A 115,343-nucleotide genomic window follows, 5' to 3' on the forward strand; every position below is an offset into this window, starting at 1 on the left:
CCGCTTCACTCGAAAGTTCTGGCCCGTGACCGAAGGTATATTGTTTACCTATAGGTTGATCAAAACGATACATTTCATTTGCACGATACCATCTCATCCAAGTTTCAACCTGGGATTTATTTTTGATTCCATGTTTCTCCATAATTTCGTTAGTTGTTAACTCACCACTTAATTTATCTTTGACAACTGCCCATTTTACTTCGCTTGAATATACGTTTTTGCCCACGCAAAAACACCTCCGTTGTAAGTACTTTTTACAAGTGTACCACTTCGAAGGTGTTTTATATTGTCTCAAAAATTTAGGTTAGCCCACATCATTTTAGTCATGATGTGCCGCCCTTTTTTTATTGAACAGAATTCAAATGGAAGTAAATAATAAGATAGCCCCTAGTAGTGTTAGAAGAAGAAATACATACCGTATAAATTTTTCATTTGGAATACAACGTTGTATAAACATCCCGAGCCATGTTGCGAGTATTACAGTCGGGAAAGAGTACCCGTATAATATAAATACATCTTTTGACCATAGCCCTCCCAAAGCTTGTCCAGCAACTATAAATATACCTGTAATAAGAAAATGGGCTTGCAAGGTTCCGCGAAAACGCTTAGGTTCCCAACGTCTTAACGTACCGTACACTACTACGGGCACACCGTGTGTATTATAAGCACTTCCTAGAACACCGGAGACAAATCCAACTGGCCATGACCAGAACTTCGCCTTCAGTCTTTCTGAAGTAGTAGTATGTTGTAATAGACTTTTGCCAAATGAATATGAACCATAAAGAATTAAAAAGACCCCGAGTGCAATGGTAATTAACGTATCAGGGAGTTTGACGACCAATACAATACCTACAGGGATTCCTGCTAAAGCACCTATGACTAAGCGAAGTAAAGCCTGGCGGTCCGCATGACGCCATTCTGAAACTACTGTAAATAACGCCACCGTGAGTCCAACCAAACCTATTAAAGCGATAGAAGTATGCAAATCTACTGATAATAATGCGAGCAATGGCATACTGACAACTGCTTCGCCGAAACCGAATGTGGCACGCGACAAAGCACCAATAAACACGGCAAGTATTACTAATACGATAAGATTAACAGACATGAACAAAAAACCTCGATATCTACTATTTTGTGTAATAATTGTCTACTACATTTTAACATACAGATCTAGTTCAAAGTAAGATGAAGATATACAAGAATACTACGAAAAAAAGAGCACCGCAATATGCGATGCTCTTCCCAATTACTTGCTCTTCATCATTTCCGTCTCATGAAACAGCTGTCTAACGTACTGATCAGCTTGTTTCCAATTCGCTACTCGTATGACGCCTTCAGGAATCGGATCCTGATTATAAGGAGTATCAAACAAGAACACCGGAATATCCAATTCTTCATGGATTCCTACCGCATTGTCATGCTTGTCCTCGAAAAATACATCTACGTTGAATTGCTTAGCTGCCTCAATTTTATGATGAGTACCAATCAACTCTACGTGGTCATAAGGTATTTGTTGCTCGTGGAACCAGTTCGTCGTAGACTCGAGTACATTCCACCCACGTGCTGAAATATAATACAGCTCGAACTGCTTCTGCCAATTAGTCAATACTTCTTTTGCGAATTCTTGAGCAGGGGAAGTCTGATAGATCAGTTCTTCTGTTTCCATGTACCATTGCCCAAATTGTTCAGGGTCCACATCAAACGCCTTCGTCAAATCATACTCCTTAATGTCGTCAAGCGTCAGGTTAGAACCGAAACGTTTATTGATATGAGGGAGAAGCGCTGTAGGACAGGTTACCGTTCCGTCAATGTCAATCCCGAAACGAATATCCCTCATTCAGAAACGCTACCTTGTGCTGCAAGAGCTTCTTCTTGTCTCTTCTTCTCGAAATACTCCTCAGCTAAAATATCGATTTCTTTTTTCAATTCTTCGACCATTGTCTCTTCAGGAACTTTTCGTACAGTTTTACCATGCATGAAGAGCAATCCTTCACCGCGAGCACCAGCGATACCGATATCCGCTTCACGTGCTTCACCTGGGCCGTTTACCGCACAACCAAGAACTGCTACTTTCAACGGTGCTTTAATGTTCGAGATATATTCTTCTACTTCATTGGCAATAGAAATTAAGTCGATTTCAATACGGCCGCATGTTGGACAAGAAATTAATGTCGCAGCGTTAGATGATAAGCCGAACACTTTCAGTAACTCTTTCGCAACTTTGATTTCCTGAATTGGATCCGCACTTAACGATACGCGCAGCGTGTTACCGATACCTGCTGATAGAAGGGAACCAAGTCCTGCTGCACTTTTAATCGATCCGGCGAACAACGTACCAGATTCTGTAATACCTAAGTGCAATGGATAATCGAATGCTGCAGCTGCAAGCTTATACGCTTCGATCGCCAAGTTAACGTCAGATGCTTTAAGTGACACGATAATATCATGGAAATCCAAATCTTCAAGGATTTTGATATGATGCAATGCACTTTCAACCATACCTTCTGCAGTAGGGTAGCCGTACTTTTCTAGAATTTTTCTCTCTAGTGAACCTGCGTTGACACCGATACGAATTGGAATGCCTTTTGCTTTTGCTGCGTTAACAACAGCTTCTACTTTTTCTTTGCGGCCGATATTACCTGGGTTAATACGGATTTTATCTGCGCCTTGTTCTATTGCAATCAATGCTAATTTATAGTCAAAATGAATATCCACTACTAACGGAATATTGATTTGCTTTTTGATTTCACCAATCGAATACGCAGCACGCTCATCGGGACATGCTACACGTACGATTTGGCAGCCTGCATCCTCCAAACGTTTAATTTCTGCAACTGTTGCTTCGACATCATGTGTTTTTGTCGTCGTCATGCTTTGCATAAACAGCTCATTGCTTCCCCCGATAGTTAAATTGCCAACTTTTACGGGACGGGTATTGGAACGATGAATCATTTCAGTCATTATGTCTCTCTCCTTCAAATGAGTAAATACCATCGTATATAGATGGAATATAAAGTTATCTTTTTTCGCCTTCTTCGCAAACAGATTCTATTTGTTCACCAATCGGCAGCTTAATTTGTTCGCCAGCTACAAATTGTTGGCGTTCGAGATGGGGGTTCATGGAATAAAATTGCTCCAACCTCTCAAGAAAGTTTTGTGTTGAATCTGGATATAATGCGAATAACGATTCTATTGTATCACCTTCAACCACTCGAATGGCAATTGAATGATTTGGCGTTTCCTCTATACAGGACGATTCATCTTCAAAAAAGGCTGCAAGAGGGATTGTCCCTTCTGTTAAATCCATTCGTACAAAATGAACTGTACAAAATACAGCAAGTGCGATCAGTAAAATTCTCATCATGCATCCCTCCTGCTCTACACTATGCAGACAAGAGGAAGTCTATTCATCGTGGTTGTTTTGGATAATAGACTGCTGCCCTCCACACGTAGAGAAGATGGACTAACGATGCGATCGACAGGCTATACGATTGGATAGATGGAACAAATTCAAATGCCATCGTCAGCAAAATGGGTAATGTTGCAGCAATCGCTGCCGTTCGCCACATAAAACGGAATTCGCCTCGGCGATGCAATAGTTTCAATAGCAATACCCCTATGATAGCAAAAATACTGATGCGAATAAATAAATACGACGTAATAATGACCAATTGCAGGACAAATGCGATTGGATAGATCAAAAAGCCGATCGTTTCGCCGATTTCCGCTAATTCAGGAGATGACTGGAACAGTGTCTGATCGCCTATGACAAATTGCAAAAACGATACACCGGTGTAAAGAAAGATAAACACGAATATGTATTGAATGACTTTACCGATCGATAACAAGCGAAATGCCGCAAGTTTTTTCGGTTCATGTAAAGAAGCTTTAAAAAGTTGATGGAATTTCACTGAGCCGGCCTCCCTTTCTACATATAGTCTACCATTTTTTTAAAACATACTGCTTTGCAGAAATTTCGACATTCTTATGACATTTTATTGCCGCATTGTTAAGGTGATGTAAAGATTGCGGTAGGACACTTTACAATTGACGTATACAACTCTCATAATAGGTTGAAACTTCACACCAATATCAAGAGGTGAAGGGCAGTTAGAAATCATACATAAAACGTTTGATGGAGGTTGACATTTAAATGGAAGTGAACTGGCAAGAAGTGGCATTCCAATTTCTCGGAGGCTTAGGAATTTTCCTATTCGCAATTAAGTACATGGGGGATGGATTGCAAAAGGCTGCAGGTGACAGACTTCGTGCGATCTTAGACCGTTTTACTACCAATCCATTTATGGGGATTCTTGTCGGTATTATCGTAACAGTGTTAATCCAGTCTAGTTCCGGAACAACTGTTATTACTGTTGGTCTGGTAAGTGCTGGTTTCATGACACTCCGTCAGGCAATCGGCGTCATTATGGGCGCCAATATCGGTACGACTGTGACTGCGTTTATTATTGGTCTAGACGTCGGTGCATATGCATTACCGATCATGGCATTCGGTGCCTTTTTAATTTTCTTCGTGCGTAAGGCCAAAGTTAAAAACCTAGGTGAAGTCATCTTCGGCTTCGGTGGATTGTTCTTAGGACTTGAATTAATGAGTGACGGAATGAAGCCATTACGATCATTAGAAGCATTTGCTGATTTCACACTAGCAATGAGTGAACATTCATTGCTAGGTGTCGTAGCGGGAACAATCTTCACACTAATCGTACAGAGCTCCAGTGCGACTGTAGGAATCTTGCAAGGACTATTCGCTGAAGACTTGGTTACAATGCAGGCTGCATTGCCGATTTTATTCGGTGATAACATCGGAACGACAATTACTGCAGTACTTGCGGCACTAGGTGCATCTGTTGCAGCAAGACGAGCGGCAGCTGTTCACGTACTATTCAATATAGTCGGTACCATTGTCTTTATGATCCTGCTCATACCATTTACAGCGTATGTAGAATGGATGGCGAGTATCTTGAATCTCGAAAGCAAGATGCAAATCGCATTTGCGCACGGTTCATTCAACATCGCCAATACCGTCCTACAATTTCCGTTCATCGGTGCTTGGGCATATCTAGTTACGAAGATGATACCGGGCGAGGATGTGACGATCGAGTATAAACCGAAACATCTCGACCGTCGCTTCATCACACAATCACCAGCTGTCGCGATAGGACAAGCCAAGGAAGAAATTGTCCGAATGGGTGATTTCAGTGTCCGAGGGCTTCAGGAATCGTTCGAGTATTTGAAGACAGGTCAGAAAAAATATGCGGAAACAGCGTATCAAATTGAAGATGCCATCAACAATCTCGACCGTAAAATTACAGATTACTTAGTAGAAGTATCTGTAGTCATCGTTTCGCCAGCTGAATCCGGACGGCACGTCTTATTAATGGATACTGTCCGGGATATCGAGCGAATTGGTGACCATTTTGAAAACATCATCGAGCTAATAGATTTACGTGAAACCAATAAATTGAAGCTGACAGATGACGCGATGGAAGATCTTTCAGAAATGTTTACATTGACAATTGAAACTGTTCAAAAAGCGATTGAATCACTAGACTCAGACGATACAGATCTAGCGCGTGTCGTTTCAGAGAAAGAAGATCTAATTGATAACATGGAACGCCGATTCCGTAAAAATCATATTGTCCGTTTGAATGAAGGACATTGTAGTGCACAAGCTGGCATGGTGTTCGTCGATATCGTTTCGAACCTTGAGCGAATTGGTGACCATGCAGTAAACATTGCGGAAGCAATTTTAGGCAAGCACGTATAATGAAATAAGGAGTGACAGCTATGTTATGGATCGGTTGGACATTGGCAATTATCATGTTCGCGATCGCGTTTGTCGGATTGATCTACCCTGTCATTCCATCTGTTGTATTTATATTGGCGGGTTTCCTTCTTTATGGAGCGTTCGTTTCATTTGAGGAGTTAACGTGGTTGTTTTGGGTGATTCAAGTATTATTCGTTTTGTTATTGTTCGGAGCGGATACACTCGCTAATCTCGTCGGTGTTAAACGCTTCGGAGGCAGCAAAGCAGGTATGTGGGGAAGTACGATTGGACTGCTCATAGGTCCATTCGTCATTCCTGTCGTGGGTATTCTAGCTGGACCTTTTCTTGGTGCCATTATTGCAGAACTGATATTTACTCGTACAAGTATCAAACAGGCTTTCCGCACAGGAATCGGCTCTGTTGTTGGTTTTCTGACATCCGTTGTTGTAAAAGGTATTATTATGGTGGTCATGATTGTCATTTTTCTATTTTTTCTCCGTTAACAGTCCATTTTCTTTGAATGCTGACTCATATTTTGATAATGTGAAGAGGTAGGGCAAAACAGAGATAAATTAGAGGAGGAATGGAAAATGGCTTATACATTACCAGAACTACCATACGCATATGATGCGTTGGAGCCACACATCGACAAAGAAACGATGAACATCCATCACACGAAACACCACAACACGTACGTAACAAACGTAAACAATGCATTAGAAGGTCACGAAGAACTTCTTAATATGCCTGTTGACGAGTTAGTTGCAAACTTGGACAAGGTTCCTGAGGACAAGCGTACAGCAGTCCGCAATAACGGTGGTGGGCACTCTAACCACTCATTGTTCTGGACGATCCTTTCACCAAACGGTGGCGGCAACCCAACTGGAGAAGTTGCAGAAGCAATCGACAAGAAGTTCGGTAGCTTTGACGCTTTCAAAGAAGAGTTCGCTAAAGCTGCAACAACTCGCTTCGGTTCAGGTTGGGCTTGGCTTGTTGTAAACAACGGTGAAATTGAAGTAACATCAACTCCTAACCAAGACTCACCTTATATGGATGGTAAAACACCATTACTAGGTTTGGACGTTTGGGAGCATGCATACTACTTAAACTATCAAAACCGTCGTCCTGACTATATTTCAGCATTCTGGAACGTAGTAAACTGGGATGAAGTAGAAAAGCGTTACCAAGACAATAAGTAATTGAAACCTGACACACATCTAGTTCGTCTAGATGTGTGTTCTTTATTATTTTCATGCTATAATTCTTATACATAAACTTCCTAAGAAAGGAGATTCCTGTTGAAGAGAAACCAGAAAAAGACGGAGCCGCTAAAAGCGGGTCAACGTCAACATATTGCATTTCGAATGAATTTTTTATTTGTAGCGATTTTCGTCCTTTTTTCCTTACTCATATTCCGTTTAGGTTATATGCAAATCGTCAAGGGGGAAGATTATGCACGCAGTCTTGAACGAACCGAAGAGATTGCGGTCAACACGAGCACGCCGCGTGGAAGAATCTTCGATCGCTCGGGAAAAGTGCTCATAGACAATGAAGCGAAAAACGCCATCACGTATACGAAAACATCCTCTACGACAACAAAAGAAATGCTTGCGCTTGCAAGAAAAATTGCCCAATTGATCGAACAAGATACACAACGTGTCACAATGGGCGACAAACGAGATTTTTGGATTTTATTGAATCCTGTTAAAGCAGCAGAGAAAGTACCTAAGAAAGAGCAAGCAGAGCTCAGTAAAGATGACAATAAATCTCAAAAAGATATCCAACGAGAGATTAACCAGCTGACGCGTGACCGAATCACAGACGAAGAACTAGCTACATTGTCAGCGGAAGATATAGAAGTACTCGCAATTTATCGAGAAATGATGGCAGGTTATGCCTACTCACCACAAATCATCAAAAGCGATGGGGTGACCGATCAAGAACTTGCTGTTGTGTCTGAAAGGTTGGATCAACTGCCAGGCGTCAATACGACTACGGACTGGGATCGGGTCAAGAAATCCGATAGTGCGATTCTAGGATCTACAACGAGTCCGGTAGAAGGAATTCCGCGTTCTCACGTAAACTATTTCCTAGCGAGAGATTATTCGCGTAATGATCGCGTCGGACGAAGTTATTTGGAATCGTATTATGAAGACTTACTAAAAGGTCAAAAAACGATAGTGAAAAATATCAAAGACCGTACCGGAAAAGTTGTTGAAACGAAAACGGTGAAAGAAGGAAAGCCTGGTAAAGATCTAGTGTTGACTACAGATACCGATTTGCAGAAGGCTCTTGAAGACGTTGTATCCAATAAATTATTGCGCTTAAAACAAGGCCCGAATACAAGTGCGTTGGAATCAGCGTTCCTTGTCATGCTAGACCCGAATAACGGAGAAATATTGTCACTTGTCGGTAAGAAAGTAGTAAAGGACGAATCGACAGGGCGATGGACGATACAAGATTACACATATGGTACGTTTACTTCAGCGTATGAAGTCGGATCCACCGTGAAATTGGCGACGATGCTTACAGGTTATAATGAAGGAGCTGCAAGAATCGGTGAGGTAAAAATTGACCAACCGATCAATATTGGTGGCAGATACAAACGGTCGTTGTTTAATCCAAATGGTCGAGTGGCATTAAACGATATTGCCGCTATTGGTCGGTCATCTAACGTATATATGTTCCGCATTGCAATGGGATTAGGAAAAGCAACATACCGACCAGGTCAAGGATTACCAATTGACAAGAAAGCCTTTGATACATTCCGCGAGAACTTTGCGGCATTTGGATTAGGTGTTAAAACAGGAATTGATTTACCTGGTGAATATACAGGGGTAACCGGTACTGAAACAGTCCCCGGAAAACTTCTTGACTTCTCGATTGGACAGTTTGATACGTATACTCCTTTGCAAATGGCACAATATGTTGCGACTATTGCAGCTGACGGTAATCGAATAGCACCGAAGATTTTAAAGGAAATCCGTGAACCTTCTCCAGATGGGGAGATACTTGGCGAACTAATTGAGGAAACACCTGTAAAAGTGTTGAATCACCTGAAAAACTCCCAAGCGGAAATTGATCAAGTAAAGAAAGGTATGCATTATGTATACTACGGCGCGAACGGTACAGCTTCTGGATTACTAGCGGGTGCGCCGTATACGGGAGCGGGAAAGACGGGTACCGCAGAATCGTTTTATTATACGGGTAATAAATCCAACCCCGTTATTCCGACAATTAACTTGTCTCATGTAGGGTACGCTCCTGCGGACAAACCCGAAGTTGCATATTCAGTAATTGTCCCCTATATTTCGACGAATACAAAACGCTATCCATCCGCAACAGCAAGTGAAATCGCCAAAGAAGCACTCGATGTATATTTTGAACAGAAAAGGCAGAGAAACGCAAAAGCAGACGGTGCATATCCGGATGTGAGAATACAGAAGTAAACAGGATCAATCAAATAAAAGACGAAAACCAATTGGTTTTCGTCTTTTATTTTATAAGTGTAAAAAGATCCTAGCAATCTCCGGAAAGCGCATATCAGAGCGTAATTCATATGTGCCGGTTTTGATTTTTCGAGTATATTCATTTTCCATTATATATAGTTCAAATGCTTCGGCATCTTGTATTAACTTTTCGTTTTCTAACTCCCGCGATAGTTCCGCGGGTGTAATGCCTGCTTTTACGGTAAAACTCTTTGTAACAATTTCATCCGCTTCATTTTCAGCTGGAATCGTTTCTTGTTCGGATTCCGGTTTACGAATAGCTTCTCTCCGCGACAATGTCTGTGAAATGGCAAGTTCCTTTTTAAGGATAGCTATTTCTTCTTTAGAATCAGCCAATTGTTTTTGCAGCGCACCTTCAGATGTTTGCTGCTGTACAAAATACAAAATACCGCCGGCTATCAAACAACCAATACCTATAGCGCGCAATACTTCCTTGATCATGACAACCGCACTCCTTTAGAATGTAGCACTTCAGTTACTTCCTTTTCACTGAGTGAAGCGCGTTTTGCAATCTCGGGGATCGTATAGCCTTGTTTGTGAAGGGAGGTAATTTGATTAACAATAATTGCGTGTATTGGTTTTTGAGGTGCTACTGCAATGGGTTCTGGAGCAGGGGATGCGACCATCAATTCTTCTTCAAGCAATCGCACTCTCTTTTTTAGATTACTCGTTTCCTGATGGAGACTGATCGAAACATTTTCCAACTCATCATCGATTGTACGAGTCTTATTTCCCACTAAAAATGAAAGAATGACAGCTAATACACCAATGCTGAGTAAGATTAAGGGGATATCCATACCGTTTCCCTCCAAAATAACTAGATTTCCCTTCATAATACCATAAGCATTTGATGAATGATAATTGAATATTTTTTACTGTACAATGAATAAAACTATGGTATAATATATTAGTCGTATAGATCATGCTCATGTTTTACTTATATCTATAGCTATTGAGTGGGAGGGACAGTAATGCGCGTAAACGTAACACTCGCTTGTACAGAATGTGCAGAGCGTAATTATATTACTAAGAAAAACAAGCGTAACAATCCAGAACGTATTGAAATGATGAAATATTGCTCACGTGAAAAAAAGCAAACTTTGCACCGTGAAACGAAATAATCATTAAAACCAAAACCTGCTTCGGTTTTGGTTTTTTCTTACGGGAGGTAATACAGTGGAAAAGCAGCTTCTTCGAAAACAGGTTATACAGCAATTACATCAATTAACTCCATCTGATCACGAACGGAAATCAGCCATTATAAGAGATAAAGTTCTTGCTTCGGATGAATTTAAGCATGCGGAGACCATCGGAATCACATTATCCAGATTTCCGGAAGTGGACACGCATCGTTTGATAGAAACCGCCTGGCAAGCTGGAAAGCGAATTGCGATTCCACGATGTATTTCTTCTACGAGAGAAATGGATTTTCGTCTGATCAATTCATTTGATCAAACAGAAGTGGTCTATATGGATTTAAAAGAACCGAAGATTGATCTGACAGAGCCTATAAAACCTGAAGACATAGACTTGCAAATTGTACCGGGTGTCGTGTATTCAGAGACTGGTTATCGAATTGGATTCGGTGGCGGTTACTATGATCGTTATTTGATAAATTTTCCATTTCAAACGATATCACTGGCATTTGACTGTCAAATCCGTCATAATATAGTTAGGGAGCCGCACGATGTTCCGGTGTCCTATATTTATACAGACGAACATATTATAGATTGTCAGAAAGCTCGTGAAGAAAATGAATGAATTTTATGACGTGATGAAATTGCTTAAACGTTTTGGTGTAATCATTTATACAGGCGATAAAAGACAGGACAGCATGGTGATGGAGTCCGAAGTCAAAGAACTGTATGACCATCAATTTATTGATCAACAAACATATATTCAAGCATTGCTTGTTTTGAGAAGAGAACATACGAGCTAACAACTAGCTAACAATATACGAACTACTCATTCCTCGTCTCATGTGAAACTTTTCACGCAGTCAAACGTCTAAATATATGATAACTATAAAACAGTATCTAAACGAAACGAAAGGAAGAGATGGAATGAGAAAATTTTCATGGCCTAAGCATTCCGTACTCATTATCGCTGTAATCGCAACTTGGTTAACTACCTACATAGGGTATTTCACCAGTTTCAATATGAAGATCGATAATGCTATGCAACAATTTATTCTACTAATTAACCCCTTGGCATTTCTATTATTTATTTACGGGGTTGCTTTATTTATTAAAAAGACGAAAACACGTAACCGATATATTTTAGCGGTTAGTTTAATTACTTCTTTTATCATGTTTGCCAATGCTGTGTTCTATCGTTTCTTTACGGACTTTATTACACTGCCTCTATTGTTCCAGACAAGTAACTTTGCAGATTTAAGTTCTTCTATTACTGAGAATTTGCGACTTCTGGATCTATTCTTTTTCTCTGACGCCTTGATTATTTTTATAGCCATTCGCTTCTTTAAGCAAGGGCCAATTCAAGAGTCAAGCCGTAAAATGGGACGCAAAGTGTATTTCGCAGCAGCTGCTACGTTGATGATGTTCAACTTGGCTCTTGCTGAAGCGCAGCGCCCACAGCTATTGACAAGAAGTTTTGACCGCGAATTACTCGTTAAAAACATTGGTACGTATAATTACCATTTATATGATTTATTCGTTCAATCCAAATCCCATGCACAACGTACATTTGCTGATGGGACGGAATTGACGGAAATAGAGAACTATGTCAAAGCCAACCACGCACAACCGGATCCGAAAATGTTCGGTACAGCAAAAGGCAAAAACGTCATTATCGTTTCACTTGAGTCATTACAAAACTTTGTTATTAACAATAATATGGATGGACATGAAATTACTCCGTTCTTGAATGAATTAACAAACGATAAAGATACATTCTACTTTGACAACTTTTATCAGCAAACTGGATTAGGGAAAACGTCTGACTCCGAGTTTATCGTAGAGAACTCATTATATGGACGTAATGGTAGTGCAGTATTCTTTACGCACAGCGGTAACACATATAACTCGCTTTCTGAACGACTAGGCGAGAATGGGTATGCTACAAGTGTCATGCACGCCAACAGCAAGAGTTTCTGGAACCGCGATATTATGTACAAAGCGCTTAATGTCCAGAAGTTCTATGATGTAGATAGCTACACAATCGGTGAAGACGAAGCAGTCAACTGGGGAATGAAAGATATTCCGTTTTTCCATCAATCCGTTGATTTAATGAAAGATATTAAGCAACCATTTGCTACACGAATGATTACACTAACAAACCATCATCCATTTGATTTGGATGAACAGGATAAATTAATTCCTGAATACACATCAAATTCCAACACGTTGAATAAGTATTTCCAGACGGTTCGATATATGGACGAAGCGGTTAAGGAGTTCTTTGAAGACTTGAAAGAAAGTGGTTTGTATGAAGACTCGATCATCGTCATGTACGGAGACCATTATGGTATTTCCGAAAACCACAATAAAGCAATGGGTATGTACATGGATAAAGAAATTACACCATTCGATAATGCAGAACTTCAAAAAGTTCCATTGTTCATTCATATGCCAGGGTCTGGTGAAGGAAAGCAAATGCATGAGCTTGGTGGACAGGTAGATATTCGTCCTACCATTCTTCACCTACTTGGAATTGATACAAAAGCAGATATGCAATTCGGTTCTGATTTATTCTCACCAGATCGTGAACCATTCGTCATTTTCCGTGATGGCCGTCTTGTCACGGACAAAAATATTTACGCGCAGGAAATTTGCTATGATATCGAAACAGGAGAACCAGCATCAGATGCAGCGCCATGTAAGCCGTATATTGAGCGTGCCAATACTGAATTAAATTATTCAGATACCATCATCAATGGTGACTTGCTTCGATTTAAAGAAAGGCCAGATGGCAGTCCTGAACTGAATGAAAGTAAATAACTTGATGAGCTGCGCGGCTGCCTATGCCGTGCAGCTTTTTTAATTAAAGTAGAGGAAGTGAAAAAGTGAAGAGAATACTCGTCCCATTAGTATGTTCAGTTTTTTTAATAGCATGTACGCAATCTGAAGATATTGAAACCGAAGAACAATCAGTAGAAAATGAAGTCGAACCAGTAAAAACCCTTACGGCTTCGCAAGATGATATTCGTTTTGTTGTAGGCTGGTTGAATGAAACGGCGATTTTATTCGTCGCTCACAAAGATACCGAAGACCATCTGCTGTCGTATGATTTGCAAACCGGAGATATACATACGATATTTACCACTTCTTCAACGATTTCTGAAGTACAAGCTCATCCTACTGCTGAACAACTACTAGTCAAAACAGCGGACGACCCAACGGAAGCCATCCTACATATACTTGATCATGCAGGTACTCCACTAAACGAAGTTTCGGTAGCATCCTCAGAGCTTGAAATACAATGGAACGGTATCGACGCTTCACAAATACTTATAACTGCTTTCTCTGATGATTGGAGTTACGAAATTATGCGCTATGACGCAAATAACGATACATTGGTAGCGGTGGAACTCCCTGATCCATTCCCCCATTGGTTAGGTACTGAAGAGTTGGTGTACATAGAAGACGCTAATGTATGGAAACAATCACTGTCTACAGGAGAGAAGACTACACTTGCGAATAATACCAACCAATTTCATTCAGCTACAGATCGGGTATTGATTGAATCATTTGAAGGTGAGCAAGTACGGTATGCAGTACTAAATTCTACTGGAGAAGAGAAAAACTCTTGGCTTGCTGAAGATGATGCATTTGTGATGGATCGAGCTGTTCTTTTACATGAGAATACATGGATGATGACTGTTACTAATCAAACCGAGATGATGCCAACTAGTTTTCTAGTGAAGATAGAAGATGGTGAGGAAGTGAAGCGCCAAGAGCTACCAGAAGGCGGCACTCTAGATTGCGAAGGTAACAAGTGTCTGACGGGGTATAGTTTGGATACTTGGATTGATATTGAGACCGGTGAGACGGTAAAGTGGTTGGAGATTGGGCGAGTGGAGTAAGCTTTACTATAAAAGGGATACATCATGACTAATCGCTCTACGAATCTTAACATAAAAATAAGGACATCCCAATGAAGGGGTGTCCTTATTTTTTGGAACTTATTTGTGTAGTTGTGGCGGGTATCCAGAATATATGACAGTAGCGATCGTAAATCCTCCGATAACTACAACCGTTACCACATTGAAAACTATACTTAACAGATTCCGCTCTTTAAAAGCTTGGACCGTTCCAAAGACTGCTAAAATTGCAATCAATCCAAAAATGATGACTAATAAATTCATTGAGTAGACACTCCTTTCAACATTGAAAAAATGAATGCCATAAAGCGATATTCCTCCTCTATTGTACTGTTAATGAATCGTTTTGTCGAGATTAAATAATGACGATTATTTGAAGTTTGTGTCCACATTCATTAATATTAGACAAAGAGGTGAATTAAATGAGAGTACATATACATCCATTAGGTCCAATTCAGACGAATTGCTACATAGTGGAAGATGAAAAGAAAAATTGTTTACTATTTGATCCAGGTGAAGATGGTGAGGCATTATTATCGGAATTACGAAAGTTGTCGCTAAAACCGGTTGCCATTTTGCTGACGCATGCACACTTTGATCATATCGGGGCGTTGGAGAAGATTCGAACTGCTTATGATATTCCTGTGTACTTGCATGTGGCGGAAAAGAAATGGCTTGCGAATCCTGAGTTAAACGGTTCCGCTAAATATCCGGTATTACCTGACGTCATTTGTAATCCTGCTGACGTACTACTACGTGATGAAAAGCAATTGGAAGTAGGTCCATTTAAGATGGAGACGCGTCATGTGCCAGGACACTCCCCAGGAAGCGTTTGCTATATCTTTGAAGATGAAGGATTTGCAATCGTAGGGGATACGTTGTTCCAAGGTAGCGTCGGTCGTACTGACTTGCCTGGAGGTGATACGGAAACGTTGCTTAATGCGATTCACGAACAGTTATTGACACTAGACGACGAAATGTTGATCTACCCAGGACACGGACCGGCGACAACACCTGGAATTGAAAAAGACCAAAACCCGTACTTGCACGGATTTTGATCAAAATAAAGCAAACAAAAAACAGCTTGCCTTTGTGGAAGCTGTTTTTTGTATGTACGGATTAGTGTCCTCCGCCAGGTACGTGAATGAAAATTGAATAGTAACTGAAACCAACCATGAAGATCATCAGGTATGCTCCGAATAGGTAAATATACATACGCTCTGAAAGCTTCAAGTATCCAAGTAGAACAAAGAAGATTGTACCTGCTACCATAAGTAAAGCAGCTGGAACCATATTTCCTACATAGAACATTACCGCAAAAATACCTGACCAGAATCCTAAAAGTTTAAACATATTATCCATCTAAGAATCCCTCCTTCACAAACATTACAATAAGCTCTTATCCATTATAATAGAACGTCAGCCCAAAAGTAAACTCCAATCGATTTTACATTGTGTCAAAAGAGTGTACTTGTACGAACGGATTAAGATAGTAGCTGATAACAGTATAACAGAACCTGTGATGAAAATAATATGAAAATTGAATTTTGCTATCGAATTGCCGTAAAGAAATGAATTATGACTCCATAATGACTATGAAAAATGAATTCACACAAATGTAGTGCATTTTCAAACAATTTAATTCCCATATATACTTCTTTCCAAGATAAAAAGTGGTCTTTTGTCGAATAGAGAAAGGGGAGAACTATGGAAACTGAAAAGAACCCTATAGAAAAAACTTGTGTACACCTGCTTGAAAAAGCTATTAAATCTGGAGCGACAGATATTCATTTTGTGCCTACGACAGAAGGATATGACGTGACGATTCGCAAGCACTCGTATTTTTCGAAAATCGGTCAATATCCTCATACATTAGGTGGTCGTTTAATTTCATTCTATAAGTTTTTATCTTCTTTAGATATCAGTGAACAACGACGTCCACAAAGTGGTTCCTTTCATCAGTCCTTTTTCGACTGCAGCTTCTCTTTTCGCGTCTCGACGATTCCGTCTATTCAATTGAGGGAAAGTGTCGCGATTCGTATTCAGAAGCATGATAAAATCGTGCCGCTCAACCAGCTATGTCTCGATCCCGAATGGACACAGCAATTGGCTGAAGCCGCTGCTTGCAAACAAGGACTATTCCTCGTCACTGGACCTACTGGCTCTGGTAAAACGACTACATTATATTCATTGACATCCCATTGTGTATCCGAACTCAAACGTCATGTCATTTCACTCGAAGATCCGGTAGAAAATAATCATAGTCATTTACTACAAATTCAAGTGAATGAACGTTCTGGTATTACGTATTCTGCTGGATTGAAAGCGATTTTGCGCCATTCTCCGGATGTCATTATGATTGGAGAAATACGTGATGCAGAAACAGCTAAAATCGCAGTAGAAGCAGCGTTGACAGGACACTTGGTTCTTAGCACAATCCATGCAAAAGATCCTGTAGGTTGCTTGTATCGTTTACTGGACCTCGGTATTCATGTAGAAGAGCTTAGACAGACCATTATCGCGATATCCGCTCAGCGATTGATTACACAACAGTCTGGAGAGACGGCAGCGGTTTTTGAAATATTGCAGGAATCAGATCTACAAGTAGCTACGGAATCCATGTTGAATGGTCTACGGTTTTCGCCTCCTATTCATAAGAAAATCGAAGTACAGCAAGCTTTGTATGAAAAGGTGCTATATGGCACGGATTAAATTATACAGACCTGCTTCCAATAAGAAATTAACAAAGCCAGCGGAGTTTTTAGTGCGACTTTCGGTATTACTTCAAGAAGGATATACCTTTCATGAAGGACTCATTCTGATCTTGCCCTATCATACGAAAGAATACGATGAGAAACTTCGGCAAGTAGAAGAGGAATTAAAGATGGGGTATGGCGTTTCGCATATTTTGAAGAGTTTAGGCTTCGGTAAAAGTATGATGTTGCCTATTGTCATTGCAGAAGTGGACGGCAACTTGATGCGCGCGTTGAAAGAAGTAGCAGACCGCGTCAATCGAAAGGCGGAGAAGCAGAAACAAATACGAAAACTATTGGCGTATCCAATTGTTCTATTCTCTTTCTTACTCATTTTATTAGTGGCATTTCGACAATTTTTCTTGCCGAATTTCGAAGCGTTAACTGTAATGCGGGCAAATAACGAGGGCGGGATTGTTCAATTGCTACCAAAACTCGTCTCTTCTATACCGGATCTTTTGTTAACTGCGTCCATTATACTAGCTGTTGGTTTTCTTTTAGTCCGAATGTGGTTAAAAAAGTTGTCCCCTTTTGAAGTTTTACACTATGTATTAAAAGTCCCTGGGATCAATACGTTCTATAGTGAAATGAAAACTAGGGATTTTGCCAGTGAGCTCGGAAGTTTGTTACAATCTGGACTTTCTATGCAAAGCGCATTAGCTGTCCTGAAGGAGCAAACAGAAGATCCTATATTATCGGTGATTACTAACGAACTAAGTGAACATGTCATTTATGGTGAATCTTTACATGAGGCAATCCGTTTAACAGATGGTTTATCACCGCGCCTCGCAGATTTTGCGAAACACGGGGCAGATACCGGTTACTTACCAAAAGAACTCATACTGTATAGCGAACACACAAATGAACAGCTGGAGGAAAAGGTCAATCAATGGATAACGATCTTACAGCCTGCCTTATTTGGTGTCCTTGCAGTCTGTATTTTATTGTCCTATTTATCTATTTTATTGCCAGTCTATAAAATGATCGACAGTATCTAAAAGGAGGAAAAGAATTGCTGAAGAATGAAAAAGGCTTTACATTAATCGAAATGATGATTGTGTTGTTGATTATTACCGTATTGATTTTAATCGCAATCCCGAACGTTACAAAGCATTCTAAATCGATAGATGAAAAGGGCTGTGAAGCATATGTCAAAATGGTAGAGGGCCAGGTGCAGGCATATAAGATGGATAAAAAAACGATCCCCACGATGTCATCTCTAACAACAGATGGATATTTACCAGAAAATCCAGCATGTCCGAATGGTAACACAATTTCAATTGCGGGAGACGGTAAAGTGACGGCGTCAAATGGCGGTGGCTAAGAAAGCTAGTAAAGGTCAGCAAGGGTTTACCTTCTTGGAACTTTTGCTTGTTCTATCTATCATGATGGTTTTAACAGCCGTTATTCTTCCGTTTAGTGAAAAGCACTTGCAAAGAAGAAGTGAAGAAGATGCACTGAAGCAATTCATTACTACTGTTCATCAGGCGCAATTGTATGCCATGACACATAAGGAAAATATCGCTTTGATATTTAGCGACAGTGGAACAACGTACAAGGTGGTAAAAAATAACATGGCGGAAACTGTGATTCATGGATCATTTCCTGAAGGCATGGGCAGGACTAAACAATCTTCACTTAACAGATTGGATTTTGCTGAAACGGGATACATGGTCAAAACAGGGAAGATGATCTTTTTCACACAAAGCAAGGGTGAAATATTCATCTCATTTCAGTTTGAAAGAGGAAGGATGATCGTCAATGAATGAAAAAGGGCAATCGTGGCCAGAAGCTATGTTGTCGTTACTCGTTGTCATGGTGATTTTCGGATCTCTTTTACCGTTGGCCGACATATTAACGTCATCTGCTACCGAAAAAAAGCAAGCAATGATTGCAGCCCAAACCACCTATCAAGCGGCTATTTTATATAAATCGTCCGGACAAACAACAGGACACAAAACACATGAAGATCTGCACTATAATTGGATGGTTAGTGATAGACAGATTTGCGTTGAATATGAAATACAACAAATTGAAAATCGTAAATGTGTGAGTTTATGAAGCAATTGAATGAAAAAGGATATTCATTAGTTGAGAGTATCGTACATTTACTTATATTCACGATGTTGATTCAATTTGCAATTCTATTTTTTTACTGGCAAGCACCCATAGAGAAAGTTTATCAAGGAGATTTACTAGGGGAGTGGGAGTTATTTTCTTTGGAATTACAGGAATTGTTGGAAGAAGTAACTGGAGTGGAGGAAGTAAAACCTACGCTCTTCACGTTCCAAACTAAAAGAGGAAGGATCACTATACAGCAATACGATAAAATGCTTCGTAAAGTTGTGAATGGAACAGGTCATGTCCCTTTATTAATGAATGTGAAATCCAGTAAATTTACTGTGAAAGATAGCGAATTAAAGCTTGCTGTCGAAATGAAGGATGGTATGCGTAAAGAAAGGACGTTTGCTATTGGTTTATATCAAAAATGAGAAGGGAGGATCATTTATTTTCGCGATTGTTTTATTATTTTGCGTAAGTCTCTTTCTTTTCTCCCTCGTTTCATGGCATGATAGTATCTACAGAATATACGACTGGCTCGAAACCTATTATGAGCATAAAGCAGTTGAATTAATGAAACGGGATGGATGAAAATGAAAAGGATTTATTTAGTCGGATTCATGGGATGTGGAAAAAGCGCAATCGGTAAACGGCTGCATACGCTAACAGGTATTCCGTTTTTTGATATGGACCATGAAATTTCAGAACAAATGCAAATGACGATTCCTGAGATATTCGATCAGTACGGGGAACTGTATTTTAGGCAGCTGGAGACAGAATTCCTTGAAAAATTCCCTGAAGAATATTGTATTGTAGCGACTGGCGGAGGCGTTGCGGTAAAAGAAGAAAATATTCAACTGATGCGCGAATCAGGCATCGTATTTTTCCTCAATGCATCATTTCGCGATATTTGGCGCAGAATCTCGACAGATGTCAATCGTCCGATTGTACAACAATCATCGCGGCAAGAATTAGAAGCACTTTATAAAAAACGCAAGCCGAAGTATTTACACTCTGCTCATTTCACAGTGGAGACAACAGGCAAATCTTTAACGGATATTGCAGAATATATTATCTTTCAAATCGAAAGATATCAATAACTCATTGTAAAAGCGAATGATTTAGTTTGTGCTTAAGCTATCATTCGCTTTTATGCACTTTTAATAAATAGATTGCGCTTACTTATATGAAATGTTAAGATATCAGTGAAGAAAAAATTAATTGAATCATGCGAATGATTGTATGGGGAGAGCGCGCATTAGGCGCCGCCGAAGGAGCAAGTAACGAATGTTATGAATCTCTCAGGTAACAAAACGCATACATGACGCATCTCTGGAGAGTGCTGAGTAATCAGCGGCCGAAGAAAGTATGGAAACTGTAAAGCTTTCAGGCAAAAGGACAGGGGTTCTCTTTTATAGGAGACCCCTGTCCTTTTTTTGATGAATTACATACTGATCGTTCCTTGATCAGAACACAAAGGAGGAAACAGTTTGACGAATCAATTATTACGTACGCCGTTATTTGAAAGTTATAAAGAGTATGGAGGCAAGACGATCGACTTTGGCGGCTGGGAGTTGCCTGTACAGTTCTCGAGTATTAAAGCAGAACACGAAGCCGTTCGTACAAAAGCGGGTTTGTTTGATGTCTCGCATATGGGAGAAGTGTTTGTCAGTGGTAGCGGAGCACTCGACTATTTGCAGAAACTCGTAACGAATGACGTTTCCAAACTGAAGATCGGCCAAGCGCAATATACTGTGATGTGTAATGAGCAAGGTGGAACGATCGATGACTTCTTAATTTATAAATTAGAGGAAGAGCGCTATTTACTAGTAGTCAATGCGTCGAATATCGAAAAAGATGTAGCTTGGATGGAAAAACAACAAACCGACAATGTCGTTATCGATAACCAATCTTCAAATTACGCGTTACTTGCACTGCAAGGTCCGGTGGCGGAGTCCGTATTACAGAAACTGACGAAAGAGTCGCTGGAAGAAATTAAATTTTTCCGTTTCAAAGAACATGTGCAAGTGGGCGGTGAAGATGTACTCGTTTCACGTACTGGTTATACAGGAGAAAATGGATTTGAAATCTACGGTACACCTGAAGCGATCCAGAATTTGTGGTCAAAGGTTTTGCAAGAAGGCAAAGAAGAGGGTGTCGTACCTGCAGGACTTGGTGCACGTGACACATTGCGCTTTGAAGCGGGACTACCACTTTACGGTCAAGAACTAAGAGAGGATATTTCTCCGCTAGAAGCAGGACTTGGTTTCGTCGTAAAAGTGAATAAAGAAGAAGACTTTATTGGTAAAGATATTCTTGTGAAGCAAAAAGCACAAGGTGTGGAACGTAAGCTTGTCGGACTTGAAATGATCGATAAAGGGATTCCTCGTACAGGTTATAAAGTATTTGATGGTGACAAAGAGATTGGCGAAGTTACAACTGGCACTCAGTCTCCTACATTAAAGAAGAATATTGGTTTTGCGCTTCTGTCTACAGAGTTCACGGAGCTCGGCACAGAAGTCGAAGTGGAGATCCGTACGAAACGTCTGAAGGCAAGAGTCATTGCAACACCTTTCTATAAAAGATCATAAGTGAAAAGGGGTAAAATTATTATGAAGCATCGTTATCTACCTATGACGGAGCAAGACCAGAAAGACATGCTTGAAACAATCGGAATTTCTTCCATCGATGAACTATTTTCGGATATTCCGGAAAAAGTGCGATTCAAAGGTGAGTACAAGATCAAACCTGCGAAATCTGAAACATCTCTATTAAAAGAACTTGGACGTTTGGCAGCGAAAAATATTAACGCTCAAGATTATGCTTCGTTCCTAGGAGCGGGAGTCTATGATCATTATCGTCCGATTATCGTAGATCATGTCATCTCACGTTCTGAGTTCTATACGGCGTATACGCCATACCAACCCGAAATTTCACAAGGTGAGTTACAGGCGATTTTCGAATTCCAGACAATGATCTGTGAATTGACTGGCATGGAGCTAGCGAACTCTTCGATGTATGACGGAGGCACGGCACTTGCTGAAGCAGGAACACTTGCTGCAGGTCATACACGTCGTAAGAAATTACTTGTGTCCTCTACTGTTCACAACGAATCACATGCAGTAGTGAAATCATACGCTGACGGGCAATACATTGAAGTAGTAACGATTCCACATACAAATGGTGTAACGGATCTCGATAAGCTGAAAGAAATGATTGATGGTGAGACTGCAGCAGTACTCGTACAATATCCGAACTTCTACGGACAAGTAGAAGATCTTCAGGCGATCAGTGATATTGCACATGAAAATGGTGCATTATCGATCGTCTCAGCGAATCCACTTGCACTTGGACTATTGACACCACCTGGAGCGCTTGGAGCGGATATTACGGTTGGAGATGCACAACCATTCGGAATCGCGGAATCATTCGGCGGACCACACTGTGGATATTTTGCCGTATCGAAAAAGTTGATGCGTAAAGTTCCTGGCCGCCTAGTTGGTGAGACGAATGACGATCAAGGACGTAGAGGATACGTACTCACATTGCAGGCGCGTGAACAACATATCCGTCGCGACAAAGCAACGTCCAATATTTGTTCGAACCAAGCATTGAACGCCCTTGCAGCATCCGTTGCGATGACAGCTCTTGGTAAAGAAGGAATTAAAGAAATCGCCTATCAGAATATCGCGAAAACAGCTTATGCGAAACAAGCATTTGAAAAAGCTGGCTTCGAAGTGAAATTCGGTCCTGCGCATTTCAATGAACTCGTAGTGGATTGTAAATCACCTATTAAAGATGTTAATAAACGCCTGCTTGAACAAGGAATCATTGGTGGATATGATCTTAGTCTTGTTGATGAAAATCTGGCGAATAACGCACTGATCGCTGTAACGGAACAACGTACGAAAGAAGAAATCGATGCATACGTGCAAGAACTGGAGGCTATCCATGCATAAGGACAATCAATCACTCATTTTTGAACTATCCAAACCAGGTCGAATCGGTTATAGCTTACCTGAATTAGATGTACCTGAAGTAGATGTTACATCCATTTTATCTGAAGGTCTCATTCGTACGGAAGACGCAGAATTGCCCGAAGTATCCGAGTTGGATATCATGCGTCACTATACTGCATTGTCCAATCGGAATCACGGAGTCGATACAGGATTCTATCCATTAGGTTCTTGTACGATGAAATACAATCCGAAAATCAACGAAGCGGTTGCCCGTTTCCCAGGATTTTCACGCGTTCACCCGCTACAAGACGAATCTACTGTACAAGGTGCACTTGAAGTAGTGTACGATCTGCAAGAACACTTGGCTGAAATTACAGGTATGCCACAAGTTACATTACAACCAGCAGCGGGTGCACACGGTGAGTGGACAGCATTGATGATGATCCGTGCTTTCCATGAAGCGAACGGTGATACCCAACGTACGAAAGTACTTGTTCCCGATTCCGCACACGGTACAAATCCAGCTTCTGCGACGGTTGCTGGTTTTGATACAATAACAGTCAAGTCGAATGAAAAAGGCTTAGTAGATCTTGAAGATTTGAAGTCGAAAGTAGGTCCTGATACAGCAGCATTGATGTTGACGAATCCAAATACGCTCGGTCTTTTCGAAGAAGACATTCTAGAAATGGCGGCAGTGGTTCACGGAGTCGGCGGAAAGTTGTATTATGATGGAGCGAACTTGAACGCAGTTATGTCTAAAGCACGCCCTGGCGACATGGGCTTTGATGCGGTTCATTTGAACTTGCATAAGACGTTCACAGGTCCTCACGGTGGCGGTGGGCCAGGTTCAGGTCCGGTAGGTGTAACGGATGAACTGGCTGCATTCATGCCGAAACCAGTTGTTGAAAAAGTAGATGATCGCTTTATATTGAACTATGACGTGCCACAATCCATTGGTCGGGTGAAGCCCTACTATGGTAACTTCGGTATTTACCTACGTGCGTATACGTATATTCGTTCAATGGGTCCAGACGGCTTAAAAGCTGTAACGGAATACGCAGTACTCAATGCGAACTATATGATGCGTCGTCTAGAGCCATACTTCGACCTGCCATATACACAGCACTGTAAACACGAATTTGTTTTGTCCGGTCGTCGTCAGAAGAAGCTTGGTGCACGTACACTTGATATGGCGAAGCGTTTGCTAGACTTTGGCTACCATCCGCCTACGATTTATTTCCCGTTGAACGTGGAAGAGGCAATGATGATCGAACCGACAGAAACAGAATCAAAAGAAACATTGGATAACTTCATCGAAGCGATGATTCAAATCGCCAAAGAAGTAGAAGAGAATCCTGAAATCGTTCAAGAAGCACCGCACACAACAGTCATCGGTCGTCTAGATGAAACAAAGGCAGCACGTAAGCCTGTATTGCGTTATGTTAAAGAACAATTACCAGTTGAAGAAACCGTACAATAATAAAATAGATTGATAAGAGCACCGCTGAAAGCTAGCGGTGCTTTTTGATTTGTAGAAAATTTGAGCAATCTAGTAACCCTTCCGTTATACATGGCATGTGTGAAGAATAATATAGTAGGAATGGATGAATAGTTGAAAAGAAATAACTATTTGTTTCATAATTTACGCAGTTTAGGTGCATGTAATTAAGAAACTAAACGTGAGTATTTTCTGGGGAATAAACTATAAGGGGAGTACTTTGAATACTATTGAGAAGCTTTCCATTTCGCATCAAATAGACATGAAAGAGAGTTTCGCAAGGGGACGGACAGTACATATAAAGCCCCATTCAGCTGCTGTTTCCATGATAGTAAAACACCATGATCATGCAGCAAGTAAGAGTTACATATTGAAACTATGAAGAATAAAACTAGTTCCATACACAGTCTTGTAAAATCAGAATCGTATATTATACGATAAACAAATGTTCAATGTCAACCATGAATTTGAGAAATTTCTGATTATGTGTTATACTGTATAAGTACAAGTAAACAGGACGGCATGCAACAATCCTGCGCAGCTTATTCCGGAAAGGAATGAAGGGCGCATTTTTTTAAATTTGCAAAAAGGATTGTTTTATTTTAATGAAATGACGTGTAGAATCTCACGTAGTTTTAATCAGTTAACTGTAAAGCTTTGATCAAAGAATTTATAGGAGGAGATTTTCTAGTGAATTTAATTAATGAAGAAATTACTCATAACGTGTTTGGTGAAGGAAATATTGTAGAACACGAGGAGTCATTCATCACCGTTGATTTCAATAAAAATCTAAAAAGATTTGTCTATCCGGATGCATTTGAGAATTTTATTACTTTAAACAATCGAAGTATGGCAGAGTCTTTAGAGAAGGTTTTTGTGGAACGGAGAGCAGAAGAGAAAATTCTGGAAAAGAAACGTAAGGAAGAAAAGGCTATCCAGGTGTTAGAACAGCAACGTAGAGAAATATTGAAGAACCACAAAATTCACGAAAGTTCACAAATTGTTTTCTGGTTAGATCAAGAAAGACAGTCAGATGTGTTTACCGATTGGGAAGTATCGACTGGAAGCATTCAAAGCGGGAAGAATAAAGGATTACCTAACCCAGTAACTCGTTTGCGTCCAAACAGTGCAGGTATTCTAACAGTGAGAACTCCTGATCAAGTAGAAACGGAAAGAACTATTCTAGGTCTCTTCATGGTTGGTGACACATTTACTGGAAGCATTGGCGAGGACGGATTGGTCCCTACCCATCCTGAATATAGAATTCAACTTACAGAAGAAGAAGCTGAGAAAATGCTTTTCTGGAATTACTATAGAAATAAAAACTATCCTGACCGTACTTCATGGAACTCTGGTACATTCCGTTACTTTGATAATATTTGGACTGCCCAAATTTTACAAGATATTATCGCATTAAAGACGGATGAAGAACAGATCAAAGAAGCGAAAGAGTTTATGGACTATTTCTGTAAATTGAATGCTATTGACATGAATAATATTCCGGAAGCAGAAGGTGCGTTACGTTAATAAGTGGTATTGCTTTCGCTGAAGTATATTACGAAGTCGTTCATTACACTGTAAGCTGCCAGGTACGAGCACATGATAACTGTGTTGGTACCTGGCAGTTTTTTGTGTATTTCCGTGTAAAATTACGATTTTGTATTCAGTAAAGGTTTATGTGAATTGTTATTTTCACTACCTTCAAAGTAGATTTCATTTTAAATGTTTGAGTCCATACTATATAATTCATTAGATTGAACAAAAAAGCACTAGTTAAACTATTACATATAATTGAAAAACATGGTAAAGGAATGAATGAATATGAGAGAAACCGTAACGGCGATGGATGTCGCTAAGTTGGCGGGCGTTTCACAATCGTCTGTTTCAAGAGTATATTTTCGAAGGGGCATCTGTTTCCGATAAAACTAGGAAACGGGTTCTTGAGGCAGCGATAGAGCTAGGATATCGTCCCAACGTATACGCGAGAAGTCTAATTACAAACCAATCCAAAATTATTGGCCTTGTAATGAAGAGTGTTCAGAATTCATTCAGCTGCACTCGCATTTGGTTCTACAACATTTACAATGACATCTGCAGGATCTCCAGAAATCCAAAACTGGATTCCGATTGAGTTCCTTGGAACAAGTCCGTATGCAGGATGGGGAGTCAGTATCTTCGTAGCAATCTTCATGTTCTTGTTCGGTTATTGGTGGTTGAAGCGAATGATTTCAAAAGCCGTCGCTAATATGCAAAGATCTCTTCCGAATCCGATACTGAGCATGATTCTATTAGTAGTAGTTCTTGGCATCACGTTACTGTTACACAACTATCTCGGTACCTCTGCATTAATTATTTCTTTAAGTGGCGGTATATTGGCCACATTTATTTTGAATAAAAAGTACTTCTAAAACTTTGGACACGCAGTAGGAGAAGGTGCGATGGGTGCAGTAATTGTTATCGCCAATACAGCTGCGGTCGTTGGTTTTGGTGGAGTAGTCAAGGCGACACCGGCTTTCAAAGCTGCAGTAAATGTCATAACCGATATTCCGGGAAGCCCACTGATTGGTGGTGCGCTTGCAGTAGCAGTCATTGCTGGATTGACCGGATCATCGTCAGGTGGATAAGCCATCGCATTACCACTATTGGCGTAGATCCCGAAGCATTGCATCGAACGGTAGCCATATCTTCAAGTTCGTTAGATTCACTTCCTCAAGGAGGATATGTTGTCGCAATAATTCGATCAATTGCTGGTGAAACACATAAAGACGCCTATCCGGCATTTGGAGCATTGTCTGTTGTTGTACCTATTTTAGGTGCTGCAGTGGCGGTTATTCTGTTTACAATTGGACTATAATAATGAAGACCCGACGAGCTAAAACATGATTCGTTGGGTCTTTACATTTCCCAGGTAATGAAAAGCGGTGGAAGTAGATTTATAGTATACATAGGTATGTACATCGCGGTGTTTCAGTTTGTATGGCAGTTATGTATATAAATTAGCTCTGCTTTAATATGAATTTAAGAACGATGGTAAAAATGCCAGACACAGTGACAATTCGGGATTGTCTTCGTGTCTGGCAGTAAAAATTATCTATTATCTATCTTCTCGGGATATATATCATGTTGAAACAGTCTTTCTTTAGCCATTTGTTCAAAATATGTCCCAGGTTTTCCGTAATTACAATACGGGTCAATCGAAATTCCACCTCGCGGGGTGAACTTGGCCCATACTTCTATATATCTTGGCTCCATTAATTTAATTAAGTCTTTCATAATAAGATTTGCACAATCTTCATGAAAACCTGGATGGTTTCTGAAACTGAACATATAGAGCTTTAACGATTTGCTTTCTACCATTTTCACATCAGGAATATATGATATATATATGGTAGCAAAGTCCGGTTGGCCAGTGATTGGACAAAGGCTAGTGAATTCAGGAATATTAAATTTAACAAAATAATCATTGCTTTGATGTTGATTCTCAAATGTTTCTAAAACGTCCGGATCGTATTCGTAGTTATATTTCGTATGTTGATTTCCAAGTAAAGTTAGATTGTTTTCACCGTTAACTGGCATGTTTCATTCCCCTTTTAATGTACTTCCGAAATATTTGTTTCATATATGTTGAACTTAATGACAACTTGTCTAATTCCGCCTGCAACAATTAACTGCATCAATACTTTCGCTACCCATTGCCCTAGTATGGCATAAGGAACTAATTCCCACGGGACAAATTGAAGCCCGAGTGGACCGATACCGATGATCACAAATAAACTAGAGTCTAAAAATCCGGCTACAACACCTGAGAATAATACTCTCTTTACAAAAGGTAATTTAAAGCGTGTATAAATTTCAGTATCTGCCGTTTCTGAAACAATAAAACTAAGCGTACTTGCAAAGACGACCCATAGTGGATCTCCTAAAGAATAACTTGTAAGAGCTGATAATAAGAGTGCGACGCCAATCAATATGTAGGTTTGATGTCTTCCAAATCTATTTTGGACCATATCTCTCATAACAAGTGTCAATCCAATAAACAAGGTACCGTAAGGAATAATTAATGGACCAAGTTCAAGTGGTGCAAATCGTGCTGTAATTACGTTGGCTAGAATGATGGATAATAAATAAATCGCAATTCGGATCATGAGACGTGTTGTCCTTGTAAGTATTTCGCTAGTCCATCATTTCTTAGCTTACAAGCAGGGCATTCTTGGCAACCATCGGCAATCACACCGTTATAGCAAGTTAACGTGTTTTCTCTTACATACTCCAGTCGATTCATTTGATCCGCTAATTCCCAAACTTGCGCTTTGTCTTTCCACATTAAAGGCGTGATCAAATCAAATTGATAGTCCATTGCTAAATTTAATGTTGTATTTAAAGAACGAATAAACGTATCCCGACAATCAGGATATCCACTGAAATCTGTTTCGCTTACACCCGTAATAATTGCATTTGCCCCAACAGTTTTAGCATAGATTGCTGCAAACGAAAGAAATATATGATTCCGCCCTTCTACAAACGTATTGGGTACTCTTCCTTCTTCTGCTTCAATTTGCATGTCGTTTCTGGTCAAGGCGTTCGAAGTTAACTGATTGAGAACGTCCATCTCAATTAATTTTTGTTTTACTCCTAAGTCTTTCGCGATTTTTGTAGCACAATCAACTTCTAACTTATGTCTTTGTCCATACAAAAACGTGACGGTTTCTACTTCGTCGAATTCTTTCATTGCCCATAACAGGCAAGTGGTAGAATCTTGTCCGCCACTAAATACTATAACTGCTTTACTCACTCTACATTCCTCCATAGTTTTGTTTTTAGAGGGGATGGTTACGAACCCTCTGTAATAATCTTAGAATCCTAACTAAATATAGCTAAGACACGTATGATTATTAGTAGTTAAAATATACACTGGAATTGTACTTATCACAAGTAGATTGAGAATTCTGGCTATTACTGGTATATTTAATGACACGTGATACAGATGTAGCTATATTACTATTTCATAACATTTTGTATGAATGCAATAAAAAGGACACTGGTTTACAAGTAGGAAATTGATTTTTCGCTGTACTTGTATACTAGAAAGGCATATGTATGATAATGATGTCAGCGGGACGACAGCGTTATTTATTTCCGATTAATTCAATAGGAGATACCGGTGCCGCCATCCGTAATCGCTCGGGGGTATATGGTCAGTTGCATGAGAAGCAGCAGATAAAAATGAGATAGAAATTAATTCGAACTAGGGATAAATTGACAAAAAACTTTTCAGAACGGAGTGTGCTCGATGTACGAATTAAAAACAAAAGAAACCGATAGTAGTGTCATCGAATTTATTGAGAACATCGATCAGCTTAAAAAACGTGAAGATGCTTTTAAATTAGTAGATATCTTTACTGAAACAACGGGTTATAAAGCAAAAATGTGGGGGCCTAGTATTATAGGGTTTGGAAAATATCATTACAAATACAGTTCTGGTCATGAAGGAGATGCGCCAATCGTTGGTTTTTCTCCACGAAGAGCGAAAATCAGTTTATATTTAACACTTGGAAATGAACAGCGTGAAAAATTATTGAAAGATTTCGGGAAACACACAACAGGTACATCGTGTATATACATCAACAAAGTAGCGGATATAGAAATAGAGATATTAAAGAGCTTAATAGAACAATCTGCTCTCTTTATAAAAGAACTCTATCCAAATCAAGAATAGCTAGGTAGTGGCGTATTTGTAATAGGTGTCATTGCCATTGTTAAGGCATGTTGTTTTACAAGAGAACGGGAAAGGTGGAAGGTTTCCTTGACGATAGATGAAATGAGAAATGATTTATCGATCAAAGGGAGAAATGGGATCTCATTTCTCCTGTCTGCCAGTGTGATATGGGTAATCATTACCGTTATATTTGTGCAGTCGATAGAAATTACTCAGAAAAATATATGGATGCTTTTTTCGACAGGTTTGATGTTTCCGCTCTCAGTTGGTATTTCACATGTGTTAAAGGCCGATTGGAAATATAAACATAATGCCTTAGGAAGTCTAGGGTTATATTTGAATCTAGCACAGATTATCTATTTTCCAATCCTTTTTTGGAGCATGTTACAAAGCCCACATAATGTAGTGATGATCTTTGCCATTATTACAGGAGCCCACTTTTTCGCGTATGGATGGTTGTATAATGCAAAACCTTATTATATCGCGGCTCCGGTTATTGCGATAAGCATAATGTTTTTAGGTCTGTATACAAATGTAGACAATCTATGGCTGATTCCTTTTTCTATGGTAGGCTTTTTATTGATTTTGACCATTACACTTAATATGGACTATAGAAAGACAGTGAAGCGAATGTGAGTTTTTTTGGAAGTAATATCCCACGTGCAATTGTAGATCTATATCTTTTCAAGAGCAACATATGCTGAATGCTCGGATGTTAGAGAATATGAAAAGACAGTTCCAATTTTGGAACTGTCTTTTTGCTCAGAAACTATTGTGGATGTCATAGATTTAATTACTTTAGTTACGAGCAAATCCCTTGTACTTTGTTTAATAAAGTATCCAGGCTATGGCTGCTTTTTACAACGCTTGGATGTGTAAATCCTAAAAATCCGGCCTTCTTATACATTACTATTCTTTTTACTTCAATTCTAAATAACAGAAATTTTCTTTGGGCAGTTTTCATCATATGTATTCCTCCGCAATATATATATTACGCTTCAAATCATGTAGCTGTTTTCTTGCTAGTATAGAAGCAACTTTCTTATCATATACAACGCGAAATGAAAAGTATGTCGCATTTTGACTGACTTTTATATTGTTGTTGAATTGTGACATGAATGTGTATATTAATTGATAATTCAATCAAAAGGAAGAAATTAAAACTCTTTGAATCGGGACTAATATGCATTTAACATCACAAATAAGTACTGAAGATATAAACTATTGTGTTCTATAAAGGTACGGATTACTGTTTAATGTGAAAGAGGGGACTATTGACAAACTAGTTGCGGCTTAATCCAAACATAGAATTTTTTAAATGTGACCAAGAAATACCATATGTAATTACTTAACTGTAATTGGATAAAAATCAATAAAACAATTAGTGATTCAGAGTAAAAAATAGATAAATAAAAAGAGACTGGGACATAACTATCTCACCCCGTTTCCCTGCACTCCGAAAGGCACGCTTTCCGAGGGGCGTGGCTTGAGCCGCTTCCTTCGCTTTGCTCCGTCCAGGGTCTCAAGACGCACGCTGATCCCTCAGGAGTCGGCCTTTCTCCGTTCCAGTACACTCTGATACTCTAAAAAATATTTACTGATAAGAACAGAAAAAAAGCGTAAAGGACATTCCCCTTACGTTTTTTCTGTTCTGTCCTAATCTCTTTTGCGTTTTAATAACCGATTGTCGAATCGGTCTCCCAATCATGCCGAGTAGCTTGTCTGTGCTGTTTCTGCAGCTGGCGGATCCGTTCTTCGTATTGAATGTTCGCCTCATAATGGTAGGTAAGTGCAATCGACATATATAGTTCGTTCAGTTGTGATACCGAAAGGCCTTTTGTCTGCTTCGCTATTGCTTCAACTTGTTCTGTAGACAATATCTTTTTACGATCCAGCTTTTCCATGTATAGCTTACGAACTGCTTGTTTCGGAGATTTGATTTCATATGTGCTGTCAAAGCGGCCAGCTCGGTTAATAAGGGCAGGGTCGATACGTTCGGGGTAATTGGTCGTCCCGATGATGAATAAGCCGTCACGGACATGCACGCCATCCAAGATGTTTAGAAATGTGCTTCTCATATGTTCCGGCATGGAGTCGATATCTTCAATTACGAGAATGGCGGGTGCCAAGCGTTCGACTGTATTGAACACTTCCTGTACCGAATGACTCCCTGTAAATTCCGTGATTTGCCAGTAGACGACAGGTGCGTCGGTTGTACCAGTGATAGAACGAACGAGCGTCGTTTTGCCGTTACCGGGAGATCCATAGAGCAAAATCCCTCGTTTATACGGCAGACCGTATTCTTTAAAGAAAGCGCCGCCATCTCGGAAGAATTCATCTATAGAACGGAATAGATCGTTTTTTAAATTTTCATCTAGTAGGACGTCACTACGCTCAATTTGTGTGCCAGCGCCATACGTCTTTTTCTCTATGCCTTCTTCGGTGTCCACTAAATACGTAATATTCGTTTTCATCGCTTCCCGCTGTAATTGATTCAATGCTTCGATGAAATTTTTCACGTGAGTGGCAGATGGAGCGAATACAGTGTGTTCCGACCAAGTGGAACCTGTTGCGACATAATAGCTGATATTTGCGATAGCGATTTGATGCTCTGGAAAGAATAGTAACTGATTGTCGATTGTTTCCGCGTCTTGTAGAGAAAACGCAGTAGTAGATTCGTCTTGCTGGATCTTTTGTGTCGGTAATGTGGCGTATATATGACTTAATGATTCGTAAGGCAATTGTTTGCGATGAATCAACTCAGGGAGCATGGTTTCTGTGTAAGAAGTGAATTCATCTACTTGGATAATTTGCCAATCTGCAGGTGAACGTCGCTGAAGTGAGTCTAGAATTGCTTCAATAACAACGCCATAATATTGATAATGTGTCAGCTTTTCGTACTGTGCTGACTGAAGTGGAATTAAAAAAGATGGTTTCATTAATAGAACACTCTCCTTATAAATAAGTAGATCCTCCTTTTAAAGGAGGATCTATGATAATTATTTGGTTTTGATTTTACCTGACCACTGTTTAAATCCACCGCGTAGCTGATAGATTTCTGTACAACCTTTTTTCTTCAAGAATAACGCAGCACGGCCTGTACGGCTTGTGTTTTGATCATAAAGATATATAGGTTTATCGGGGCGGATTTCCTTATAGCGTTGTGAAAACTGTGTAAATGGAATATTACGCGCACCTAAAATATGTCCAGCATCGAAATCTTTTGGTTCGCGCACATCGATCAATTGTGCTTTGCGATATCCTTTAATAAACTCTTCTTGCGTCAGACTGGTCAATGCTTTTCCGACCCGTATGTATGTAATGACGAAATACAAAATGATCGCGAGCACAGCTGCTCCCAAAATATAATAACTCAAAAAAACTTCCCCCTTTATCAATATCTCTATTATAAAGATTATGTGGCATCAGTTCAATCCTAATGATAAAATGAAATGCGTTATTGTTTTTTTCATTGACGATTTCCTATACTATAAGTGGAGTATTAAAGACGAGGGAGAATAGATTATGACAAAAGCAGTATGGCATTATGTAGACTCTGGAAAATGTAGTCCTTCCTTCAATATGGCGCTGGATGAAGCGCTTCTTGACTTACATAGCAGAGGAGAAATCGGACCCGTTCTACGCTTTTATGAGTGGGAACCCGCTACTTTATCCATCGGGTATTTCCAGCGTATTGAAAAAGATATTGATATGGAGAAAGTGCAAGAATTGGGACTCGGATTTGTCCGTAGACCAACAGGGGGCCGCGGTGTCCTGCATGAACATGAGCTTACATACAGTGTAATTGTTAGCGAGCAGTATCCCAATATGCCAGAAACCGTAACAGAAGCATACCGTGTAATTTCTGGTGGATTGCTGCAAGGTTTCCGTAATCTTGGACTTCAGGCGGAGTTCTCGATTCCAGATAAAGACATCACGGAGCAATTACGAAGCCCGAAGAGCGGTGTTTGTTTTGATGCACCGAGCTGGTATGAACTCGTAGTCGAAGGGAAGAAGGTTGCTGGCAGTGCGCAAACACGTCAAAAAGGCGTGATATTACAACACGGAGCAATTTTGATGAGCTTGGATGTCGATAAATTAACATCTATTTTCACGTATTCATCACCTGCACTGAAAGAACGTGTACGTAGAACGTTGCCAGATCGCGCAATTGCGATTGACCGATTGACGGATCGAGAGATTTCAGTGGAGGAATGCAAACAAGCCTTTTCCAAAGGATTTGAAACGTCACTCGATATCGTATTGGAACCGCTAGAATTAACACCTGAACAGCTCGCTTTGGTTCATCAGATTGAGAAAGAGAAATATGCGAATAATGACTGGAATTTTAAAAAATAAAATTGGTCCTTTTGTTTTATTTTTTTTGTCAAAATGTCGCGATATCAATGATTTACTGTTTTGGAAGAGTAAGTGGCGATTGATATAACATTCAATATGTAGTAGATTATTTAATAAGACAAACACTATATATAGTGTTTGTAGCGTTATGAGGAGGATGTTACATGGTTACGATGTCGAAGCAAGGCGAACCGATGCTCGATAAACAACAGTTGAATGAGGATATTGCGCAGTTCCCTCAAGTTCACCCGGTTACGGAGGATATGAAGCTAACTCATAGTGGAGTATCCCGTCTAGTAATGATCGATCGGTATTCATTTAAAGATATGGAAAAGAAGACACTGAAAGAGGGCGATTTTGTCGTTCTAACAGTGAGAGAAGATCCAAAGTTCCCCGCTCGAGGGTTAGGGTATATTATGACCCTTGATACAGAGAACGGAAAAGCAGATATCTGGATCGAACCAGAATATCGTTCATCAATTGACGATATGGACGAGCAGCAAAAAGGTATTATCACACGTCCCCTTGATGTGTTAGAGAAGCCACTGGAAGTGTTTTACGAGCAAATTGCGAAACGTAATGCGACCGGACTTGCTTCTGTTGAAAAGACGGAAGATCGAAAAGCGCAGTCGTATAACATGTTTTATGATCAGTTAAAGGCATTGAACTTCATTCCGGCTGGTCGTGTGCTGTATGGCGCAGGATCGGATACGGATGTCACATTCTTTAACTGTTATGTGATGCCGTTTGTACCCGATTCCCGTGAAGGGATTTCCGATCACCGTAAGCAAGTGATGGAAATCATGAGTCGTGGTGGCGGTGTAGGAACAAACGGTTCGACATTGCGTCCACGCAACACATTGGCGCGTGGTGTCAACGGTAAGTCATCAGGATCGGTTTCTTGGTTGGATGATATTGCGAAGTTGACTCATTTGGTTGAGCAGGGCGGATCAAGACGTGGTAAAAAGAAGTGCCTCGTCTATAAATAAACCTCGTGAATTGCTGGGATATCTTTATCGCTTAACATCCAATAAATTTAATAAGGGTGTTACTAGTGAAAAAATATGATGCTAAAGTTGAACAGAAGTGTCAAGTTTGTGGACTCGTATTCCCACATAACAAGCAAGGAAGATTCACATCGCATCTTTTATCAAATCATTACTTAAGTTTAGATGAATATTTATTAATCCATTTCTATGATGAGAATGTTTTAAAGTGTTCTTACCAGTTTTGTGATAAGTTGGTTCAATTACGAAGGGGTGTTCCGAAAAAATACTGCAGTAGGTCATGTGGTGGAAAAGGATTACCGTTAGAATGCCATATATGTTTTAAGAAGTTTGAGGCATCAAATAGAAAAACAAAAACATGCGGTCCGAAATGTGCCAAAATCTTAAAGTCCAACAGCATAATTGACTGGCATAAAACTATGACCGCTGAAGATAAATTGAAGCATTTTGAAAAAATAATTTCTAAAACGGCAAAAACTCGTAAGAAAAATGGAACACCATCATGGAATAGTGGAAAGACTGGCATCTATACAGAAGAGACAATTGAAAAAATCAGAGCAGCTACTCTAAGACAATTAGAAAACCATTCATTTCAAAAAACAAAAATTGAGAAATTGATGGAGGCGTATCTGATATCTTTGAAAGTGAATTATAAATATTCATTTATTCTAGATAAAAGACAATTTGATTTTTTCTTAAAAGATTATAATTTGATCATTGAATGCGATGGGGACTACTGGCATGCAAATCCTAAATTTTATCCAAGACCTGCAATCTGGCAATTAGAAAGAATTCAAATTGATTTGCTTAAAGATCAAATTGCTAGAAGAAATGGATATGAGATAAAACGTTTTTGGGAAGATGACATTCTGAATAATTTTGAAATAGTGAAAGACATCATAAATGACTTGTTGGCTACAACGTGACTGGAAACGGTGAGCGTGAATGCTTGAAAACAACAAGTGGTTAAAGACAATCAGCAGCCAAGCCTCTAAAGCGAATGTTATGAGGAAGGTTCAACGACCATCGAAAGCATGCAAACAGCATAAGCGAGTAGAGTAGGGTTCAAGCGAACTCGAAGTGCGAGGACACCCCTAGAAGGTGTAAGATATGGTCTGAACTCTATGGTGACATAGAGAGTTGATGTAGCGTATCAACGTAACATAATGGCTCAAATGATCATGTTATCAAACTGGCACCCGGACATTTATGAATTCATCATCTCCAAAATGCAGAATCCGCGAATTTTGCGCTATTTGATCGAAAACACAGAAGATGAAATGATTAAAAAGCTGGCCAATGAGAAATTGAATTTCAAACCTTTGACAGCACAAGAAGAAGCGATGTATCAAGGCATCACAAACTATAAACAAATCCCAGGTCAAGGTGGTTTTAACGCAGCGATTATCCGTGACGCTGAGCTGAAGCTTCAGGATGGTGGAACGTACACCGTTCATAATTCGGAATTCCTGACAGGAGCGAATATTTCCGTAACCTTAACGGATGATTTCATGAAAGCGGTGGAAGAAGACGCGGATTACGACTTACGTTTCCCGGCAGTTGAAAATTACTCACCTGAACAAATGAAGTATTATAATGAACAGTGGCATGAAGTTGGCGACGTACGCGAATGGGAACGTCAAGGTCACGAAGTTCGTGTTTATCGTACGATCAAAGCTCGCGCACTATGGGATTTAATTAATATCTGTGCTACGTATTCAGCGGAACCAGGCATTTTCTTCATTGATAATGCGAATGACGACACGAATGCGAAAGCGTACGGACAGCAAGTTGTAGCAACGAATCCGTGTGGGGAACAACCACTTGCACCCTATTCTGTCTGTAATTTAGCTGCTGTCAATCTTGCGGAGATGGCAGACAAAAATACGAAGACGGTTAATTTTGAAAAGCTGAGAGAGACGGTACGGACTGGTGTACGTATGCAAGATAACGTCATTGATGCTACACCGTACTTCCTTGAAGAAAATAAAGTACAAGCTCTTGGCGAACGCCGTGTAGGTCTAGGTGTTATGGGACTTGCAGATCTTCACATCTACTGTGAAAAAGAGTACGGCTCGCCTGAAGGAAATCAATTAGTGGATGAAGTATTTGAAGCCATTGCAACAACTGCTTACCGCGAGTCGATTGAATTGGCGAAAGAAAAAGGAAGCTTCCCGTTCCTAATTGGTAAAACGGATGAAGAAACGAAAGCATTACGTCATGCTTTCATTAATTCTGGCTTTATGAAGCGCATGCCGGAAGATATCCGCGAAGCGATTGTGGAATATGGAATCAGAAACTCCCATTTACTAACAGTTGCACCAACTGGATCCACTGGAACAATGGTAGGAGTTTCAACTGGATTAGAACCTTATTTCTCATTCACATACTACCGTAGTGGACGTCTGGGTAAATTCATTGAAGTAAAAGCAGCGATTGTAGAGGAGTATTTGCAGGCTAATCCTGATGCAGATCCGAACAACTTGCCTGAGTGGTTTATTTCTTCAATGGAACTAGCACCAGAAGCGCATGCCGATGTACAATGCATCATTCAGCGCTGGATCGATAGCTCTATCTCTAAAACGGTTAACGCGCCACGTGGCTATACAGTGAAACAAGTTGAGAGTGTGTATGAGAGATTGTATAAAGGCGGAGCAAAAGGCGGTACAGTATACGTCGACGGTAGCCGTGATGCACAAGTTCTGACTCTGAAAGCGGAAGATAATATTCCGGATACAGAAGAAGTAGTCGAAGTGACAGAACAGCCGAAAGTAGTGCTTGTCAATACAATTCAAGCATTGCGTTCCACAAACGTCACGATCGGTTCAGAAGTGGGCGACACATGCCCGGTTTGCCGACAAGGTACAGTAGAAGAAATAGGTGGATGTAACACATGTACGAATTGCCAAGCGCAATTGAAGTGTGGATTATAATTAAATAGTAGGAAAGGTCCCGAATGCTTATATAAGCATTCGGGCTTTTTATGTATAGAAAAGTAAAAGTTTGCAATCTCATTCACTTGAAATTTAATGTACTCATAATAAGTAGAATTATTTTAAAAATCTATGTTGATATAATTTTCAAACTATTATATACTAAATTAAAAATTGTTTGATTTATTAGTAATCAATCAGACAAATACATTAAGAGACGAGAAAGAAGGGATTTTATGCTAACATTTTTATCATCTATCGTCTTGCTAATTATAGGTTACCTAACGTATTCGAAAGTGGTCGAAAAGGTATTTGTGATTGATGATGCAAGAAAAACTCCCGCTTATACACAAGCTGATGGGATGGATTACGTGCCAATGAGCTGGTGGAAAGGTTGGCTGATCCAATTATTGAACATCGCAGGGTTAGGGCCGATATTTGGGGCGATTGCAGGTGCGTTATATGGACCTGTTGCGTTCATTTGGATTGTGTTCGGTAGTATTTTTGCAGGAGCTGTCCATGATTACTTTTCTGGAATGTTATCACTGAAACACGGGGGTGCACAATTTCCTAAAGTAGTAGGAGAGTATTTAGGCGATATCGCTAGACGTTTCATCAATGTAATTTCAATTGTGTTAATGGTTCTTGTGGCGGCTGCCTTTACTGCGGGGCCGGCACAACTTATTTCATCCATTACACCGCTATCATTTATAGTGTCTCTTCTCATTATCTTTGGTTACTTCGTATTGGCAGCCATTTTGCCGATCAATAAAATTATAGGTCGTTTATATCCAGTGTTTGGAGTGGTTTTGATCGTTATGGCAGTTGGAATTGGTGGCGCTTTGTTATTTGGCCCTGAAAAAATTCCGAATTTAACTTTGCAGAACTTACATCCTGGAGAATTGCCAATTTGGCCATTGCTAATGGTGACGATTTCTTGTGGAGCGATCTCTGGTTTCCACTGTACGCAAAGTCCGATTGTTTCCAGAACGATGAAGAAAGAGTCGGAAGGCCGTAAAGTATTTTATGGCGCAATGATCGCGGAAGGGGTCATCGCGATGGTTTGGGCTGCAGCTGGTATGACATTCTTTGGTGGCACAGCGGGGTTGCAAGGTGCTCTAGCTGCCGGTGGTCCAGCAGGTGCGGTGAATGAAATCTCGAGCACATTGCTTGGTTCGTTTGGTGGGATGTTAGCTATTTTAGGTGTTATTATTTTGCCAATTACAACGGGCGATACAGCCCTTCGTTCAGCTCGGATGATTTTCACAGAAGCGACATCTAAGTGGTTGAATCCTAATAAAAAATGGGTGATTCTTGCTACGACATTGCTGTTAGGTGTACCTATGTTCTATCTATCGACGATCGATTATTCGTTCTTGTGGCGTTATGTTGGTGGGACAAATCAATTAGTAGCGGCCGTTATGCTCTGGACCGCAACGTCTTTCTTAATAAGGGAAAGACGGGCACATTGGATTGCAGGAGTTCCTGCGATGTTCATGACCGCAGTCGTCGTGACGTACTGGATGTATGCTCCTGAAGGTTTGCATCTTGACTACGCTGTATCGGTAGGCACTGGAATCGTAGTATCAAGTGCGCTCGGTGTGTTTTACGTACTGAAAGTTATTCAATCGAAACAAGTCCCGGTTATTGTAAGCGAACAATAAAAAGAAAGGGCCTTTAGCGAATACGCTAAGGGCCCTTTTTACGCAATTATAAACGTTTGTAGAAAAGTAAGAGCCTCGAACATGTACAAAAATACATTCGAGGCTCTTTGTTAATATTATGAAAGAAGGGGTTTCGGATCATTCGTTTCTTCTGTATCTATCGCGATTTGAGGATTCAACACACCTACTCCGTGTTCTTCCACTTCCAATAATTTTTCGAAAGAAGCAATCGCAACTTCTACTTGCTTGTCGTCAGGCTCTTTTGTAGTCAGTAATTGCAACCAAAGTCCAGGATAGCCTAGATATCGAAGTACCGGTACGTTGCGCACTGCATTCGTCAATTGTAATACTTCAAATGACACGCCGAGCACTACAGGAATCAATAAAATCCGATTGAGGACGCGCAACCAAAGTGGATCGGTTGGAACTAAGAAATAGATGAACATTCCAACGATCACCGTAAACAAAATGAAACTACTGCCGCAGCGATAATGCAATCGAGATTGTGACTGTACGTTTTCTACTGTCATTTCCATATTACTCTCGTAGTTATTGATGACTTTATGCTCTGCTCCGTGATATTGGAAAACACGTTTGATCAGCGGCGTCATAGAAATTAATCCAATATACGTTAGCAACAAGAACAGTTTAAAGAAGCTTTCAATCATAATTTGTGCTGTTTTGCTAGGTGCTACGGATTGGAATAACTCTGCTAAGAAAACAGGAACGAGTGTAAAGACGAACTTACCAAAAATAAATGATAGCACTCCGACAGCCGCCACTCCAAGAATCATTACGAGTTTCGACGTCTCTTCTTCTTTAGCATGTTCCTCTTCTTCACCAGGCATCACGTCGTAGCGATCACTCGCAAACGTTAAATGCTTAGAACCATTACCGGCCGATTCAATTAATGCGACGATGCCGCGGATTAATGGAATCTTTTTTAATTTAGTGCGTACAGGATGTGATTCTCTCGGTACGTGGTAGTACTCGATCGTATCATCTTTCCGGCGAATTGCTGTTACCGTATCTTTCTTTCCACCGAACATTACACCTTCTATAAGTGCTTGACCTCCGTATGCTGGAGGAGTTTTCTGTTGGCTCATAACATACCCACGCTTTCTGTCGTAAGAAACGATATTCCTATTGTACTAAAAAAAGTGAAGTTGCACCATTGAGATGTTTAAAAATGTGTAAATAACCCGACACTGGAATGGGAGGTATTGTTATGAAAATTACTACAACGCATGTCTGGACAGCTATTATGGCTGCGGTACTATCTATAATTTCACTGAAATTCCTACAAGTTTTTAAATTTATAAAGTGGTCGCCGATTGGCTGGACTAAAAAACTTCATATGTTTACGACGTTTCCTGGTTGGTTCAAGTGGGTGCTATTAGGGGTGATCTGCTTTTTGCTGTTCTTTATCCTGTACTTTATTGCGCGTTTGACGTTTAAGGTACCACCGACTCTATCTTCACTGATCGTCACAATCATTGTGATTATATTCATTGAATGGATGATCCACGTTAAAGCGGATTTGACGATGACACAATTCATTAAAAAAATATCGATACCATTTGCTTGTCTGTTTGCGATGATCTTCCGTTTTGTCATTGGAACATCTGTCTACATGAAAAAAACGTTCGGCTAGAACAGTATTAGTATGTCCTGCTAACTCATTGTGCTAGAATAGGAAGAAAAATGAGTGGGAGGGGATTAAATGGAACTATTGCTCTTAAATGGTCCAAACTTAAACCGGCTAGGCAAAAGAGAACCGGATATTTACGGTGCAGAGACACTTGCGGATATAGAAGGCCGAATTCAGCGTATGGCAAATGAATCGGGCATCACGCTCTCATGCTTTCAATCCAATATAGAAGGCGAGCTTATCAACTACATTCATGATGCAGGAGATCGGGAAATTGATGGGATCATCTTTAATCCGGGCGCATTTACACACTACAGCATTGCGCTTCGTGACGCGATCGCTTCTATTTCCGTACCGGTAATTGAAGTCCATATCTCAAACATACATACTCGCGAAGAGTTCCGACACACGTCTGTCATTGCGCCTGTAGCGGCAGGACAACTTTGTGGTTTTGGAACAGCGGGCTACGATCTCGCCTTCCAAGCGTTTTTGTTAAAACGAGAGGAGAGATAATCTTGAAACTAGAGAAATTAAGAAAATTATTGAAGGAACAGCAACTAGATGCATTAGTCATCACAAATCCTTACAATCGTCGCTATATGACGAACTTCACGGGATCTGCAGGGACTGCGATTGTTTCGCAAGATGATGCAGTGTTCATTACGGATTTCCGATACATGGAGCAAGCCAATGACCAACTGTCTGGCTATCGCATTGTCCAGCACACGGGCACGATGATTCAGGAAGTTGCGAATCAAGTGAAAGAAATGAAGATCGAGACACTTGGCTTTGAAAAAGAAGATCTTAGCTACAGCCAGTTTGAAGTGTATACCGAACATGTAAAAACAAAACTAGTGCCAGTCGCTGGTTTAGTAGAGAAGCTGCGTTTAATCAAGACACCAGAAGAAGTTACAGTATTAAAGCAAGCGGCGGCAATCGCAGACGCGGCATTCGTCTATATTTGTTCGGTCATCCAAGCAGGTAAAACGGAGTTGGAAATCGCTAATGAATTGGAATTTTTCATGCGAAAACAAGGCGCGACTTCCTCTTCATTTGACATAATTGTCGCTTCTGGTGAAAGAGGGGCTTTACCACATGGGGTAGCATCTGATAAAGTGATTGAGACTGGTGATTTAGTTACAATGGATTACGGAGCCCTCTATAATGGGTATATCTCTGATATTACGAGAACAGTTGCGATCGGCGAGCCTTCTGCTAAACTTCGTGAAATCTATGAAGTCACGTTACGCGCACAAGAACTGGGTGTAGAACAGATCAAGCCTGGCATGACAGGTATCGAAGCCGACGCCATTACACGCGATTATATCAAGTCTAAAGGCTATGGTGAAGCATTCGGTCATTCAACGGGTCACGGGATCGGCATGGAAGTTCACGAAGCTCCAGCCTTATCGTTCCGCTCTAAAACAGTGCTAGAACCGAATATGGCAGTAACAGTGGAACCGGGAATCTATCTTCCTGGTATAGGCGGCGTGCGTATTGAAGATGATATACTGATCACAGAAACAGGTAATGAACGTTTGACAAAGTCTACTAAAGAACTGCTTATTTTATAATCGCTTAAAATTGGAGGAATACGAATGATTTCAGTAAACGAATTTCGTACAGGACTAACAATCGAAGTTGATGGTGACATTTGGCGTGTAATGGATTTCCAACACGTAAAACCAGGTAAAGGTGCAGCATTCGTTCGCTCGAAACTGCGTAATCTTCGCTCAGGAAACGTCAACGAAAAGACATTCCGTGCGGGAGAAAAAGTAGAGAAAGCACAAATTGACAACCGTAAAATGCAGTATTTATATGCTGACGGAGATATGCACGTATTTATGGATAACGAATCATACGAGCAGATCGAACTATCTGAAAAGCAACTTGAATATGAACTGAAGTTCTTGAAAGAGAACATGGAAGTTCATGTGATCACGTATAAAGAAGAAGTACTGGGCGTTGAATTGCCAGTAACAGTTACGCTTGAAGTAGCTGAAACAGAGCCTGGGATCAAAGGTGACACAGCTAGTGGCGGTTCTAAGCCAGCTAAGATGGAAACTGGCGTTGTCGTACAGGTGCCATTCTTTGTTAACCAAGGTGACATGTTGATCATCAACACAGAAGAAGCGGAATACGTTTCCCGCGCATAATGAAATACGTATCGAAGGTGTCCCAGTAATGGGGCATCTTTTTTTGCGTGGAATTAAGTTTAAGGTCAAAAGCACATTCTTTAGACAAAGTAAGTTAGTGGAGAGTACGAGGGGATTGAAGCTCCAGTTGGGGACGCTTTCCGTGGGAGAACATCTATTGCACTTAAAATCCCCACCCCAACACAAACTCCTCCCTAGCTCTTTCAATCCACAATGTCCTCTATACTTTTTAATTTTGCATATCTCCGATCCAAGCTTCATAGAGTGGACTATGGAGGAGGCGTAGCGGGATGGAACTGAATGATTTATTGCGCATCGCCGGCGTCGGATTGGTGATAGGGGTACTTCACGTGTTCTTCGAGCAAACAGGCAAGAAGGAGTTCTCATTTTTCCTATTTTTCTTAGCATACCTGTACATCTCGATCGAGTTGCTGATGTTCCTCAGAATATTCTTCACAGAGATCACGGAATTCTTTAGCTGGCTATCCATGGCGATGTAAATGGCAATTCTCTTTCAATTATTTGTCGTGTATCTCTTGCTACTTTTGCTTTCATTTGCTGCACCTGCCCTGCATCCTATTCTGTATACCGCACTGTTCTTACTGGTCACGGTGTATGTATTGTTCACGGTCCTTGTACCTTTCGGGTCGACATTGTTAGCGTTGACGGATAAGTTACCGTCGCCTTATGCGACACTGCTAGTGGTGAGTGCAGGTCTGTATTATGTAGCAGATGTACTGTCGCTTCAGATGAAAGACGAAGGGTACGGGGCATACGGGCAGCTGTTTCAAACCAGCATGAAAGTAGTCATCATGACATTGTGGCTGCCGTATATCACGCAATTGATCGAGACGATTCACGCGTTCATTCCCTGGTGAACGAATCCTAACATTAATGAATGGACGAGGCATCTATGCTGAATTTTCTGCAGGAAAGTATTGCGGGCATCATCGGACCATTTTTCTTGTTGCTCATTATGTTGCTCATTGCTTCTCTTGTCGATTTCTTTCTTCCAGCGTTTCAAAAGTGGACGAGGTTTCTGTTGCTCATCCTCATTTTAGTATTGTTAATTGAACCGGCTAGGGAAAGTTTCGAACAGATCCAAGTCATCACACATACGATTGCTTCTTTATTCCTTGGAATGTACCCGCTCATTGCGGCGATGATTTTGGCATCCGGAGCAACGTTTGGCGTTTTGAATTTCCAACCCGCTATGTTGTTATTTGCGCAAGGGGCTGTCGTTTTTGCAGATAAGTTCCTGTTGCCAGTGCTATTGACGGCGCTATTGTTCGACATCTTTACGCGGTTGGTGCCAGAAATTGCCTTCACGAGAATGGCGGATTTATTGCGTACGTCATTGCTTGCGTTTGTTTCTGCCATGGTTGCAGCGTATTCCATTTTCATTACAGCGGGTGGTGCGTTGTCTTGGACGATGAACGGAGCTTTGAATGAGCCGTTAAAAGAGCTGATTAAGAATAATATTCCTGTCATTGGTTCATTGTTGACCGATACACTTGGATCGATCGGCCGTTATTCTTCCGGTGCCACGGCTTATATGAGTATTTGGCTGCTCGTATCCATCTGGACGGTTGCGCTATTGCCGGCGGTTAGGATTCTATGTATTGCCTTTTTATTCAGGTGGACGGCGGCAATCATCGAACCGTTTTCGCAAAAGGAAGTATGCGGGTTACTGGACGATATTGGCCGTACGTTGTTTGTGTTATGCGCCATTTCGTTTTTGCTGACATTCGCTTTCATCTATACGACGATTTTCATTGTGACGTTCATTAAACTCATGACGTTCGGGAAATGAGGCGAGTGTATGGAAGTATTTTTATTGGGACTGGCAAACTTGGTAGTCCTTGCTCTAATTATTCAATTGCTAGCGAGCTATGAAATGGAAAGACTGTTTATTCCTTTGTGTAAAGTAGCGATTGGCATATGGATTTTGCAATATATTCTACAATTCGCGAGTCATAAGTTACTGTGACGCTACATATTATGCAAATGTAGAATTCGTTTTAGTCAATTCACGTTGAGATGGTGATGGAACTATGGAAAAGCCCACAGGGAAACCCCGATTGATCATGATCGGTTTGATGGTTATGGTGTTTAGCATTTTATACATCACCAGTACGGCGAATGTAGGAGGGGAGAAACAGAAAAAAGAAGAGAAGCGCATGTTGTCAACACTTGAAGAAACACTTGAACAAATGGAAGGACTAGGAAATGTGAAGGTTTATTTTCATTACGATGAAAAGGAAGAAGAGAGCCCATTAGCCAATTATTTCTCCGCTTCATCCGCTGGGAAAAGCCAATCACCTTTGCAGGGGTTGCTCGTCGTAGCGGAAGGAGCAGAAGATCCGGCTGTGCGAAACGGACTTTCACAACTCTTAGCTAACGTCCTACAATTGCCTGAACATCGTATCGTCATCGTGGAAATGAAGAAAAGGGGGAATCAACATGAAAGCCAATAAACGAACAGTTTGGTTTTTAACATTACTCAGTCTAGTCGCAGTGATTTCAATCTACTACGTGAAGAAGGAAGCACCGATGCCGTTTGACGGAATTGCGATCTTCACGAAAGAAACAAAGGACGCAACGAATCTACTCGAAAAGGAAGGCAAGTCGGAGGAAGTGAAGCCGGTCTTTGCTGAATCGTATATTTTCCAGGATATGCGTATGGAAGTGCGTAACGAACGCAGTGAGACGGTGCAACAGTTGACAGAAAAAATGACTTCTTCTGATTTCTCCGCTGAAGAGAAAAATGAAATTTTTAATGAAATTGCTGATTTACGAAAAGTAAGTTCCACAGAAGCGTTGATGGAGATGCAAATCGCAGCACTTGGTTATCCTGAAGTGTTTGTACGTGGAGATGGCGATCGTGTCAACGTCACTGTATTATCGAATGAAAGCCACTCACCGAAAATGGCGGATGAAATAACCCAGTATGTCATGTCGAGTTGGGAAGGCGCGCAAACTGTCAAAGTAGATTTTGCAGAAATAAAAGAATAACGATAAAAGGAAGTCCATGTGGCTTCCTTTTTTTACGTAGAAAAATTAAACGTAGGAATAGTTATAGGATTTCATTCATATTTTACCTAATGGGTAAACCTGATAATACTTGAGGCTAACACATTGGCGTTTTTTTGAATAAATTGTCACAAAATTTGCAAACAAACGGTATCTTTCGAGAATAATAGAATAATTTGTGTCTTTGCTATTCCATATTTACTGTAAAACGACTATCATAGAATATGGTAGCAAGAAAAATTAGTTAGGAGAATCAGATATGTTGAAAATTCAAGAAATCAGAGAAATTATTAAGCTAATCGATCAATCATCCATCCAGAAGTTCTCATTGGAATCAGATGGTGGCAAGATTAAACTAGAAAAAAATGACGGACAGGCCGTGACAACGGTTACAGAAACACCACAAACACCACAAGCAGCACCGACTCCAGTTCAAGCGCCAGCTCCAGTAGCACCTGCGGCGGTAGCAGCTCCAGCTCCAACAGCGGCACCAGAAGCTCCAGCAGCTGAAGTGGTGACTGACGAAACACTACACAAAATTACTTCCCCTATGGTTGGAACATATTATAAGGCTTCATCACCGGACGCAGAAGCATACGTTAAAAAAGGTGATAAAGTGACAGCTGAATCCATCGTTTGTATCGTAGAAGCAATGAAACTATTCAATGAAATTGAATCAGAAGTGAATGGTGAAATCGTTGAAATCTTAGTACAAGACGGTCAACTTGTGGAATACGGACAGCCTTTATTCCTTGTTAGAGAAAACTAAGGGGGAGTATCTAATGAAAAAAGTATTAATTGCAAATCGTGGAGAAATTGCCGTACGAATTATTCGTGCGTGTAAAGAAATGGGTATTAAAACTGTAGCTGTCTATTCTGAAGCAGATGCAGAGGCCCTACACGTTCAACTAGCAGACGAAGCAGTTTGCATCGGACCACGTCTATCGACTGACAGTTATCTGAACTTCTCAAACGTCATCAGTGCTGCAAAAGCAACTGACTGTGACGGGATCCATCCTGGTTATGGTTTCCTTGCAGAGAACGCGAGCTTCGCAGAACTTTGTGAAGAAGTAAATATCGAATTCATCGGGCCAACTGCAGCGGCCATTTCCAAAATGGGTACCAAAGACGTTGCGCGTAATACAATGGCGTCTGCAGGAGTTCCGATCGTTCCTGGTTCTGACGGCATTGTAGATGACGCAGACCATGCACTTGAAATTGCAAAAGAACTTGGATTCCCCGTGATCATTAAAGCAACAGCTGGTGGTGGTGGTAAAGGGATTCGTGTAGCGCGTGATGAAGACGAGCTAGTTAAAGGCGTTAAAATCACTCAAAAAGAAGCGGCTGCGGCTTTCGGTAACCCAGGCGTCTATATTGAGAAATATATCGAAGTATTCCGTCACGTAGAAGTACAAGTGCTTGCGGACAAGTATGGCAACGCGATTCATTTAGGTGAGCGTGATTGTTCTATCCAACGCCGTATGCAAAAACTTGTCGAGGAAGCTCCATCTCCTGCGTTGAGTCCTGAACTACGCTCGGAAATGGGTGAAGCGGCTGTTAAAGCGGCTAAAGCTTGTAATTATCGTGGTGCAGGTACTGTAGAATTCATTTTTGATCATATTAATCAAAAGTTCTACTTCATGGAAATGAATACACGAATTCAAGTGGAACATCCTGTAACAGAAATGATCACAGGGATCGATTTGATTCAACAACAGCTAAAAGTAGCAGCAGGCGAAGAATTAGCGTTTAAACAAGAAGATATTCAATTCAATGGCTGGTCTATTGAATGCCGGATCAACGCAGAAAATCCTGAAAAGAATTTCATGCCATCACCCGGTAAAGTAACAATGTATCTGCCTCCAGGCGGCTTTGGCGTACGTGTTGACTCAGCAGTGTACCCAGGCTATACGATTCCACCGTTTTACGACTCAATGGTCGCAAAGCTGATCGTTCATGCGGATACGCGTGAGCAAGCGGTCGCTCGGATGAAACGTGCATTGGATGAGTTCGTAGTTGAAGGCGTCCATACAACGATTCCTTTCCACGCGAACTTAATGGATGACGAAATATTCCAGTCTGGTGATTTTGATACAAAGTTCTTAGAAAAGTACGATGTCATGAAATAATTGGAGGTGAAGTGTAATGGCTGATAAAACAAATGCATCGTTTGTCGGAATGACACCGTCTGGAGATGCTGCACTCGGACGAGTCCAACTCGCACCTGAAGTACTCGAAGTCATCATTGGCATCGCCACGTCAGAAGTAAACGGAGTGATTGCTACCCAAGGGAATTTCGCTTCAGGTGTTGCGGAGAAGTTGGGTAAAGTGATGTACGGAAAAGGTGTAAAAACCGAATGGGCAGACGAAGGACTAAAAATCGATGTGTATTGCATTATCGAGTATGGCCATTCCATCCCTACGATTGCGGCGAAGATTCAAAACGAAATTCGCCAAGCGATTTTGAATATGACTTCGCTGAAAACGCATGAAGTGAATGTTCACATAACGGGCATTCATTTCGAAGACTGAGCGGGTCTTATTGAATGAGCGTATAACCGAAGACAAACCTTTTAGTAGGTTTGTTTTCGGTTTTTTTGTTGGGGAACTTCGAGAAATACGTTAGGACCATTAGAGATGGGGTGGGCATTGAGCGGTTACAAGCGGTGATAGAGCCCTTCGCGTAAAGTTATGAGCGGTTGCGGACATTGATAGAGCGGTTAGCGGTGACTATAGAGCGGGAGCGCATGGACTATGAGCGCTTAGACGAATGAATGAGCGAAACCTACTTCAGTTCTAAGCAGTTATCTACGACAAGCACTTCAAACTGCAACAAAAGTTGATCAACAGTGCTAAAAGTGTCAGCGTGGAACATCATTCAACGGTGCATCCATCCTCACCAGCTATCAACTACTCAAGTATTTATGAACATCTTGATCGAAAAGTAAACTGATGACATAAAATCGCTTGATTCCACTAGTTCTTTTCCTGCGTTTTGTGCTATCATTAGGTTTTGAAGATGAGCGGTAGAGGAGATAACAATTATGAAACGACGAGAAGCACGTGAAAAAGCAATTCAAACATTGTTTCAGCTGGATAATAGCGAGATGAACGTGGATGAAGCGATAGGTTATATCGTGGAAACACCACTGGATTCATTTTACGAACAACTAGTTCGAGGCACAGCGGAACACCTGACAGAAGTCGACAGTGAAATCACAAATAAATTGGAAAACTGGACCATCGATAGATTGCCAAAAATCGAAAGAACAGTATTACGATTGGCTGTCTATGAACTCCTTTATAACGAAGAAGTTCCGAATCGGGTCATCATGAACGAAGCGATTGAGCTATGCAAGACGTTTGGTGACGAGAAGTCAGGCCGTTTTGTTAATGGGGTACTTTCTAAATTCCAATAACCGAAATCGTCACTACTAGTAGCAAGCTTGAGCTCGATCAACTTTCATTACAAATAAAAAAAGTTTGGTGGGAAAATCATGTCTAGTAAAAAGATTGATGGAAAAGCAATAGGACAGGAAATCCGGAATGAATTAAAAGAAGAAGTAGCTTCTTTAGTCGCACAAGGGGTTCAACCTGGACTAGCTGTTATTTTAGTTGGGGAAAACTCAGCATCTGAAACGTATGTGAAAAACAAAGAGAAATCCAGCAAGGAAGCAGGTATGAAATCTATACTTACTAAATTGCCGGACACAGTATCAGAAGAAGATCTTCTAGCTGAAGTGGAGAAACTCAACCAAGATGATACGATCGATGGTATTTTGGTGCAATTGCCATTACCGAAACATATTGATGAAAACAAAGTGATCCGCGCGATCAGCCCCGAAAAAGATGTCGATGGATTCCATCCGATGAATGTAGGGAAAATGCTGATCGGTCAAGAAACATTCTTGCCATGTACACCATATGGTATTATGCAGTTACTTGAGCGTTCCAATGTAGATATTGCGGGCAAGCACGCGGTGATTATCGGTAGAAGTAATATCGTAGGGAAACCGATGGGCCAACTTTTATTACAAAAAGATGCAACGGTGACGTATTGTCATTCCCGTACGGAAGATTTGAAGAAATTCACGCAACAAGCAGATATTTTAATCGTTGCAATTGGTATAGCTAAATTCATTACGGGTGACTACATAAAAGAAGACGCAGTGGTTATTGATGTCGGTATGAACCGTGACGAAAATGGTAAGCTATGTGGAGATGTTGATTATGAATCAGCTGAGAAGCAGGCTAGTGCTATTACACCTGTACCAGGTGGAGTAGGTCCAATGACGATTACGATGCTATTGAAAAATACTGTCGAAAGTGCGGAGAATAAATTAAAGGCACGTATGCAAAATAAGTAATTCTACACGAGAGACGCTCTTCATGAGCGCCTCTCTATACATAAAAGGGCAGGTGACGGAAACATGTCCAATCAAACTTTTTTAACCGTTCAAGCGCTAACGAAATATGTCAAACGTAAATTTGACGCAGATCCACATTTACGAAATGTTTATGTAAAAGGAGAACTGTCGAACGTTAAGCTGCATCCGTCCGGACATATTTATTTTACTTTGAAAGACGATAAGACGAGAATTCAGGCGGCCATGTTCCGTTCCCGTTCCAATACACTTCAATTTAAACCTGAGAACGGTATGAATGTACTGATTACAGGTGATGTGACCGTGTTTGAAACGGCAGGATCCTACCAGCTCTACGTACAAACAATGGAGCCGGACGGTATAGGGGCGCTGTATCTAGCTTTTGAACAGTTGAAAAAGAAGCTTCAGCAAGAAGGATTGTTTGAAGAAAGATTTAAGCAATCTATTCCGCAAGTACCACAACGAATCGGTCTCATTACAGCTGAATCGGGTGCCGCGCTGCGAGATATGTACTCCACAATTAACCGACGCTTTCCAATGGCGGAGATGCATTTGTTCCCGGCTCTCGTGCAAGGACGCACGGCAGTTCCTTCAATTGTAAAAGCGATTGAACAAGCGAATGAAATGGCAAATGTCGATGTATTGATTGTTGGTCGAGGCGGGGGTTCCATTGAAGATTTGTGGGCATTCAATGAAGAAGACGTAGCCCGTGCTATCTTCTCAAGTCGGATTCCGATTATCAGTGCAGTCGGTCATGAAACCGATACGACGATCGCGGATTTTGTGGCGGATTTACGTGCGCCGACGCCGACTGCAGCAGCAGAAATGGCCGTGCCGGATCAGCTTCAATTATTCCAACACTTGAAAAATCAGCAGCGTTCGATCTATCTAGCGGTACAGACCTTGATTAAACAGTTGAACAAGCGTTTAGAAACGGCTCAAGCTGCCTATCCGCTACAATATCCGGAACGATTATATCGACCGTTTATTGAGAAGCTTGACAACCTCGAAGATCGATTGCAACGCGGCAGTGAGGCAGTCATTCAAGGGAAACGGATGAACTTCGATCGTGTATATGCTGGTTTTCAGTACTACACACCAATTCGACGCATTCAGCTGGAACAGCAACAGACGAAACAACTGGAAATGCGTTTACATCGTGCTGCAGAGCACACCATTAAACAACGTCAGCAACATTTTGTGTCGCTGATGCGCATGATGCAAGCCTTGAATCCGTTACAAGTAATGGAAAGAGGCTTTTCAATCGGTTATAAAGATGATGAAGTGATTAAATCCATAAAAGATGTAGCCAGCGGAGATCGAATGACGCTTCAATTAGCAGACGGGTCTATTTCCACATTAGTAGAAGGAATCATTCCAAAGGAGGTCGAGTAAGGATGGCAGAAGATAAAAATATGCAATTCGAGCAGGCAATGCACCAGTTAGAAGAAATTGTACAAAAGTTGGAGGCTGGAGAAGCGCCTTTGGATGATACGATCACATTGTATAAACAAGGGATGGAGCTCTCAGCCTATTGCCAGAAAAAATTACAGAACGCAGAAAAACAATTGATTCGCATGATTGATCAAGAGGGTAACGAATCCTCATTTGATCCGACAGCAGGTGAGCCGAATGAATGAAAAATTACAGGCGTTTGTTGATGATATGATTCCTGAAATTGAACGTGAACTGAAAAACCAACTAGCGAAGTCTGATATTCCAGACGTTTTGCACGAATCCATGATGTATTCTGTAGAAGCGGGCGGCAAACGGATTCGTCCGTTATTGGTTATGGCAGTTTTATTTGATATGAAAAAGGATTCGGCTGATGCGTTAAAAGTCGCGTCTTCTGTTGAATTGATACATACATATTCATTAATCCACGACGATCTACCGTGCATGGATGACGATGATTTTAGAAGAGGGAAACCTACTAATCATAAAGTGTACGGTGAAGATGTGGCGACGCTTTCAGGAGATGCAATGCAGGCAATGGCATTCCAAGCGCTCGCAGATCTTCAAGAAACACCACCGGCAGCAGCGATTGAACTCGTCGGATTACTGGCGAGAGCGTCGGGCGCACAAGGGATGGTCAAAGGCCAGGTCCTCGATATGAAAGGCGAACAGAAATTATTGCCTTTAGCAGAATTGGAAGAAGTTCATATTCATAAAACGGGCGCGCTACTCTCATACTGTATTGAAGCGGGTGCTGTGCTAGCAGAGGCTACGGATGAACAGCGCGAACAACTTCGCCGATTCTCTCACAACATTGGGTTGGCGTTCCAAATCCAAGATGACATTTTGGATGTGACAGCAACTACTGAGCAGCTCGGCAAACCAGCAAATAGTGATACTTCAAGCGAAAAGTCGACGTATCCTTCATTGCTTGGATTAGACGGGGCTCGAGAGCAATTACAAGCACGTCATGAAGAAGCAATCCATGCGTTACAGTCCATCGGCTTAGGGGAGTCTATGTTGCAATTGTTAGCAGATTACATTATTGAGCGAAATATGTAATTTGGAACCGTTATATTTGTGTCGCACGTTGTTACTGTTATAATGTAGAAAACAAACAGCAACTACTTTGTCTAATAAACAAGAAAAAGTGCGACGTACAAATAGAAAGACCTACTTACTTGATGAAGGTGTGTGATCATGATGGATCTAACAAAGATTACCAATCCATCTTTTATAAAAGAGCTCGATAAAGAACAGTTAGAGTCACTGGCGGCAGATATACGTCATTTTCTAATTGAAAATTTATCGGTTACTGGCGGGCATATCGGACCGAATCTGGGTGTTGTCGAATTGACGATTGCTTTGCATAAATTCTTCGACAGTCCAACCGATAAATTTTTATGGGATGTAGGGCATCAGTCATATGTCCATAAAATTCTTACAGGCCGAGCCGGCGAGTTCGATACTCTTAGAAAATATAAAGGATTGAGCGGATTTCCGAAGATGGCAGAGAGCATACACGATGTATGGGAAACCGGCCATAGTTCAACATCTTTGTCAGCGGCTATGGGAATGGCTGTTGCACGAGATATTAAAAAGGAAAAAAGTTTTGTCATTCCGATCATTGGCGATGGTGCGTTGACGGGTGGTATGGCACTCGAAGCTTTGAACCATATCGGACACGAAAAGACGAATATTACAGTCATTCTAAATGACAATGAAATGTCTATTGCCCCGAATGTTGGTGCATTGCACTCGATTCTTGGGAAATTACGGACGGCTGGAAAGTACAATAATGTGAAAGATGAACTAGAATTCCTATTACGTAAAATTCCAGCAGTCGGCGGTAGAGTCGCGACGGCTGCAGAACGTGTGAAAGACAGTTTGAAATATTTGGTAGTGAACGGCGTCTTCTTTGAGGAGCTTGGGTTCACATATTTAGGTCCGATTGACGGCCATGACTTTGTAGAATTGGAGCGTTCGCTGCAATACGCAAAGAAAATGGAAGGGCCAGTATTACTTCATGTAATTACGAAAAAAGGTAAAGGCTATAGCCCTGCCGAGTTAGATAAAATTGGTACATGGCATGGTACAGGTCCTTATAAGATTGAAACTGGAGATTTTGTGAAATCTCCTGTGAAAGGCCCTGCTTGGAGTGCTTTAGTTTCTGAAACGGTACGCAAGCTTGCGAGAAATGACCGACGAATTGTTGCGATTACGCCTGCTATGCCGGTAGGATCAAAACTCGAATCCTTCGCAGCAGAATTCCCAGATCGTTTCTTTGATGTAGGGATTGCGGAACAACATGCGACGACTATGGCTGCGGGACTTGCAGCAACTGGAATGAAACCATTCCTTGCGATTTATTCGACATTCTTGCAGCGTGCATACGATCAAATGTTACATGACATTACGCGTCAGAAGCTTAATGTCTTTATCGGTATTGACCGCTCGGGACTTGTAGGAGCCGATGGAGAAACGCATCATGGTGTGTTTGACATTGCGTTCTTGCGTCATTTGCCGAACTTGGTCATTATGATGCCGAAAGATGAGAATGAAGGACAACACATGGTGAAGACAGCTATTGATTATGACGAAGGTCCGATTGCACTTCGTTTCCCACGTGGAAATGGTTATGGTGTACCAATGGATGAAGAGCTTCATACAATTCCAATCGGCACATGGGAAGTATTGCAAGAAGGTGAAGATGCAACCATCTTGACGTTCGGCCCAACGATTCCTATGGCGTTCTCCGCTGCTGAACAATTAAAATCACAAGGCAAAAATGTCGCGATTGTCAACGCGCGTTTCATTAAGCCGATGGACACGAATTTGTTGGATGAGCTATTTTCTAAAGGGAAACCAATCATTACAATTGAAGAAGCTGTGCTTGCAGGTGGATTCGGCAGTGGCGTGATGGAATATGCAGAACAAGTAGGTCATACGGGTACGATTTTCGAAAGAATTGGTATTCCAGATGATTACATTGAACACGGTAGTGTCGACAAACTACTCGTTGAAATTCATATGACACCGGATCACGTAGCAGAAGTTACCGCAGCGGCTATTCAGCAAGCAGCAGAAAGAGCGAGAGTATGAGTACATCTATGAAAAAAGAGAGAGTGGATTTGTTGCTAGTCGAGCGCGGATTAACAGAATCCCGTGAACAAGCTAAGCGATCCATCATGGCGGGGCTCGTTTACTCTGATACGGCAAGAATAGAAAAAGCAGGGGAAAAAATTGCAGTTGATGCCCCATTGACTGTAAAAGGTCCTGCGATTAAATATGTAAGTCGTGGTGGCTTGAAACTGGAAAAGGCGTTACTGTCTTTTCCTATTTCTGTGAAAGAAAAGATCGTTCTTGATATTGGAGCTTCAACAGGCGGCTTTACGGATTGCGCACTGCAAAATGGTGCGAAACATTGTTACGCACTGGATGTAGGCTATAATCAACTCGCTTGGAAAATCCGTCAGCACGAACAAGTGACAGTGATGGAGCGACAAAATTTTCGTCATGCGACCGTTGATTTATTTACGGAAGGATTACCCGAAGTCGCTACAATTGACGTCTCATTCATTTCGTTATCGTTGATTTTACCGGCACTAAAGAACATCATCGTACCAGGTGGGCAAGTGGTGGCGCTAGTGAAGCCTCAATTTGAAGCAGGTAAAGATAAAGTAGGTAAAAAAGGTATTGTCCGTGATCCAGCGATACATCTTGAAGTGTTGGAAAAAATCGCTGCGATGGCAGTGGCGGAAGGGTTTTCCGTTAAAGGTGCTACGTATTCGCCAGTTACAGGTGGAGAAGGCAATATTGAGTTCTTGTATTATTTAGTAGCCGAGGACGAAGCGGTGGCTGATTTTACAACGGAAGATTTCAAGCAATTAGTGAAACAGGCACATAATGATTTAACATAACGCGCAATGAGTTGCGCGTTTTTTAGATGATTAGTATAATTTTGTTTAGGGACTCAACAGAATCGGAGTGAATAAATTTGAATAAAGGACAACGCCATCTACGTATTCGAGAAATTATTACGAACCATGAAATAGAAACACAGGATCAGTTGGTCGAGAGTCTGAAAGCTGCCGGTGCGGATGTCACGCAGGCAACGGTTTCGCGTGATATTAAAGAAATGCACTTGATCAAAGTACCTTCACCTTCAGGCAATTATAAATACAGTCTACCTCCTATCCATCGCTATAATACGGAAGAGAAATTGAAGCGTATGTTGGAAGATGCGTTTGTGGGCATTGACAGTGCCAGTCATTTTATTATGTTGAAAACGCTTCCCGGTAATGCGCAGGCAGTTGGATCACTTGTGGACAACTTAGACTGGGATGAAATGCTCGGAACGATTTGTGGCGACGATACATGTTTGATCATTTGTCGTGAAGAATCTCAGACAGAATATGTAAAAGATAAAATATTATCCATGTTATAAGCGAGGTGAGGATTTCTTTGTTAAGCGAACTTTCGATTAAAAACTTTGCTATTATTGAACAACTTGAAATCGCATTTGACGACGGTCTAACGGTGCTGACTGGTGAAACGGGTGCTGGAAAGTCAATTATTATTGATGCTGTCCAGCTCCTCGCTGGCGGCCGTGGTTCACAGGAATTCATTCGCCATGGTGCGAAGAAAGCTGAGCTTCAAGGACTTTTCACAATCGACAAAAATATTGATAGTGTAACGCAGAAGTTGACGGAATTTGGTATTGATACGGAAGAAGGCATTGTGATTTTACGCAGGGATATAAGTGCCAGCGGGAAATCTGTTTGCCGTGTCAATGGTAAACTCGTAACAATTGCTATATTGCGTGAGATTGGCGCCTTGCTAATCGATATCCATGGTCAGCACGAAAATCAGGAGTTAATGAACGAAAAGCGTCATATTCATTTGCTAGATTTCTTTATAGGTGAGCCGATTGAACGTGCGATGTCGACGTATACCGAGTTATATGATAAATTTAAAAAACTCCAGCAACTCATTGCAGCTAAAACACAAGATGAACAGCAAATCGCGCAGAAAATTGATTTATACAAATTCCAATTGGAAGAAATCGATGCAGCGAATTTGAAGGTCGGTGAAGAAGAAGAATTGGAGTCTGAACTTGTAAAGCTTCAACATTTTAATCGGTTATTTGATCGCTTGAATACTTCATATGAAGCATTGTCTCTAGAGTCGCATGGACTCGATTGGGTTGGCAATTCGATGAGCGATCTCGAAGAAGCGGCTTCGATTGATGAAGAGCTGAAAACGATGTCTGAAACGGTGAATTCTTCCTTTTATGCGCTTCAAGATGTTTCGCATGATTTAAAAAGGATGATCGATGGGATGGAATTCCAGCCAGATCGATTGGAGTTTGTCGAAGATCGGTTAGCGTTATTTTTGACATTGAAACGAAAATACGGAAAATCGCTTGAAGATATTTTAATTTATCGCGATAAAATTGCTGATGCACTCGATCAACTTGTCAATCGTGACGAAAGATTGCATCAAAACCAAGAATTATTGGCACAATACGTAGAAGATCTTGAAATAGAAGCGAATGAATTATCGATTATCCGTAAAAAAGCGGCACTGTCTCTCGAAAAAGGGATTGAAGAGCAGTTAAAGCAGTTATATATGGAAAAGGCTACATTCAAAGTACAAATTCACCAAAAACAACCTCGACAATTTGATGCCAATGGATTTGATGAAGTCGTATTTATGATTTCCACAAACTTGGGTGAACCGCTTAAGCCGTTGGTACGAGTGGCGTCTGGTGGCGAATTATCTCGAATGATGCTGGCGTTAAAAACGATTTTCTCTCAACATCAAGGTGTTACATCGATTATTTTCGATGAAGTGGATACCGGAGTCAGTGGACGCGTAGCACAGTCCATAGCGGAAAAGATTTCCATGATCTCCAGTCATTCGCAAGTGTTATGTATTTCGCATTTACCGCAAGTGGCTGCAATGGCAGATCATCATTATCTTATCAAAAAAGAAGTGCATGATGGACGAACGACTACGGCGATTCATGATGTTATGAAAACAGAACGTACAGAAGAATTATCTCGCATGCTTTCCGGTGCAGAAATTACTACGTTGACGCTTCAGCATGCTGAAGAACTTTTGCTTCTAGCTGATCAACGTAAGCAGGAATTCCGTAAATAAAGTATGAATTCACAACGTTTTCCATGGGAATTGGCACTGTTTATTTTACCCTTTCATACTTTCTCCTCGAAAGGACATACCAAAGGTATCTTTCGTTGAGGAGGTGAAACATGGGATGGAATAAATCTTTCAAAACGCTTTTAGCGCTTGTCCTGATGCTCTGCCTTGTGCCTGGAATTTCATTAGCTAAAGAAGATACACTCATTCCGATGGGTGACTCCATCGGTATTCAAATGGATTTAAGTGGTATTTATGTGACGACTGACGTCAAGGTGGATCAACAGGAATGGCTAAAAAAAGGGGATATAATTCGCCAGTTGAACGGTACGGAAACAAAGCAACTTGTTCATTTCGAACGTGCCTTGCAAAAAGACAGCGCTACGATGATGCTCGACATTTTGCGTAATGGGAAGCACGAAACCATTCAAGCAGATGGGTCGCTCATTAAGCGCGTCACGCCCTTCCTAAAGGATCGAACGGAAGGTACTGGGACATTGACATATGTCGACCCAGAAAGCGGCACGTATGGTGCACTAGGGCACCAGATCATTGATAGTACGTTGCAGTCTGCTCCGTCTTTTGAAAAAGGAGCTATTTATTTATCTGAAATCAGCCAAATCAAGAAGAGCTCTCCAGGAATTCCAGGCTATAAAATTTCCTCCATTATTGATCAGAATAAATTTCTTGGGAATATTCAAATCAATAATGTGTATGGAATATTTGGTCATTGGAAAAATTCCTATAATAAAGTGTTGGCTGAACCTCTTGAAATTATGCAACCGTTTGAATTGACGATCGGACCTGCAGAAATTTACACCACGGTAGAAGGTTCTACTGTAGAGAAATTCACCATCCAAATTACGAAGATAGAAGAAGAACAATTCCACATCCTATTAACTGACCAGAAACTGTTGAGTAAGACGGGCGGGATCTTACAAGGCATGAGCGGGAGTCCTGTGATCCAAAACGGGAAGTTTGTCGGTGCTATTACGCACATGTTCGTGGACGAGCCCGAAAAAGGGGCCGCGCTTTTCGTGGAAACGATGAGAACGAATGAGAAATGAAAAAGCAACCTGTGCGAAAGCACAGGCTGCTTTTTTTTAGTATAGGTGTTCGATACAAAGAAAAGGGAAAAAAGTCGAAATAGGTAGAAAGCATCGTTCGGAAGTATCATTTTACATAAAAAAATAAGTAAATGTAGAATTTGGCAAATAGATGACTTACGATAATAGGAGAGAAACAGCGGGAAAAAGAAGTGGATCTTCGATTTTATATCAGGGGGAATGGGTTATGGAAAATGTGAAGGTAGCAATTGCTGACGATAATAAAGAACTTGTGAAAACGATGACGTCTTATTTTGAAAAGCACGACGAAATAGAAGTAATTTGGACAGCGAATAATGGGCAAGTATGCTTGACGATGCTAGAAGAAGAGCGTCCGGATATTTTATTGTTGGATATTATTATGCCGCATCTTGACGGGATTGGAGTATTAGAGACGCTGAATGAAACGAATAAAATGGGGGATATGCAAATCATGATGCTAACAGCTTTCGGACAGGAAAATGTTATGTCACAAGCCGCAAATCTTGGTGCTTCATACTTCATGCTAAAGCCATTTGAATTCGACCGCTTGATCGGACAAATTTTTAAAGCTGCAGGAAAACCAAAAAATTCAACACCTTCGTTTGTCGTACAGGAGTCCACGCAGCAGACAGGTGTCGTTACTCAGAAAGTACTCGATACAGCGATTACGTCAATGATCAAAGAAATCGGCGTGCCTGCTCATATTAAAGGCTATGCGTTTTTACGTGAAGGAATTCAGATGGTCTATAGTGATGTGGAGTTGCTCGGTTCGGTCACGAAGATTCTGTACCCGGATATTGCAAAGAAGTATAATACGACACCATCCCGTGTGGAACGTGCAATTCGCCATGCGATTGAAGTGGCGTGGAACCGTGGAAATTATGATTTAATTTCAAAGACGTTTGGATATACAGTGCATCATTTGAAGAGTAAGCCGACGAATAGTGAATTTATTGCGATGATTGCGGATAAAATCCGTTTGGAGCATATGGTGAGCTGATCGAAATAATAAATGGATAGAGAGTGTATGACAAACCAACTAATCGGGTGTATTAGTTGGTTTTCGTTTGTACATAGGGAAGGATGACATTGGTTACGCTGGGGACTGACAGTCTAGGTCAACGCGTTCTGGCGAGGCCGCGCTATGTTTCATTTATCGGTTGAAAAGGCGAATAACTAGCGATTGCAAATTTGGTTGCGCTCATTCATTCGTGTAAGCGCTCATATTTTCTCTGCAACCGCCCATACCTTGCCATAAGCGCTCATATCTCACCCTAATCCGCTCTATACTCCGCTCTAAGCGCTCATACAGTTTATTTAACCGCTCAATACATACTAATTTCTCACTTGATTTTGAACTTAAATACGCTCGCACAACAATTCAAGACGAAGTTTATGCAGTAGACGAGAGATAGGAATAAAGTCAGTATTTACTTCGATGCTTAAGAACATCGGAGAACGCTGTGAGTAAATGCTTATTTATGCAGTGTAATTACATAATAGCTATCTCAAGTGCGTTGTAGTCTTCTATACTAGTAATGACCGAGGGAGGGATTTCGTTGTTAATTGAAAATGAATATTTTGAACTTCTAGAAGAAAATAACAAAATTATTATGAACACTAAAAAAGTAGGATATCCGCTCAAGTCATTTGACACACTGGCTTCTGATATACCTAGATTAAAACTGAATTCATTCAAGGAGTTAATGAAAGCTCTTCAGACGGAAGGCCAGCATCCTATCGGTTCGTACTCCGCTCCTTGTGAAGTATATATATCACCTAGTAAAATGAAGGTAGAATTGTATATTCATGCAACAAATGAAGAGTTTCTTGCAAATAAAGAGCAGTTCCTGAAACAGGCGGAAGCAATACTCGACCAAAGAGAAGTACACTATGATAAAGAAAAACTGTTTAGCATACCATATCTACCAAGTAATCCAATCATCATTTCGGTAGGCAAAGAGCCTGTCAAAGGAGAAAATGCACGGGTTGAGTATATTGCGATGCCGGATCGTAAACCTAGTCTTCGGGATGATGGTTCTGTCGATCACTATGAATTGAATTTCGTGACACCGATTGTGAAAGGTGATTGGTTAGGTGAGAAGACGCCTGCTAAAGAAGGATTAGAAGGCTATAACGTCTTTGGTGAACCGATAGCAGCTAAAAAAGGCGAGGATAGTAAATTAGTGTATGATCGAAAATCTGTTGGGGAGTTTGAGGAAGAGGGCAAAACGGTCTTACGTGCTTTGCATGGCGGTGCACTTGAGGAACTGAACGGAGCAATTAGTGTTGGAAAGCAATTGATCATTCCGGACGACGTCGGCACGAAAACCGGATCCATTACATTTGATGGATTAGTGCGTGTAATGGGAACGGTTTTGGCGGGCTTCTCAGTCAATGCGACAGGGGATATTTCCATCGAAGGAAAAGAAGGTGTGACAAACGCCAAGGAAATCTATTCCGAAGAAGGCGATGTCTATATTAAAGGTGGCGTGTTTGGTGGAGGAGAAACTATTATCAAGGCGAAAAAGAATGTATTTGTAAAACATGCGAATAATTGCAAAATCTATGGGGAACGAGTGAACATCGGCCTCTATTCACTTGGATCTGAATTATACGGCGATCATATTTGTATTGATCAACATAAAGGTCGGATCATCGGTGGTGTTGCAGAAGCAATGTTTTCCATCGTATGTGCAACGGCCGGCAATAATCATGAACGTCTGACGAAACTGATCGTCAAAGGAGTCAATAAAGAAATGGAGCTCGAAGAAATTCAGCAACTTGCAGAAAAGCTCAAAGCGGAGCACGCGGAGCTGAAGAAAGTTGAGTTGACATTTGATGAAATGGCGAGTATGAAAGCGAGTCTTCCTGCAGGCCAGTTGGATAGGCTAGAAAAGACATTGCAAGTAAAACAGCAAGAAATTGTATCGCTAGATCAGACGATTAAAAATAAGTTGCAACTTGTGCAAGTAGCTAGCACGCCTAAAATTGAAATCACACGTGAAGCACACCCCGGTGTCCAGATCGTAATAGGTAATAAAACTAGCATGTTGAGTCGTGCAACGAAAGGCGTTTTCGAAATAACAAGCGAAGGAGTATTAAATGTCTGACAGTAAAATATTTGCCCATCGTGGCGCGTCTGGCAACTACTTTGAAAATACGATGCGTGCATTTTTAGGGGCTCTACAAAAAGGTGCGGATGGAATCGAGTTGGATGTCCAGCAAACGAGCGACGGACAACTAGTTGTTATTCATGATAATGATTTAGCACGTCTCGCTGGAATTGATCAGCGCATTGATCAATTGACATCACAGGAACTGCAACAGATTAAAATAGGTAAGAGCAGATACAGGCGAATGTTTGGCCATCCCATCCCTCTATTATTTGATGTAGTTACTTTCTGTTCTGAACATAATTTGGCGCTTAATGTCGAATTAAAGGAAACGGTGTATGGGCAAGTGGCTGTACTTGAGCAAATCTTGCATTACGTAGAACCGTTATCAGACGTACATCTCTCTTCATTCGATTATGAGACATTGTGTATGGTAAAGGAATTGAATCCTGACATGGAAACCGCATTATTGCTTAGAAAAAAATCGGTCGACTGGCAGAATCTTGATTCCTATGAAGTCGATGCATTTCATTTTCACAAAAGGTTGTGGAAAGAGCCGTTTAAGAGTCATCTGCTAGAAAGTGGTAAGATATTACGAATGTATGGGGTAACCGGTGCAGAATCTATTTTATCCACTACACCCGAAGTGACAGGTTGGATAACGGATTATCCGAAGCGTGTACGCAAAAAAATAAAAGGATCAAGGTAGTGCACCTTGGCCCTTTTATTTCAAATCTTTTTTAAATCTGTCAGCTGCCCGTCCAGTTCTGCGGTCTCGGCGTAATAAAAAGCCTGCAAAGAATCCAAGACCTCCGGCGAACAGTATAAAACCGCCTAAAAACTGCATCCATATGAATGGAAATGGCGGAAAAAGATGTCCGAACAATGAATCGCGCATTAATTTTATACCCAGAGCAGCTGCAATCCCTGGAATCAACAGCACAATAAACGCAGCAAGACGTATCATATCATTCAACCCCTTACCTATTTAATTTTACCGTGTGGTCATGGATTGTCAAGGACTCTGCCATCATGTACGATATAGGTAGATTGTTTGCAAAACACCTACGGAAATAATGACCAAAATGTGTCAAATTTGCATTTTTGTCGTGGGAAATTTAGAATCAATACCATACGCATGAAACTTTATAATCTTTTACTAGCCTGGAGGGATACAAATGGAATTGTTTACGTACATGGAAGATCACGACTATGAGCAACTGGTGCTTTGTTATGACAAGACATCGGGATTGAAAGCGGTTATTGCAATTCACGACACAACACTTGGGCCGGCACTTGGTGGCGCACGCATGTGGACGTATGCTAGCGAAGAAGATGCGATTGAAGATGCATTGAGACTGGCTAAAGGCATGACATATAAAAACGCTGCAGCAGGTTTGAACCTTGGCGGTGGAAAAACAGTCATTATTGGCGATCCGAAAACGGATAAGAACGATGAGCTGTTCAGAGCATTAGGTCGTTACATAGAGGGGTTAAACGGACGCTATATTACAGCGGAAGACGTTGGGACTACTGAATACGATATGGACTTAATCCATTTGGAAACAAATTTTGTTACGGGTATCTCTTCAGGTGAAGGTACGTCAGGAAATCCTTCCCCAGTTACTGCACTTGGTATCTACAAAGGAATGAAAGCCGCTGCGAAAGAAGCATTCGGTGATGATTCACTTAAAGATAAAACTATAGCGGTTCAAGGCGTTGGAAATGTTGCGTACACACTTTGTGAGTACTTGCATGAAGAAGGCGCAAAATTAATTGTTACGGATATTAATAAAGCGGCAGTCCAGCGTGCAGTAGAGGCATTCGGAGCAACGGCTGTTGAGACGGACGAGATTTACTCACAAGAAGCGGACATCTTTGCTCCATGTGCTCTCGGTGCAGTAATCAATGACGAAACGATTCCTCAATTGAAAGTAAAAGTCGTTGCGGGTTCTGCCAATAACCAATTGAAGGAACCTGAACATGGCAATCGCTTGCATGAAATGGGTATCGTCTACGCTCCAGACTACGTGATCAACTCAGGCGGAGTAATTAATGTGGCTGACGAATTGATTGGTTACAATGAAGCACGTGCACTGAAGCGCGTAGAAGGTATTTACGACACGATCCTAAAGATTTTCGCTATCTCAAAACGAGACGGCATTCCATCCTATCAGGCTGCCGATCGCTTGGCGGAAGAGCGCATTGCAAGAGTTGGCGCAACGAGAAGTACATTCTTGCGCAATGAAAAAAGTATTATATCAAAATAATAATCTAGTAGATGAGTCATAGCGGTAGGCAGGGTGTACCTGTCCACCGCTACACTCGCCTGTCTACATTTATTTGATTACTGTAAGTGAAAGGAGTCCTTTACGTTGAGTAAAGAATATGACGTAGTGATTTTAGGTGGCGGTACTGGCGGATATGTAGCAGCCATTCGCGCGGCTCAATTAGGTTTGACAACAGCAATTGTAGAGAAATCCAAACTGGGCGGTACGTGTTTGCATAGCGGGTGTATCCCAAGTAAAGCAATGCTAAAAAGTGCGGAAGTCTATCGCGTAACACGTCAAGAAGCGAATGAATTCGGCGTGAATACGGGAGATGTCTCATTGGATTTCTCACAAGTACAAAAACGTAAAGGTAAAATTGTCGATCAATTGCATGCAGGTATTGAAGGATTGATGAAAAAAGGTAAAATCGACGTCTATCATGGGACAGGTAGAATACTAGGGGCTTCTATATTCTCTCCAATGCCTGGAACTATTTCCGTGGAAATGGACAACGGTAATGAAAATGAAATATTGATTCTGAAAAACCTCGTGATTGCTACTGGATCAAAACCAAGATCATTGCCTGGACTCGATGTAGATGAAAAGTCTGTAATGACATCCGACGGAGCTCTACTAATGAATGCGCTTCCATCTTCAATTACGATTATTGGTGGCGGTGTGATCGGCATCGAATGGGCTTCCATGCTAGTAGATTTCGGCGTAGATGTGACAGTCATGGATCGTCTGGAGCAGATATTGGCTACAGAAGATCGTGAAGTAGCTGTTGCGATGCACAAAGCGCTCGCAAAACGCGGTGTAAAATTCATATTAGGTGCAGAAATTTTGACGGAGTCGTTGCAGAAAAACGATAGTGAGGTCACGATTTCTTATAAACTAGGTGATGAAGAACAGTCCATCACGAGCGAGAAGATGTTGGTGTCAGTGGGACGCGCTCCAGTGATCGATGATATCGGTTTACAAAACACCGATATCCAAGTCGAAAAGGGCTCGATTCAAACGAACAATCATTATCAAACAAAAGATGATCATATATATGCAATTGGTGATGTGATCGGTGGCCTTCAATTGGCACATGTAGCGGAACATGAAGGATTGCATGCGATCGAACATATAGCAGGAAAACAGGTAGATCCGATTGATTACGATCTAGTACCACGTTGTGTTTACTCCTACCCGGAAACAGCGGCAGTTGGTTTGACGGAGCAACAAGCGAAAGATCGTGGGTTTGATGTGAAGATCGGCAAATTCCCGTTCAAGGCGAATGGTAAGGCATTAGTTAACGGTCATGCAGATGGATTCGTAAAAATCATTGTGGATCAGCAGACGGATGACATTATCGGTGTCCATATGATGGGGTCGCACGTAACGGATCTAATTTCTGAAGCGGGCTTGGCGATGGTGATGAATGCAATTCCTTGGGAAATATCTTCGGCAATTCATCCTCACCCGACATTATCTGAAGCGTTCAGTGAAGCGGCATTAGCGGTTGATGGGCTAGCCATTCACATGTAAAGGAGGAAATGGAATGAGTAATCGGCATATTGAATTGGGTTTGACAGATGAAGATGTATTGCAGATGTACGAGACGATGCTGATGGCACGTCGTTTAGATGAGAGAATGTGGTTGCTGAACCGTGCGGGGAAAATTCCGTTCGTCATCTCTTGTCAAGGACAGGAGGCGGCACAGGTAGGGGCTTCATTCGCTTTGAATAACGAAAAGGACTGGATCGCACCGTATTACCGTGATATGGGAGTTGTCTTACATTTCGGTATGACGCCGAAAGATTTGATGTTATCGGCTTTTGCCAAGGCGGAAGACCCAAACTCCGGCGGACGGCAGATGCCAGGTCACTTTGGCCAACGCAAGAATCGTATCTTGACAGGATCTTCACCTGTTACAACGCAATTACCACATGCTGTCGGTGTAGCACTAGCCGCGAAAATGAATAAAGAAGACTTCATCACGTTTGTGACTCTTGGAGAAGGTTCTTCCAATCAGGGAGACTTCCATGAAGGCATGAACTTTGCCGGAGTGCATAAATTACCGACAGTGATTATGGTGGAAAATAATAAATATGCAATCTCCGTACCTCTTGATAAACAAATGGCATGTGAGAATGTCTCCGATCGTGCAATCGGTTACGGTATGCCAGGCTACACGGTAGACGGAAGAGATCCGCTGACCGTGTATGAAGTGGTAAAAAAAGCGGCAGACCGTGCTAGAAACGGAGAGGGTCCGACATTAGTCGAAGCGGTATGTTATCGACTGACTGCACACTCTTCAGATGATGATCAACGTCAATATCGTGATGCAGCAGAGCTTGAGGACGAAAGGAAACAGGATCCGTTATTGTCCTTCATTCATTATCTGAAAGAAGTTAATGTCTTGACGGATGAAAAGTATGATGAAATAGAAGAACGAGTGCAAAAGCAGGTCGATGAAGCGACAGAGTATGCGGAACTGGCGGAATACGCGAAGCCGGAACACGCACTACGCTACGTCTATGAAGAAGAGGGAGGCGAAGCATAATGGCCGTTCGTTCATTTATAGATGCCATCACCCTGGCAATGAAAGAAGAAATGGAACGCGACGACCAAGTATTCGTACTTGGTGAAGATGTCGGCCGTAAAGGCGGCGTGTTTAAAGCGACAACGGGTTTATACGATCAGTTCGGTGAATATCGTTCGCTTGATACGCCTCTCGCTGAATCCGCTATTGCGGGTGTCGCGATTGGTGCTGCGATGTATGGTATGCGTCCGATTGCTGAAATGCAGTTTGCTGATTTTATTATGCCCGCGGTCAATCAGATCGTCTCGGAAGCAGCGAAAATTCGTTATCGTTCGAATAATGATTTCTCTTGTCCTATCGTCATTCGCGCACCTTTTGGTGGTGGCGTTCACGGAGCTTTATATCATTCGCAGTCAGTCGAATCGATGTTCGCTTCGACACCTGGTTTGAAAATTGTCATCCCATCTACTCCTTACGATGCGAAAGGCTTGTTGAAGGCGGCAGTTCGCGATGAAGATCCCGTGTTATTCTTTGAGCATAAGCGAGCGTATCGGTTAATCAAAGGGGAAGTTCCGGATGATGATTATGTATTGCCAATCGGTAAAGCGGATGTGAAGCGTGAAGGAGAAGACTTAACGATTATCACGTATGGTTTGTGCGTACATTTTGCACTTCAGGCTGCAGAACGTTTAGCTGAAGATGATATTTCAGTCCATATATTGGATCTACGTACGGTCTATCCGTTAGATAAAGAAGCAATCATTGAAGCTGCTTCGAAAACAGGAAAAGTTCTATTAGTAACAGAAGATAACCTAGAAGGCAGCATCATGAGTGAGGTTTCGGCTATCATTGCAGAAAATTGTTTATTTGAATTAGATGCGCCAATCAAACGATTAGCAGGACCCGATGTACCTGCCATGCCATATGCCCCTTCTATGGAAAAGTTCTTTATGATGAATCCTGAAAAGGTCGAAAAGGCAGCAAGGGATTTAGCGGAATTTTAACTAAGGAGGCGTAAGGAAATGGGCATTGAAAAAATCACTATGCCGAAACTGGGTGAGAGTGTAACAGAAGGAACTATCGAAAAATGGCTCGTCGCTCCAGGAGATACGGTAGCAAAATACGATTCCCTTGCGGAAGTGACGACCGATAAAGTGACAGCGGAAGTCCCTTCTTCATTTTCAGGAACGATCAAAGAAATCATCGCAAAAGAAGGCGATACAATCGAAGTAGGCGAAACGGTTTGTTTGATTGAAATTGTAGGCGACGCAGAAGAGCCAGTACAAGTTTCATCACCTAAAGCAGATGAACCAGCTGAAAAGCCTGCTGAGAAACCAGTACAGGAAGCACCGAAAGCGAAGTCACAGCCTGTGACGGGTGGCAAGGCAGCGGGACGATTTTCTCCTGCTGTATTAAAGATGTCTCAGGAAAACGGCATTGATTTGGCACAAGTAAGCGGTACAGGACGCGAAGGACGTATTACACGAAAAGACATTCAGGCATTCATTGATAGTGGCGGAGCACAGTCGCAAACAGCACCACAAGAAGTTGCTGTTCAAGAAGAGCCGCAACCACAAGTAGCATCTTCCGATCAACAGTCGGCTCCTGAACAAGCTGTGTCGTCGAATGTGAAACTCGAAAACGGTGATATCGAAATTCCGGTAACGAGTGTACGTCGTGCGATTGCGAACAATATGGTACGTTCTGTAACCGAAGCACCACACGCTTGGATGATGATAGAAGTGGATGTAACAGAACTCGTGCTATTGCGGGATAGCGTCAAAAAGGAATTCAAAGAAAAAGAAGGATTCAATTTGACGTACTTCGCCTTCTTTATCAAGGCCATTTCACAGGCATTGAAGGAATACCCGGAAATGAACTCGATGTGGGCAGGCGATACGATCGTCATGAAAAAAGACATCAACATCTCGATTGCGGTGGCAACCGACGATGCGTTATATGTTCCAGTCATCAAAGAAACGGATGAAAAGACGATCAAAGGTATTGGTCGCGAAATTCATGAGTTGGCAGGAAAAGTACGTAACGGTAAGCTGAAGTCGACAGAGATGCAAGGCGGTACGTTCACTGTCAATAATACGGGCTCATTTGGCTCCGTCCAGTCAATGGGCATCATCAATTATCCGCAGGCCGCTATTTTGCAAGTGGAGTCGATCGTCAAGCGTCCGGTTATTATGGACAATGGCATGATGGCTGCACGCGATATGGTCAACCTCTGTCTGTCGCTTGATCACCGCGTGCTTGATGGACTCGTTTGTGGACGTTTCCTTGCACGTGTGAAAGAATTGTTGGAAGGCATGGCTAAAGATAAGACATCTTTATATTAATATTTGACAACCTCCAAACTTGGTTTTGGAGGTTGTTTTTTTGGTTTTTTTGGAGGGAAAGTAGTGAGTGTGGAATCTTGAAGATAGATGATGATCACTAAGTAGCTATATAGTGCAGTTCAATTTTTATATGAAGTGGGCTAATAATTGCGTAATGAGCGGCTAGACAAACTTTATGAGCGCTAGCGGTAAATATAGAGCGGATAAGGATGAGGTATGAGCGTTTGTAGGATGTTAAGAGCGGATACATAGATAGTATGAGCGCTTACACGAATGAATGAGCGCAAACGAATTGGCTTTCACTAATTTTTCCACTTTTCCAATTAAAAGATGTTTAATGTATCCCATTCACTCAAATAATTCAATAGCTCACGCATAAAAAGTCATAAATTTGTATAAATATAACGATATTAGACGGAAACTTCTGATTTCCCCCTTCCTTCATTACGTACTCTGCGGTACACTAGAATTATTAATGGTTTAAAAAAGGGGAAGGAGCACCATTATGCCTATACATAATATGAAAACATTTACATTCACAGCCCCCAACTTTACTGAATGGAAAGAAGCGGCTGTATTATCACTTAAAGGAAAGTCTTTTGATTCGTTGTACACAAAAACGATTGAGGGCATTGAACTCAATCCACTTTATACTAAAGAAGACTTGGACCAATTGGAAGTTTCACGCGTAACGAAACCTGCGTTCGGCTGGACTATTGCACAACCTGTTAGTGCAACAAATGGGGAACAGTTTGTTGAGCAGATGAAAGAATCTTTGGCACGGGGAAATGAAGCAATCGCCTACAACGGACTGAAGCCTTTAGTTTGGGCGGAACCGGACATTAAGCAAGTAGCTGAACTGATTACGCACTACCCAATTTTATTCACTGAAGTGCAAAGCAATGATCCGATATTGCAAGCCTTTACTTATATAGAAGATGCAAAGCGCGAAGACGTTACAGGAATTTGCATCAGTGCGGCTTCGGTAATACCTGAGGGATTCCCAGGAGTCCGCACAAAGGGTGCCGATTTATGGACAGCGCATCATGAAGGGGCGGACGCGGTAACAGAACTGGCGCTAGCACTTTCAATCGCAGCTGAACTTGCGGAAGAAGCCTCTTCGTTTGAAGAATTCACAAACGCCTTCTATGCACGATTCGCTGCTGACACACACTTCTTTATGGAAATTGCGAAGTTCCGTGCGTTCCGCGTGTTGTGGAAATTATTTAACGAAGCATACGGCGTAGAGAATGCGAAGCAAGTGCCTTTGCTAGGTATTACCTCATTGCGTTCATACTCGAAACTCGATCCGTATGTAAACTTATTACGTGGCGGCAACTCGGCATTCTCAGCCATTTTAGGTGGCGCGGATTGGCTGACGGTATTACCACATGATGTTTTGACGGGAACGTCACCAAGTTCGAATCGTTACGCTCGAAATATTCAATTGATTCTGAAGGAAGAAACACATATCGATCAAGTTCTTGATCCTGCAGGTGGTTCATACTTCATTGAATCGTTGACTACAGAATTAATCCGTAAATCATGGGCGAAGTTTCTTGAGATTGAAGAGAATGGCGGTTATCAAGCCTTCTTGCAGTCTGGTGAATTAAGCAAGCTTTACGCGCAGCGCCAGAAAGAAATGGCGACGGGCAAGAAGACGTTGATCGGCACGAATGTTTATGCGGAATTGACGGATGTGAATTATGCGAATGAATCAACTGTGACTGTGTCGAAACGATTGGCTGAACCGTTTGAACATATTCGTTCTAAGAAAAAAGAGGAGTTACCGAAAACTGTATTACTAAACTTTGGTGCGTTGAAAGATTATAAACCACGTGCAGATTTTGTCAGTGGATTCTTGGCAGTTGGTGGCATCGAAGCGACGTGGAGTCCTTCTTTCGAGAAAACCGATCAAGCGCTCAGTTGGATCGATGAGCAACAGCCGGATTATGCAGTGATTTGTGCATCGGCTGCTGATACAGAAGAGGCTGTAACCAACTTCTTAGCTTCGTATAAAGGAAATTGTTTAATCGATACAGCAGGTAAATATCCATCAGAAACAGCAGATCAATGGCTTGCAAATGGACTAAATGGTTTCATTTTCGCAGGACAAGATAAAATTGAAAAGTTGAATACTATTATTACGCAAACTAAAGGAGGCCGTTCCGTTGAGTAAACCTGATTTCCGTAAAGTGAATATAGAGCAATCACTCAATGAACTCTCACAACACGCATTGTCAAAAGAGAATTTTTTAACGAATGAAGGAATCAATGTAGCGCCTGTCTATACAGCAAAAGACATTGAAAATACCGAGCATTTGAAAGACTTCCCCGGTATCGCGCCGAACACGCGTGGACCGTATCCGACGATGTATGTAGCGCGTCCTTGGACCGTTCGTCAGTATGCTGGATTTTCTACAGCGGAAGAAAGTAACGCGTTTTACCGTCGGAACTTGGCGATGGGGCAAAAAGGACTTTCTGTTGCGTTTGACCTTGCGACTCACCGTGGATATGACTCCGATCATCCTCGTGTAACAGGTGACGTAGGTAAAGCGGGTGTTGCCATAGATTCTATTGAAGATATGAAGATTTTATTCGCAGGTATTCCACTCGATCAAATGTCGGTATCGATGACAATGAACGGTGCGGTATTGCCGATCATGGCATTTTATATCGTAGCGGCTGAAGAGTCTGGTGTAAGTCCTGAAAAGCTTTCTGGTACGATTCAGAATGATATTTTAAAAGAGTATATGGTACGTAATACGTATATCTTCCCACCGGCTATGTCGATGCGGATCATTGCGGATATTTTCTCGTATACGTCTGAAAATATGCCGAAATTCAACTCGATTTCGATCTCGGGTTACCATATGCAAGAAGCTGGAGCAACAGCGGATATCGAGCTTGCGTATACACTTGCAGACGGCTTGGAATATGTTCGTACCGGTTTGAAGGCGGGAATCGATATCGATTCATTCGCACCTCGTTTGTCATTCTTCTGGGCGATTGGCATGAACTACTATATGGAAGTAGCGAAAATGAGAGCGGCACGAAAAATCTGGGCACAAATGATGCAGTCGTTTGAACCGAAGAACCCGAAGACACTTGCATTGCGTACACACTCCCAAACATCAGGCTGGAGTTTGACGGAGCAAGATCCGTTCAACAACGTCACACGTACATTGGTCGAAGCAAACGCATCCTCCATGGGTCACACGCAGTCATTGCACACGAACGCATTGGATGAAGCGATCGCATTACCGACAGATTTCTCGGCTCGTATTGCACGTAACACGCAGTTGTTCTTGCAAGAAGAGACGATGATGACGAAAGTAATTGACCCTTGGGGCGGTTCATACTATGTAGAGAAATTAACGGAAGAGTTAATGGAGAAAGCATGGGAATTAATTGGTGAAATTGAATCACTTGGTGGCATGGCGGAAGCGATTGAAACCGGCTTGCCGAAAATGAAGATTGAAGAAGCTGCAGCTAAGCGTCAGGCAAAAATTGATTCGAAGGCAGAAACAATCGTCGGCGTTAATAAATATCGTTTGGATACAGAAGATGCAATTGATATTCTGGACATCGACAATACGATGGTACGTCAAAAGCAAATTGATCGCATTAACGATATGAAGGACAAGCGTGATGAGAAAGTAGTTCAAGCGACTCTTACGGCAATCAAGGAAGCGGCGAAGAGCGGTGAAGGGAACCTGCTTGCATTGGCAGTTGACGCAGCAAGAGCGCGCGCAACCATCGGTGAAATATCGGATGCGATTGAATCCGTATCCGGCAGACATAAGGCGGTGATCCGTTCAGTGAGTGGTGTATATAGCGCGAACTTCTCAAATGAAGAAGAGATACAAGAAGTAAAAGATATGACAGATGAGTTCCTGGAAAACGAAGGGCGTCGTCCACGTATTTTGGTCGCGAAAATGGGTCAGGACGGACATGACCGTGGAGCGAAAGTGATCGCGTCGTCATTTGCTGATTTAGGCTTTGACGTAGATATTGGCCCTTTATTCCAGACACCTGAAGAGACAGCTTTGCAGGCGGCAGAAAATGATGTGCACGTCATCGGTGTGAGTTCACTAGCAGCAGGTCATAAAACATTGGTGCCGACATTGCGTGAAGAACTGAAAAAAATTAATCGTGAAGATATTTTAGTCGTAGTAGGTGGCGTTATTCCGGCACAGGATTACGATTTCTTGCGCAAGAATGGTGCGGCCGCAATCTTTGGTCCGGGTACAGTCATTCCAGTGGCAGCTCAAAAAGTCATTGAGGAGATTTACCGACAGCTCGGCTATGAGGAAGTGACGGATTGACAGAAAAACAAAACGGACGAGATGAATCAGCAATGCATGTGATGCGCGGAATTGAATCCACACATGATGGATTTGTTGCCTCTTCACGTAAACGCTTTGTTAAGAAAGATCCATCTCACAAAAACTTGGATGTATTGCAACAGGAAATAGAAAATGGTTCTCGTTTGTATTTGGCACGAGGTATTACGTTGCTGGAAAGTACGAAGCCTAGCGATAAGAAGGTCGGTCAGGAAGTGTTGACTAACCTTCTGCCGAAAACGGGCAACTGTATCCGGATTGGGATTACAGGTGTACCGGGTGCTGGAAAAAGTACATTCATCGAGGCGTTTGGACTAATGCTCGCGGAAATGGGTCATAAAGTGGCGGTGCTTGCGATTGATCCAAGTTCGACATTGACTGGTGGAAGTATCTTAGGTGACAAGACCCGTATGGAGGAGTTGGCACGGCATAAAAATGCTTTTATCCGTCCTTCTCCGTCAGCGGGAACACTTGGTGGCGTGCATAAGAAATCTCGCGAAACGATGTTACTTTGTGAAGCAGCAGGTTATGACGTCATATTGATTGAAACGGTAGGGGTTGGCCAAGGTGAAACGATTGTCCGCGGTATGGTCGATTATTTCCTATTGCTTGTGTTGACTGGCGCCGGTGACGAACTGCAAGGAATGAAAAAAGGGATCATGGAGCTGACGGATGGTGTTGTGGTGCATAAGAATGACGGTGCCAATAAGCCGCTCGTTAAAAAAACGGTGCGTGAATATACTCGAATCATGCACATGCTGCAACCTGCTTCTCCCGAATGGACATCGAGAGTACAACCGGTTTCTTCTATAGAAAAGACCGGCTTAGAAGCGGTATGGGAAACGGTTTTGGAATTCGAAAAAGAAATGAAGGAAAAGAATCATTGGGACACAAGACGTCAGCATCAGACTCGTGATTGGTTCCATTCGATGATCCGAGATCACTTGATTGATTCATTTTTCTCGGAGTCAGGACGAAAAACGCAGGTGAAGGCACTTGAGGAAGAATTGCTAGACGGACATTTAACTGTAACAGGCGCAATTGACCGATTGTTTTCTTCTTAATTCCTGTAGGGATATGCTATGATTGAAGAGGATAGTCAAATTATGATCAGGGAAGTGTCGTAGCGGAACTGAAGAGGCTATCACAATTATAGAGTACAAGAGAGGAGATATTGTAAAATGACTATGAACTTTGATTTTTACATGAACGATATGACGAACCAAGCGAGATCCGAAATGGAAGCGAGCGGCTACAAGCAATTGAAAACATCTGAGGACGTAGAGGAAGCATTCAAGCAACCTGGTACGACATTAGTAATGATCAACTCTGTTTGTGGATGTGCTGGCGGCATTGCACGCCCAGCAGCTGCACACGCAGTACATTACGACAAGCGTCCTGATCACTTAGTAACAGTATTTGCTGGACAAGACAAAGAAGCAACTGCACAAGCACGTATGCACTTCGGTGAAGATCACATCCCATCTTCTCCATCATTCGCTTTGCTAAAAGACGGCAAACTGATCGGTGAAGTAGGACGTTTTGAAATCGAAGGACATGACCCAATGTCAGTCGTTGTCAATCTTCAAGAACAATTTGAAGAGCACTGTGAAGAACTGTAATTAACTAAAGCGGAATGCGCCGTCTAGTCTCGACAGACGCTGGAGGACCTGAAGCAAAAGGCCGAACTTGCCTTTTGAATCAGGGCCGAAGCGATCCGAGAGACTGGCGCATGCAGCTAGAAGGTAATAAAAAACAGTTCGCATATTTTTATATGCGAACTGTCATTACGAATTATAAGAACATGCTGAGACCCATGACCATGGTAGATGCGATCATAGCGACGATCATTAAGTAAACAACTGTTTTTTGAATTTTTTTATTACTCATGCAGCAAAACTCCTTATGCGTTGGAATGGGTTTGTTTCTATTTTAACAGAAATGAGGATTTTCACAACTAGAATGGCTGTTATGTGTTCAGATAGTAGAATCGTAGTAAAAGGGGAATGTGCTATGAACAAAGTAGATCATATAGGAATTGCTGTAAAAAGTATAGATGAATCAGTTAACTATTACATAGATACACTCGGTTTGACAGTCATCGCTATAGAAGAAGTGGCTAGCCAAGGGGTTAAAGTGGCGTTCATTGATGCGCATAATGTCAAGATCGAGTTGCTTGAACCGATGACGGAGACAAGCCCTATTGCGAAGTTTATTGAAAAACGCGGTGAAGGGGTTCACCATGTCGCTTTCGGTGTAACGGATATTCGCTCAAGAATGAAGGAATTGGAAGAAAAGGGCGTTCAACTACTTTCAGATGAACCAAAACCAGGTGCTGGCGGAGCAGAAGTCGCTTTCTTGCATCCAAAATCATCATATGGCGTGCTCTATGAATTATGCGAAAAGACTAAGGGGGAATAATAGATGAACATCTACGATAAAATTAATGAACTTTACGACAAGAAACGCGAAATCGAGTTGGGTGGCGGGGATGAGCGAATCATGAAGCAACACGAAAAAGGTAAACTTACTGCACGTGAACGTATTGAAATTTTACTTGATGAAGGTACATTCGTAGAGTTGAATCCATTCGTTGTTCATCGTACACGTGATTTCGGTATGGACAAGCTAGAAGGACCTGGTGACGGTGTCGTAACAGGTTACGGTAAAATCCATGGTCGTCCTATCTATTTATTCTCCCAAGACTTTACGGTATTTGGCGGGGCTTTAGGGGAAATGCACGCAATGAAAATTGCCAATGTTATGGATTTGGCTGCGAAAAACGGTGCACCATTTATTGGTCTGAACGATTCAGGTGGCGCGCGTATCCAAGAAGGTGTATTGTCTCTTGATGGGTACGGGGAAATTTTCTACCGTAACGCAATCTATTCTGGAGTTATTCCACAAATCTCCGTTATCCTTGGGCCTTGTGCAGGTGGCGCGGTGTATTCACCTGCGATCACAGACTTCGTGATTATGACAGATAAAACGAGTCAGATGTTCATCACGGGACCAAAAGTTATTGAAACGGTCACAGGCGAGAAAATTACTTCTGAAGATCTGGGTGGAGCAAAAGTTCACAACACGATCAGTGGTAACGCGCATCTTCGTGGGGCAAGTGAAGAAGAAGTATTGCAAAAAACGCGTGATCTATTAACATATCTACCACAGAACAATACAGAAAAGACGCCGATTCAGCCATTCGATGAGCAAGATGATTATCGCGAAGATTTGGCGGATACGGTTCCATTCGAAACAATTCGTCCATATGACGTGCGTAAAGTGTTGGAGCAAGTAGTGGATGAAGGTTCATTCTTCGAAATCCAGCCTGAATTCGCAAAGAACGCGGTAGTTGGCTATGCACGCATGAAAGGTGAAACAGTAGGATTTGTCTGTAATCAGCCGAAAGTAATGGCAGGCGGACTAGATATTAACTCTTCTGATAAAATTGCACGTTTCATCCGTACATGTGACTCATTCAATATTCCATTGATTACATTTGAAGACGTGACAGGCTTCTTCCCTGGAATCAAGCAAGAGCACGGCGGAATTATTCGTCACGGTGCGAAGATTCTGTATGCCTATTCGGAAGCAACTGTACCAAAAATCACATTGATCTTGCGTAAAGCTTTCGGTGGCGCATATGTTGCGTTGAACTCTAAATCGATCGGTGCAGACTTAGTCCTCGCTTGGCCGAACGCAGAAGTAGCTGTAATGGGTGCTGAAGGTGCGGCGAACATTATTTTCGCACGCGATATTGCAAATAGTGAAGATCCAGAAGCAACTCGTACTGCGAAAATCGAAGAATACCGTGAAAAGTTTGCAAATCCATATGTTGCAGCTTCACACGGCATGATCGACGATGTAATTGATCCACGCGAAACACGTATCAAATTGCTTCAAGGACTTGAAATGATGCGCAATAAGCACGAAGATCGACCAAAGAAAAAGCACGGCAACATACCTCTATAACAAAAGGAGTCTTACATCTTGAATACACAACGATTACTCCAAGAATTTTTGGAGTTAGTAAAAATTGATTCTGAAACTAAAAACGAACGAAACATTGCAGATATTCTGACGAAGAAACTGCAAGAATTGGGCTTTGACGTAACGGAAGATGACACAGCGGAAAAGACAGGACACGGCGCGGGCAATTTGATTGCCAACTTGCCGAGTACAGTGGCTGACGCGGATCCGATATTCTTTACATGTCATATGGATACAGTAGTACCAGGGAAATCTATTCAGCCAATCGTCAAAGTTGATGGCTATATCTACAGTGACGGTACGACGATTTTAGGTGCCGACGATAAAGCAGGCATTGCCGCTCTACTGGAAATGGCCAAAGTGATCCAAGAGTCAGACAAACCACATGGTCCGATTCAATTCATTATTACAGCGGGTGAAGAAAGTGGATTAGTAGGCGCGAAAGCGATGAATCCGGACTACTTACACGCAAAATATGGTTTTGCGATCGACAGCGACGGCGAGGTAGGCGGCATTGTTACAGCTGCTCCTTACCAGTCGAAATTATGGACGACGATCTACGGGAAAACAGCGCATGCTGGCGTTGCCCCTGAAAAAGGAATTTCTGCGATTTCACTCGCTGCTAAATCTATTGCAGGCATGAAGCTTGGCCGTATAGATGAAGAGACGACTGCGAATATCGGTCGTTTTGAAGGCGGAAAAGCAACGAATATCGTTTGTGAAGAGGCTTTCATTTTATCGGAAGTTCGTTCGATCAATCCTGATAAAATGAAGAATCAAATCGACTTAATGGTCGAGAAATTCGCAACGACTTCTGAATCTTTAGGCGGCAAAGCTGAAACTACTACACAACTTATGTATCCTGGTTTCTCAATTGGGGATGACGAAGAAGTCGTGCAAGTGGCGATGAAGTCAATCCGCAACGTAGGACGTGAACCGAAGATCATGACGAGCGGCGGTGGAAGTGACGGCAACGTCTTCAACGGTATGGGAGTCCCCACTGTGACATTGTCTGTTGGTTATGAAGAGATTCATACGAAGAATGAACGTATGCCGGTGAAAGAGTTGGAAAAGCTGACGGAATTAGTACTTGAGATTGTCGGTCAAGCAATCCGCACGGTGTAACAGTCTCAACAAACAGCCTTGAAAGAAGGTGCAACTATGCAAACTGTGATTGTACGGACGGGCAATGAAGAATATGCGCTTCCAGTGGAATCGGTAATATCCATCGAGAAACTGGAGTACGTCACACCGATTCCTCATCTTCCTTCGTATTTACTCGGACTGATGAAATCGCGTGGCGAACTGGTTCCTATTCTAGATTTAAGTCAGATCCTGTATCATCAGGCGACCCCACGGGATAATGATACGCACGTAGTGGTTGTGAAAACGGATCAGTTGGAAGTCGGTTTATTAGTGCTAGATGCAAGAGAGATCCTCGAATTGCCAGAAGATCGGTTAACGTCTACTGCATTAAAAGCGTATTCCAAGACGCCTTACTTCGTAACAGTAGCGAATCTAGATGACCGTGTAGTGACGGTCATCGATCCAAATATTATGGCGGATTCCCTCCATGGCATGGATGAAATATCCAGTTATATGAAAGAGCAGCACCAATCAAATTAGTAGGCAAAAAGAACATACATTTGATAAAATGGAAAGAGTGGCAGACTGAAGTCGGTTTGCCGCTTTTTCCTATTACATATTTATTTCCCAGGAAAGAAAGGTGTTTACATGACGGATCTGACAATCGCTAATCCACGGGTCATTATGCATCTTGATATGAACAGCTTCTTTGCCTCTGTTGAACAGGCTGCGAATCCTGAATTAAAAGGAATACCCCTAGCGGTCGCTGGCAACCCGAAAGAACGCAGAGGAATTCTTGTGACCTGTTCATATGAGGCAAGGGCATTCGGTGTCTACACGACTATGAACGTAGGAGAAGCTAAAAGACTCTGTCCGAATTTAACGATCGTTCCGCCACGTCATGAACTATACCGGCAAATGTCCGATTCAGTATTTGATATTTTACGGAGTTATACCGAATGGGTCGAACCTGTTTCAATTGATGAAGCGTATATCGATACGACGGATATTGGCGGATTGACACGTGCGTATGATTTAGCTCAGGAAATCCAGATGCGTATTTTAGCAGAACTCGATCTGCCCTGTTCAATAGGAATTGCACCGAATAAATTTCTTGCGAAAACAGCGTCTGATATGAAAAAACCGATGGGTATCACCATTTTACGTAAACGCGAAGTGCCGAAAATGCTGTGGCCGTTGCCAGTCATTGATATGCACGGCATAGGTAAACGGACGGAAGAAAAATTGCATAGCGCAGGTATTAAAACGATGGGTGATTTGGCCACTGCAGAGAAAATCACATTGGAAGCCCTACTTGGCAAAAATGGTTTGCGCCTTAAACAACGGGCGAACGGAATGGATACACGGCCTGTCGACCCCGAAAGTGCGGAAGAACGTAAAAGTATTGGCAGTTCCACCACATTGCCTGTTGATCTAACCGAACTTGAAGATTGTGTTCCGATTTTTGAACGGCTTGCGAAAAAGGTAGCTGCTCGACTGGAAACGAAACTGCTGGCCGGCATGACAATTAGCATTCAAATTCGTTATGCTGACTGGCAAAACACGACGAGAAGCAGAACACTCCAACAAGCGATTTATCTTGAGGAAGATCTTACGAAAGTAGCTCTTCAATTATTTCAGCAACACTGGAACCATGAGCCAATCCGCTTGCTAGGTATCACGGCGGCCAATGTCATCGAACGATCTGAAATGGTGAAGCAACTTACATTCGATAATTTTGAGCAACAGGAAAAAGAATATGAAATGGATCAGTTAATGTCGAGTCTGACACAGCGTTTCGGAGATGGTATTATTAAAAAAGGATGTACGAAGAAATAGCAAGGAGGCAAAGAATGTGGATATAGAATTTCTTGGCACAGGCGCAGGGATGCCGTCAAAACAGCGCAATACGTCAGCGCTCGTGCTAGATTTGACAGACGAGAATAAGGAAAACTGGTTATTCGATTGCGGTGAAGCAACACAGCATCAATTGTTACACAGCGCAATCAAGCCGAAGAAGATTACAAAAATCTTTATCACCCATTTGCATGGTGATCATATTTTTGGATTACCCGGCTTTCTCAGCTCACGTGCATTTTTAGGTGGAGATGATTCCGTTGATCTGTACGGGCCTGCCGGTTTGAAAGAATGGTTGCAGCATACGTATAAAGTGACGGGAACGTACTTGCCCTACAAGTTGAACGTGCATGAGGTCCATGAAGGGTTAATTCTTGAAACGGATGAATTCAAAGTCTATGCAAAAGAAGTCCAACATGTCATACAAAGTTTCGGCTTCCGTATTGAACAAAAAGAGTTGCCAGGGACGTTATTAATCGACAAAGCAATAGAGCAAGGCGTTCCAAAAGGTCCTATGTTGCAGCGTTTGAAAGACGGTTTTGACGTGGAACTTGAGAACGGGCAGACAGTATACAGTCAAGACGTGACGACAGATAAGAAAAAAGGTTTTGTGATAGCCATCATTGGAGATACATCATATTGTCAGGCTTCGGTTGAACTGGCACAAGACGCCGATATTTTAATTCACGAAGCGACGTTTACGAATGAATATGCAGCAGGTGCGAAGGAATTCGGTCATTCAACGATTGTTGAAGCGGCAACCGTCGCAAAAGAAGCTAATGCGAAAAACCTCATTGCGAACCATATTAGCGCACGTTTCATGCCAGGTGAAATGCCAGCTTTCTTAGCAGAAGGTACCGACGTATTTGAAGCGATTTCGATTGCAGATGATTTCGCGCGTTTTCAATGGAAACACGGACAATTAATTAAGCTACAAAAAAACTAAGCATCCAGATGGGCTCACTCTTGAAGGAGACCAATGGATGCTTAGTTTTTTATTTTGATGAACCTAGTTGACGTGAACGGTTTTCCGCACTAATCAAGCAGTCCGAAATAATGGTCTTGAAGTTGTGGTCTTCTAGTGATCGCAAACCCGCTGCTGTTGTACCGCCAGGGCTCGTAACATTTTCTCGCAATACACTCGGCTCTTCGCCAGTCTTCTTCAGCATGGACGCAGCACCGTAAATCGTTTGGACGATTAATTCACGTGCATCCACCGCATCTAGACCTTGCGCTACCGCCGCTTCTTCCATCGCTTCTACTAAATAGTAGATATATGCAGGACCGCTACCAGAAAGGGCGGTTACGGCATGTAAATCATCTTCTTCGACGACTTTGACGATACCAATTGCATTCAGCAAGCTTAAGATCGATTGCTGCATTCTGTCTGAAACTGCTTCATTAAATGCGATCCCGCTTGCTGATTTTCCAATTGTCGCCGACGTATTCGGCATTGAGCGTGCTATCGGACGTTTGCCTAGTCCTTTTTCGAACGTATTGATGGAAATGCCTGCAATGACGGAGAGAACCGTCGTATCTTCCCCAAGGTAAGGTGCAATATCCTCCATCACCTTCTCTACATCTTTTGGCTTCGTCGCGAGTACAACCAAGTCGACTTTTTTAATGAAATCTCGGTCTTCGCATACTTTCGTAATGCCATAACGCGACTCCAGTTCATCTAAACGTTCGGCGTCTGAACGATTCATCACATAGACATTGTCTTCATATATAACTCGTTTATTGACAATCCCCGCAATAATTGCTTCTGCCATTTGTCCGGCGCCTACAAATAAAATCTTTTCCATATCTTACATCCTCCCCAAAATAAAAAAGCGCTCCCGTCCTGTGTTTCAGGACGAAAACGCTTGGTTTCCGCGGTGCCACCTAAATTTGCTGTTTGAGACAGCACAACTTCAAGTCTCCTTTATCGCAGAAGGTACGGTCGTGTTTCCACGACAGCTCGAAAGGAGGTTCGAAGGGGAGTGGGATACATGACTTGCAGCCTCGGCCATGCTCTCTTCTATCCGTCACCCGTCTACTGATCTTCCTCAATGCCCGTTCCATACTATTTTCATGATTATGTCATGTACTCAATGAAATGTCAAATTGTCGTTAGCTGCCGATGAACAAGTACATGATGAATAAAATGACCGCAATCGAGATAACCAATGAAACGATCTTTATCACACTCACGGGATAATTTCCAGACACTTTTCCCGTTTGGCCATTGACTACGAATTGATAGATTTTTTCCTTGAAATGAAACGAGGAAATCCAAATCGGCAATAAAATATGTTTATATGTAATATCCGTATAATCTGTCGAGACGTTAACGACCTGTACGATATCTCCGGCTACGCTACCCTCGATCCCGTTGACAATTCTTCTAGTCATGATGTCCTTGGCTTGCGTAAATCCTTGTTGTAATGAAACAGAATAGCGCTCAGCAAGAAAACCGGACATGTATTCCACTTTATAATCGGTAAGACCTGTTAATTGGAAAGGTTGTACTTTCTGCAATAGTTTCGCTTCTACTGTGTGTGACGCTTTGATTAGAATGTCATCAAAGAATTCACGATAATTTCCGCTTTCCTGATGCCAGCGGATTTTTTGTACTTGCTCTGTCACTTGTCTAGCCTTACCGTCCTCATAGACCGTCCGTGTTTCGGTGACATAGTAGTAATTCCCGACACTCACGACATACTGTGACTGTGTCTGACTGTCATACGTCCAGTACGGCAAGTATGCACCGGATATTTTATTCATTCGATACGTTTTCTTCAATGTATTCGGTGCGAAGAAATGCCCTTTAATCCAGTCTTTAAACTTCGCCTGTGCTTGTTCCTCGGAGACTTGAAACGGAATTAATAACCTCGGTTGGATCCCGGCATCGTGATTCGTGACGGATATGTGAGAAGATCCGCAAAACGAACAGAAATCCGCCACGATATGTGCGTCCAGTACCGATTCCGCCCCGCAGTTATCACAGGAGAAAACCCGTTTCTCTTCATTCCATACATGTTGAAGATTATTTCCTGCCTCATTGAACTCCAGTTCTACATGATGTTCGAACGTTGCTTCAATTGGCATTTCATGACTACAGAAAGGACATTTCAAGCCGCGGCTTTCTGGATTATATTCCGTATTTCCGCCACACGAAGGGCATTTAATGTTCTCCGTATCTTCTACGACAGTGTGTTGTTCATCAAATGAAGTCAACGTCCATCCCTCACTTTTCGTCTAACGTCTCACCACATTCTGCGCAGAATTTTGCACCTGGCAGATTGGCGTGTGAGCAAGCAGGACAAATTTTTTCTGTGACCTGAGATGTACCACAGCTGCTACAGAATTTCGCGTCTTTTGGAATCATGGTCTCACACTTGATGCATGGTATTTTATCGGTTTCAACGGATTTTCCGCACTGGCCACAGAACTTGGCATCGGCGTTGATCGTTGCCTGACAATGCGGACAGGATTTCGTCGCGGCTTGTGCTGGAGGCTGCTGCGTTTGGTTTTGATTCATCGCATTGGCCATGACCTGACCCATGCCCATACCAGCCCCCATGCCGACACCTGCGCCCGCCATGCCGCCTTCATTCTGCGCCGCATCACGCATCGCTTCCGCGGCCTGATATTGCTGATACTGCTGCATATTGCCGAGCACACCCATAGATGTACGCTTATCCATCGCTTCTTCGACTTCTTTTGGTAAAGAAAGGTTCTCGATATAAAGTGATGTGATCTCGAAACCGAATGCTGCGAAACGAGAGATCATCTTCTCTTTGCCTTGTTCGCTTAATTCGTCGTAATGCATGGACAAATCAAGCGCGGGTATTTGAGACTCTGCGAATAAATCAGATAATCCCGAAATGATCATTTTCTTTAAATGGCCTTCAATAGAATTTGTATCATACGAACTTTTCGTTCCAAATAGCTCGCGCAAGAACACGGTAGGGTCTGATACGCGATACGAATAAATTCCATACCCACGAAGACGAATCATACCAAAGTCTGGATCACGCATCATAATTGGGTTTGACGTGCCCCATTTTTGATTGATAAACTGCTTCGTATTAATAAAATATACTTCCGCTTTAAAGGGTGAGTTAAAGCCGTACTTCCATGACTTCAACTTCGTTAGAATAGGCATATTCTGCGTGTACAAAATATGACGTCCTGGACCAAATACGTCCGCGATTTCGCCTTCATTGACGAAGACCGCGACTTGCGATTCCCGGACTGTCAGCTCCGCTCCCATTTTAATTTCATTATTATGCACGGGGAACTGATAGACTAATGTATTAGCGTCCTGTGCTTGCCACTCGATTACTTCGATAAATTGGTTTTTGAACATATTAAAAAATCCCATCGTGATCCCTCCAACTCGACATCATTATGCAAATCATGCGATTTATTGTAGTATACCATACGAAGAATAGACAAAATGGTTTCACTTTGTGCGAAATATCTTTCGGTAAATGAATAATCAAGGCGTGACGCACATGGAAATAAAGAGTACAATAGACTGAACAGTCATTCATTTTATAGGGGGAACAGTAGATGATCACAAAAATTATTACACCTACGCCGTTTGCGGTAGGTGACGTGAACTGCTTTTTACTAAAAGGCGACACATTAACTTTGGTAGACGCGGCAACGAAAACGCCAGAAGCGCGAGAAGTGTTGCAGATGAAATTAAAAGAAATGGGCTATACATTCAATGATATTGAGCAAGTATTCGTCACGCATCACCATCCCGATCATTGCGGATTAGTCGAGATGTTTGACCGCGCGGAAATCCTCGGTCATCCGTATTTAAACTACTGGCTTACACGCGATACCGAGTTTTTGGATCGTCATGACCGTTTCTATGAACAATCATTAATAGAAGAAGGCGTACCAGAGCAATATTTGAAATGGGTTAAACGTTTCCGTAGATCAGTCGATTTAATGGGGGGGCGTCCCGTCGATCGCATGATGAATGAAGGTGACGACTTGCCGGGACATCCAGGCTGGAAAATCCAAGAGTCTCTAGGTCACGCACAAAGTCATTTATCATTGTTCAATGAACACGAAGGCATTCTAATCGGTGGTGATTTATTGCTTGAGAAAGTCTCATCCAATCCATTGATCGAGCCGCCTTTTAAGAAAGAACAAGGACGTCCGAAGTCTTTGCTTCAATACAATGCATCGCTAGAACGTTTATTGGATTTACCCGTGTCACTCGTCTATGGAGGACATGGTGGAGAGATTACGAATGCACATGAGCTCATAACGGAACGCTTGGCAAAGCAACGCGACCGCGCCATGAAAGTTCTCGCGATGCTAGATGAATCGAAAACGGTCTTTGACGTAACGAAGCGATTGTTCCCAGCAGTCTATGAAAAAGAGTTGGGATTGACGCTGTCTGAAACAATCGGGCAGCTAGATTATCTAGTGGCGGCAGAATTAATCTCAGAAACGGTCGATTCAGCAGGAGTTCATCACTATGTCCGCATCTAAAACCGTGCTGATCACGGGAGCGACGAGTGGGATTGGGTTTGAACTGGCGAAGCGCTTGGCGGTGTCAAACGAGTATCGTGTCATCGCAACAGGACGCAATACAAAGGCATTAGAAGAGTTACGCGTACTTGGCGTAGAAGGATACTGTGCCGATTTGCGAGATACGAAGCAGCTCGATTGGCTGGTATCTTGCATTGGCACACCGGACCTCATCGTATTTTCCGCTGGAGTAGGGAAGTTCCATCTAGCACATGAAACGACTGATGAAGACACGTCCGCAATGCTTGAGACGAATGTACTCGTACCAATGCAACTAACTGCGCGTGTAGTCCCTGCAATGATCGAGCGCAAGCACGGTCATCTAGTCTATATTGGTTCACAAGCAGGAAAGGTAGCCACACCGAAAACATCCGTCTATGCCGCAACAAAACACGCACTGATCGGCTATACAAACGCCGTGCGTATGGAAGTCGCACCTTACGACGTCGACGTATCCGTCATCCATCCAGGACCGATCGATACACCATTTATCGAGCTAGCAGACGTCACCGGCGGCTACAAACAAGCAATGGGCAGCCAATTACTGTCGGTAGACACAGTCGTACGCGCTGTTATGGAAACCATCGAGCGACCTAAACGTGAAGTAAACTTGCCAAAAATCACAGGTCTGACAAGCAGACTCTACGCATTGGCACCTAGCGTAGTAGAAACCATAGGGAAGCCATTTTTCTATAAAAAGTAAAGAGATACTAAAGCGCTGTTGCTAGAAGTCGTAACGATCCGACTTGTGGCGGCAGCGTTTTTTTGAAATGGGGGAGTAAAAGTAGATGATATTACCGGAACCACTATAAAGCTGGTGGATGGCCCTTGCGTTTGGTTAGTGGGTTTTCTTTACACGTAACATTAAATAGTAGAATAAACTAGTTGATCTTCGTTCCAGGCCGCGAGTGCAAAGATGTGCTCCTAACGCTTCGCTTTTACTCGCAAAAGCTGTTCTTCGTGACGGCTCTTCCAGCGGGAACAGCGCGAGCTGAAAGCCCCGCAGGAACGAAGTGACGAGGAGATTGAAGCCGTGCCCGCGGAACGCGTCCGCCTGGAACGCAGATCAACGGTGCCATCCCACTTGCTTTCCATATCGACTCTTCGATAATATTATTATGTAAACCAGAATGAATTTTATTATAAAGAAGTTGGAATATTCTATCATGAATGCTATAGTGTAAATGTTAGAGTTCACACATTAGACATAAGTTAACCACCTCAGAAATGTTGCCAAACCTACTATGATTAAACACCCTGACGCAACTCTGAGTAAATATCTTCACTAGAAATTTTACAATGAATGAAAAAGGGTGGGATCCGTATGCTAGCTAAGGAACACGAACAAAACATTTGGAAATACGCATTTGCAAGCGTCGCCGTCACTGTCAGTTCTCTCGGATTTGGACGGATGTCGTATGGAATCATTATGCCTTTCATGAAAGAAAACCTAGCCATGTCCTATAAACAAGCAGGACTGCTCGCAACGACGGTGTCAATTGGCTATTTGTTGATGGTGATATTTGTTGGATTGCTTGTGACTAAATACGGCGCGAAAAAGCTCGTGATTTTTGGAACAGGTCTCGTTTCATTCGGACTATTTATGCTTTCATTCGTCTCTGGTTATGGCTGGACACTTTTCGCCATGCTGCTCCTCGGAATAGGAACTGCTTTCACCTATACGCCGCTCATCACCATACTCGTCGGTTGGTTTCCGAGGAAGCGCGGCATGCTTATCGGATTTCTCGTTAGTGGCATGGGGTTAGGAACACTCATTTCAAGCGCGTTAATTCCGTTCTTCACCACATGGTTCGGCGATATGGGCTGGCGCTATCTATGGTTCTTCTATGGTGCTGTGTCGATTGTTTCAATAATAATTGCGATGATTATTTTACGTGACCCGCCGATCCCATTACTGCCAAAGGAAACCCAGAAACGCTCATTTTGGACGAAAGTATACGTAAATAAACGCGTGCTTCGTGTCGCATTCATTTACGGACTCGTTGGATTTGCTTATTTGGTCCCGCAAAGCTTCTTGTTCAGCTATATTCTCGAAGTGGGACTTACGAAATTTCAAGCGGGGCAGATCATGGCGATTAGCGGTATCATGACGATTTTTAGTGGTCCGTTATGGGGGGGAGTATCTGACCGGATCGGAAGAAAATCTGCGTTGCTAGCGACACTCGGGATTGGTGCAGTATCCCTCATTATTCCTGTGATTTTCCCAGTGTATAGTGGACTTATCGTCAGTCAATTCCTATGGGGTACGACAATTGTCGGGATGCTGTCGCTCTGCCAAGCGTTGTCTACGGAACAAGTGCATCCGACGTACGCACCTGTTGCACTAGGTTATGTAACGTTCTTCTTTGCGGCAGGACAGTTGCTCGGACCGGGCATCGGTGGCTGGATCATCGACCGTTTCGAGCAAATTCCACTCGCGCTAATTATGTGCAGTGTCCTACTCGCTTTGGCGTTCTTGCTGACGATTCGAATGAACGCGCATGCGGTGGATGTGGATGTGACGGAGTTGGAAGCGAAGCCTATGTTGAAAAGTATTTGCATGAAGGAAATTTCTGCGGAGGAATTGTGAATTTCATGGAAGTTACTGTATTGTCAAATGATATATGATTTCACTCATATGCACCTTAAAATAAGGTACGTGAGATAGGTAAATGTATGTTGGAAGAAATATAGGCGCTGACATTCCGGTAGAGGAATGCGGCGCCTTTTTAAAATTTGTAGTAGTAGTATTCCAAAACATTTATCTAATTAAAGCCGAACCTGGAATCCGATATATTATCGGAAGTTAGCGGACCATTTTTGTCGTATTGGCGCCGCAGATGCACAGTTTGCTCGTATAATGATAAATAAACGAATGGTAGAATATGAAGTGTATAGTATACTTGGCAATAGTTTTAGTTAATGATGCTTTTTAAAAGAAGGTATTATTTAAGTGTAGAAATTTCACGATATACAGTACAATAATAGAGATACTCTGGATGTATAATTAGGAGGTTACTCATTTGTTTAAAATGGTAAATGAAAAAAAAATGCAATTAGATGCTGCTCGTCCCTTGCCTAAATTCACTTTGAAAAGTTTACGAGAAAAGTTATTTCTAGAGTGGACCTATAATTCGAATGCCATTGAAGGAAACACATTAACCATGAATGAAACGAAAGTGGTTCTTGAGGGGATTACGATTGGCGGTAAAACACTAAGAGAACATTTAGAGGTAATCAATCATCGTGACGCTATTACGTATGTCGAAGAAATTGTCCAAATGAAAGAAACACTTTCAGAATGGCAAATAAAAAATCTACATCGTTTAGTGCTGAAAGGAATTCATGATGAATATGCAGGTGCATACCGTCAAGAACAAGTCTTTATTGCTGGTGCTAGACACAGACCACCCGCACATTATCTGATTCAAGAAAAAATGGATCAAATGATGAAATGGTATCGTAACGAAGGTGTCGATCTTCATCCAGTGGAGCGTGGAGCTATGTTACATGCTATTTTTGTTGGCATCCATCCCTTTATAGATGGGAATGGCCGTACCTCAAGACTGTTGCTTAATTTAGAACTAATGAAAGACGGATTTCCTCCAGTCATTATTAAGGTGGAAAATCGATTAGCTTATTATGATGCACTTGATAAAGCACATACAACAGAAGATTATAACGATTTCATAGCACTAGTAGAACATGAAGTAGAAGATTCTCTCGACTTATATTTAAGTACAATAAGTTAAAAAATTCTCTATATTGAAGTATCCTGTTTAGTTCACTGATACAAAAACGCAATTAAACAACAAAGAGTTCCTATTTTTTAAGAATGGGGACTCTTTGTTGTTTAACTCTGTATTAACCTTTGAGGCTGAAAAACAAAAATTATTAGATGGTTTATTTGCTGATGAATTAACACGTATGCAATAACTGTTGTAACTCTGCTAATATATGTTCTAATTTCACTGTTGATTTGTAGGTTAAGAACACATTGTTGGATTTTACTAACTCATTAAAAAGGTACTATTAATTAAACCCTATCAATTTTTTTATTTCATGATCGAACCCGATGACGGGATAGTGATTGGAACCCGTTGATCTGCGCTTCAGTCGGACGCTTTTTGGAGGGCGGGCGGTTAAACACACCACCACTGCAAAGATGTGCTCCTAACGTTGCGCTTTTACTCGCAAAATCGTACTACGGGCTTTCGCTCAGAAAACCTAAGTGAGTGCTTCTAAACTTATTTATTACAGCCCCAATTGGAGGATCACCGGATACAAGTTATACTCCAAATCCAAACAAAACTATTAACAACAGTGGTAAAGCTAAACTAATCATAAAGAGAATTATTACCGAAAAGCCCAAGTGCTTAAGCTTCTCATTCTCCATTTTTTTGAAGGCCCGAACACCAAGAATAATACCGTCTATTACTAAGTACAATACCAGAGAAAAGAGTATTCTAATAAAGACCTATTCTTTAGAATTTGGATTTACAGATATAAAATAACTTATCCTAAATAAGATTACACCCACAATACATACTTAATGCAAGTGACCATTTACTCTTCTTTTGTAAAGCCATAATTTCATCCCTTATAGCCAAATTGATTCAAAATGATATGTTTTCTTATAACTTTAAAAGATTAGAATACTGAATGTACACAGATACTTCATGCCAGAATCGCATCTGAAAGATGATTTTTTAAAATCACCTTAATTTAAATATGTATGATAATAAAGAAGTGTTTCTTTCGTGTCTGTGTAGTGACGATTAAAGTTAATTATTATATTCGTTAATATCTCATCTATTTTCATTTAATTATCTGTAGAATACAGAGTGATAGCATCGTCTGTCCAAAATACTTTTACCATATTGAGGGATAAAGCATCTCATGTATGATAATTCTGATATAATTTATGAAACAGTTGTGCAAAAAAATGCATAGTCTTCGTTTAATAAAACACTCGAAATTACTTTTGTATTTCGGTCTGTGTAGAAGGGTCAGATTGTATCAATGAGTAAAATGATGAAAATTATTGGGGCCGTTGCGATCATCAATATAATGGCCAGGTTATTTGGTTTTATTAGAGAGATAGCTATAACGAATGAGTATGGTACATCGAATACAGCTGATGCTATTGCAACTGCATATTCAATTCCAAACTTTATTTATCTTGTTGTTGGCGGTGGATTAACGACTGCGTTTATATCCGTGTATCATTCAACGAGATCAGATAAAACGATGTATGTTCGGAAGTCACTTACGACTGTTCTTATGACTTCAGTTTTCGTAACCGTTACATTAATCATCTTTGTAGATCCCACTTTGAAACTTTTTTTCAAAAATCGGAATGCAGAAGAATATGCATTATTACACAACCTATACCTTTGGATGATGCCATCTGCAATTATCCTTGTCTTATCGACGTGGATGAGCGGAGTGCTAAATGTAAACGGTAAATACAACCTGTCCAGTGTTGCAGTTCTTCTATATAATGTAGCTTTCGTAGCGATAGCTGTCTTGCTAACCAGTTACTTCGGTCCCGAATCATATGGAATCGGTGCTTTATGTAGTGCTCTATTAATGGGTGGATTTCTGTATGTAGGACTTCGAAAATCAAAACTGTATTCATTAAAACCGTCACTCGGTATGTCTGAAGATATTAAGAAGTTATGGGTGATTGCTTTGCCGATATTGTTTGGTGGGGCTTCGTTACAATTCTATATTCTGATTCATAGAATTATGTCTAACTGGTTTGGTGAAGGCGTGACTACCGTGGTTAACATTGCTTCGAAGTCGACTGGACTTCCTCAGGCCATCTTGATGACTGCAGTAACGACCGTAATTTATCCTCTCCTTAGTAAAAAAGAAGGGGAGGGTAACATGGAGACGATCCGAACTCTTTATAAAAAAGGATTACTTTATTTATTCGCCCTACTCGTACCAGCAACAGCTATCGCTTATTTCTTTGCTGAACCGCTTATCAGTCTTGTCTTTGAGCGTAAAGAATTTACAAGAGAATCGGTCTTGCTTACGGTACCGATATTCCGTGCATTTTCGCTGTCGATGTTTTTTCTCGCTGCGAATACTTTTATCACTCGATTCTACTATGCAAAAGCCAACTCAATAGCGCCGGTATTATTTAGTGTAATTAGTGTCCTTGGCATCAATGTAGGAGTTATCTATCTGATGATGGACTCATTTGGTGCTTCCGCAATTGCTTATGGTACGACAATTAGTGCAGCCGCAAACTTTTTGATGCTTGTTATATATGCAAGGATGAAATGGAAATTATAAAAAAGGTCAGTTTATAGTATGCTTGTACTCAAGTAAGGGGGTGCCATTCTTTTGGAATGGCACCCCCTTACTTGAGTAAGAAAAGTACAAACGCGAATAGGGTATTATATAAAGTCTTTTATAGTTAATTCTAGTGTATCTCCATCTAGTTCTAACAAAAATGTATTATCCCAATTCATTAACTCCTTACATGTGATAGATAACGTATTATTGACCCAACCAGTAAATGTAATCATGTCCATCATTTCTACTGGACTTTCCAAAAGTGTTTTATCTTTTAAATTGGCTTCTATCTTTTCAATAGTATAATCATCAGTCAGTATGAATTCCCCTGATGGAGTTACAGTTAAACTTTGATAAATATGTCGAGACTCATATTCGATTATGTCTCCACTAAGACAATCCATTTGAAATAGATAATCTGAAGTGAGAACTAGTACATTATTATATTTCTTTGATAATGCAACAGCACGCGGCGCGTCTCTGAATTCACCACACCATTCAATAAAATCCTCGTTCTCAAATTTTATCCATGTCCAACTTTGGGAATTCCATGGACTTGCAACATCATAAATCTTCTCTTGGTATAGGCCTGAATATGGTTGGTCTATTATTTCCGCTTTGGTTATCAACTAGTTCGCCCTCCAAAAATCGGGTATTTATAAAGAATATTTATTTGCGCTATCTTGATCCATACAATTCGAACAAAAAATATCACTTTCTTTTTTCAAATACGCTTTAATTTCGACCACCATGCTATTCTTTGGAGCTTTCATCTTTGCATAGATTTCTTCTCCATCTAGAATTTCTCGATTGCTAGTAGAGCAATATAAAGTTCGTTTAAACATTTGAACATCTCCTTTTTTAGAATCTGGCTCAATTGTTGAACAACGATATCTTTTTCATAACTCAATGTCATTGTACCAAAACTTCTAGAGGAACCTTCAAAAAAGTGAAAAACAGCGCTGAATACGGTGCGAATTAATGTGCTAAATCGCATGTTAATTTGTTTGAACTTCACTTTTGTACCACGTTACTGACGGATTAACTTGGCGGTACTGTGCTTTAATCGGGCTGTTTGATAATTACACACTACATCTCCTGTTTTTTAGTTGAAATAAATATGAAACGATTTCCTAACTTATCCGTATACGTAGTAGGAAGCAAAATCTAGTAACCGGAAAAGAGTGTTGGATATGTTGAGTTTACTACTATTTTCATTACTTGTAGGGGTCGTGGCGAGTACGATTATCGTTCCATTCCTCTCTGTAAATAACAAAAAAGAACCGTTGTCTTTTAACCGGTGGGTCGCTTTTGGGACACTGACGGTGATCAGTTCGATTGGGGTATTCATATTTTATTACGTGACGAATTTAGATCGAAACTGGACCTCGCTGTGGGCATTGCTACTGATCGTCGCTATTTTAGGGGCAGTTGTTTCTCAAGGTATGGAGCGTAAAGTCAAAATGGTCGTGTCGTTGGCAGCGTTACTCGTTGGAGTGTATGTGTTAAGTGCACCTCTTTTTAACGCAAATAAAAAGTATGAAACGGTTGCGATGACGCAAAAAGTGGAAATTACTGCGTTTGATGAAACGAAAACGCCGGCTAGTGTACCACCAAAGTTTGCACGCAATAAAATGAAAAAAGCATTTGGTCAAGTACCGGATACGAGTTATTATGAACTGGGACATTTACAAATTCAAAAAGTGAATGACGAATTTGTCTATATTGCACCTGTTGAGTTTTCAGGGTTTTTCAAATGGTTTAATGGCAAAACGACACCTGGTTACTTCACGATGAGTGCAACGGATTCCTCGGATAACCCGAAATTCATTAAAACGGAAATGGCCTATACGACGTCTTCTTACTTCCATAAAAAAGTGTATCGTAAAATGCGTATGGAAATGCCAGATTTGATATTTTACGGAGATGTTCAATTAGAAATTGATGATGAAGGGAAGCCGCATTATATTCGCACGTATGGAGAATTCATTACGGCGCGTAACGGATTTAACGCAAAAGGCATTGTCATGTTGGATCCTGAAACAGGTGCTACGAAGAAGTATGCGTTAAAAGATGTTCCTGAATTTATTAATGGAGCGGTTTCACCTGAAGCGGTAAGTCTTCAAAATAGCTATTTCGGAAATTATATTCATGGTTTTTGGAATTCACTTGTTGGGAAAAAAGATGTGAAGATTCCTTCAGATGAAGGGACAGAAGCGAATGTTAGCCCGATCTTTGATGCGGAAGGACATATGTATTACTTCACTGATTTCACCAGTCCGAAAGAAGGCGTGGATTCTATGCTTGGCTATGCGTTAACAGATGGTCGAACAGGGAAAGCTACGTATTATACGGGGGATTTGGAAGAGTCGTATATGGATTCACAAGGTGCGCTCCAGATTATTGAAAAGAAGTTTATCGAAAAGAAATGGAACGGTGAAATGCCTGTCTTGTATAACTTCTACGGTGAAGCAAGCTGGTTGACACCGGTACTCGATTCAAATGGATTCTTACAAAATTACTTTATTGTTTCCGCTGCGAATCCTGAGATCTCGGTATTTGCAAATTCACCAAACGAAGCGTTGAAATTGTATAAGACAGCACTTCAACGTGGTGGTAGTACAGTCGATGGAAGTTCTGATGCAGAAGAAGCGAAAGCGACGATTACAGCCATGCGCGTGTTTAAAGAACGCGTCGGTGATTTTACACTCGTTTCAATCTTAGCAAACGATGGTCGAAACTTCCTTGTTTCATCGGAAGTCGAGCCACTTTCGATTTATGTGGAAGAAGGCGATCAGCTGGCAGTGACGTATTTGGAAACGGGTGAGTTATTCCTACCTGTGAAGGAATTGGTTAATAAAAGTGTGAAATAACTGAGTGTGAAATGGCCTGACAGCGCATTAGCGTTGTCAGGCCATTTTTATAAATTATTTATTTACTTATACTTATAAGACTATTATATATCTATATTATCTAAAGAATAAATATATTCATACATAACGTATTGAATAGCAAAATGAACTGTGGTAAAGTCGGGATACTATGGTGAAATTGCTAATATTTTGGCGATAAATGTAGTCTGTAATTGGGTAGGAACGAATGAACAATTAAGCGCAACGCATTAAAGCAACGGATACTAATAGTTACTAACTTTCGTGTATAGGAGTGATTAAATGGCTGATAACAATAACCCAAAAACAGAAAGTCATGATCCAGGGCGTAGAAACTTTCTGAAAAACACCGGTCTAGTTGTAGGTGGTGTAGCAGGTGGATCTTTACTAGGTGGTTTATTTACGAATCAGATGAAATCAGATGACGGAAAAAAAGGAAAGAATGAAGAAACGGCCAAAGTGGATCCGTCCCATGCACGGGTGTTTTTCGGACGCTTTGAAGACTTTATCGTGTTAGCAACGGCTACAGAACTGATTTTCCCTGAAGACGACAACGGCCCGGGGGCTATCGGTTTAGATGTACCGTATTTTATCGATAAACAACTGGCAGGAACTTGGGGCATAAATGGTGACGACTATCGCCAAGCACCTTTTACCAATCTCGAAGGTTTGAAGAAGATTGAGAAGGCTGATGAAAAAGTGAATCATTCACGGGCGAACCGCGGGAAAATTTTCTTGGAAGGTTTACGCTTGATGAATGCAGAAAGTATGAAGCGATTTGATGCTTCTTTTGACCAAGCTACTGAAGAGCAACAACATGAAATCATGGGTGATCTTGCAGCGGGTAAGCTCGACATGAAATCTATTCCTTCAGATGCGTTCTTTGCGCTACTCAAGCAAGCCACATTAGAAGGCGCGTTTTCAGATCCTTTATATGGTGGCAATAAAAATATGGACGGTTGGCGTATGAAAGAATTTGCTGGGGCTCGACCATCTTATGCAGACGTCATTGAAAGTGAAGAATTTGTTAAACTAGATCCAATTAGTTTGACGGACTATCAAAGAAAGAAATAAATTCAACATTTTCAGGAGGTAGAAGATATGGCAGAAGAACTAAAGAAAGTAGACGTAGTAATTGTAGGTACTGGCTGGGCTGGTGGAATTACTGCTGCTGAACTCACGAAAAAAGGATACAAAGTAGTGGCACTTGAAAGAGGTAAAGAACAATCACGAAACGACTTCATTGGTGCGAAAGACGAATTAAAGTACTCCATTCGTTACGATATGATGCAAGATTTATCTAAAGATACTGTGACGGCTAGAGGTAGTATGGAAGAAACTGCAAAACCGGTCCGAAATAATAACTATGCACGATTTGGAAATGATACAGGCGGCGCTAGTGTCCACTGGAATGGCGTCAGCTTACGCTGGTTACCGTATGACTTTGAGATTCATAGTCAAACAGTTGAAAAATACGGCGCAAAAAAAATCCCGGAAAACTGTACGATTCAGGACTGGGGCATTACATACGATGAACTAGAACCGTATTATGATAAATTCGAAAAAACGGCTGGAGTGTCTGGTGAAGAAAACCCTGTTGGACCTCCACGTTCCGATAAGTATCCAAATCCGCCTTTGAAAACGACGCCATCGATTGAGTTGTTTAAAAAAGCTTCGACGAATCTTGGATATCACCCGTATCGTTTGCCAGCCGCTAATATGTCTGAGACCTATACAAATCCAGACGGCGAAACGATCAATGCGTGTATGTACTGTGCGTTCTGTGAAGAGTATGGTTGTGATTTCGGCGCCAAAGGAGATCCAATCGTAACTGTACTGGAAACAGCCAGAAAGACAGGGAACTTTGAAATTCGTAATGAATCCACGGTAACAGAAGTCATTCATGATGGAACGAAAGCTATCGGGTTAAAGTATATTGATAATATTACAGGTATTGAATATATCCAGCCTGCAGATATTGTTGTTTTAGCTGGATTTGTCTTTACGAATAATAAATTATTATTAAAGTCTAAAATAGGCAAGCCGTATAATCCGGAAACACAAGAAGGCGTGATCGGGAAAAACTTTACAGGTCACTTTAGTAATATTAGTACCTACATAGGTGCACGTGGCTTCTTTAATAATGAAAAGTGGAATTTATCAATGGGTACAGGCGCACTAGGTGCAAAAGTGGATGACTATGCAGGTGATAACGTAGATCATACGGACCTTGATTTCCTTCATGGTTATGAAATCCGTTACTACCATTTGGGGCAACGTCCGATTGATAATAACCACGTTCCAGAGGGCACGCCTGCATGGGGTAAGGAATACAAAGAGAAAAATTTGTTTTATCATAACCGTAGTTTAATCATTCGAGCGAAAACTGCTTTCCTGCCTAACCGCTATACGTATCTAGATTTGGATCCTACATATAAAGATGAATTTGGCGATCCACTAATTCGTGCGACAGTGCATTATGAAGAACAAGACATCAAACGTGCACAACATGGCGTTGAAACATGTAAGGAAATCATGACAGAAATGGGCGCGGATATTATTGACCTAGTCGACGTGCCGGACGACGTGAAGTTTGATAGTAAATTCTATACCAACCACTTCCTTGGTGGTGCCATAATGGGTGAAGATCCTGCTACATCCGCTGTGAATAATTATTCGCAAATGTGGGATATGGACAACTTGTTTGTGCTTGGTGGATCTTCCTTCCCGCATAACAGTAACCATGATCCTACTGAAACAATCGGTGCGTTCGCTTACCGTGCTTCAGAAGGTATGATCGAGTACCTTGGCGGTGAGGGTGGCTTGTTAGTAGAAGCCAAACAAACGAGCAAAGCGTAATTTCACAACAGTACGTGTAAGAATGTCCTACTATAATAGCCTAGCGTTGCACATGCGATGCTAGGCTGTTTTTAAAAGTTACGGTTTTAACTTCGCTATCTCTTCTTCAGTCAAGTAACGCCACTGTCCACGTTCCAGTGGTCCGAGCTCAATATGCTTGATACGAACCCTTTGCAAGTGCGTAACGGTATATTGAAACCGTCTGCACATTCTCCGGATCTGTCGATTCAATCCTTGTGTCAATGTTATGCGAAACGTCAAGTCATCCAACTGCGTAACGGGACAAGGGTTAGTCGTCGTATAGCCTTTTGTTCTTGGATTATAAATATCTACACCAGTTGATAAATCTTGTATAAACGTCCTCGTGATTTTTTTATTGACGGTTACGACATATTCTTTTTCCTGCTGGTTTTCTTCTTTCATTAACTCATTTACAATACTGCCATCATTGGTTAATAAAATGAGACCTTCCGTTTCTTTATCTAGTCGTCCAACGGGGAATATACGTTCAGGATAGGATATAAAGTCGATAATATTACCGGCAATAGCAGGAGAGGCTGTACAAGTGACCCCGCTCGGTTTATTAAGCATCATATAAATGTCTTGTGCCGTGTGCGTGATGGTCTGTCCGTCTATTTCGACGTGATCATCCTCTTCAACAAAATAAACATGTGAGGCAATCTCACCGTTCACTACAACCTTCTCTGCCGTAATATAGCGCTCCGCTTGTCTTCTGGAACAAAATCCCGAAGAACTAATATATTGATTTAACCTCAACGTGTCCGCTCCTTGTCTATCTAGGTGTTTCTTTTATTATAACATGTTTGCTATTTCACATAGTGACTTCAAGTGGATTACTACTATAGAAGGAAATCAACTTGCAGAGGTTGGGACAGAACAGAAAAAAACGTAAAGGGAATGAGTCCTTTACGCTTTTTTCTGTTCTTATCAGTAAATATTTTTTAGAGTATCAGAGTGTACCGGAACGGAGAAAGGCCGACTCCTGAGGGATCAGCGTGCGTCTTGAGACCCTGGACGGAGCAAAGCGAAGGAAGCGGCTCAAGCCACGCCCCTCGGAAAGCGTGCCTTTCGGAGTGCAGGGAAACGGGTTGAGATAGTTATGTCCCAGCCTCATGTTCTTTATAGTACGTAGAAAGCATGTAGTTATATTATAATGATAGTGTCTAAAGCGTAATCGTTTAAAATGGTCATCAAATTGCAGAACGTAGAAAACAGGAGGTGCTGTCAATGAAGATTGAAATTATACCTTTAACTGAACCAACATCCATGCTTGTGAATACGCTTAATCGGTGGGGCAACGATATGAATTTAAAATCATTGTCTCAACCTAATCCAAGTAGAGCGGAATTGGAACGAGAAAGCATTTTGACTATAGAAGATATATGCCATCGTTTAAAATACCAACATGTATACCTGATTTATTTGGAAAACCGATTAATAGGTGAAATGAGTTATACCGTTGACCCTGAACATCTGTTTCACAAGAAGTCGGAAACAGCATGGATCAGTATTTTGATTGGTGAGCCTCAATGTCGCGGAAAAGGGATTGGTGTAATGGCTTTGGAGTACTTGGAAGAGCAAGTGAGAAAGCATAGTCTCAAGCGAATCGAGCTAGGCGTGTTTGAATTTAATGAGCCTGCGTTGAAGCTGTATAAGAAATTAGGATATCAAGAAATAGGACGCATAGAAAACTTCACATATTATGAAGGAGACATGTGGGCTGACATCCGTATGGAGAAGTGTTTTTAATCTTTGAAGGATGTTCTTCTTGGTCTTTAATTCACAAAGAAATATTTGAGTTGCTTTTTTATTTAATCTCTGTTATATTTAAAGAGTATTATCTTTGTTCTTTTTCAGATCGAGAATATATTTCCAGTAAATATATTTTGTTTTTCGTCTAAAGTTTTGAGCAAGTATAGTAACTTATTGTGTGGACAACCGCACTAGGAGGCAATTAATTATGGAACAAGGTACAGTAAAATGGTTTAACGCAGAAAAAGGTTTTGGCTTCATCGAACGTGAAGCAGGGGAAGACGTATTCGTACACTTCTCAGCAATTCAAGGCGAAGGTTTCAAATCTTTAGACGAAGGTCAAAGTGTAACATTTGAAATCGAACAAGGACAACGTGGCCTACAAGCTACAAACGTTCAAAAAGCTTAATAACAGCTTGAAAGAGACCCTACTTGTAGGGTCTTTTTTTATTTGCTAAAATTTATTTATTAATATTCATTATGTCAATTATTCACACATGAGAGGAGTCTCAATATGGAAGTTGTATATATTGCCGGTGGCTGTTTGTGGGGAGTACAGGCTTTTATAAAAACTTTACCTGGCGTGACGTGTACGGAAGCTGGGAGGGCAAATGGATCGGGTCATACACTGGAAGGCGATTATGATGGGTACGCTGAATGTGTAAAAACAGAATTTGATCCTACAGTTGTAACAATCAAGAGAGTAATGGAGTATTTATTTGAAATCATTGATCCATATAGTTTGAATAAACAAGGGGCAGACATTGGCGAGAAGTACAGAACAGGTATCTATAGTGAAAATCCTGAACACTTGAAAGAAGCGAAAGCGTTTCTTAAGGAGAGAAGTGATGCTGACCGTATAGTGGTGGAAGTACTTCCTCTTACAAATTATGTGAGAAGTGCAGACGAACATCAAGACAGATTGGCTAAATGCCCAACTGATTATTGTCATATACCCGATGAGTTATTAAATAAGTATAAAAATTAAAGGATGCGTAGTTGAAATCAAGAAGAATGAAAAAGCCATATCATGAGTAGGGTATACTACACACGGTTAACAAAACTTTCTTATTTTAGTAACAAAGTTTACAGTAGAGAGATCAAAGGAGAGTGACATACAGTGAAATATAGTAACACGTGGGATTTAGAAAGTATTTTTGCGGGTGGAACTAATTCTGAGGAAGTACAAACGAAACTTTTGGCTGTCAAAGAAAATATTGCCCTTTATGCAGTTGAGTTAAACGCGTGGAACAGTGAGCCAGCAAACGATGCCGCTACTTTGCAAGCACTATTAAAAAAGCAAGAAGTCATCGGTAAAAGTTTGGGCCAAGTAGGAACATTTATCAATATGTGGCGTGACGCCTTTATGGATGATCCATATGCAAGCGTTGTCAAAGGCCAAGTAATGGAACTAAGCAGTGAAATCCAGCAACTATCTACAATCTTTACTAAAAAATTAGTAGCCATCTCGGATGAACACTGGGATACACTTCTTAAAAACGATAATTTACACGTAATTAGTTTCTCGTTAAATGAAATACGTGAAGACGGTAAACGTCTATTATCAGAAGCAGAAGAAAAGCTCATTGCTAAATTAAATAAAGACGGTCTCGCTGCATGGAGTGATCTTTACAATACAGTAGGCTCTACTATGACCGTTCCCTTTACAGATCAAGACGGAAAAACAATCGACTTGTCTATTGGGCAAGCTATGAACAAAATGTACGCAGATCCTGACGCAGAAGTGCGTGCAGTGCTTTTTGAAGACTGGGAAAAGACATGGTCTACGAATGGACCAATCTTTGCAGACATCTTAAATCATTTAGCGGGGTATCGTTTAACGTTACAAGAGGCTCACGGAAGAGAGGGCCATTTAGAAGAGCCCCTTGAATATAACCGAATGTCTGAAGATACGCTTACTGCGATGTGGTCCGCAGTGGACGCGCAAAAGCAAACATTTATTAATTATTTAGGAAGAAAAGCAGATTTGTTTGGCATGGATCAACTCGGTTGGCAAGACGTGGCGGCTCCAGTTGCGGTAGGCGAAACGAAGCCGACACGTTTCACATATGACGAAGCTTGTGATTTTATTATTGATAACTTCGCTTCATTTGGTCCAAAATTGACTGAATTTACGAAACACGCAATAGAAAATCGCTGGGTTGAAGCGGAAGATCGTGCAAACAAACGTCCAGGTGGTTATTGCACAAGCTTGCCTGAATTTGAAGAGTCACGTATTTTCATGACGTTCACGGGTTCACCAAGTGATACGAGTACATTAGCACATGAATTAGGCCATGCATTTCATAGTCACGTAATGAAAGATTTACCGACACTGAACCGTAGTTATGCGATGAACGTCGCAGAAACAGCGAGTACGTTTGCTGAAACGATTATTGCGGATGCGACGGTGAAAAATGCTGCATCGGATGAAGAAAAAATCTCCCTTTTAGCTAACAAATTAGAAGGCGCGACAGCGATGTTTTTAAATATCCGCGCCCGCTTCTTATTTGAGGACCGCTTTTATACTGAACGTGCAAAAGGCATTGTATCAGAAAATCGCTTGAATGAATTAATGGTAGAAGCACAAAAAGAAGCATTTGGTACTAGCTTATCTTCTTATCATCCGCATTTCTGGGCAGCCAAGTTACACTTCTTTATCGATAGCGTGCCGTTTTATAACTTCCCGTACACATTTGGGTACTTGTTCAGCCTAGGAATTTACGCAGAATACTTGAAACAGCCTGAAGGATTTGAAGAGAAGTATATTGCGCTATTGCGTGATACAACAGGATCGATGAAAGTAGAAGACCTAGCGAAGAAACATCTAAACGTAGATATTACGAAAGAAGATTTTTGGGCAGCCGGCATTGCGCTAGTTGCTAAAGATGTAGAAGAGTTTATTGGATTGACGAATACAGTACAGAAGTAAACCTGAAGACAAAAAATCCTGCTCCTTTTATAAAAGAAGCGGGATTTTCTATTTGTTTTACTTATTTCCTTTTTGGCTGAACTTATCAATTATGTAACCAGTCAATGCTGCAACGAACGCTGGTAATGCCCAGCCAAGTCCGTATTCGAAAAACGGAATAATTTTTAACCACTCGGTAACCCGATCCGGGCTATACCCTGTGCTAGTCAATACTTCGTATAACGCAAAAATGGATGTAATACATATGGAAAGACGATACATCATCTTTCCACCACCTGCAACATGTTGGAATAAAGACAAAATGATTAACACAATAGAGATCGGATAAATAAACACTAATAAAGGGATTGCCAATGCTAATATAGCATTCAATCCTAAATTAGATACTAACAAGGCGAATAATACAAAAATAGCGACATATGCCTGGTAACTGATCTTCGGATATATTTCATTAAAGAATCTTGAACAGGCATTGATTAGACCGACACAAGTCGTTAAACATGCCAGCATGACGATGACTCCGAAAAGAAGTCCACCACCGCTTGGGAACAACATGCGGGCTGCTTCAGTTAATACTTCAGCGCCATTTCCAAGAGCTTGTTCTTTAGGAATTACCTTACCAATCCATCCTAGTGAAAAATAGACAGTAGCCAATCCGATGCTAGCTATGATGCCGGCACCAAACGTGCCTTTAACAAGTTCCGACTTCGACTTCGAACCTTTATCTCTTAAAGCGTTGATCACGACAATCCCAAACGCCAGCGCTGCGACAGCATCCATCGTGAAATAGCCTTCCAAGAACCCGTTAACAAATGGAGCTGACGCATAATCTTCTTTCGGAGCAAAGGAAATATTATCAAATTTGATAAACGCTTGGACGACTAGCACTCCTAAAACCAACAATAGAATAGGTGTTAAAAATTGGCCGATACGATCCACGATTTTTTTAGGGTTTAAACTGATGTAGTATGTTAAGGCGAAAAATAGTATAGAGAATACAAGCAAAGGGAAATTGCCATCGACTTGAACTATTTGTTTGAACCCTAATTCATATGCAACATTTGAAGCTCTTGGTATGCCGTAAAAAGCTCCGATAGACATATAGATGATAATCGCGAAAACGATTCCAAATACTTTATGTACCCGGCTACCCATCGATAACAGACCGTTATCAGACAAGGCGATCGCCATGACCGCCATAAACGGTAGTAGAACGCCTGTGATGAGGAAGCCAGCAATTGCGGGGGCAAAGTTCGTTCCTGATTCTAACCCGAGAAATGGGGGAAAGATGAGATTTCCAGCTCCGAAAAATAAAGAGAAGAGCATGAATCCTGTGAATAGTATGTGTTTTTTACTCATTAGAGTACCTCCTGATGTTTGTATGTGTATGTGTGTCTAGAGCAAAATGAATGTATCAAGTGTAGAAATGTGGTCTCGTTGTAATTGTAATCTAGAATATTGCGACTTTGCAAAATATAGTGTCAATTAAATCCGTTAATTTCCCGACATAGTTGATTTCGACGTATACATTTCACTACGAAACATCATTTCTATAAAAAGTCTGTTGCTATGTACATCATAAATCTTCTCTCCTTTATTTTTGCGCATAAAAAACTCGCCCCCTAAATAGGGACGAGTTTTTACTCGCGATACCACCCATGTTCCAAAAAGCTTCGTAAATGATGAAAAAATCTAATTCTTGATCACCTTACGATTATACGTGTTCCATGTAACGTTGGAAATCCGGCAAAATTTACTATTTTCAACTTTGCATCTAAGAGATGATTTTCGGATAAGATTTGCTCATCGACTTTCACCAAATGTCGACTCTCTGGGGAACAAGCTTCCTATCGTACTTTTTCTCGTCATTGAATATTATATACTACAATACAATTTAACAGATAACTATTAGAAACGTCAATACATTTTAATATATTCAGAATATTAACGCGATATTATTTGTTGGAATAGGAGGAAAATTCAGCCAAGAGTGGAAGGTTTAGAGTTTTTCTATTGTAGTACCGATACTAGGTTTATTAAAACGCCGATTATGTTTTTGGCTATTCGATACTTTTCGTGAATTAACCCTTCACTAAAGGCTGTGGATTTCATCGCGCTGTGGAGTGCATTGTCAGAAGCACGAGCTATTGAGGGTAGCAGCAAGATGTAGAGAATGACTAAGACAGCACGAAACCTTGTATATAATCCATTCATATATTGTCATATCTCATCTATTATGTACATGTTACATGCTTATACACCGTTATCCCTTGGCAGTAAATGAGGGAGGGCTAATTGAATAAATTCCTCCGGTGTAATTTCGTTACTCTTTCTTTTCCATTCAACAGAAGCGCCGTAAATTCCCCAGCTTAATATAACAGCGGTAATTTTCAACCCTTCATCTTCTTCCGTGGGATGTGGTTTTAACAGCATTTTATAAAAAATGATTTCGAGCTGTTCTCTAATATTCCGAGCTATGGTATCCTCATATCCTCTGTGACAACGATTCGATAATGATTGTTGGAAGTTCGTGATTGCTACAAAAATACTCGTGATGACTTCTTCATTTAATTCCTTGTGTTGGTAATTACTACAATCCAAATTTACTAACAATACTTCCGATAATACCTTTTCCAATAAGTCATATATATCTTCAAAGTGGTAATAGAACGTGGCACGATTAATCATCGCTTCAGCTGCAATATCTGTAATGGTAATATCTTTAAATTCTTTTTTACCCGACAGTTCCATAAATGAATCCATGATTAATTTACGGGTACGTTGAATTCGTGGGTCCGTCTTTGGTTGATTCATGTTGTTCTCCCTCCTACTTTTCCAACAATTTCATCAAGGTGTTGCATAAGCGACAAAATCCAGTTTCTATTGGTGTTGATAAATTTCATTATGTTATAGAATGTAGTTGTAATCAAATGATTAACCCGTGAAGTAATGAATACTTTCTACAATCTGAATACACAGTAGGAGTAAACGCGATCAGTAACTTAATTCAAGCGGACGAAATTGATCGATACGTATTGTATAGAAAAGAGGAATAATTCATTGAAAAACAACAAGAATATGATATGTGATATAGAAACAGGTGTATGTGGAGAAGCTGGAAATGAGAAGATGGAAATCATCGACTTTAATCAGCCGGCAAAAGAGATTAATCTTTATTACGTGACGGATCCTATTTGTTCTCATTGTTGGGCGATTGAACCTGAGCTCCGTCGTTTTGTAGAGCAGTATGGTAGTTATTTCAACATGCATACGGTGATGGGTGGTTTATTAGAAAAATGGCATGACGGGCCGATTGATCCCGCCAACGGAATTTATAAGCCAGCTGACGTCGCGGGTCACTGGAGAGAAGTTGGAGAACATTCAAGAATGCCGATTGATGGTAGTGTAATGATTGATCATCCCGTTCAATCTTCTTATCCACCATCTCGTGTATGGAAAATCATTCAAAAAAATTATAGTGACGCACTAGCATCTGCTTATTTACGTCGTACAAGAGAAGAACTTTTCGTATTCAATCAAAATATTTCGGAGCGTTCTGTAATGATTGAAATCGTCAATACTCTAGACCTGGACGGGGAAGCGATTGTCAATGAAGCTGAACAACCAATCGGACAACAATTATTGAATGAAGACTTTGCTTTAGCTAGAAGTTTAGGCGCTAGAGGTTTCCCAAGTATTCTGATGATCAATGCGGAAAATAAGGGCGTGAAAATTGTAGGTGGCCGTCCATTTGAATCATACGTTGACGGATTAAAAAAAGTGCTAGACGTGGAAGTACTTCAGCCGAAGGAACAACCAGCACTTTCTAGCTTACTTGAAAAGGAGAGACTACTTTTTTCAAAAGAAATTGAAGTCATGTACGATGTTGAACAATCCAATATACCTTCCTATGTAGAAAAAGAACTACCATCAAATGGTTATCAAGCAATAGAAATGCTAGGAGAAATCTATTTCACAACGACTGAATCCAAAGGAGAATGATCATGACATACGTATTACAAGTCGATTTTAAGATGAATGGGCCATTCGGACAAGAAATGGCAGAGGGTTTTGCAGACTTAGCGAAAAGTATCAATGAGGAAGAAGGATTCATTTGGAAAATATGGACAGAAGATCCTGAAGCAAATGAAGCAGGTGGAATTTACAATTTTGAAACAAAGGAATCAGCTGAAAAATATGTAGAGATGCATACAAAGAGATTAGCTAGCTTTGGTATCACTGACATTAATGCGAAAATCTTTGCTGTCAATTCTACACTTACTGCAATTAATAAAGGACCCGTAAAATAAAACCTGAAGTATTAGTATAAACACTTACAACAACATAAAATCGACTTCCTTTTGGATAGTCGATTTTATTATATACGGTGAAAAAGGGGGAGTTACTAGTGTTACAAAAACTTGCAGCAGGAAATCATACGGTGCCGTTTAGAGGGCCATTCACCATTACACGCGTTCAACCGGGGGATATTCTTGGAGATGAAACGACAGACACTGCATTTGGACCGTTGGCGATCATTGATCATGCGGTAATGAAAAAAGGGTTAACGATTAACATGCATCAGCATAAAAATGATGAAATTTTAAGCTATATTAGTTCAGGCATCATGCATCATCGAGATTCGGCGGGTTTTGAAGCGTCTATTGCACGAGGAAAATTAATGTTGATGAATGCAGGGGCTGGCTTTTGGCATGAAGAAAAAGTGAAAGAAGATGATGTTCAAATGCTTCAAATCTTCATCCGACCGAATGAAACCGATCTCTCACCAGAAATTCAATTTCATAATAAGCTGGTAGACAATGAGGATTGGTATGTCATGGTAGGTCCTAAAGGAAGCGAAGCGCCTCTTTATGTACGACAACACGTCTACATACTAGACGCGCATCCTAGTGCGGGTGAAGTGGTAGACGTTCCAGCCTATACAGGTCTCACACCTTTTCTATACGTCATGAATGGAGAGATTACGATGCAGCACCTCACAATTGGCAAACAAGAAGCGATAACCGATGTAGTCAATCCACTCCCACCGTTTATTGCGAATGAAGACACTACTATTGTATTGTTCTTCGTTGATCTAAATGCGCCCATGTCTATGGATGGAACTATTAGTGGTTGGAAGAACTAGCCGACGGATTCATTAACATAATTTAAAGTGTTGACATATGAAATGGACCCGTGGTATATTTATATCGAATTCGAGATAAATTAATTAATTGCAAATGTATTCAGATTTCCAATTCACGCAATCTCATTTTTTTTTTGAGTAAAATTACCTCGAATTAATAATATGCTAATTCAGTCTAATGATAGAGGGGAGTAATTTGAATAAATTAAAAGCAATTTATTACGTAACAGCTATATCTAGCTAAGGTAAAGAATATTTATTTTTTTACCTATATATTAGAAATGCATTTCGTGAAAAAATGGTTTCATTTAAAAGAACAAAATGATAGCAGCAGTGAAGCCAATCGATAAAGAGTAATTGTCTGGAGTTGAAATGTTGAATGAACTTTTTTAGTAAATTATTTGGAACAAAACAAGAGGAGGACATAACAATGAAAAAATCAAACATCGGTATTATTTTAGGATCAACACGTGAGGGACGTGTTAGTCCACAAGTCGGAGAATGGGTAAAGAAATTGGCAGATCAACGTGGAGACGCACATTACACGATTATTGATATCGCTGATTATAAATTACCACTTTTAGGTGAAGCGGGTGGCGATGCATCAGGCGCAGCTGCTTGGTCAGAAATCATTGCAAAACAAGACGGATTCGTATTCATCGTACAAGAATACAATCACTCCATTTCGGCTTCACTTAAAAATGCATTAGACTACCTTCGTGTAGAGTGGAACGACAAAGCTGCAGGTATTGTTTCATACGGTTCAGTAGGTGGAGCTCGTGCTGCAGAGCATTTACGTGGCATTTTAAGTGAATTATCCGTGGCACATGTTCGTGTTCACCCTGCATTATCATTATTTACAGACTTTGAAAACGGCACAGAACTTAAACCAGCTGATGTGCAAGCTGCTTCAGTCAATCAAATGTTAGACCAAGTCATCCCATGGACGACGGCATTAAATACAATACGTAAATAATGCAATAGTAAAAAGCCTTTATATGGTTCATAGGAGTAGAACTATGTACTAAGTAATCATGATTTAAGTTACAATCAAACAAAATATATTGAATTAGAGATAATTACGCTATGTGATCGTCTTAACACGTATAAAAAGAGGAGAGTTTTAAAATGACAAAATGGAATGTAGATGCAGTGCACACGAACGTAGGATTTTCGGTTAGACATATGATGGTGTCAAATGTAAGAGGTAGCTTCACTGGACTTGAAGGGTCAGTTACTGGGGATGTAGACAATTTAACAGATGCAAAAATTCACTTTACGATTGATGTGAACACCATCAATACAAATAACGAAGATCGCGACGACCACCTTCGTTCAGCTGATTTCTTTAATGTAGAACAGTATCCGAATATTACATTTGATTCGACTGAAATTGTTAGAACAGGAGAAGACGAATATGATGTTACAGGGGATCTGACAGTTAAAGATGTTACGAAGAAAACTACGTTTAACGTGACGCGTACGGGAGCTGGAAAAAATCCTTGGGGTGTAGATGTAGTTGGTTTTGAAACAGCAATAAAAATTTCTAGAAAAGAATATGGTTTGACTTGGAACCAAGCACTAGAAACAGGTGGCGTATTAGTAGGCGATGATATTAAAATCACAGTAGAACTTCAAGTGAATCCAGCATAATGAATTTGCAATTGTTGAGTTCATTTACAGAAAAGGCGATCAACCACTACAAAAAATGATGAGAAAGTGTTCATTGCCAATAGTAGCATTACGTATGGGGTAGATTAGTTAGAAAAGAAAAACGTGTTAAGAAGATAACCGCGTCCGAAAGATCGTCAGATTATATATGCTACAATAAAATTTGTAGTTTTACCCTTTGATATCTCGAATTCATAATAAATGGTTTGGTGCTAAATGTATAGTGTTTCGACTGGAGCGCTAAAGTTTTGGGAACAACGGGTAGACGCATGTAACGAAGACTAAACGATCTGGTGGCTTTAGAGAATGGTTATGGCGTAAATTACAACACATCTACTGATCTTTGCCCGATGTATAAACTAAAAGAAGCTAGTGATTAGAGTTTACATGTTCGTTAATTTATTAACAAACGACATTTTCATTCTGAACTAGCTTCTTTTAGTGCATATCTTTAAAAAATTTTAAAAAGATGTATCCTTATTCAAAAAGCTCTCTATATAGCTAGTGAAGAGGCAAATAGCTGTCGCTTACAACAAGTTAGTAGGGGGAAACCATAATGCAAATGAACCATGAAGAATTTCTGCAATTTCATCCACACACAGCAGCGAAGATCGGACTCAATGAATCGATGTTCCTGCAACAAATCCATGAGCTGTCTTTCGGTCCGAATGATACGGAAGAAGGAACACAATGGGTGAGCAGGTCGTATAAAGAGTGGCATACCGTGATGAGTTTCTGGTCAATGGCTACGATTATCCGTGCGATACGAAAACTGGAGAAATCCGGCTACATTCGTTCAAAGCGACAGAACTTTGGGGAAAAGATGTACCTCGTGGATTACGAAGTCTGCAAGTCGAATGCGATACATCTGCTACAACCAGCGAGTGAAGAAGTATTGAACATCAACTAACGACTAATACAAAAGAGTGGAGGCCTAACGCATCCGCTCTTTTTTCGTGTGCTTTTGTAACTCGAAAAAATATTTTCAAAACTAGTATCCTTATGCAAAAAGCCTTCTATATAGTAAGTGAAGTGGTGGATTGCTACCACTTACATACATTCTAGGAGGAATTCAATATGAAGTTATTAATCAATGAACAGCCATTACAATTACTACCGTCACTTGTACATTTAGTCGGATTAAATGAAGCGTTATTTCTGCAGCAACTGCATTTCCGTTCACTCATTTCAAAAAATGTGCGCGACGGCCATCAGTGGGTGTATAAAACGTATGATCAATGGCTAGAGGAATTTTCATTCTTGTCACGTATGACAATTAAACGCACGATCTATAATTTGGAAAAACAAGGATACCTCATTTCGACTTCAGAATACAACAAGATGAAAATTGATAAGACGAAATGGTATCGGATTGATTATACCAAACTACCCGCTTTTTCTATTCAAGAAGATACGTCGGTTGAAGAAGTGACGCCCGCAAATAGTGAACTGGAAATAGATCATGCGACGTTTCAATCTGATACATCAACAGATCAAAAAGAAGACGATGCGACGTTTCAATCTGATACAACGGACGTTTCACTTCGAAACGCTGTGTCGTACCAAAGTGAAACGATGGACTGTACCAATGTGGTACGGCCTATAACCAAAGAACTTAAAGAACTTAAAAGAATAAAGAATAAAGAGCTTGTCGAGAAGCCTCTCGACGTTACGCATTTCGTCATTGCATATTTGAATGAGAAAACCGGTAAGCAATTTAAAGCTACATCCGCAGCTACTAAAAAATTTATTAACGCAAGAGTGAAAGAAGGCTATACACAACAGGATTTCGTACGCGTTATTGATCTCAAAGTGTCACAGTGGAATAACAATCCCGAATATCGAGCATACTTACGCCCTTCGACGTTATTCAACCCGACGAACTTTGAAAACTATTTGAATGAACAACCGGCAGTTCCTGTACAAGCTACGCAAAGATGCTTGCCTCAGTCACCTGTATTGGATTTTAGCCAAGGCGAAAATTTAGGCTAGACCGCCTGTGTAAACGAGAAAATATAACGTTAAAAAAAGATTGTCATTTTGGATCTCGAAAGATTGACACGTCGCCTATAAAAAAGCATGATTAGAGTAAATGTACGGTAACTATATTGCCGAATACACGTGATCAACGAAAGAGGTTTTGAGATGGAAGAACAGAAATACGAATACTTGGCGGATAACCCAAATAGTAAAGTAATGCCTATTATGTTGGCTCTTATTATCGGTGCATTTTTCGCCATTTTGAATGAAACACTATTGAACATCGCACTGATCACACTGATGGATCAGTTTTCCATCACGTTACCGACGGTGCAATGGATGGCAACAGGCTTCATGCTTGTCATGGCAGTCGTCATCCCAATCTCGGCTTTACTTTTACAATGGTTTACGACGAGGCAATTATTCCTCGGTACGATGACCGTATTCACGATTGGAACGATCGTAGCTGCGAGTGCTCCGACGTTTCCCATTCTATTAACGGGTCGACTAATACAGGCTGTTGGAACAGGGTTACTAATGCCGATCATCTTCAACGTATTCTTACTCATTTATCCACCGCATAGACGTGGTAAGGTTATGGGTATCATCGGACTCGTCATTATGTTCGCACCAGCGATTGGTCCCACGTTATCAGGTGTGATCGTGGAATATCTCGGATGGCGCTATTTATTCATACTCGTCATTCCATTCGCATTATTTTCCATTGGATTCGGTTATAAATACTTGATCAATATTACGGAAGTTACAAAACCTAAAATTGATTATATTTCATTGGTGTATTCATCGATTGGTTTCGGATCACTCGTGTATGGATTCAGTTCAGTCGGTGAAAGTGCAGATGGATTTGCGAATCCTCGCGTCTTGCTGTTGATTGGTGTCGGTGTAATCGGAATTGCGCTCTTTGCTATAAGGCAACTAAAGTTGAAGGAGCCGGTCATGGATATGCGCGTGTTCCGTTACCCGATGTTCACGCACGCGGTCTTCTTGTTCCTGATCATTATTATGGCGATGTTCGCTTCTGAAATCATCTTGCCTATCTATATGCAAGGACCACTGGCACTTAGCGCAGCGACAGCAGGTTTAATCCTACTGCCAGGCAGTATATTGAATGGTATTATGTCTCCATTCATGGGGTCATTATTCGATAAATTTGGTCCACGTGTGCTGATGATTCCAGCCACAATTGTTCTTAGTGGAACGATGTTCATGATGAGTCGATTGACGCTCGATACACCGATTTGGGTTGTTGTCACGAGTTATATTTTGCTTATGCTCAGTGTCTCTGCGATCATGATGCCAGCCGAAACGAATGGACTGAATCAATTACCTAAGCGGTTATATCCGCACGGCACGGCCGTGATGTCGACGCTACAACCTGTTGCTGGAGCTATTGGCGTGTCGGTATTTATTAGTATAATGAACGCGAGACAATTGCACTTCCTAAAGAAGTCTACGACGCCTGAAGACGCGCTTACTGCTGATTTGGCTCTCGTTGCTGGTGTGGAGCTTGTGTACTTTATCGCGTTTGCCATGTCGCTTGTGGCGGTTGTGCTGTCGTTTATTGTGTACCGTGCGACTCCACGGGAAGATGTGGAAGAAATCAAATAACTGAAGAATCCTCAATCCTTACAAAAGGGTTGAGGTTTTTTATGTGGTTTACTGCAAATCTATGTAAAAATCGCTATAAGCTCAACAAGTTGACTTTAAAAACATATAATACTAATATGAATTAGTATACCTAGTAAATTAATAGGAAAAGGATGTTATGCAATGACGACGATAAGAGTACAACCGGTCAATGACGTAAAAGGACCGGTTGAACGAGAAGATCTTTTATTGAATCCTCCGCAAAAACTATTGATTGCGGGTGGCGTACTTGTGGCAGTAGTGTTATTCGCTTATTTACTAGCCACTCAGCATATTTCTCAATCGATGCTTCTCGGCATTGGGTTATTACTTGGCTTCACTCTCTTCCATGCACGCTTTGGCTTTACATCCGCATTCCGGCGCATGGCGTCAGTCGGAAACGGCCAAGCGATGCGATCGCATATGCTAATGTTGGGCATAGCGGTAACGTTATTTGCTCCGATTTTAGCTTATGGCGCTACATTTTTTGGTGGCCCGGTAGCCGGCTATGTTTCGCCTGTAGGTGTTAGCCTCATCGTAGGTGCCTTTGTATTTGGAATCGGCATGCAGCTTGGCGGTGGCTGTGCTTCCGGTACACTGTACGCTATAGGTGGTGGACGTACTGTTATGTTCGTAACTCTAGCATTCTTCATTGTCGGTGCTACAGTTGGCGCGTACCACTTACCATTCTGGACGGAAGAAATGCCTGCATTCGCTCCAATTTCATTGGCTACTTCTACTGGTTTAGGCTATGGTGGCGCTTGGCTTGTGTCGATTGCGCTATTTGGATTCATTGCCTGTATTACTTTGATTAT

The 115,343-nt window shown here is 41.2% G+C and carries 115 protein-coding genes, 4 pseudogenes, 1 riboswitch and 1 other annotated feature (1 of these 121 running past the window's edge); of the genes and pseudogenes, 92 read left to right on the forward strand and 27 right to left on the reverse strand.

Features of this window, described 5'->3' with window-relative positions; translation table 11 throughout:
* From H605_RS19745 to H605_RS0112355, 6 genes and pseudogenes are all read right to left on the reverse strand, one after another.
* A pseudogene (locus H605_RS19745) lies at nucleotides 1-142 on the reverse strand (IS3 family transposase); the annotation flags it as partial.
* A 216-nt stretch (nucleotides 143-358) separates the two neighbouring features.
* The gene (locus tag H605_RS0112335) at nucleotides 359-1,108 is read right to left on the reverse strand and encodes a sulfite exporter TauE/SafE family protein (protein WP_029054507.1); all 750 of its coding nucleotides are present in this window, start codon (nucleotides 1,106-1,108) and stop codon (nucleotides 359-361) included.
* Nucleotides 1,109-1,249: 141 nt separating this feature from the next.
* Nucleotides 1,250-1,840 (reverse strand): 5' nucleotidase, NT5C type, encoded by a 591-nt coding sequence (locus tag H605_RS0112340; protein WP_029054508.1) that lies wholly within the window; start codon nucleotides 1,838-1,840, stop codon nucleotides 1,250-1,252.
* Nucleotides 1,837-2,964 (reverse strand): flavodoxin-dependent (E)-4-hydroxy-3-methylbut-2-enyl-diphosphate synthase, encoded by a 1,128-nt coding sequence (gene ispG, locus H605_RS0112345; protein WP_037562033.1) that lies wholly within the window; start codon nucleotides 2,962-2,964, stop codon nucleotides 1,837-1,839. The genes H605_RS0112340 and ispG overlap by 4 nt, the downstream gene beginning before the upstream one ends.
* Before the next feature lie 55 nt (nucleotides 2,965-3,019).
* The gene (locus tag H605_RS0112350) at nucleotides 3,020-3,364 is read right to left on the reverse strand and encodes a hypothetical protein (protein ID WP_029054510.1); all 345 of its coding nucleotides are present in this window, start codon (nucleotides 3,362-3,364) and stop codon (nucleotides 3,020-3,022) included.
* Between the two features lie 46 nt (nucleotides 3,365-3,410).
* Nucleotides 3,411-3,914 carry a DUF1189 family protein gene (locus H605_RS0112355; protein WP_029054511.1) on the reverse strand — a complete coding sequence of 168 codons (504 nt, stop codon included), beginning with the start codon at nucleotides 3,912-3,914 and terminating at the stop codon, nucleotides 3,411-3,413.
* Between the two features lie 242 nt (nucleotides 3,915-4,156).
* Between H605_RS0112355 and H605_RS0112360 the strand changes: the two genes are divergently transcribed.
* The 4 genes from H605_RS0112360 (at nucleotide 4,157) to H605_RS17835 (ending at nucleotide 9,237) form a co-directional block, all read left to right on the forward strand.
* A complete protein-coding gene (locus H605_RS0112360) occupies nucleotides 4,157-5,788 on the forward strand; it encodes a Na/Pi cotransporter family protein (protein WP_029054512.1) in 1,632 nt (543 codons plus the stop codon).
* 20 nt (nucleotides 5,789-5,808) lie between these two features.
* Entirely contained in the window at nucleotides 5,809-6,291 is a 483-nt protein-coding gene (locus H605_RS0112365; RefSeq protein ID WP_029054513.1) for a DUF456 domain-containing protein, read from the forward strand.
* Nucleotides 6,292-6,378: 87 nt separating this feature from the next.
* Entirely contained in the window at nucleotides 6,379-6,987 is a 609-nt protein-coding gene (locus H605_RS0112370; RefSeq protein ID WP_029054514.1) for a superoxide dismutase, read from the forward strand.
* 99 nt (nucleotides 6,988-7,086) lie between these two features.
* A complete protein-coding gene (locus H605_RS17835; RefSeq protein WP_037562035.1) occupies nucleotides 7,087-9,237 on the forward strand; it encodes a peptidoglycan D,D-transpeptidase FtsI family protein in 2,151 nt (716 codons plus the stop codon).
* A gap of 51 nt (nucleotides 9,238-9,288) precedes the next feature.
* On the opposite strand, the gene H605_RS0112380 is transcribed toward H605_RS17835, so the two are convergent.
* Nucleotides 9,289-9,738, reverse strand: coding sequence for an endolytic transglycosylase MltG (locus tag H605_RS0112380; protein WP_029054515.1), 450 nt, complete (start codon nucleotides 9,736-9,738; stop codon nucleotides 9,289-9,291).
* Nucleotides 9,735-10,094, reverse strand: coding sequence for a hypothetical protein (locus H605_RS0112385; RefSeq protein ID WP_029054516.1), 360 nt, complete (start codon nucleotides 10,092-10,094; stop codon nucleotides 9,735-9,737). Before H605_RS0112385 ends, H605_RS0112380 begins: the two co-directional genes overlap by 4 nt.
* A gap of 174 nt (nucleotides 10,095-10,268) precedes the next feature.
* On the opposite strand from H605_RS0112385, the gene rpmG reads away from it, so the two are divergent.
* From rpmG to H605_RS0112410, 5 genes are all read left to right on the forward strand, one after another.
* Complete coding sequence (gene rpmG / locus H605_RS0112390; protein WP_029054517.1) at nucleotides 10,269-10,418, forward strand: 50S ribosomal protein L33; 150 nt, start codon at nucleotides 10,269-10,271, stop codon at nucleotides 10,416-10,418.
* Between the two features lie 55 nt (nucleotides 10,419-10,473).
* Nucleotides 10,474-11,058 (forward strand): 5-formyltetrahydrofolate cyclo-ligase, encoded by a 585-nt coding sequence (locus H605_RS0112395; protein ID WP_029054518.1) that lies wholly within the window; start codon nucleotides 10,474-10,476, stop codon nucleotides 11,056-11,058.
* Complete coding sequence (locus tag H605_RS0112400; RefSeq protein ID WP_029054519.1) at nucleotides 11,051-11,236, forward strand: YqgQ family protein; 186 nt, start codon at nucleotides 11,051-11,053, stop codon at nucleotides 11,234-11,236. The genes H605_RS0112395 and H605_RS0112400 overlap by 8 nt, the downstream gene beginning before the upstream one ends.
* Nucleotides 11,237-11,360: 124 nt before the next feature.
* Entirely contained in the window at nucleotides 11,361-13,256 is a 1,896-nt protein-coding gene (locus H605_RS0112405; RefSeq protein WP_029054520.1) for an LTA synthase family protein, read from the forward strand.
* Nucleotides 13,257-13,321: 65 nt separating this feature from the next.
* Nucleotides 13,322-14,341 carry a YqgU-like beta propeller domain-containing protein gene (locus H605_RS0112410; protein WP_029054521.1) on the forward strand — a complete coding sequence of 340 codons (1,020 nt, stop codon included), beginning with the start codon at nucleotides 13,322-13,324 and terminating at the stop codon, nucleotides 14,339-14,341.
* Nucleotides 14,342-14,440: 99 nt separating this feature from the next.
* Here the strand turns inward: H605_RS0112410 and H605_RS0112415 are convergent, their stop codons facing one another.
* Nucleotides 14,441-14,623: a DUF2759 family protein gene (locus H605_RS0112415; RefSeq protein ID WP_029054522.1), complete on the reverse strand. Its 183-nt coding sequence runs from the start codon at nucleotides 14,621-14,623 to the stop codon at nucleotides 14,441-14,443.
* A 158-nt stretch (nucleotides 14,624-14,781) separates the two neighbouring features.
* Between H605_RS0112415 and H605_RS0112420 the strand changes: the two genes are divergently transcribed.
* Nucleotides 14,782-15,417: an MBL fold metallo-hydrolase gene (locus tag H605_RS0112420; RefSeq protein ID WP_029054523.1), complete on the forward strand. Its 636-nt coding sequence runs from the start codon at nucleotides 14,782-14,784 to the stop codon at nucleotides 15,415-15,417.
* Nucleotides 15,418-15,478: 61 nt separating this feature from the next.
* Here H605_RS0112420 and H605_RS0112425 read toward each other — a convergent pair whose 3' ends face one another.
* The gene (locus H605_RS0112425) at nucleotides 15,479-15,721 is read right to left on the reverse strand and encodes a DUF2626 domain-containing protein (protein ID WP_029054524.1); all 243 of its coding nucleotides are present in this window, start codon (nucleotides 15,719-15,721) and stop codon (nucleotides 15,479-15,481) included.
* Nucleotides 15,722-16,066: 345 nt separating this feature from the next.
* On the opposite strand from H605_RS0112425, the gene comGA reads away from it, so the two are divergent.
* From comGA to H605_RS18700, 12 genes and pseudogenes are all read left to right on the forward strand, one after another.
* A complete protein-coding gene (gene comGA / locus H605_RS0112430) occupies nucleotides 16,067-17,071 on the forward strand; it encodes a competence type IV pilus ATPase ComGA (protein WP_029054525.1) in 1,005 nt (334 codons plus the stop codon).
* A complete protein-coding gene (comGB, locus tag H605_RS0112435) occupies nucleotides 17,043-18,110 on the forward strand; it encodes a competence type IV pilus assembly protein ComGB (protein ID WP_211225433.1) in 1,068 nt (355 codons plus the stop codon). The genes comGA and comGB overlap by 29 nt, the downstream gene beginning before the upstream one ends.
* A gap of 14 nt (nucleotides 18,111-18,124) precedes the next feature.
* A complete protein-coding gene (comGC, locus tag H605_RS0112440; protein WP_155979528.1) occupies nucleotides 18,125-18,436 on the forward strand; it encodes a competence type IV pilus major pilin ComGC in 312 nt (103 codons plus the stop codon).
* The gene (locus H605_RS18430) at nucleotides 18,429-18,881 is read left to right on the forward strand and encodes a type II secretion system protein (RefSeq protein ID WP_158231838.1); all 453 of its coding nucleotides are present in this window, start codon (nucleotides 18,429-18,431) and stop codon (nucleotides 18,879-18,881) included. Before comGC ends, H605_RS18430 begins: the two co-directional genes overlap by 8 nt.
* A complete protein-coding gene (locus H605_RS18990) occupies nucleotides 18,874-19,173 on the forward strand; it encodes a type II secretion system protein (protein WP_029054528.1) in 300 nt (99 codons plus the stop codon). Before H605_RS18430 ends, H605_RS18990 begins: the two co-directional genes overlap by 8 nt.
* Nucleotides 19,170-19,604: a competence type IV pilus minor pilin ComGF gene (gene comGF / locus H605_RS0112455; protein ID WP_029054529.1), complete on the forward strand. Its 435-nt coding sequence runs from the start codon at nucleotides 19,170-19,172 to the stop codon at nucleotides 19,602-19,604. Before H605_RS18990 ends, comGF begins: the two co-directional genes overlap by 4 nt.
* A 162-nt stretch (nucleotides 19,605-19,766) precedes the next feature.
* Nucleotides 19,767-20,273 (forward strand): shikimate kinase, encoded by a 507-nt coding sequence (locus H605_RS0112460; protein ID WP_029054530.1) that lies wholly within the window; start codon nucleotides 19,767-19,769, stop codon nucleotides 20,271-20,273.
* A gap of 134 nt (nucleotides 20,274-20,407) precedes the next feature.
* Nucleotides 20,408-20,500: riboswitch (glycine riboswitch) on the forward strand.
* Nucleotides 20,501-20,663: 163 nt separating this feature from the next.
* Nucleotides 20,664-21,764 carry a glycine cleavage system aminomethyltransferase GcvT gene (gene gcvT / locus H605_RS0112465; protein WP_029054531.1) on the forward strand — a complete coding sequence of 367 codons (1,101 nt, stop codon included), beginning with the start codon at nucleotides 20,664-20,666 and terminating at the stop codon, nucleotides 21,762-21,764.
* 21 nt (nucleotides 21,765-21,785) lie between these two features.
* On the forward strand, nucleotides 21,786-23,132 hold the full coding sequence (gene gcvPA, locus H605_RS0112470) for an aminomethyl-transferring glycine dehydrogenase subunit GcvPA (RefSeq protein WP_029054532.1): 1,347 nt from the start codon (nucleotides 21,786-21,788) through the stop codon (nucleotides 23,130-23,132).
* Nucleotides 23,125-24,612 carry an aminomethyl-transferring glycine dehydrogenase subunit GcvPB gene (gcvPB, locus tag H605_RS0112475; protein WP_029054533.1) on the forward strand — a complete coding sequence of 496 codons (1,488 nt, stop codon included), beginning with the start codon at nucleotides 23,125-23,127 and terminating at the stop codon, nucleotides 24,610-24,612. Before gcvPA ends, gcvPB begins: the two co-directional genes overlap by 8 nt.
* Before the next feature lie 708 nt (nucleotides 24,613-25,320).
* On the forward strand, nucleotides 25,321-26,157 hold the full coding sequence (locus H605_RS0112480) for a hypothetical protein (RefSeq protein ID WP_029054534.1): 837 nt from the start codon (nucleotides 25,321-25,323) through the stop codon (nucleotides 26,155-26,157).
* A 512-nt stretch (nucleotides 26,158-26,669) separates the two neighbouring features.
* A pseudogene (locus H605_RS18700) lies at nucleotides 26,670-27,484 on the forward strand (GntP family permease); the annotation flags it as partial.
* A 233-nt stretch (nucleotides 27,485-27,717) separates the two neighbouring features.
* Here H605_RS18700 and queF read toward each other — a convergent pair.
* From queF to queC, 3 genes are read right to left on the reverse strand one after another with little or no spacing between them, the layout of a single operon-like run.
* A complete protein-coding gene (gene queF, locus H605_RS0112495) occupies nucleotides 27,718-28,206 on the reverse strand; it encodes a preQ(1) synthase (RefSeq protein ID WP_029054537.1) in 489 nt (162 codons plus the stop codon).
* Nucleotides 28,207-28,220: 14 nt separating this feature from the next.
* Nucleotides 28,221-28,772, reverse strand: a complete 552-nt coding sequence (locus H605_RS0112500; protein WP_029054538.1) for a VUT family protein — start codon at nucleotides 28,770-28,772, stop codon at nucleotides 28,221-28,223.
* A complete protein-coding gene (gene queC / locus H605_RS0112505) occupies nucleotides 28,772-29,437 on the reverse strand; it encodes a 7-cyano-7-deazaguanine synthase QueC (protein ID WP_029054539.1) in 666 nt (221 codons plus the stop codon). Before queC ends, H605_RS0112500 begins: the two co-directional genes overlap by 1 nt.
* Nucleotides 29,438-29,727: 290 nt before the next feature.
* On the opposite strand from queC, the gene H605_RS19580 reads away from it, so the two are divergent.
* The 3 genes from H605_RS19580 to H605_RS0112515 all read left to right on the forward strand — a co-directional run bounded on the left by H605_RS19580 (nucleotide 29,728) and on the right by H605_RS0112515 (nucleotide 30,982).
* Entirely contained in the window at nucleotides 29,728-29,862 is a 135-nt protein-coding gene (locus H605_RS19580; RefSeq protein WP_257788251.1) for a hypothetical protein, read from the forward strand.
* A 58-nt stretch (nucleotides 29,863-29,920) separates the two neighbouring features.
* Nucleotides 29,921-30,346, forward strand: coding sequence for a DUF1801 domain-containing protein (locus H605_RS0112510; protein WP_029054540.1), 426 nt, complete (start codon nucleotides 29,921-29,923; stop codon nucleotides 30,344-30,346).
* 87 nt (nucleotides 30,347-30,433) lie between these two features.
* On the forward strand, nucleotides 30,434-30,982 hold the full coding sequence (locus tag H605_RS0112515; RefSeq protein ID WP_029054541.1) for a DUF7010 family protein: 549 nt from the start codon (nucleotides 30,434-30,436) through the stop codon (nucleotides 30,980-30,982).
* 166 nt (nucleotides 30,983-31,148) lie between these two features.
* Here H605_RS0112515 and H605_RS18705 read toward each other — a convergent pair whose 3' ends face one another.
* The 3 genes from H605_RS18705 to H605_RS0112530 all read right to left on the reverse strand — a co-directional run bounded on the left by H605_RS18705 (nucleotide 31,149) and on the right by H605_RS0112530 (nucleotide 33,696).
* Nucleotides 31,149-31,313 (reverse strand): aspartyl-phosphate phosphatase Spo0E family protein, encoded by a 165-nt coding sequence (locus H605_RS18705; protein ID WP_081657933.1) that lies wholly within the window; start codon nucleotides 31,311-31,313, stop codon nucleotides 31,149-31,151.
* 706 nt (nucleotides 31,314-32,019) lie between these two features.
* On the reverse strand, nucleotides 32,020-33,285 hold the full coding sequence (locus H605_RS0112525) for an ATP-binding protein (protein WP_029054542.1): 1,266 nt from the start codon (nucleotides 33,283-33,285) through the stop codon (nucleotides 32,020-32,022).
* A 60-nt stretch (nucleotides 33,286-33,345) separates the two neighbouring features.
* Nucleotides 33,346-33,696, reverse strand: coding sequence for a rhodanese-like domain-containing protein (locus H605_RS0112530; protein ID WP_369802795.1), 351 nt, complete (start codon nucleotides 33,694-33,696; stop codon nucleotides 33,346-33,348).
* Nucleotides 33,697-33,871: 175 nt separating this feature from the next.
* On the opposite strand from H605_RS0112530, the gene H605_RS0112535 reads away from it, so the two are divergent.
* The 5 genes and pseudogenes from H605_RS0112535 to H605_RS0112550 all read left to right on the forward strand — a co-directional run bounded on the left by H605_RS0112535 (nucleotide 33,872) and on the right by H605_RS0112550 (nucleotide 40,309).
* The gene (locus H605_RS0112535) at nucleotides 33,872-34,705 is read left to right on the forward strand and encodes a lipoate--protein ligase family protein (RefSeq protein WP_029054544.1); all 834 of its coding nucleotides are present in this window, start codon (nucleotides 33,872-33,874) and stop codon (nucleotides 34,703-34,705) included.
* A gap of 164 nt (nucleotides 34,706-34,869) precedes the next feature.
* Nucleotides 34,870-35,685 (forward strand): annotated as a pseudogene (locus H605_RS0112540) (ribonucleotide reductase N-terminal alpha domain-containing protein); the annotation flags it as partial.
* Between the two features lie 74 nt (nucleotides 35,686-35,759).
* Nucleotides 35,760-36,638 carry an endonuclease domain-containing protein gene (locus tag H605_RS17855; RefSeq protein WP_037562037.1) on the forward strand — a complete coding sequence of 293 codons (879 nt, stop codon included), beginning with the start codon at nucleotides 35,760-35,762 and terminating at the stop codon, nucleotides 36,636-36,638.
* 243 nt (nucleotides 36,639-36,881) lie between these two features.
* Nucleotides 36,882-38,645 (forward strand): annotated as a pseudogene (locus H605_RS17860) (vitamin B12-dependent ribonucleotide reductase); the annotation flags it as partial.
* Nucleotides 38,646-38,881: 236 nt separating this feature from the next.
* Nucleotides 38,882-40,309, forward strand: coding sequence for a carbon starvation CstA family protein (locus H605_RS0112550; RefSeq protein WP_029054546.1), 1,428 nt, complete (start codon nucleotides 38,882-38,884; stop codon nucleotides 40,307-40,309).
* A gap of 116 nt (nucleotides 40,310-40,425) precedes the next feature.
* On the opposite strand, the gene H605_RS0112555 is transcribed toward H605_RS0112550, so the two are convergent.
* The gene (locus H605_RS0112555) at nucleotides 40,426-41,415 is read right to left on the reverse strand and encodes a DUF1385 domain-containing protein (RefSeq protein WP_029054547.1); all 990 of its coding nucleotides are present in this window, start codon (nucleotides 41,413-41,415) and stop codon (nucleotides 40,426-40,428) included.
* Between the two features lie 122 nt (nucleotides 41,416-41,537).
* Here H605_RS0112555 and H605_RS0112560 point away from each other — a divergent pair, with 122 nt between their 5' ends.
* The 26 genes from H605_RS0112560 (at nucleotide 41,538) to H605_RS0112690 (ending at nucleotide 64,064) form a co-directional block, all read left to right on the forward strand.
* A complete protein-coding gene (locus tag H605_RS0112560) occupies nucleotides 41,538-41,963 on the forward strand; it encodes a hypothetical protein (RefSeq protein ID WP_029054548.1) in 426 nt (141 codons plus the stop codon).
* Between the two features lie 69 nt (nucleotides 41,964-42,032).
* Nucleotides 42,033-42,473: a type II 3-dehydroquinate dehydratase gene (gene aroQ / locus H605_RS0112565; RefSeq protein WP_029054549.1), complete on the forward strand. Its 441-nt coding sequence runs from the start codon at nucleotides 42,033-42,035 to the stop codon at nucleotides 42,471-42,473.
* The gene (locus tag H605_RS0112570; RefSeq protein WP_029054550.1) at nucleotides 42,473-43,534 is read left to right on the forward strand and encodes a M24 family metallopeptidase; all 1,062 of its coding nucleotides are present in this window, start codon (nucleotides 42,473-42,475) and stop codon (nucleotides 43,532-43,534) included. Before aroQ ends, H605_RS0112570 begins: the two co-directional genes overlap by 1 nt.
* Nucleotides 43,535-43,558: 24 nt before the next feature.
* The gene (efp, locus tag H605_RS0112575) at nucleotides 43,559-44,116 is read left to right on the forward strand and encodes an elongation factor P (protein ID WP_029054551.1); all 558 of its coding nucleotides are present in this window, start codon (nucleotides 43,559-43,561) and stop codon (nucleotides 44,114-44,116) included.
* A 290-nt stretch (nucleotides 44,117-44,406) separates the two neighbouring features.
* Complete coding sequence (locus tag H605_RS0112585; RefSeq protein ID WP_029054553.1) at nucleotides 44,407-44,616, forward strand: hypothetical protein; 210 nt, start codon at nucleotides 44,407-44,409, stop codon at nucleotides 44,614-44,616.
* The gene (locus H605_RS0112590) at nucleotides 44,617-44,994 is read left to right on the forward strand and encodes a stage III sporulation AC/AD family protein (RefSeq protein WP_029054554.1); all 378 of its coding nucleotides are present in this window, start codon (nucleotides 44,617-44,619) and stop codon (nucleotides 44,992-44,994) included.
* 35 nt (nucleotides 44,995-45,029) lie between these two features.
* Nucleotides 45,030-45,929 carry a stage III sporulation protein AE gene (locus H605_RS0112595; protein ID WP_029054555.1) on the forward strand — a complete coding sequence of 300 codons (900 nt, stop codon included), beginning with the start codon at nucleotides 45,030-45,032 and terminating at the stop codon, nucleotides 45,927-45,929.
* 9 nt (nucleotides 45,930-45,938) lie between these two features.
* Complete coding sequence (locus H605_RS18995) at nucleotides 45,939-46,106, forward strand: hypothetical protein (RefSeq protein WP_155979529.1); 168 nt, start codon at nucleotides 45,939-45,941, stop codon at nucleotides 46,104-46,106.
* A gap of 64 nt (nucleotides 46,107-46,170) precedes the next feature.
* Nucleotides 46,171-46,593 (forward strand): hypothetical protein, encoded by a 423-nt coding sequence (locus H605_RS0112605; protein ID WP_029054556.1) that lies wholly within the window; start codon nucleotides 46,171-46,173, stop codon nucleotides 46,591-46,593.
* Nucleotides 46,580-47,131: a SpoIIIAH-like family protein gene (locus tag H605_RS0112610; RefSeq protein ID WP_029054557.1), complete on the forward strand. Its 552-nt coding sequence runs from the start codon at nucleotides 46,580-46,582 to the stop codon at nucleotides 47,129-47,131. Before H605_RS0112605 ends, H605_RS0112610 begins: the two co-directional genes overlap by 14 nt.
* Before the next feature lie 277 nt (nucleotides 47,132-47,408).
* The gene (accB, locus tag H605_RS0112615; RefSeq protein ID WP_029054558.1) at nucleotides 47,409-47,918 is read left to right on the forward strand and encodes an acetyl-CoA carboxylase biotin carboxyl carrier protein; all 510 of its coding nucleotides are present in this window, start codon (nucleotides 47,409-47,411) and stop codon (nucleotides 47,916-47,918) included.
* Nucleotides 47,919-47,931: 13 nt separating this feature from the next.
* Nucleotides 47,932-49,278 (forward strand): acetyl-CoA carboxylase biotin carboxylase subunit, encoded by a 1,347-nt coding sequence (gene accC / locus H605_RS0112620; RefSeq protein WP_029054559.1) that lies wholly within the window; start codon nucleotides 47,932-47,934, stop codon nucleotides 49,276-49,278.
* Nucleotides 49,279-49,294: 16 nt separating this feature from the next.
* On the forward strand, nucleotides 49,295-49,681 hold the full coding sequence (locus H605_RS0112625) for an Asp23/Gls24 family envelope stress response protein (RefSeq protein WP_029054560.1): 387 nt from the start codon (nucleotides 49,295-49,297) through the stop codon (nucleotides 49,679-49,681).
* 512 nt (nucleotides 49,682-50,193) lie between these two features.
* Nucleotides 50,194-50,568, forward strand: a complete 375-nt coding sequence (gene nusB / locus H605_RS0112630) for a transcription antitermination factor NusB (protein WP_029054561.1) — start codon at nucleotides 50,194-50,196, stop codon at nucleotides 50,566-50,568.
* A 78-nt stretch (nucleotides 50,569-50,646) separates the two neighbouring features.
* Nucleotides 50,647-51,516 carry a bifunctional methylenetetrahydrofolate dehydrogenase/methenyltetrahydrofolate cyclohydrolase FolD gene (folD, locus tag H605_RS0112635; protein ID WP_029054562.1) on the forward strand — a complete coding sequence of 290 codons (870 nt, stop codon included), beginning with the start codon at nucleotides 50,647-50,649 and terminating at the stop codon, nucleotides 51,514-51,516.
* A gap of 63 nt (nucleotides 51,517-51,579) precedes the next feature.
* On the forward strand, nucleotides 51,580-52,929 hold the full coding sequence (gene xseA / locus H605_RS0112640; RefSeq protein ID WP_029054563.1) for an exodeoxyribonuclease VII large subunit: 1,350 nt from the start codon (nucleotides 51,580-51,582) through the stop codon (nucleotides 52,927-52,929).
* Between the two features lie 2 nt (nucleotides 52,930-52,931).
* A complete protein-coding gene (locus tag H605_RS0112645) occupies nucleotides 52,932-53,174 on the forward strand; it encodes an exodeoxyribonuclease VII small subunit (protein WP_029054564.1) in 243 nt (80 codons plus the stop codon).
* A complete protein-coding gene (locus H605_RS0112650) occupies nucleotides 53,167-54,051 on the forward strand; it encodes a polyprenyl synthetase family protein (protein ID WP_029054565.1) in 885 nt (294 codons plus the stop codon). The genes H605_RS0112645 and H605_RS0112650 overlap by 8 nt, the downstream gene beginning before the upstream one ends.
* A gap of 141 nt (nucleotides 54,052-54,192) precedes the next feature.
* Nucleotides 54,193-56,091, forward strand: a complete 1,899-nt coding sequence (gene dxs / locus H605_RS0112655) for a 1-deoxy-D-xylulose-5-phosphate synthase (RefSeq protein ID WP_029054566.1) — start codon at nucleotides 54,193-54,195, stop codon at nucleotides 56,089-56,091.
* A complete protein-coding gene (locus H605_RS0112660; RefSeq protein ID WP_029054567.1) occupies nucleotides 56,088-56,909 on the forward strand; it encodes a TlyA family RNA methyltransferase in 822 nt (273 codons plus the stop codon). Before dxs ends, H605_RS0112660 begins: the two co-directional genes overlap by 4 nt.
* Before the next feature lie 77 nt (nucleotides 56,910-56,986).
* Nucleotides 56,987-57,436, forward strand: coding sequence for a transcriptional regulator AhrC/ArgR (ahrC, locus tag H605_RS0112665; protein ID WP_029054568.1), 450 nt, complete (start codon nucleotides 56,987-56,989; stop codon nucleotides 57,434-57,436).
* A 17-nt stretch (nucleotides 57,437-57,453) separates the two neighbouring features.
* Nucleotides 57,454-59,154: a DNA repair protein RecN gene (gene recN, locus H605_RS0112670; protein ID WP_029054569.1), complete on the forward strand. Its 1,701-nt coding sequence runs from the start codon at nucleotides 57,454-57,456 to the stop codon at nucleotides 59,152-59,154.
* Between the two features lie 110 nt (nucleotides 59,155-59,264).
* A complete protein-coding gene (locus H605_RS0112675; protein ID WP_029054570.1) occupies nucleotides 59,265-60,218 on the forward strand; it encodes a SpoIVB peptidase S55 domain-containing protein in 954 nt (317 codons plus the stop codon).
* 226 nt (nucleotides 60,219-60,444) lie between these two features.
* Entirely contained in the window at nucleotides 60,445-61,239 is a 795-nt protein-coding gene (spo0A, locus tag H605_RS0112680) for a sporulation transcription factor Spo0A (protein WP_029054571.1), read from the forward strand.
* 559 nt (nucleotides 61,240-61,798) lie between these two features.
* On the forward strand, nucleotides 61,799-63,352 hold the full coding sequence (locus H605_RS0112685; protein WP_051210581.1) for a DUF342 domain-containing protein: 1,554 nt from the start codon (nucleotides 61,799-61,801) through the stop codon (nucleotides 63,350-63,352).
* Nucleotides 63,345-64,064 carry a glycerophosphodiester phosphodiesterase gene (locus tag H605_RS0112690; protein ID WP_029054573.1) on the forward strand — a complete coding sequence of 240 codons (720 nt, stop codon included), beginning with the start codon at nucleotides 63,345-63,347 and terminating at the stop codon, nucleotides 64,062-64,064. The genes H605_RS0112685 and H605_RS0112690 overlap by 8 nt, the downstream gene beginning before the upstream one ends.
* Before the next feature lie 15 nt (nucleotides 64,065-64,079).
* Here the strand turns inward: H605_RS0112690 and H605_RS0112695 are convergent, their stop codons facing one another.
* Entirely contained in the window at nucleotides 64,080-64,322 is a 243-nt protein-coding gene (locus H605_RS0112695; RefSeq protein WP_029054574.1) for a DUF2627 domain-containing protein, read from the reverse strand.
* Nucleotides 64,323-64,533: 211 nt separating this feature from the next.
* On the opposite strand from H605_RS0112695, the gene H605_RS0112700 reads away from it, so the two are divergent.
* The 9 genes from H605_RS0112700 (at nucleotide 64,534) to H605_RS0112740 (ending at nucleotide 76,468) form a co-directional block, all read left to right on the forward strand.
* Entirely contained in the window at nucleotides 64,534-65,625 is a 1,092-nt protein-coding gene (locus H605_RS0112700; protein ID WP_037562042.1) for a Leu/Phe/Val dehydrogenase, read from the forward strand.
* A 105-nt stretch (nucleotides 65,626-65,730) separates the two neighbouring features.
* Nucleotides 65,731-67,158: a dihydrolipoyl dehydrogenase gene (gene lpdA, locus H605_RS0112705; RefSeq protein WP_029054576.1), complete on the forward strand. Its 1,428-nt coding sequence runs from the start codon at nucleotides 65,731-65,733 to the stop codon at nucleotides 67,156-67,158.
* Nucleotides 67,159-67,171: 13 nt separating this feature from the next.
* Complete coding sequence (locus H605_RS0112710; RefSeq protein ID WP_029054577.1) at nucleotides 67,172-68,176, forward strand: thiamine pyrophosphate-dependent dehydrogenase E1 component subunit alpha; 1,005 nt, start codon at nucleotides 67,172-67,174, stop codon at nucleotides 68,174-68,176.
* Nucleotides 68,176-69,159 carry an alpha-ketoacid dehydrogenase subunit beta gene (locus H605_RS0112715; protein ID WP_029054578.1) on the forward strand — a complete coding sequence of 328 codons (984 nt, stop codon included), beginning with the start codon at nucleotides 68,176-68,178 and terminating at the stop codon, nucleotides 69,157-69,159. Before H605_RS0112710 ends, H605_RS0112715 begins: the two co-directional genes overlap by 1 nt.
* Nucleotides 69,160-69,177: 18 nt before the next feature.
* Nucleotides 69,178-70,500, forward strand: coding sequence for a dihydrolipoamide acetyltransferase family protein (locus H605_RS0112720; RefSeq protein WP_029054579.1), 1,323 nt, complete (start codon nucleotides 69,178-69,180; stop codon nucleotides 70,498-70,500).
* 520 nt (nucleotides 70,501-71,020) lie between these two features.
* The gene (locus H605_RS0112725) at nucleotides 71,021-72,679 is read left to right on the forward strand and encodes a methylmalonyl-CoA mutase family protein (RefSeq protein ID WP_198040326.1); all 1,659 of its coding nucleotides are present in this window, start codon (nucleotides 71,021-71,023) and stop codon (nucleotides 72,677-72,679) included.
* The gene (gene scpA / locus H605_RS0112730; RefSeq protein WP_029054581.1) at nucleotides 72,672-74,828 is read left to right on the forward strand and encodes a methylmalonyl-CoA mutase; all 2,157 of its coding nucleotides are present in this window, start codon (nucleotides 72,672-72,674) and stop codon (nucleotides 74,826-74,828) included. Before H605_RS0112725 ends, scpA begins: the two co-directional genes overlap by 8 nt.
* A gap of 32 nt (nucleotides 74,829-74,860) precedes the next feature.
* Nucleotides 74,861-75,910 carry a methylmalonyl Co-A mutase-associated GTPase MeaB gene (gene meaB, locus H605_RS0112735; RefSeq protein ID WP_029054582.1) on the forward strand — a complete coding sequence of 350 codons (1,050 nt, stop codon included), beginning with the start codon at nucleotides 74,861-74,863 and terminating at the stop codon, nucleotides 75,908-75,910.
* Nucleotides 75,911-76,027: 117 nt separating this feature from the next.
* Nucleotides 76,028-76,468: a BrxA/BrxB family bacilliredoxin gene (locus tag H605_RS0112740; protein ID WP_029054583.1), complete on the forward strand. Its 441-nt coding sequence runs from the start codon at nucleotides 76,028-76,030 to the stop codon at nucleotides 76,466-76,468.
* Between the two features lie 172 nt (nucleotides 76,469-76,640).
* On the opposite strand, the gene prli42 is transcribed toward H605_RS0112740, so the two are convergent.
* On the reverse strand, nucleotides 76,641-76,736 hold the full coding sequence (gene prli42 / locus H605_RS19000; RefSeq protein WP_155979530.1) for a stressosome-associated protein Prli42: 96 nt from the start codon (nucleotides 76,734-76,736) through the stop codon (nucleotides 76,641-76,643).
* A 123-nt stretch (nucleotides 76,737-76,859) separates the two neighbouring features.
* On the opposite strand from prli42, the gene mce reads away from it, so the two are divergent.
* The 6 genes from mce (at nucleotide 76,860) to rnz (ending at nucleotide 82,725) form a co-directional block, all read left to right on the forward strand.
* Entirely contained in the window at nucleotides 76,860-77,267 is a 408-nt protein-coding gene (mce, locus tag H605_RS0112750; protein WP_029054584.1) for a methylmalonyl-CoA epimerase, read from the forward strand.
* Between the two features lie 3 nt (nucleotides 77,268-77,270).
* Complete coding sequence (locus tag H605_RS0112755) at nucleotides 77,271-78,818, forward strand: acyl-CoA carboxylase subunit beta (protein WP_029054585.1); 1,548 nt, start codon at nucleotides 77,271-77,273, stop codon at nucleotides 78,816-78,818.
* A gap of 18 nt (nucleotides 78,819-78,836) precedes the next feature.
* Complete coding sequence (locus H605_RS0112760) at nucleotides 78,837-79,961, forward strand: M20/M25/M40 family metallo-hydrolase (protein WP_029054586.1); 1,125 nt, start codon at nucleotides 78,837-78,839, stop codon at nucleotides 79,959-79,961.
* 36 nt (nucleotides 79,962-79,997) lie between these two features.
* Nucleotides 79,998-80,462, forward strand: a complete 465-nt coding sequence (locus tag H605_RS0112765; RefSeq protein ID WP_029054587.1) for a chemotaxis protein CheW — start codon at nucleotides 79,998-80,000, stop codon at nucleotides 80,460-80,462.
* 108 nt (nucleotides 80,463-80,570) lie between these two features.
* A complete protein-coding gene (locus H605_RS0112770; RefSeq protein WP_029054588.1) occupies nucleotides 80,571-81,761 on the forward strand; it encodes a DNA polymerase IV in 1,191 nt (396 codons plus the stop codon).
* Between the two features lie 16 nt (nucleotides 81,762-81,777).
* Nucleotides 81,778-82,725: a ribonuclease Z gene (gene rnz / locus H605_RS0112775; RefSeq protein ID WP_029054589.1), complete on the forward strand. Its 948-nt coding sequence runs from the start codon at nucleotides 81,778-81,780 to the stop codon at nucleotides 82,723-82,725.
* A gap of 49 nt (nucleotides 82,726-82,774) precedes the next feature.
* On the opposite strand, the gene proC is transcribed toward rnz, so the two are convergent.
* The 3 genes from proC to H605_RS0112795 all read right to left on the reverse strand — a co-directional run bounded on the left by proC (nucleotide 82,775) and on the right by H605_RS0112795 (nucleotide 86,148).
* Nucleotides 82,775-83,584, reverse strand: coding sequence for a pyrroline-5-carboxylate reductase (gene proC, locus H605_RS0112780; RefSeq protein WP_029054590.1), 810 nt, complete (start codon nucleotides 83,582-83,584; stop codon nucleotides 82,775-82,777).
* A 307-nt stretch (nucleotides 83,585-83,891) separates the two neighbouring features.
* Entirely contained in the window at nucleotides 83,892-84,998 is a 1,107-nt protein-coding gene (locus H605_RS0112790) for a TFIIB-type zinc ribbon-containing protein (RefSeq protein ID WP_029054591.1), read from the reverse strand.
* Between the two features lie 10 nt (nucleotides 84,999-85,008).
* Complete coding sequence (locus H605_RS0112795) at nucleotides 85,009-86,148, reverse strand: SPFH domain-containing protein (protein ID WP_029054592.1); 1,140 nt, start codon at nucleotides 86,146-86,148, stop codon at nucleotides 85,009-85,011.
* 191 nt (nucleotides 86,149-86,339) lie between these two features.
* Between H605_RS0112795 and H605_RS0112800 the strand changes: the two genes are divergently transcribed.
* From H605_RS0112800 to murJ, 5 genes are all read left to right on the forward strand, one after another.
* Complete coding sequence (locus tag H605_RS0112800) at nucleotides 86,340-87,281, forward strand: MBL fold metallo-hydrolase (protein ID WP_029054593.1); 942 nt, start codon at nucleotides 86,340-86,342, stop codon at nucleotides 87,279-87,281.
* Nucleotides 87,268-88,023 (forward strand): SDR family NAD(P)-dependent oxidoreductase, encoded by a 756-nt coding sequence (locus H605_RS0112805; protein WP_029054594.1) that lies wholly within the window; start codon nucleotides 87,268-87,270, stop codon nucleotides 88,021-88,023. The genes H605_RS0112800 and H605_RS0112805 overlap by 14 nt, the downstream gene beginning before the upstream one ends.
* Before the next feature lie 621 nt (nucleotides 88,024-88,644).
* Nucleotides 88,645-89,910 carry a YbfB/YjiJ family MFS transporter gene (locus tag H605_RS0112810; protein ID WP_029054595.1) on the forward strand — a complete coding sequence of 422 codons (1,266 nt, stop codon included), beginning with the start codon at nucleotides 88,645-88,647 and terminating at the stop codon, nucleotides 89,908-89,910.
* 442 nt (nucleotides 89,911-90,352) lie between these two features.
* Nucleotides 90,353-91,072, forward strand: coding sequence for a Fic family protein (locus H605_RS0112815; RefSeq protein WP_081657939.1), 720 nt, complete (start codon nucleotides 90,353-90,355; stop codon nucleotides 91,070-91,072).
* Nucleotides 91,073-92,351: 1,279 nt separating this feature from the next.
* The gene (murJ, locus tag H605_RS0112825) at nucleotides 92,352-93,626 is read left to right on the forward strand and encodes a murein biosynthesis integral membrane protein MurJ (protein WP_232321224.1); all 1,275 of its coding nucleotides are present in this window, start codon (nucleotides 92,352-92,354) and stop codon (nucleotides 93,624-93,626) included.
* A 104-nt stretch (nucleotides 93,627-93,730) separates the two neighbouring features.
* Here the strand turns inward: murJ and H605_RS0112830 are convergent, their stop codons facing one another.
* Together H605_RS0112830 and H605_RS17865 are read right to left on the reverse strand one after the other, a co-directional pair.
* The gene (locus tag H605_RS0112830) at nucleotides 93,731-94,258 is read right to left on the reverse strand and encodes a hypothetical protein (protein ID WP_029054598.1); all 528 of its coding nucleotides are present in this window, start codon (nucleotides 94,256-94,258) and stop codon (nucleotides 93,731-93,733) included.
* Between the two features lie 27 nt (nucleotides 94,259-94,285).
* The gene (locus H605_RS17865) at nucleotides 94,286-94,474 is read right to left on the reverse strand and encodes a hypothetical protein (RefSeq protein ID WP_037562045.1); all 189 of its coding nucleotides are present in this window, start codon (nucleotides 94,472-94,474) and stop codon (nucleotides 94,286-94,288) included.
* Between the two features lie 348 nt (nucleotides 94,475-94,822).
* Here H605_RS17865 and H605_RS0112840 point away from each other — a divergent pair, with 348 nt between their 5' ends.
* The 3 genes from H605_RS0112840 (at nucleotide 94,823) to H605_RS0112850 (ending at nucleotide 99,379) form a co-directional block, all read left to right on the forward strand.
* On the forward strand, nucleotides 94,823-96,502 hold the full coding sequence (locus H605_RS0112840; protein WP_029054599.1) for a membrane protein: 1,680 nt from the start codon (nucleotides 94,823-94,825) through the stop codon (nucleotides 96,500-96,502).
* A gap of 300 nt (nucleotides 96,503-96,802) precedes the next feature.
* Nucleotides 96,803-97,594 (forward strand): gluconate 2-dehydrogenase subunit 3 family protein, encoded by a 792-nt coding sequence (locus tag H605_RS0112845; RefSeq protein ID WP_029054600.1) that lies wholly within the window; start codon nucleotides 96,803-96,805, stop codon nucleotides 97,592-97,594.
* A gap of 27 nt (nucleotides 97,595-97,621) precedes the next feature.
* On the forward strand, nucleotides 97,622-99,379 hold the full coding sequence (locus tag H605_RS0112850) for a GMC family oxidoreductase (RefSeq protein WP_029054601.1): 1,758 nt from the start codon (nucleotides 97,622-97,624) through the stop codon (nucleotides 99,377-99,379).
* A gap of 78 nt (nucleotides 99,380-99,457) precedes the next feature.
* Here the strand turns inward: H605_RS0112850 and H605_RS0112855 are convergent, their stop codons facing one another.
* Nucleotides 99,458-100,156 carry a pseudouridine synthase gene (locus tag H605_RS0112855; protein WP_029054602.1) on the reverse strand — a complete coding sequence of 233 codons (699 nt, stop codon included), beginning with the start codon at nucleotides 100,154-100,156 and terminating at the stop codon, nucleotides 99,458-99,460.
* A 471-nt stretch (nucleotides 100,157-100,627) separates the two neighbouring features.
* Here H605_RS0112855 and H605_RS0112860 point away from each other — a divergent pair, with 471 nt between their 5' ends.
* The 4 genes from H605_RS0112860 to H605_RS0112875 all read left to right on the forward strand — a co-directional run bounded on the left by H605_RS0112860 (nucleotide 100,628) and on the right by H605_RS0112875 (nucleotide 104,084).
* Nucleotides 100,628-101,149 (forward strand): GNAT family N-acetyltransferase, encoded by a 522-nt coding sequence (locus H605_RS0112860; protein WP_029054603.1) that lies wholly within the window; start codon nucleotides 100,628-100,630, stop codon nucleotides 101,147-101,149.
* A 211-nt stretch (nucleotides 101,150-101,360) separates the two neighbouring features.
* A complete protein-coding gene (locus H605_RS0112865; RefSeq protein WP_029054604.1) occupies nucleotides 101,361-101,561 on the forward strand; it encodes a cold-shock protein in 201 nt (66 codons plus the stop codon).
* A 105-nt stretch (nucleotides 101,562-101,666) separates the two neighbouring features.
* Complete coding sequence (locus tag H605_RS0112870) at nucleotides 101,667-102,140, forward strand: peptide-methionine (S)-S-oxide reductase (protein ID WP_029054605.1); 474 nt, start codon at nucleotides 101,667-101,669, stop codon at nucleotides 102,138-102,140.
* Between the two features lie 132 nt (nucleotides 102,141-102,272).
* Nucleotides 102,273-104,084 (forward strand): M3 family oligoendopeptidase, encoded by a 1,812-nt coding sequence (locus H605_RS0112875; RefSeq protein ID WP_029054606.1) that lies wholly within the window; start codon nucleotides 102,273-102,275, stop codon nucleotides 104,082-104,084.
* Nucleotides 104,085-104,141: 57 nt separating this feature from the next.
* Here H605_RS0112875 and brnQ read toward each other — a convergent pair whose 3' ends face one another.
* The gene (brnQ, locus tag H605_RS0112880) at nucleotides 104,142-105,443 is read right to left on the reverse strand and encodes a branched-chain amino acid transport system II carrier protein (protein WP_029054607.1); all 1,302 of its coding nucleotides are present in this window, start codon (nucleotides 105,441-105,443) and stop codon (nucleotides 104,142-104,144) included.
* Between the two features lie 266 nt (nucleotides 105,444-105,709).
* Nucleotides 105,710-105,962: a binding site (T-box leader), on the reverse strand.
* A 375-nt stretch (nucleotides 105,963-106,337) separates the two neighbouring features.
* Nucleotides 106,338-106,898, reverse strand: coding sequence for a TetR/AcrR family transcriptional regulator (locus H605_RS0112890; RefSeq protein WP_029054608.1), 561 nt, complete (start codon nucleotides 106,896-106,898; stop codon nucleotides 106,338-106,340).
* A 264-nt stretch (nucleotides 106,899-107,162) separates the two neighbouring features.
* Between H605_RS0112890 and H605_RS0112895 the strand changes: the two genes are divergently transcribed.
* The 9 genes from H605_RS0112895 to H605_RS0112935 form a co-directional block, all read left to right on the forward strand.
* The gene (locus H605_RS0112895; RefSeq protein ID WP_198040340.1) at nucleotides 107,163-108,086 is read left to right on the forward strand and encodes a DsbA family protein; all 924 of its coding nucleotides are present in this window, start codon (nucleotides 107,163-107,165) and stop codon (nucleotides 108,084-108,086) included.
* A 2-nt stretch (nucleotides 108,087-108,088) separates the two neighbouring features.
* Nucleotides 108,089-108,394 (forward strand): monooxygenase, encoded by a 306-nt coding sequence (locus tag H605_RS0112900; RefSeq protein WP_029054610.1) that lies wholly within the window; start codon nucleotides 108,089-108,091, stop codon nucleotides 108,392-108,394.
* A 98-nt stretch (nucleotides 108,395-108,492) separates the two neighbouring features.
* Complete coding sequence (locus tag H605_RS0112905; protein WP_051210582.1) at nucleotides 108,493-109,230, forward strand: pirin family protein; 738 nt, start codon at nucleotides 108,493-108,495, stop codon at nucleotides 109,228-109,230.
* A gap of 379 nt (nucleotides 109,231-109,609) precedes the next feature.
* Nucleotides 109,610-110,206, forward strand: a complete 597-nt coding sequence (locus H605_RS0112910; protein ID WP_029054612.1) for an NADPH-dependent FMN reductase — start codon at nucleotides 109,610-109,612, stop codon at nucleotides 110,204-110,206.
* A 152-nt stretch (nucleotides 110,207-110,358) separates the two neighbouring features.
* On the forward strand, nucleotides 110,359-110,883 hold the full coding sequence (locus H605_RS0112915; RefSeq protein ID WP_029054613.1) for a YceI family protein: 525 nt from the start codon (nucleotides 110,359-110,361) through the stop codon (nucleotides 110,881-110,883).
* Between the two features lie 574 nt (nucleotides 110,884-111,457).
* The gene (locus H605_RS17870; protein ID WP_029054614.1) at nucleotides 111,458-111,811 is read left to right on the forward strand and encodes a hypothetical protein; all 354 of its coding nucleotides are present in this window, start codon (nucleotides 111,458-111,460) and stop codon (nucleotides 111,809-111,811) included.
* 167 nt (nucleotides 111,812-111,978) lie between these two features.
* A complete protein-coding gene (locus H605_RS18445; RefSeq protein WP_051210583.1) occupies nucleotides 111,979-112,893 on the forward strand; it encodes a conserved phage C-terminal domain-containing protein in 915 nt (304 codons plus the stop codon).
* 153 nt (nucleotides 112,894-113,046) lie between these two features.
* On the forward strand, nucleotides 113,047-114,510 hold the full coding sequence (locus H605_RS0112930) for an MDR family MFS transporter (RefSeq protein WP_029054615.1): 1,464 nt from the start codon (nucleotides 113,047-113,049) through the stop codon (nucleotides 114,508-114,510).
* Nucleotides 114,511-114,672: 162 nt separating this feature from the next.
* A protein-coding gene (locus tag H605_RS0112935; protein ID WP_029054616.1) for a YeeE/YedE family protein crosses the window boundary here: on the forward strand, nucleotides 114,673-115,343 show its 5' portion. Its footprint extends 586 nt past the window's final position; 671 of the gene's 1,257 nt are visible here — the first part of the coding sequence; it begins with the start codon at nucleotides 114,673-114,675; its stop codon lies beyond the right edge, outside the window.

It is taken from the genome of Sporosarcina ureae DSM 2281, from assembly GCF_000425545.1.
GTDB lineage: Bacteria > Bacillota > Bacilli > Bacillales_A > Planococcaceae > Sporosarcina > Sporosarcina ureae.

What these genes read in the sequence shown, in the direction of transcription:
- H605_RS0112335 (WP_029054507.1), bottom strand. Translation starts at nt 1,108, where the DNA reads ATGTCTGTTAATCTTATCGTATTAGTAATACTTGCCGTGTTTATTGGT.
- H605_RS0112340 (WP_029054508.1), bottom strand. Translation starts at nt 1,840, where the DNA reads ATGAGGGATATTCGTTTCGGGATTGACATTGACGGAACGGTAACCTGT.
- ispG (WP_037562033.1), bottom strand. Translation starts at nt 2,964, where the DNA reads ATGACTGAAATGATTCATCGTTCCAATACCCGTCCCGTAAAAGTTGGC.
- H605_RS0112350 (WP_029054510.1), bottom strand. Translation starts at nt 3,364, where the DNA reads ATGAGAATTTTACTGATCGCACTTGCTGTATTTTGTACAGTTCATTTT.
- H605_RS0112360 (WP_029054512.1), top strand. Translation starts at nt 4,157, where the DNA reads ATGGAAGTGAACTGGCAAGAAGTGGCATTCCAATTTCTCGGAGGCTTA.
- H605_RS0112365 (WP_029054513.1), top strand. Translation starts at nt 5,809, where the DNA reads ATGTTATGGATCGGTTGGACATTGGCAATTATCATGTTCGCGATCGCG.
- H605_RS0112370 (WP_029054514.1), top strand. Translation starts at nt 6,379, where the DNA reads ATGGCTTATACATTACCAGAACTACCATACGCATATGATGCGTTGGAG.
- H605_RS0112380 (WP_029054515.1), bottom strand. Translation starts at nt 9,738, where the DNA reads ATGATCAAGGAAGTATTGCGCGCTATAGGTATTGGTTGTTTGATAGCC.
- H605_RS0112385 (WP_029054516.1), bottom strand. Translation starts at nt 10,094, where the DNA reads ATGGATATCCCCTTAATCTTACTCAGCATTGGTGTATTAGCTGTCATT.
- rpmG (WP_029054517.1), top strand. Translation starts at nt 10,269, where the DNA reads ATGCGCGTAAACGTAACACTCGCTTGTACAGAATGTGCAGAGCGTAAT.
- H605_RS0112400 (WP_029054519.1), top strand. Translation starts at nt 11,051, where the DNA reads ATGAATGAATTTTATGACGTGATGAAATTGCTTAAACGTTTTGGTGTA.
- H605_RS0112405 (WP_029054520.1), top strand. Translation starts at nt 11,361, where the DNA reads ATGAGAAAATTTTCATGGCCTAAGCATTCCGTACTCATTATCGCTGTA.
- H605_RS0112415 (WP_029054522.1), bottom strand. Translation starts at nt 14,623, where the DNA reads ATGAATTTATTAGTCATCATTTTTGGATTGATTGCAATTTTAGCAGTC.
- H605_RS0112420 (WP_029054523.1), top strand. Translation starts at nt 14,782, where the DNA reads ATGAGAGTACATATACATCCATTAGGTCCAATTCAGACGAATTGCTAC.
- H605_RS0112425 (WP_029054524.1), bottom strand. Translation starts at nt 15,721, where the DNA reads ATGGATAATATGTTTAAACTTTTAGGATTCTGGTCAGGTATTTTTGCG.
- comGA (WP_029054525.1), top strand. Translation starts at nt 16,067, where the DNA reads ATGGAAACTGAAAAGAACCCTATAGAAAAAACTTGTGTACACCTGCTT.
- comGB (WP_211225433.1), top strand. Translation starts at nt 17,043, where the DNA reads ATGAAAAGGTGCTATATGGCACGGATTAAATTATACAGACCTGCTTCC.
- H605_RS18990 (WP_029054528.1), top strand. Translation starts at nt 18,874, where the DNA reads ATGAATGAAAAAGGGCAATCGTGGCCAGAAGCTATGTTGTCGTTACTC.
- comGF (WP_029054529.1), top strand. Translation starts at nt 19,170, where the DNA reads ATGAAGCAATTGAATGAAAAAGGATATTCATTAGTTGAGAGTATCGTA.
- H605_RS0112460 (WP_029054530.1), top strand. Translation starts at nt 19,767, where the DNA reads ATGAAAAGGATTTATTTAGTCGGATTCATGGGATGTGGAAAAAGCGCA.
- gcvPA (WP_029054532.1), top strand. Translation starts at nt 21,786, where the DNA reads ATGAAGCATCGTTATCTACCTATGACGGAGCAAGACCAGAAAGACATG.
- gcvPB (WP_029054533.1), top strand. Translation starts at nt 23,125, where the DNA reads ATGCATAAGGACAATCAATCACTCATTTTTGAACTATCCAAACCAGGT.
- queF (WP_029054537.1), bottom strand. Translation starts at nt 28,206, where the DNA reads ATGCCAGTTAACGGTGAAAACAATCTAACTTTACTTGGAAATCAACAT.
- queC (WP_029054539.1), bottom strand. Translation starts at nt 29,437, where the DNA reads ATGGAGGAATGTAGAGTGAGTAAAGCAGTTATAGTATTTAGTGGCGGA.
- H605_RS19580 (WP_257788251.1), top strand. Translation starts at nt 29,728, where the DNA reads ATGATAATGATGTCAGCGGGACGACAGCGTTATTTATTTCCGATTAAT.
- H605_RS0112510 (WP_029054540.1), top strand. Translation starts at nt 29,921, where the DNA reads ATGTACGAATTAAAAACAAAAGAAACCGATAGTAGTGTCATCGAATTT.
- H605_RS18705 (WP_081657933.1), bottom strand. Translation starts at nt 31,313, where the DNA reads ATGATGAAAACTGCCCAAAGAAAATTTCTGTTATTTAGAATTGAAGTA.
- H605_RS0112525 (WP_029054542.1), bottom strand. Translation starts at nt 33,285, where the DNA reads ATGAAACCATCTTTTTTAATTCCACTTCAGTCAGCACAGTACGAAAAG.
- H605_RS0112535 (WP_029054544.1), top strand. Translation starts at nt 33,872, where the DNA reads ATGACAAAAGCAGTATGGCATTATGTAGACTCTGGAAAATGTAGTCCT.
- H605_RS0112550 (WP_029054546.1), top strand. Translation starts at nt 38,882, where the DNA reads ATGCTAACATTTTTATCATCTATCGTCTTGCTAATTATAGGTTACCTA.
- H605_RS0112555 (WP_029054547.1), bottom strand. Translation starts at nt 41,415, where the DNA reads ATGAGCCAACAGAAAACTCCTCCAGCATACGGAGGTCAAGCACTTATA.
- H605_RS0112560 (WP_029054548.1), top strand. Translation starts at nt 41,538, where the DNA reads ATGAAAATTACTACAACGCATGTCTGGACAGCTATTATGGCTGCGGTA.
- aroQ (WP_029054549.1), top strand. Translation starts at nt 42,033, where the DNA reads ATGGAACTATTGCTCTTAAATGGTCCAAACTTAAACCGGCTAGGCAAA.
- efp (WP_029054551.1), top strand. Translation starts at nt 43,559, where the DNA reads ATGATTTCAGTAAACGAATTTCGTACAGGACTAACAATCGAAGTTGAT.
- H605_RS0112585 (WP_029054553.1), top strand. Translation starts at nt 44,407, where the DNA reads ATGGAACTGAATGATTTATTGCGCATCGCCGGCGTCGGATTGGTGATA.
- H605_RS0112590 (WP_029054554.1), top strand. Translation starts at nt 44,617, where the DNA reads ATGGCAATTCTCTTTCAATTATTTGTCGTGTATCTCTTGCTACTTTTG.
- H605_RS0112595 (WP_029054555.1), top strand. Translation starts at nt 45,030, where the DNA reads ATGCTGAATTTTCTGCAGGAAAGTATTGCGGGCATCATCGGACCATTT.
- H605_RS18995 (WP_155979529.1), top strand. Translation starts at nt 45,939, where the DNA reads ATGGAAGTATTTTTATTGGGACTGGCAAACTTGGTAGTCCTTGCTCTA.
- H605_RS0112605 (WP_029054556.1), top strand. Translation starts at nt 46,171, where the DNA reads ATGGAAAAGCCCACAGGGAAACCCCGATTGATCATGATCGGTTTGATG.
- H605_RS0112610 (WP_029054557.1), top strand. Translation starts at nt 46,580, where the DNA reads ATGAAAGCCAATAAACGAACAGTTTGGTTTTTAACATTACTCAGTCTA.
- accB (WP_029054558.1), top strand. Translation starts at nt 47,409, where the DNA reads ATGTTGAAAATTCAAGAAATCAGAGAAATTATTAAGCTAATCGATCAA.
- accC (WP_029054559.1), top strand. Translation starts at nt 47,932, where the DNA reads ATGAAAAAAGTATTAATTGCAAATCGTGGAGAAATTGCCGTACGAATT.
- H605_RS0112625 (WP_029054560.1), top strand. Translation starts at nt 49,295, where the DNA reads ATGGCTGATAAAACAAATGCATCGTTTGTCGGAATGACACCGTCTGGA.
- nusB (WP_029054561.1), top strand. Translation starts at nt 50,194, where the DNA reads ATGAAACGACGAGAAGCACGTGAAAAAGCAATTCAAACATTGTTTCAG.
- folD (WP_029054562.1), top strand. Translation starts at nt 50,647, where the DNA reads ATGTCTAGTAAAAAGATTGATGGAAAAGCAATAGGACAGGAAATCCGG.
- xseA (WP_029054563.1), top strand. Translation starts at nt 51,580, where the DNA reads ATGTCCAATCAAACTTTTTTAACCGTTCAAGCGCTAACGAAATATGTC.
- H605_RS0112645 (WP_029054564.1), top strand. Translation starts at nt 52,932, where the DNA reads ATGGCAGAAGATAAAAATATGCAATTCGAGCAGGCAATGCACCAGTTA.
- H605_RS0112650 (WP_029054565.1), top strand. Translation starts at nt 53,167, where the DNA reads ATGAATGAAAAATTACAGGCGTTTGTTGATGATATGATTCCTGAAATT.
- dxs (WP_029054566.1), top strand. Translation starts at nt 54,193, where the DNA reads ATGGATCTAACAAAGATTACCAATCCATCTTTTATAAAAGAGCTCGAT.
- H605_RS0112660 (WP_029054567.1), top strand. Translation starts at nt 56,088, where the DNA reads ATGAGTACATCTATGAAAAAAGAGAGAGTGGATTTGTTGCTAGTCGAG.
- H605_RS0112675 (WP_029054570.1), top strand. Translation starts at nt 59,265, where the DNA reads ATGGGATGGAATAAATCTTTCAAAACGCTTTTAGCGCTTGTCCTGATG.
- spo0A (WP_029054571.1), top strand. Translation starts at nt 60,445, where the DNA reads ATGGAAAATGTGAAGGTAGCAATTGCTGACGATAATAAAGAACTTGTG.
- H605_RS0112690 (WP_029054573.1), top strand. Translation starts at nt 63,345, where the DNA reads ATGTCTGACAGTAAAATATTTGCCCATCGTGGCGCGTCTGGCAACTAC.
- H605_RS0112695 (WP_029054574.1), bottom strand. Translation starts at nt 64,322, where the DNA reads ATGATACGTCTTGCTGCGTTTATTGTGCTGTTGATTCCAGGGATTGCA.
- H605_RS0112700 (WP_037562042.1), top strand. Translation starts at nt 64,534, where the DNA reads ATGGAATTGTTTACGTACATGGAAGATCACGACTATGAGCAACTGGTG.
- H605_RS0112710 (WP_029054577.1), top strand. Translation starts at nt 67,172, where the DNA reads ATGAGTAATCGGCATATTGAATTGGGTTTGACAGATGAAGATGTATTG.
- H605_RS0112715 (WP_029054578.1), top strand. Translation starts at nt 68,176, where the DNA reads ATGGCCGTTCGTTCATTTATAGATGCCATCACCCTGGCAATGAAAGAA.
- H605_RS0112720 (WP_029054579.1), top strand. Translation starts at nt 69,178, where the DNA reads ATGGGCATTGAAAAAATCACTATGCCGAAACTGGGTGAGAGTGTAACA.
- H605_RS0112725 (WP_198040326.1), top strand. Translation starts at nt 71,021, where the DNA reads ATGAAAACATTTACATTCACAGCCCCCAACTTTACTGAATGGAAAGAA.
- meaB (WP_029054582.1), top strand. Translation starts at nt 74,861, where the DNA reads ATGCATGTGATGCGCGGAATTGAATCCACACATGATGGATTTGTTGCC.
- H605_RS0112740 (WP_029054583.1), top strand. Translation starts at nt 76,028, where the DNA reads ATGACTATGAACTTTGATTTTTACATGAACGATATGACGAACCAAGCG.
- prli42 (WP_155979530.1), bottom strand. Translation starts at nt 76,736, where the DNA reads ATGAGTAATAAAAAAATTCAAAAAACAGTTGTTTACTTAATGATCGTC.
- mce (WP_029054584.1), top strand. Translation starts at nt 76,860, where the DNA reads ATGAACAAAGTAGATCATATAGGAATTGCTGTAAAAAGTATAGATGAA.
- H605_RS0112755 (WP_029054585.1), top strand. Translation starts at nt 77,271, where the DNA reads ATGAACATCTACGATAAAATTAATGAACTTTACGACAAGAAACGCGAA.
- H605_RS0112765 (WP_029054587.1), top strand. Translation starts at nt 79,998, where the DNA reads ATGCAAACTGTGATTGTACGGACGGGCAATGAAGAATATGCGCTTCCA.
- H605_RS0112770 (WP_029054588.1), top strand. Translation starts at nt 80,571, where the DNA reads ATGACGGATCTGACAATCGCTAATCCACGGGTCATTATGCATCTTGAT.
- proC (WP_029054590.1), bottom strand. Translation starts at nt 83,584, where the DNA reads ATGGAAAAGATTTTATTTGTAGGCGCCGGACAAATGGCAGAAGCAATT.
- H605_RS0112795 (WP_029054592.1), bottom strand. Translation starts at nt 86,148, where the DNA reads ATGGGATTTTTTAATATGTTCAAAAACCAATTTATCGAAGTAATCGAG.
- H605_RS0112800 (WP_029054593.1), top strand. Translation starts at nt 86,340, where the DNA reads ATGATCACAAAAATTATTACACCTACGCCGTTTGCGGTAGGTGACGTG.
- H605_RS0112805 (WP_029054594.1), top strand. Translation starts at nt 87,268, where the DNA reads ATGTCCGCATCTAAAACCGTGCTGATCACGGGAGCGACGAGTGGGATT.
- H605_RS0112810 (WP_029054595.1), top strand. Translation starts at nt 88,645, where the DNA reads ATGCTAGCTAAGGAACACGAACAAAACATTTGGAAATACGCATTTGCA.
- H605_RS0112815 (WP_081657939.1), top strand. Translation starts at nt 90,353, where the DNA reads ATGGTAAATGAAAAAAAAATGCAATTAGATGCTGCTCGTCCCTTGCCT.
- murJ (WP_232321224.1), top strand. Translation starts at nt 92,352, where the DNA reads ATGATGAAAATTATTGGGGCCGTTGCGATCATCAATATAATGGCCAGG.
- H605_RS17865 (WP_037562045.1), bottom strand. Translation starts at nt 94,474, where the DNA reads ATGTTTAAACGAACTTTATATTGCTCTACTAGCAATCGAGAAATTCTA.
- H605_RS0112840 (WP_029054599.1), top strand. Translation starts at nt 94,823, where the DNA reads ATGTTGAGTTTACTACTATTTTCATTACTTGTAGGGGTCGTGGCGAGT.
- H605_RS0112845 (WP_029054600.1), top strand. Translation starts at nt 96,803, where the DNA reads ATGGCTGATAACAATAACCCAAAAACAGAAAGTCATGATCCAGGGCGT.
- H605_RS0112850 (WP_029054601.1), top strand. Translation starts at nt 97,622, where the DNA reads ATGGCAGAAGAACTAAAGAAAGTAGACGTAGTAATTGTAGGTACTGGC.
- H605_RS0112860 (WP_029054603.1), top strand. Translation starts at nt 100,628, where the DNA reads ATGAAGATTGAAATTATACCTTTAACTGAACCAACATCCATGCTTGTG.
- H605_RS0112865 (WP_029054604.1), top strand. Translation starts at nt 101,361, where the DNA reads ATGGAACAAGGTACAGTAAAATGGTTTAACGCAGAAAAAGGTTTTGGC.
- H605_RS0112870 (WP_029054605.1), top strand. Translation starts at nt 101,667, where the DNA reads ATGGAAGTTGTATATATTGCCGGTGGCTGTTTGTGGGGAGTACAGGCT.
- brnQ (WP_029054607.1), bottom strand. Translation starts at nt 105,443, where the DNA reads ATGAGTAAAAAACACATACTATTCACAGGATTCATGCTCTTCTCTTTA.
- H605_RS0112890 (WP_029054608.1), bottom strand. Translation starts at nt 106,898, where the DNA reads ATGAATCAACCAAAGACGGACCCACGAATTCAACGTACCCGTAAATTA.
- H605_RS0112895 (WP_198040340.1), top strand. Translation starts at nt 107,163, where the DNA reads ATGATATGTGATATAGAAACAGGTGTATGTGGAGAAGCTGGAAATGAG.
- H605_RS0112900 (WP_029054610.1), top strand. Translation starts at nt 108,089, where the DNA reads ATGACATACGTATTACAAGTCGATTTTAAGATGAATGGGCCATTCGGA.
- H605_RS0112910 (WP_029054612.1), top strand. Translation starts at nt 109,610, where the DNA reads ATGAACTTTTTTAGTAAATTATTTGGAACAAAACAAGAGGAGGACATA.
- H605_RS0112915 (WP_029054613.1), top strand. Translation starts at nt 110,359, where the DNA reads ATGACAAAATGGAATGTAGATGCAGTGCACACGAACGTAGGATTTTCG.
- H605_RS17870 (WP_029054614.1), top strand. Translation starts at nt 111,458, where the DNA reads ATGCAAATGAACCATGAAGAATTTCTGCAATTTCATCCACACACAGCA.
- H605_RS18445 (WP_051210583.1), top strand. Translation starts at nt 111,979, where the DNA reads ATGAAGTTATTAATCAATGAACAGCCATTACAATTACTACCGTCACTT.
- H605_RS0112930 (WP_029054615.1), top strand. Translation starts at nt 113,047, where the DNA reads ATGGAAGAACAGAAATACGAATACTTGGCGGATAACCCAAATAGTAAA.